Origin of the sequence: Sphingomonas sp. J344, assembly GCF_024700005.1 — a bacterium.
Lineage (GTDB): Bacteria > Pseudomonadota > Alphaproteobacteria > Sphingomonadales > Sphingomonadaceae > Sphingomonas.
In genome coordinates, this window is sequence record NZ_JAJONB010000001.1 from 2,266,350 (window position 1) to 2,380,505 (window position 114,156).

Here is a 114,156-nt window from a genome sequence, read left to right on the forward strand (position 1 = left end):
GCCATACCGCGATCATCGACGGCATGGCGTTCGAGGGGCATGTCCCCATCGCTGATGTGAAGCGCGCGCTCGCGACGCGACCGAAGGGTGTGAAGGGCCTCGCGGTGGCCGGAATGCCGATCGGCTCGCCCGGCATGGAAGTACCGGGAGTGCAAGCGCAGCGCTATAGCGTCATCGCCTTTGGATCAGACGGGCAGAAAGTCTTCGCCCGTCATTAAACGGGATAATCAGATCCACTGCCAACACAGCCAGATTAACCCCGCCACGGCGGCTATCCAGATCAAGGCGATAGCGGCGGCTGCGGCGTAGCTGGTAGGCTTCTCGGCACGGCGATTTGCTTCCTCGCGAAACTCCGCCATCAGTGGTGCTGGAACCAATCTGACCACAAGCCAAATCCCCGCCGGAACGATAAGCAAGTCGTCCAGATAGCCGAGGATCGGAATGAAGTCTGGAACGAGATCAATAGGACTTAGTGCGTACGCTGCGACAGCGCCCGCAAGTGCCTTAGCGTACCAAGGGACGCGGGGATCGCGTGCGGCGAGCCAGAGCGCCACCACGTCACGCTTGAGGCTCCGAGCCCACGTCCTTAGCGTCATGGCAGCTGTAGCTCCGCAGGCTTTGGCCGTGTAACTTTCTTTTGCCGCTCGTCGAGCTGAGCGTTTCTGTATTCCAGCACTGGCTTGCCCGTCCTCAAGACTACATTGTTTGAGATCAGCAATTTCCTGGCGCTTTTCCAGTCACGCCCCCTGGTTAGCTTGGAGTAAAATCGTCAAAAAAGGAGGGAGACGCGGACGCCTCCCTCCCGTTCGTCACTGGCCCTGTGGGTGGGGCTTGTCCTTTTTCATGTCGTCGCAGCAGCCCGGCTTGTCGCCTTCTTTCTTGCAGCAACAGCTCTTCATCTCCTTGCAGCAATCCATGCCCTCGGCGGCATGGGCCACAGGTGAGGCGAGGAGCGCCAAGGTGGCACCGAACAGTTTGAGCGTCTTCATTACTAATCTCCGTGATTTGATCAGATCTTGTAAAGTGCAGGTCGATCACGGATGCGCGGCGGGGGCGGTGCGGGGCCTTCGTTGACGCTGCGGAGCGTCCCGGCGCTCGACGGATCGTAAACGGTGCGTTGCGCCAGCCTGGTCGCCAGCGGAGCGATGGGCGCGGTATTCGCCAGCAAACAGGGTACCGCGCACGAAAGTGAAACCGATTTTTGCACGGGCGGCTTGCGCGGCATTTCCGGGCAGGCAGCCATGTCCGTCACGTGCTGCGATGCAACGATTTCACAGACGGGCGGCGACTTGAGGACGAGCAGACATGCCAGCACAAGCAGGCCCATCATGCTGGCGATCGATCGGCGGTTCACGCGGCCCGTGTCCATTGTTTTCCATTACCCCCGAAGCGGTGCGCCTGCCAGCGATATGAGCAGATCACGCCGATCTTTGATAAGTCACAATCCCTTCTTTCCTCGGCGCGGCCAGTGACGGTGGAGATCGTCGATCTGAAAGGCGTGCCCAGCCCGTCCATCTGGATGTGCCTCGATCAGATGCGGGTGACCGGGCGGCAGGTCGTCATGACGATGCTCGACCACTTCCGGATCGCGGGATGGCCAGATGAGGAATGCAATGATGGTTCCGATCGCGGCCAGAATCGCGGTCGCCATGAATGCCGTGCCAAATCCTGCGAGCGCGCCGATTTGTCCGGCGAGCGGGTAGGCGATCAACCAGCAGATATGGCTGAGCGCGAACTGTGCCGCGAACAATGCTGTGCGATCATCGGAACCCGCTGAACGCCGTAACAGCCGTCCGCCGGGTGTGATGCTGGCGGCATAGACCATACCGAGCAGCAGCCACCCGCCCAGCAGCGCATACCAGAAGCCTGATCGCCCGTGCAGCTGCCATCCCAGCGCCAGCGCGCCGAGCAATAGGGTCATCGCTGCGGCGGAAGCCAGCATCACCGTGCGATCCGCAACCCGATCGAGCAGTCTGGGCAACAGCAATGCGGCGATCATCGATCCGCCGCCGAATGCGGCCAGGGTCATCGCTACCTCGCTCTGCCCGAGGCCCAGCCCGGCGCGGATCAGAACCGGCGTGTTGACGATCACCATGGCGCTGGCGGCGGCGGCGGCAAGGGTCACGGCGAGCAAGCCGCGCAACCGCGGTGTCGCGAGATAGATGCGGGTGCCGAGGGTCGTGTTGGTCCAGATGCCGCCTTGTCGCTGCTTCGCCGATGACGCGGGCAGCGCGGTCGCCAGCACCAGCAATGCCGATGCCGCAAAGCCGACCGCCGTCCCGGCGAACAACCAGTGGAAGTTGAAGACCGTGAGCAGCGCCGCCGCCAGGATCGGGCTGGTCAGGCTCTCCATGTCATAGGCCAGCCGCGAGAGCGACAACGCCCGGGTATAATCCTTCTCGTCCGGCAATATGTCGGGAATAGTCGCCTGAAACGTCGGCGTGAACCCGGCGGAGGCCGATTGCAGGATGAAGATCAGCACATAGACCTGCCAAACCTGGTCCACGAATGGCAGAACCAGCGCGACGCCGATGCGAATGACATCCATCGCGATCAAGAACGCGCGGCGTGGCAGACGGGCGGCATAGGCACCAACGACAGGCGCGACGCCGATATAGGCGATCATCTTGATTGCCATCGCCGTGCCCAGCACCGCTCCGCCGTTGCTACCGGCGATCTCATAGGCGAGCAGGCCCAGCGCGACGGTCGTCAGACCCGTGCCGACCAGCGCGATGACCTGCGCCAGGAACAGGTTGCGGTAGGTGGTATTGCTTAGAACGGCGAGCATTTCATGTCCCCATTGTCGTCCGCTTCACACGTCAGAGACGCTCGCGTCAAACCACCCGTTTGATCGCAGCGTAATTCCCGCTGGTCTTCAGCGTGACCGTCACCGGCGCGCCTGAGCGGTTCCGCCAGAACCAGCCATGTCCCCCGTCGAATGCAGCAACCAGCGTGCCGCGCTCGCCGGTCGACTCCTTGCCTTTGCCATAACCGTGGTAGAAGCCGCGAGGCGCGCCGATCTTGTCGCCATGCGTGTCATAGTTGACGTGTCCGCCCGTCACCGACCAGTCGAATGCGATAGCGGCCCCGGCGTCCGCAGTGACCTTGATCTCAGCCGCTTCGCCGGGTGCAAGCGTCAGCTTCATTTCGTCGGTGCGCGCGGCTGCCGCCTTTGTCGCATCGGCCTTTGCCGCTGGTGACGTCGCCACCGGCATTGCCGACGGAGTCGGTGCCGCCGCCTGCGCTTCTTCCTCGGCAGCTTCCGCCGCGAGCTGCTGTTTGATCTCGCCCATTTCGGTCAGGCCGAGCACCCGCCCGATGCCCGTGGGATCGATGGCATATTCGGATGGCAGCACGATAGTCACGAGCAACGCGCCCGCAACCCCCGCCGCAATCGCGGTCGAGCGAACGAGCTGACGCGACGTGGGCAGTTCGTCGGCGTTTGGCATCTGGGAATTATACATGGGATTTCTCCGGTCAGGCGGCGACGAGGCCGGTCAGTTGGTAGCCCACCAGCACGAAGCCAGCGGTCATCAGGATTACGTTGGCGACATAAGCATGGCGCTGGAAGCTGCGGGTGCGACGCCAGAAACCCATCGCGATCAGGATCGCGCCGAGCGCGAGCAACTGGCCGATTTCGACACCGATGTTGAACGCAATCAGATTGGGCAGCAGGCCGTTCGGCGACATCTCGAACTCAAGGATTTTGGTCGCCAGTCCAAAGCCATGGAAGAAGCCGAAGATCAGAGTTGCCGCTTTGGTATTTGGCTGAACGCCGAACCATCGCCGGAACGCCCCCATATTATCGAGCGCCTTGTAGACGACGGACAGACCAATGATCGCGTCGATGAGATAGGCGTTGGCGCTGATCCCGGTCAGCACGCCGAACAGCATCGTGGTGGAATGGCCGACCGCGAACAGCGTGACGTAGATGCCGATGTCCTTCATCCGATACAGGAAGAAGATGACCCCGAACAGGAACAGCAGATGGTCGTATCCGGTGACCATATGCTTGGCCCCCAGATACAGGAAAGGCATGAACAGCACCCCGCTGCTTTCCTGAATATAGCCCTTGTCGCCTTCCTCGACGCCATGCGCGAACGCATCGACGGCGGCGAGCAGCAGGACCAGCAGGGCGCTCAGCAACAGGAGCGCGGTTCGTTTATCAGACATCCATCGCTGGATTGTGTTCGCAGGCATCATCATCCTTTCACGACGGCTGCGTGCAGCGCGCCCTCATGATATTCCACCGCAAGTTGCACGATGTCCCGGCGATCCAGCTTGTTGAAGAAGACGCTGAACGATCGCGTGCCCTTCCCTCGTCTGGGAAGCGGGCCGGGCCGGGTGCCAATCGTTCGCGTATCGCTGACATTGGCGAGGGTCGCGGTCACGTCCAGATGGCCCCGCCCCGTTCGATACACGCCGTTGCGCGGTCGGATATTGCCAACGACGCGCACGCCATCCCCCGCTTGATAGGCATGCAGCCAGAATATCGAGATGGGGTCGTCGGGGGCCGTCATCGCGATGGGTCGCAGCGGCAATGGCTCCAAACTCGTGCAGCCGGACAAGAGGAGCACGGCAAATGCCGCGCCAAAGACCCGTCGCCGGGTTGCAGACTTCATCATCGTCATCCTTTCGCGAGGCGCTGGGTGTGTGGTGATGCTTCAGGATTTTCGTCGTCCGCCCGGCGACGATGTACGAGGCGATAGAGCGCGGGCAGGACGACCAGCGTCAGCAGCGTCGACGAGATGATCCCGCCGATAACCACTGTTGCCAACGGGCGCTGCACTTCCGAGCCGATCCCGACATTGAGTGCCATCGGGACAAAGCCGAGCGACGCGACCAGCGCCGTCATCAACACCGGTCGCAGGCGGGTCAGCGCCCCTTCGCGGATCGCGTCGTCGAGGCCCATTCCTTCCTCGCGAAGTTGGCGGATGAAACTCAGCATCACCACGCCATTGAGCACCGCGACGCCGGACAGCGCGATGAAGCCCACGCCCGCCGAGATCGAAAACGGGATATCCCGCAACAACAACGCGAGCACGCCTCCGGTCAGCGCCAGCGGCACGCCGGAGAACACGATGCCCGCATCCTTGAGCGAGCCGAACAGCAGGAACAGCAGGCCGAGGATCAGCAGCAACGTCAGCGGTACGACGATCTGGAGCCGTGCCGACGCGGATTGAAGCTGCTCGAATGTGCCACCATAATCGACCCAATAGCCTTCCGGCAGTTCGGCCTGGGCTGCGACCTTTTCCTGGACCTCGGCAATGAACGAGCCGAGGTCGCGACCGCGCACGTTGACGGTGACCACCGCACGCCGCTTGCCATCCTCGCGACTGATCTGGTTTGGACCCGTTGTCTCGCGGATCGTCGCCACTTCGGATAGCGGCACGCTGTCGCGCAGCCCTTCGCCGCCGCCCGGCAGCGGGATCGGCAGCCGGTCGATGATGGAGCGATCCTGCCGCATCGCCTCGGGCAAGCGAACGACGATGTCGAAGCGCCGGTCGCCCTCGAAGATTTGCCCCGCCTCGGTGCCTGCGGTGGCGGCGGACACGACCGACTGGACATCGGCGATGTTGAGTCCCAGCTGGCTCAACCGCTGGCGATCGGGAATGATCTCCAGAAACGGCAGGCCGGTGACCTGCTCGGCCTGAACATCTTGTGCGCCGTCAATCGCTGTGACGATGCCCACGACCCGCTCCGCCGCTGCGGCCAGTTCGTCGAGATCGTCGCCGACGATCTTGATCGCCACGTCCGACCGCACGCCCGCAATCAATTCGTTGAACCGCATCTGGATCGGCTGGATGAACTCATAGCGCGAACCCGGCACGTCGCGTTGAATGCCCGCGTTCATTTCATCGACCAGTTGCGCCTTCGTCTTGCGTGGATCGGGCCATTGGTCGCGGGGCTTCATGATGATGAATGTGTCGGCGACCGAAGGTGGCACCGGATCGGTCGCGACATCGGCGGTGCCGATCTTAGCAAACACGTCCTGCACTTCCGGGAAGCGCTTGATCCTGTTCTCCAGTGCAGATTGCATCTGCACAGCCTGGCTGAGGCTGGTGCCCGGGATGCGTAGCGCGTGCAGTGCGATATCGCCTTCGTCCAGATTGGGGATGAACTCGGATCCCAGCCGTGTCGCCGCGACGCCGCTCAGGGCAACCAGCGCGACCGCGCCTACCAGCACAGCGATGCGCGCCTTCAGCGCCCAGTCGATCAAGGGCGCATACCAGCGTTTGGCCGCCCGGATCGCTGCGCTCTCCTTTTCGCTGACCTTGCCGCTCACGAAAGTTGCCACGGCTGCGGGCACGAAGGTGAGCGACAGGATCGCCGCCGCCGTCAGCGCCAGCACCACCGTGATCGCCATCGGGTGGAACGTCTTCCCCTCCACCCCGGTCAGCGCGAAGATCGGCAGATACACGATCGTGATGATCGCGATGCCGAACAGGCTGGGCCGCACCACTTCGGAGGAAGCCGATGCCGCGATGTCGAACCGCTCTTCCCTGGTCAGCAGCCGTCCAAGCCGATGCTGTGCCTCGCCGAACCGGCGCAAGCAGTTCTCGACGATGATGACGGCACCATCGACGATGAGGCCGAAGTCAAGCGCGCCCAGGCTCATCAGATTGCCCGAAATGTCCCCCGCGACCATGCCGGTGATCGTCATCATGAAGGTGATCGGGATCACCGCCGCCGTAATCAGCGCGGCGCGAATATTGCCGAGCAGCAGGAACAGCACGACGATGACGAGCAGCGCGCCTTCGGCCAGATTCTTTTCGACCGTGCCGATCGTCGCTTCAACCAGCTTTGAGCGGTCATACATGGTGACCGCGACGACCCCGGCGGGAAGCGATTTGTTGACCGTTTCCAGCCGCTCCGCGACCGAGACGCTGACCTCGCGCGCATTCTCGCCGACCAGCATGAAGATAGTGCCGAGCACCACTTCGCGCCCGTCCTTGGTCGCCGCGCCCTGCCGGATTTCCGATCCGATCGAGACATCCGCGACGTCGGCGACCCGCACCGGCGTACCATTGCGCGACGCCACGATGACCCCGGACAGGTCGGCTCGATCGGTCGCCTGCCCCGGCACGCGGATGACATATTGTGCGCCGGATCGTTCGAGATAGCCCGCGCCGACATTGGCGTTGTTCTTCTCCAGCGCCTCGGTCAGTTCGGTGACGCTCAGCCCATAGGCCGACAGTCGCGCTGGAATCGGAGCGATCACGAACTGCTTGCGATAGCCGCCGATCGAGTTGACCTCGGTCACGCCCGGCACGTTGCGCAATTGCGGTCGCACGACCCAGTCGTGCAGCGTACGCAAATCCTGCGCCGTATAGCGCGAACCGTCCGGCTTCACCGCGCCTGGCTTTGCCTCCAGCGTGTACATGAAGATTTCGCCCAGACCCGTCGCGATCGGACCCATTGCCGGTTCGACGGTCGGCGGCAGCGCCTCGCGTGCGCCTTGCAGCCGTTCATTGACCAGCTGCCGCGCGAAATAGATGTCGGTGCCGTCCTTGAAGACGACCGTCACCTGGCTGAGGCCCGCGCGCGAAACCGATCGGGTGAACTCCAGATCGGGCAGGCCGGCCAGCGCCGTTTCCACCGGATAGGTGATGCGCTGTTCCGCTTCCATCGGCGAAAATCCCGGTGCGGGCGTGTTCACCTGCACCTGGACGTTGGTAATGTCGGGAACGGCGTCGATCTTGAGCCGTCCAAACGAGTAGATGCCGATACCGATTAGCAGCAACGCTGCGATCAGAACGGCCCAGCGCTGTCGGATCGACAGCCTTATGATGCGTTCAAGCATGGCCGTGTTCCTCAGTGATCGTGGCTGGCGCCGGATTTTTCGATATCCGCCTTGATGACGTAGCTGCCCTTGGTGACGTAGCTCTGGCCGGGCTTGATGCCGGACTTGACCTCGGTCCACACCGGGCCGCGCGTCCCCAATTCCAGCATCCGCACCTCATAGGTGTCACCGACTTTGGCGAACACGACGGTGAAATCGCGGAATGCCTGCAACCCCTCGGTCTTGACCGCCAGCGGCACCTGACGCTGGTCGACGGTCAGCACGCCCTTGACGCTCATTCCCGGTCGCCAGAACCCGTCCCGGTTGGCGAGCGGCGCGCGGGCAACGAGCGCACCCGTCATGGGATCGGCCACCGGGCGAAAATCGCGGATGGTCGAGCCGATCGTGCGATTGCCCTCAAGCAGGCTGAGTTGAACGGGCGCGCCAGCGCGGACCCGCTCCATGTCGCGCGGAAACACCGGGAAGGCGGCGGTCGTCCGGGATGGGTCGGCGATCACATAGATCGGATCGCTTCCCGCGACATCGCCGGGGTTGGTGCGCCGTTCGGTGATGACGCCGCTGATCGGCGCGGTCACCGAATAGATCTGCATGCTTTCATTGCTCTCGACCCGCGCCAGCACTTGCCCGCGCCGCACGCGATCGCCCACGTTCAACGATGCCGAGACGACGCGGCCAGGGAATTTGGCTCCAACCTCCGCCGTGGCCGAAGGGTCGAGCTCGACCCGTCCGATCAATTCGAGCGCCTCGCCAATCTCTGCGGGTCCGGCATTTTCAAATGCAAGGCCCGCCGCACGGGCGGCGGCGGCGGGCATCGACACGCGGCCTTCGAACGAATCATATTTCCACCGGTGGGTGCGCCCGCCTTCGCGCGCGACGACAGTCACGTCGAAGCTGTGCGGCTCGACCACCCGGCCATCACCGCGCAGATAATCCGCCTCCGGTTTGAAGGCGAAGCGGTTGACCTCGCCGTCCAGCCTTCCCAGCGCGACCGATAGCTGTACTTCGCCCGGTGCGACCGGCTTGTCGTCGCGATAGGCATAGATGCGAAATTCGGGCGGCACGCCATCCTCGAAAATCGTCATCTCGACCGCGAAATTCCCGTCGCGCAGCATGCGGCCATTATGCGGCCCGCGTTCATAATCGGCGGCGGGTGCGCCCTCCGCTTCGGACGCCGTGTTCTCGGTTGCAGATTCGCCGCCACACGCGATCAGCGGCAACGGCAGGATAAGCGCTGCGGCGAGCGCGGCGTGGATGCGGGCCATCAGAAATCCCCCTTGGCGAGTTCGGTGAAGCGGCCGGTCAGTCGGTCGAGTTCGACCCTGGCCTCATGGTGACGGCGCACGGCATCGACCATCCGGGCGCGGGCATTGGCGAGCGTCGTTTGCGCCGCCGACACATCGACATAGCTGAAGAATCCGCGATTATAGCCGACGCGGACCTCCATCAGAGTGAGGTCGGCGTTCGGAATGACCTGATCGCGGATCGCCTCCGCCTCATGCGCGGTTTCCTCGACCTTCTCGACGGCCAGCGCGATCGTCCGTTCGCGGGTGAAGCGCTCAACCGCCAGATCGGCCTCGACCCGCCGTCGGTCGGCCTGGGCTTCGGCTAATCGTGCGTCTGATATGCGACGTCCTCCCAGCGGCAATGAGACGCCAGCGACCAGTGCGACATCACCGGTGCCAATGAAGCGCGGTCCCGCAGAGATTGTGGGATCGCGCTTGGCATTCGCGACCTGAAGGTTGATCGCTGCATCAGCACGCGCGCCGCGCGCCACAAAAACGGCAAGGTCCGCCGGGGCTGCCCCCGCCGCGCCGACGGGCTCGTGCTTGAACGACAGAAAGTCGCTGGTCGGGACCGATAGACCAGCCGATGCACCGCCCCACATTGCCGCCAGTCGCTTCAGCGCGGCGTCGCGGGCGTGAATCGCAAGTTCCACATCGACGCTGGCTTCGGACACACTGGTGGTCGCGCGCATTCCGGCGAACAGCGGGTCTTTGGCTGAAGCGACGCGGCGCTTCACTTCGGCCTCGACCATCCGGGCCATCGTCAGCCGCTGCCTGGCGATACCGATCTGCGCCTCGGTCGCCTGTACCTCGACATAAAGACGCTGGACCTGTGCAATGACGTCTAGCCGAACGACGATCGCCTCAGCGCGCGTCACGTCCATATCGCGATCGACGACGGCAACGCGCGCTTCGCGCTTGCCGCCGCGTTCGATGCGCTGGCTGTAGGTGGCAGTGACCTGAAACTGATCATAGAGGTCGCCGCTCGGAATGCCGAAGTTTTCAGTCGTGACTTCGATCGTCGGTTGCGGACCCAGTCCGGCGGCGGTGCGCGCGGCGGTCTGCGCCTCGATCCGGGCGGCGGTGGAGGCGGTTTGCGGTGCGGCGGCAAGCGTGCGCCGGATTGCGTCGTCGAGCGTCAGCGGCTGTGCCTGAGCCAGCGCTGCCGATGGCAGACAGACAGCCACGACAAGCGCGGCCCTGAACGGGGAATGCATCTGAAATCTCCTGATCCTATCGGTCAGCGGCGCGCGCGAACGCAGGCCGCGGGACGGCTAGGGTCAGGCTGACGGTGGTTCGGGGAGTGGTTCCAGCGTTGTCGAGCGCAGACGGGCGTCATCGAGGGGCTGCCGCCGGACTTTGTCGCTGGCGCTCGCAAGCAGGCTTATTGAGCTGCCCGGGACACCATCAGCGGCGACGTGAGTATGATAGCCCGATCCCTGCGTTGCCTTGTCCAGATCGTTCGACCGGTCGGGGGCTGCATCAGTCTGAGCAGATTGCGCGTCAACGGCCGCAGGATCGTCATTGTGATGATCGTGGTGGTCGGCATCGACCGCACGAACATGCTCATGCGTCGAACCGTCAAGATGAGGCACGGCCGCGCCCATCGGCCCGTGCGAAAGCGCCAGGACGAGAATGAGCAAGGCTGACAGGATGCGCCCCATATACCGGCCCGTAGCATCCTGGGCGAAGCGGGGCAATCGGCGACTAGTGCCAAAAATCTCGACGGAGTCTTCGAATGTGGTTCGCGGGTTCGCGAGCAGCAACCCAAGCCATCCAAGCAAAGGTGATAAGATCTACCAAGGCGGGCATTTGGCGCGCATTCAACCGACCCTGCCGGAGTTGCTTCTTCGAGTCAGGCTGTTAGTCTGCTCGGGTGCCGCGAGGGCGGCGCCGAGGCTTGAGAACCTCGCTTGGGAAGAATGACCCGCCATCGACGCGGCCGGGTGGCCGACGCGCATGTCCAAGCCGCTTGCGGCCAAAGGCGTCGGCGCACGACTCAAGCGTGCTTCTCAACACCCGGCTTCCGCCGGCGTCGCCTCGAAACGGGCGAGTCGGCGATGGATATTGGACTGATCAGATTTTTTCGGGCGAGTGGTCCGCCATACCCTCGGGATCGGGTATCGCGATGCGCCTGATCCCCGATGTTTTGAACGCATTGACCTCGCCTCGCCTGGCCGAGGGCGATCCATTGCCGCCCGATAATCGGGTCGCGGCCGGATCGGTCCTGGCGCTGAACGACTTGTACCAGACTCAGGCGCCGCGGCTGCATCGCTACTTCGCGCGCCGGACGGATCGGCAGGATGTGGGAGATCTGGTGCAGGAGAGCTTCGCCCGGCTCGTCGATGCGTCGGCGACGAAGGACCGGACGATCGAGCAACCCGAAGCCTATCTCAACCGTATCGCGACGAACCTGCTTCGCAGTCGCGCGAGGACCGCCTTGCAGCGATCGCTCGCCCAGCACGTCCCTGCGGATGAGGAATCGCTCGCCGGGCCAGACATGATCGCGGCGCTGGAGGCGCGTGATCTACTCAACCGGCTCCAAGGCGCCCTGATGCGGCTTAATCCGAAGACCCGCGAGATATTCCTGGCCCACCGCGTCGATGGCGTCAGCTATAGCGATATCGCCAAGCGGATGGGATTGAGCGTAAAAGGCGTCGAATGGCACATGACGAAGGCAATCGCGCGTCTCGACCACGTGCTGAGGTCGCGTTGACATCCGAGGCCGGGGAGGCACCCAGCCCGGACGATACCATCCGGGCGACCGCTGTCACCTGGCTGGCGCGTCTGCGCGCGCCTGACAGCGCGGACCATCATGAGGATTTCGAGGCCTGGTACGCCGCCGATCCGCGACATGCCGACATCTATGACGAGGTTCTCGCAAACTGGGAGAACATGGCCCTGGCGGCGCAGACGCCTGCCGCTGAACCGGCGCGGCGCCAAACTGCCCGGGCTGTGGATCGGCGCCGCCCGACATTGGCCTTCGCAGCGGCGGCGGCTGTCCTCCTTGTCATCTTTGCAGGCATCGGCATGTCGCGGCTCGATGGGCCTTGGTCGAGGGCAGTCGAGCCGACCGAGATCGCCAGCCGGCTCGGTGAGATCCGCACCACCACGCTTTCCGATGGCTCGCGCGTGACGCTCGACACCGACAGCCTGCTCCTGGTGGCCTATACGGATGGCGAACGAAGATTGTTGCTTCGTCGGGGCGTGCTCGTTTCGACGTGGCGCATGACACGGCGCGGCCGTTCGTTGTCCAGTCGGATGGCGGCTTAATCATTGCGCACGGAACCTTGTTCGATGTCGAACAGCAGGCACGGCGGATGACCGTGTCGCTCCTGCGCGGATCGGTCGAGGTCCGCACAGCCGTGACTTGGACAGGCGAAACGGTCGGCAAGGGCCGATTGCTGCGTCCTGGCCAGCAGCTTGCACTCGAGCCGCAAACCCCGGCTGGATCGCCGGTGCCGCTTCGGGAGTCGGACATGCGGTGGACCTCGGGCATGCTGTCCTTCGAGGACGCACCGCTCGCGCAGGTGGTGGCAGCCACGAACCGCTACAATGACCAACAGATCCGGCTGGCGGACCCCAAGTTGGGCGCGTTGCGGTTCACCGGCACCTTCGCCGCAACAAAGCCCCGTGAGCTTGCCCAAATGCTGGCGGCAACCTTCAATCTTGACGTCGCGCTCGCCGATCGCGGCACCCTCATCCTGTCTCGGCGTCGATAGCCGAAAAAAATTCCCAGGGTAGGCGACGCCCCTGGTGTCGAAGCCCCCAAGCGATGCCACGTCGGCGTCGCGCAGGGGCACTTGACGATGACAATATTGCGCAACGCGGCGTTCGCGACTTCGATTTCGACATGCACAGCCGCCTTGATCCTGGGTTCGGCCCCGGCATCGGCGCAAGCCTCCGGGCGACAGACCTACCGTCTTCCGGCACAATCACTGGCTGAATCGCTACGCGCAGTCGCCATTGCATCCGGCCGTAGCATCATCGCGCCTTCCATCCTGGTCAACGGCAAGGACGCGCCTGCCCTGGACGGGGATCACACCGCCGAAGAGGCGCTGAATGCCCTGCTTGCCGGCTCGGGTCTGCGCTATCGCGTCATCGCTACGGGTCTGATCATCGAGCGGGATTCCGCTTCGCGGGAGACTGCGCAACAGGCAGGCGAGTCTGAGGTCGTTGTGACCGGCAGCCGTATTCGCGGAGCGCCGGTGGCGTCTCCGGTCGTCCGGCTGGACCAGCAAGCAATACGCGATGCCGGCCAGTCGGACCTTGGCGAGGTCGCACGCAGCGTGCCGCAAAGTTATGGCGGCGGGCAGAATCCGGGCGTGGGCTTCAATGTCCCTTCCAGCACCGGCGGAAATGTCGGCGGGGGATCGTCGTTCAACCTGCGCGGACTTGGCAGCGACGCAACGCTGACGATCCTTAACGGCCGCCGCCTCCCTTATGATTCGGCGCGGCAAGGCGTCGATGTCTCGGCGATTCCCCTGGCGGCGGTCGACCGCATCGAAATCGTCGCCGACGGCGCTTCGGCGCTCTATGGCTCTGACGCCGTTGGCGGGGTGGTCAACGTCGTCCTCAAGCGCGATTTCGACGGGATCGAGACACGCGCGCGCATCGGCGGCTCGACCGAGGGCGGCAATTTCCAGCAGCAATATGGCGCGATCGCGGGCGGTCGCTGGGACAGCGGCAGCGCCTTCATCACCTATGAATATGCCGACAACACCGCGATCAGCGCGGCCGACCGCGATTATGCCGCCTCGCGTCCCGGCATCACGCTGCTCCCCGCGAGCACGCGCCATGCCGTTACCGCCAGCGGTCATCAACGACTGACGGACGCCCTCTCGATCGAGGCCGACGCGCTCTATAATCACCGCACCAGTGCGACGACATATCCGCTCAATTTTGCGGGCGACCTTGCAGTCAGCCGAACGACGCAAAGCTTCGAGGCCGAATCCCACGCGCTGGCCGCCAGCCTGCGCTGGTCACTGGACCTGTGGCGGGTGAATCTCACCGGCAGCTTTGGTGAAAGCAGCACGGCCTTTCGGGGAGACACCTTCGTCAACAATGCCTTCGCCAGCACCGCTGGGGGACGCTACGACAATCGCTCGACCACCGGCGAACTCTCCGCCGACGGACCCCTGATCGCGCTTCCGGGCGGGCCGGCAAAACTCGCGCTGGGGGCGGGTGTGCGGTTCAACGATTTCGCGCTGTTTCGCGGCGCGGGCGCGATCCAGAACATCGATGCCTCGCAGGACATCTTCTACGCCTATGGCGAATTGAGCTTGCCAGTCATTTCGCCCGATCAGCAGATTCCGCTGATCCGGCACCTCAACCTGAGCGGTGCGATCCGCTATGAGCGCTATCGTGGCGTAGCCGACGTCGTCACCCCAAAATTGGGGATCGTCTATTCGCCATCGGACAGCCTCGATCTGAAGGCGACCTGGGGCCGGTCGTTCCGCGCACCCAGCTTCATCCAGCAATATCAGGTCGGGCAGGCACTGCTCTATCCGGTCACGAGTTTCGGCGGCGTTGGCTATCCGTCCGGTTCATCCGCGCTGTTACGGGCGGGGGGCAATCCGGCGCTCAAGCCAGAGAAGGCGAGGAGCTGGTCAGCGACGATCGCACTCCATCCGCCTTCGCTTGCGGGCGCGACGCTTGAGCTGAGCTATTTCTCGACGCGCTATGTGGATCGCATCGTCAATCCGATCCTGCTGCTCTCGCAGGCATTGTCCAACCCGATTTATCGCGACCAGATCACCCTCAACCCGACGCCGGGCCAGCAGGCTGCGCTCATCGCCGGTGCGGACCAGTTCATCAACGCCACGGGCTCAACCTATGATCCGGCGCGGGTCGTCGCGATCATCGACAGCGCGAACATCAATGCGGGGCGACAGTCGATCCACGGTGTCGATGCGCTGCTACGTTATCGGATGGCGGTTGCGCGCGGCTCCATCGAGATGAGCCTCAACGCGAGTTATCTCGACAGCGAGCAACAGCTCGCGCCCGCCCAGCCGGTTCAACCACTGGCCGGCAGGCTGTTCAATCCGCCGCAATGGCGCGCGCGCGGAATGATCCGCTGGGATAACGGACCGCTGGGCATTGCGGCGACGGTCAGCCATATCGGCGAGGTCCGCGACACGCGCCCGGCGACCGCAGTCCGTATCGGCGGAATGACCACTGTCGACATCTCGGGGCGGTACCGGTTCGCCAACGCTGCGGGACCGCTGGCCGGGATCGAATTGTCGCTGTCCGTCCAGAACATCTTCGACGAGACGCCGACGACGATCGCGACGTCGGTTTATTACGATACGCCCTACGACTCGACCAACTATTCGCCGGTCGGACGCTTCATCGCCGTCGGGCTGTCGAAGAAATGGTAGTGGCCGTACCCGGACATCGGCGACGTGTGCTGACCACTGCCGCTGCGCTCCTGCTGCCGTTGATAGCCGAGGCGCGATGCGACCTGTTGCCGCGCCAGCAAGCTGTCGATCAGCCGCAGCGGCTTGTCGCACCCGAGGATCTCGTGCGACTGCGCGACATCGGACTGCCGGACGGATCGATCCTCGGATGGCCAAGCCCACTTGGTCTCTCGCCCGATGGAACACGCGCCGCTTTTGTCATCAGCCGGGCGGACCTTGACACCAACCGCTACTGTCGCGGCCTCGCGGTGATCGACATCAAGCCCGCCGCAGCGCCGAGGCTCCTCGATGAAGGCGGGGACCCGATCCTGTCCGTTGGCGTCTATCGCGGTCTCTTCGCCCGGACCGGCTTCCCACAGGTCGTAACGCCTTTATGGTCGCCCGATGGCCGCTGGATCGCCTATCTGCGGCGAGATCGAGGAACGACGCAGCTTTGGCTTGTGGCTTTGGCGGGCGGACCGGGCCGTCCGCTCACCCGCTCGGCGGTCGATGTCGAGCGGTTCGCCTGGCTTTCAGATGGCACTGGGCTGGTCTTCGCAAGCCGCCCCGGAACGCTTGCCGAGCGTTCGGCGGCGGATCGCGAAGCGCGTCGCGGCTTCCATTACGACGAACGTTTCGTACCGAGCATGGGAAACGGCCCGCAGCCCAGCGCATCGACGCCGCTTGAGTATTTCAAGATCGGGTTGGCGGATCGCGAACTGTCCCCGGCCAGCGCGAGCGAGCGGGAGCGCATCAGTGCCGAGGGTGTGCCGGGCGTCCCGCCCGATCCGCGGGCGGACGCACCGGACGGGCGGCGCGCCTGGACCGAACGGCAATCGTCCTCGCCGCTCGGGCCGCTCGTCCTGCGGGCAACCGCCGCCTCCGGTGCGACCGTCACCTGCCCGCCGAGTGCGTGTTTGGGCAAGATCGTCGGGATGTGGTGGCTTCCAGGCGGCGGGCCGCTGTTGTTCCTTCAGCGCGAAGGCTGGGCACGCGGCGAGATGGCGCTTTATCGCTGGACGCCGGGTGCCGGACCGCCAAAGCGCGTTTTCGCCACGACGGATATCCTCGACGGCTGCTTGCTCTTCGCCGCACAACTGGTCTGCACACGCGAGGCAGCGACGGTGCCCCGGCGCCTCGTCATCCTCGACCCCCGCACCGGGCAATCGCGCCTCCTTTACGATCCGAACCCGGAATTCTCGCGACTTCGCCTTGGCCGCGTGGTCCGACTGTTCTGGAAGAATGACCTTGGCCTCGAAGCGCGCGGCGACCTCGTGCTTCCCCCGGCTACCGTCCGGGCACGCGCCTCCCGCTGATCGTGACGCAATATTTCAGCAACGGGTTCCTGCGCGGCGCGACTGGCGACGAATATCCGATCCATGCCTTTGCCGCGCGCGGCTTTGCCGTGCTCAGCATCGAGCGCCCTCCCTTCTTCGCGGCAGCCAATCCGGCCCTCAAGACCTATGAGGATCTCAACGCTGCCAACGCCCGCGGCTGGAGCGAGCGCCGCAGCCTGTTGTCGGCCGTCACGAAGGGCGTGCAGCGGGTGATCGATCTGGGGATCGCCGATCCCGCGCGGATCGGCATCACCGGTCTTAGCGACGGCGCGAGCACGGTGGCGTTCGCGCTCATCAACACCGACCGGTTTGCGGCGGCGGCGATGAGCTCATGCTGCATCGAACCCTGGACCGTGATGACGGTCGTCGGTCCCGCCTATGCCGATCGCATGCGCGCGCTCGGCTACCCGCCGGCTACGGCATCGGATCGATCCTTCTGGGCACCGGCCTCGATCGCCCAGAATGCGGCGGCGATCGACACGCCTTTGCTCATGCAACTGGCGGACGATGAATATCTGACGAGCTTGGAGGCGTTCACCGCGCTGCGCGAGCATGGCAAGCCGGTCGACATGTACGTCTTTCCGGGCGAGCATCATATCAAATGGCAGCCCGCGCATCGTCTGGCCATCTACGCGCGCAACCTCGACTGGTTCGGCTTCTGGCTCGCCGGGCGCATCGACCCCGACCCAGAAAAGCGCGAAGAATTCGCACGCTGGCAGGCAATGCGCGATCGCCGCGATCGGGCGCGCATCAAGCAATAGATGCTGTCCAGTTCGCCGCCCAGGCCTCGACATCGGCCAGTCGCATGATGCGGCGATAATCCGCACCGACAGCCGGGCGCGGATCGGCCAGCACCTGCTCGACGGCCTGTGCATCGAGAATGCCTTCCGCGCGCAGCCTGCCGTCCAGCAGCATCGCGCGAAGCATAGGCCGGTTCAGTTCGAACAGTTCGGCGACGAAGCTGTCGGGCGATCCCTTTGACGACCGCCTGAGCGTTTCGTTGGGCAGCATCCCTTCGAATGCCTCGCGAGCGACGGCGCGATTCCTGCCTTCGGCGAACCACCACCAACTGGGCACGCGAAGGCAAACCTCGACCACCGGCTGGGCAACGAGCGGGGAAGCGCTGGCCAGCGCCCGGGGTTCACCCACCTCCGCCCAGCTTTGCGCCGCAACGACCATCGCAATATGCGCCGCCGTGCCGGGCGTGCTGCCGCGCGGGGGCTCGAGCCAGGGGTGCGCGGCCGCCACGCTCGCGCCGAATTGCGCTGCCCGGCTCAGAAAGCGCAATTCCGGCGACCAGCGATAGGCCGCCGAGCGGAAATAGGCACGACGGACAGCGCGCAGTAGCACGTTGGACACGCTTGTCTGCGCCAGCCCTGCCATCGTGCCCGCCACAGCCAGCGTCCTGCGGAAGGGCTCGCCGTGCAGCATCGCGTCGGCAACGGGTGCGACCGATTGCAGTGCGCAAAGACATTGTCGCCGCCGCCGCCGTCGATGATCAGGTCGGCACCCGCTCGGGCAGCGGCGGCACTCGTCAAATGATCGGACGCTTGCATGAAACTGCGCGCAGACGGATTGGGCATGTCTGCGGCAGCCGAGCGTGTGACATCGACGTCGCGCACGTCCCACTGCGCCACGAGGAGCTCCACGCCCAGCGCGTCGGCGACGAGCCTCGCATAGTCGCGCTCGTCGCCGATCGCACCCGCGCTTGCCAGGTTCAGACAGCTGAACGGACGCTCGAGCGCCGAGAGCGAGGCCGCAACGATCGACGAATCGAGTCCGCCGGACAGCAGGAGCAGCGGATGTGTAGCGCGCGAAACGGTCGAGCGGACGGCATTCAGAACAGCCTGTTGGACGGCCTCCACGGCGAGGGCGCGACTGGCCACCGATCCGCAGCGCTCGGCCTGCTTCCAGGGCGTCCAGATTCGGTCGAGCGCGATCTTGCCATCTGCCAGGGTCATGCGATCGCCGCCCAGTAATTCCTCCACCCCGATGAGGCAGGTCGCAGCGCGGCGCAGGTCGCGCATGGCGAGATGCGACGCGACCTGATCCCAGGCCACGCCTTGCGGCGTCCAGCCTGCCTCCGCGAGCAACCCCAAGTCGGAGGCGACCAGTAGGGCGGCGCCGAGGCGCGTCATCAGACAAGACAACGCACCGAACGGCGCGCGCACCACCGACCATTGCCGCGCGCGGGCGCCGCGCACGAATGCGACGTAGCTTCCCCAGAACTCTTGGGTCAGTGTGCTGCCATTCGACACGGGGATCGCGTGCTTCCAGCCGCCATCGAGACTTTTCACCCGCGCGCCGGTGCTTCTTGAGTAAAGCTGACCGAGAACCGCCCCCTCGTCGCGTCCGACCGGGAGCGTCGGCAGATCGTTCGTCGCGATCAGCAGCAAGTCGGGCTGATCGACGACAATGCCGAGGTCGGCGCGACGGTTGCAGAGCGCGCGAACACGGTTTGCCGCGACGGCTCCATCGGGCGAGTCGGCACCGAGGACGGCGAGATATTGCCCCGCCATCACACGACCAGGATGGGGGTGAACAAGCGCACAGCATCGAGCTGGTCGTTCACGACCACATCGCCCAACTGCACCCAGCAATGCGCCTGGAAAGGATGCAGCTTCACGCCCAGGATGAGGTCGGGCGTTGCCCCGAGGCTGGCGAGCTGCCAGGCGACCGCGAGCGAGGTCGCGAGGCATTGGTCATGCGCGGATACGAGCATTCCGGCGCGACGATAGGCCGCAGCGAGCCGCGAGATCTGAGCCACAGACAATTCCACGCCCGCTCTCGACGATTTTCGCTCCTGCACCCGATCCAGCACCGCCTTGAGCGGGCGTGCGCGAAGCCAGACCCGACTTGCCGCGCGGCGGGTGAGTGCCCCGAGCACGCTCGTCCGGCTGACGATCTGGTTGCTCTCGTGCAGCGACCCGCGCGGCGGGGCCGGCGGGACACACGCAACCGGGCGCGTGTCGTCGGCAGCCTCGCGGAGCAGGCCATCTCGCAGCGCCGCCGCGACCCACACGGGCGAACCTCCGGCGGTCACATCGAGAAATGCCTGGTCCGCGGCCGGACTCAGGCAGAAATATCGATCGCGGGGCAAGTCGAGGAACACGAAGCGGCCGTCGACACGGCAGAATGTCAGTCCCTTGCGCAGAGCATAGCCTGTCATTTTCGCGAATAGCGAAACGGCGCGCAGCCAAGGCTGCGCGCCGTCGCTTCAGTCGTCGGAAAGACCGGTCTGGAAGATTCCGAGCGCCAGATCGTCGACCGGGCCGCCGGGGCCCTTGGTCTCGGCGCTCGCGGTACCCAGGTCGATGACTTCGTCTTCGCGTTCCATGATACACTCCTTCTCTCAGGCTGCGAGTTGCAGCCCAGGGAGTGTATGAAGCGCGCCCGGCTATCCGAACTTTATACGGATTCTATATCGAGATTGTTTAGCGATCAGCGAAATCGTGACCGTTAGTCGGCCCGGTACACGGCGCGGACAATGGCCGCCGCCGCGCGACGCCGCCGACGGTGGTAAGCCGTGTTGAGACGGCGGAGCAGGTTGCGCTCCCCGGCCTCTGCTGCTGCCGTCACGGCAGCCAGTTCCGCATCCACATTATCGAGCACGTGGGCTTCAACCGTGCGGACGGCATGGAGCCTTGCGTTGAGACGATCGACTGCACGCGCGTGCTCGCCATTCGGCGAGCGCCGGGCAATTCCGAGGAACGCCTCCGCGACGCGCTCGGCGATCGGGTGCCCGTCCTGCGCACGCGGGTGAAAGACGATTGCAGCGTGTGGGCGCGGCCAGGCGTGAATGGCGAGCGCGACGAGTTCGGCGGACCAGTCGTACAAGTCTTTCAACGCCGGCTCGTCGAGCGCCGGCACATGGAATCCGTCGCCGGTGCGCGTCTCGACCAGGTCCTCGCCGGTGAGCAGGTGGAGGGCGTCGCGGACCGGCGTCACGCTCGATGCCAGCGGAACCGCCAGGATCGCCGGGTCGAGCCGGTCGCCTGGCCGGAATTCGCGGCCCATGATGCGGGCCTTCAACGCCTCATGAACCCGTTCCGCGGTCGCGCCCGAATTCACGGCGCAGCTCGCTGATCTTGGAGATAGGCGTCGATCATCGCTTGTTGATCGGGGCGCAGCGCATCGATTGCACCCAACGGACGGTCGCTGTCTTCGCCGAGCAGGACGGAAGGACACTGGCCCTCATAATTGCCGAGATTGGGGCGGTGCTGACGGTAACCGACGAGCGCGGCCAGCTCCGACGGAAAATGCCGCGCCACCTCTGGTGGATAAGCGAGCCACTGATTTTCGTAAGGTTTGAGCCACCCGAGCGAATAGCCGATGACCAGACCGCGCCGAACGCCCATGCTGGTGTTGGCACCCGCCCCGTGCAGCGCCGACCCGAGAAAGATCAGCGCGCCGCCAGGCTCCATTTCGGCCGCCACTGGCGTCTCGACGGGTTCCGGGTTGAGCGCCTGCGGCCCGTGGCTGCACGGCCAGACCAGCGTGGCACCATTTTCTCGCGTAAAGGACGTCAGCGGCCACATCACATTGACGAGATATTCGATCTCGCCGGTCGGTCCACGCCACATGTCCTGATCCCGGTGCGGCAACTGCGCCGGCGCGCCCGGATGCACCGCGATCGCCTGGGTGGTGTTAAGCTGGATCCGGTCGCACCACGGCGACAAGACCGCCTCGACGATGCCGAGGATCAGGGGGTGCTGGACCAGCGCCGCAGCCTTTGGCGAGCGGACGAGAAGTCGACCGAATCGCTTGGTCGTCGTGCCGTAGAATCCGCCCTGACCAAATGGCGTCCGGGCGAAATGCGCCGCGAGATCATTGTCGAGAGCACCGACCGCCGCGGGCGGCAACGCGTCAGGAATGTGACAATAGCCCCGGGCAGAAAGTTCGGCGGTGCGTCGCGCAATCTCGCCGGCGAGGTCGAACATATCCGTCATCGAAATGCTCCCCTATCAGGCTGCGACGCGACGGCCGTCGAACGGCATCGGCTTTGCCGCGATGCCTGCCGCGGCAAGCAATTCTGGCGTTTCGGGCGTGATGTCGATGCGGAGCGCTGCAAGCAACGTGCCGCCGACGATCCGTGGTAGACCGAGCGGCATGCAGCGCCAGCCGAACGCCAGGATTTGCTGGAACCAGCCGATTTCGGCCAGTGCGGTGTAGGTGGTAATGCCGGTTGCGAGCGCATGCTCGACCAGTCCCGTTACCAACGTATCGCGCACGATGCGCCGCTGGGCTGCGTTCAGCCGCCGATCGAGGCAGAAGCGCGTAATCTCGAAGGTGCCCGGTCCCTTGGGCGGGACCGCTTCGCACAACTCGGCATAGAGGCTGTCGAGAATATGTGGGCGGCATGTCGGCAGCAGGCGGGCCGATCCGAGATGGGTGCCGTCCGCTTCGGTGAGGACAAGGTAGGTGGCATGGATATTGTCGAATTGGTCGATCTCATAGGCATCGTCGAGCACGGGCACGTCCCATTTGAGCAGATCGACGAAGACGGATTTGCGCGCGGCGAACATTGCGCGGAGCGCGGCGTCGGATGCCGGGCTACCGGTGGACTGGAGGACTTGCAGCATGTCGGTGGCTCCCTGACCGAGTGATCGGGCAAGGGTCGGCGAGGAGCAGGCTGCGCCGCTATCCCGGAAAAGGGGTATATCAGTGGCGGAATAGGTCGGTGAAGGTCAGCGTTCCGTCGAACAGCGCCCGGATCACCAGCAATGTCCGCTTGCTTACCCCGTAACGCTCGCAGGCGTCCTTGATATGGCGCGCAACCGTCTCTTCGCTGATGCCGAGGATTATGGCGATCTCCCAGTCGCCCTTGCCATGGGCAACCCAAAGCACACAATCGCGCTGACGATCGGTCAGCGGCCGTTGCTGTGCGACCGGCATGTGACCGCGGATGCTCCACAAGCGTCGCGCGGCCTCGAAGGCGAAATTGCCCGCGAGTTGCGCCACCGGCAATATCGTCTCGGGCACCGGCCGGCCCGCTTCGCTGGCGAACGAACAGGAGCCGCGCGCTTCGCCTGGGACATGCGCCGGTATTGTGAAACCGTCGCCGATTCCCTGATCGCGACCAAGCGCCAGCACCTTGCGGTCACACGCTGTGAGTGGGATCATATCGGGCATGCGCGACCAGCAAAATCCCATGCTTGTCACATGGCTTGCCCTATGGACCGGGTCGGTGACGCCAAGCGCGTTGCCGTCATAATAGTCGGCCCATTGTGCCGGATAGTTGTGCAGCCGGATCGCGCTGCTGCTTGCCGCGACGATGTCGACATGGTGCGTCAATGCGAAGTACTGGAAGCCGAGCTCGTCGGTGATCGCTGCCATCGCCGCCGCGAGGTCGTCGGCACTTGCGACATCTTCGACGACGTGCATGAACCGCACTGCCATTGCGTGCAGGTGCATCGGGCATCAACGCAATCGCGGGCGGCGTCTCAAGCCACCGCAATCCCGGCGATCGTCCTTTCACGCGGGTACGGGCCGAACGGTGGGATCTCAAACCAGCGCACGGCGAATCTAGCAATAAAAGTGCAATATCACAGTGGGTTTGTCCGTCAAAGCGCCAGCGCCTCGGGAACAGGGTATGCGCACCGTAAAGGATTGAGCTTCCAGTCCATTGTGGAGGTTTCGTCCCGCAGTGTAAGGCTGCCCCCGGGATCAAACTGGTGAGCGGTTACGCTAGGGAGAACGCTTCTACCGACTGGCGCAACGGATCGAGCTATGATCGATTGCGTAGCATCGATCGCGCGGGGCTGATGTGGGAATGGCTGCGCCGCGATCCCGGCTATATCAGCTGGTATGCGCGGGCCAGCACGGCAACCCGCGGCACCGGCGACGCCATGCCCTGGGGGCTGCACTTTCGCCGAGCATCCCGACCTCCAGGCCCCGGAGGCGCGGATCATCTGGCATGCCGATTTCGATCCCGGGGCAATTGCCGTTACCGCCGAGTCGGCGGACCCGTCCGATCCGGACAGTCTCCGCATCGACCGGATCGCGCCCTGGCTCGCCATTGCGACCGACGCGGCCGGGCGCGAGCATGTCGTGCTATCCGATGGCTGGCATCATATTCGGCTCGATGTCGAGGAGGGCCGTCTGGCGGGCCAGGAAGCGGTCCTGTTGCATTACAGGTTGCGTGGGCTTGTCTCAGCGGAGGCCCGCTTGCTGCCGCTCAGCCGATTGCTCGATCTGTGTCGCCATCGCCGCTTCGCCCGCTCGCTCTTTCCCAGCGATGTCCGGATCGATCGGGGCGTCGATATGTTGCGTGTCCATGATGCAATCGGCCAAGGTGCGAGCCAGCGCGAGATCGGTTCGATCCTGTTCGGCAGCGAGCGGGTGGCGCGCGACTGGAATGACGTATCCGATTCGCTGCGCTCGCGGGTCCGGCGGCTGGTACGCGAGGCTGGTGCAATGGCGCGCGGCGGATATCGTCAATTGATGCGGCGCAAACCCTAGCCCACCCTTGGGTCGGATGGACGCGGTGCGCCTCATCCCTGGACCCGATCGGGTGTGCGAAGCGATGGCGCCTCACGCCGGTGAAGCGGCGCGACCGCGCTCTACGGCTCGAAGCCGGGCTTCGCGCCGCCGAGCCCCGTGGCCGGGTCTCGGCCTGACGGTGACGATCGGCTGGCGCGGGTCAGCGATGCTGACCCTGACGGAGCGGGGCTGAGGACGCACACTGCCGGACTGCGGCGCGGGTGATCCCACAAAGTCCCGCTTTGTGGGCCGCACAGCAGCCTCGCAGGGTGCGGCGCCTGATGGTGGCCCCGCAGGCACTCCGACCTCTCGGGCGGGCGGTGCGCCCGGTTTTGCAACGCCGGCGACAGGTGCCGCCTTGCCTTGCAAAGCCCGACCCTGCACCGCGCGTTCGCCCGCACCGGCCGGGGGCCATCCCTTCGTTGGCGGCGGCTCTGCCGCCGGAAACGGCTGCGGTCGCCGCTCGCGCGGCGGCGCTGTTGGTGGCCTCTCCCGGTGGCGCGGGAGTGGGCGGCGCTCCCTGCTAGGCCCGCTCGCGTCCCCGGCAAGCCGGGCTGCGCCCGGCTCCTTCACCTACGTTGCGGCCCTTCGGGTGCCGGAGCCGCTCAAGCGGGCCTCTCCGGTTCGCATCTTGCCGCCCACCCCCGCTTCCGGGGAGGCCCTGGTGGTTTTGGGGCGGTGCAGGAGGTGAACGATGCGTGCTTCAACTTGCCATCGCGCGCGCGGCGCGGGCCGGAAACCCACCGCGTCCCGCGCCGGAAGAGCAACCCCGGCCAAGCCCGGAACTGACTCCGAAACGACCCGCGTCAACCTCTATGACGAGGTCACCGCCCGGATCATCGCCGAGCTTGAGGCAGGTCGCTTCCCATGGGTTCAGCCTTGGGCGACAGCCGGTGCCCCCGGACGTCCCGATGGCAACGGCAGCGCGGCCAGCCCCGGTCTCCCGCGCAACGCGCTTACGGCCCGGCGTTACTCTGGCGTCAATGTGCTGATCCTGTGGGGCGCGGTGATCGAACATGGCTATCCTTCGCAGGGCTGGCTCACGTTCAAACAGGCGCTTGAGGCGGGCGGCTGCGTGCGCAAGGGCGAGCGCGGCACCACGGTCGTCTATGCAGACCGCTTTATCCCCGAGGCCGAAAAGGCGCGCGCCGTCGAAACTGGCGGCGACGCCAAGGCCATTCCCTTCCTCAAACGCTTCACTGTGTTCAACGTCGCCCAGTGCGAAGCGCTGCGCCCCGGCCTCGACCCGGAACCGGCCCCCTTGCCCGAACGCCAGATCGTGCCGGTTGCCGAGCAGGTCATCGCGGCGAGCGGCATCGACTTCCGCGTCGGTGGCAATCGCGCCTTTTACGTCCCGGCGCAGGATTATGTGCAGGTGCCGCCGCAACCGGCCTTTTTCGAGCAGATCAATTATTACCGGACCTGTCTGCACGAGCTGACCCATGCCACCGGCCATCCGTCGCGGCTCGCGCGCAACCTGACTACCGGCTTCGGGTCGAAGGATTATGCCCGCGAGGAACTGGTCGCCTTATCTGGACAGTCTGCGCCGTCCGCAACATTGCAGTAAGGTCGGCGATGGACGCCCACGGTAGGCAGTTATCAGGCTGGCCGTAGCGCTGACCCAAGAGCTGGCGGAGGCCAGCCTGATAGCTGCCGGGCCATAGGGCGCAACGGTGCGAGGTCAGTTTCCGGGTGGGGGGTCCGGGGGAGGGTTTCGCGCCGGTGTCGATCATTGCTGTTTGCGAGCGGCGCGAGGCCAGGGGCCTCGATGCGCATGTGCCGCTGATCCTGCGTGGCGATGCGCTCTATCATCCCGATCTGGATCGCTTCTTTCTCGACCTGCCGCTGTCGGGGGTCCGTTCGCGGCACTCGCTTCGCGCCTACGCCTATGATGTCGCGGTCTGGCTTCGCTTTCTCGATGCCTGCGGCAAGACCGTGTGGGCTGCGACCCGCGACGATGTCGGCGCCTATCATCGTGAGCGACGCCGCGACGAGGCCGATCACCCGATCACGGCGGCAAGCTGGAACCGGGCCGTCGCCAGCCTCGATCGCCTCTACCGCTGGGGCGAGCAGCAAGGGCTGATCGCCGACGCGCCGTTCAGCCGCCGCGCCGTTTGGCGACCGGCGCAGGGTGGCCGTCGCGGCATGATCGCGGCGCGCAACGACGCCTATGAGCGCGTCGCCAGGCGGTCGGACGTCCGGTTCGTCACGATGGACGATTACCGCATTTTCCGCGAGCTCGGCCTGCGCGGGCTCACCCCTGACGGCACGGAGCGCCCCGGCGCTCGCGATCGCAACGGGCTGCGCAACGCGCTATTCGCCGATCTTCTCGTCACCACCGGCCTGCGCCTCGAAGAGGCGTCGGGCCTGCTCACTGCCGAGCTCGCGGCGATCGACCGCGAGGACGGTGCCGTCCAACAACTTTGGTTGCCCCTTCCGCCGCCGCTCACCAAGGGCGACCGCGGACGCAGCGTTCTGGTCCCACGCCGGCTGCTTCGTCAGATCGCCGCCTATGTCGCGGTCGAGGCGCGCCGCGGGCGTGGCCAAGTTCGCCGCGCGCGACGGTGCGGCCAGCTTCGACCGACCGATCCCTGTCACCCGCGCCGGTCTCGACCGCATGCGCGATATCTGCACCCCGGAGGAACGATGCCGCCTGATCCTGTGCGACGAGGATGGAACGCCCCGCGAGCCGGCGGCGCTATGGCTGACCGAGGTCGGCCAGCCTGTCCGCCCCAACTCGTGGGAGGTGATCTTCACCCGCGCCTGCAAGCGGTGCGCACAGAACGGCTTCCCGCTGTCGATCAGCCCGCACCAGCTTCGCCACGCCTTCGCAGTCCATATGCTCGCCTTGCTGATCCAGCAGCGGCTGCGCGAAGCGGCATTGCCGGTGGGGCCGGTGGAGAGCTATCGGCTGATCCTGGGCGACCCGCTGCAACAGGTGCAACGCCTGCTTGGCCACGCCAGCCTCACCACCACCTATATCTACCTCGACCATATCGCGACCCGCGCCGATACGGTGGACGCGGCCGTCGAGGGGCTGCTGGCGTTACTGCCGGGGCCGCAAGGCGTATGAGCGGGCGTCCCCGCAAGGGCCGGCCTGTCGCCTTTGCGCCGATCACGCCGGAGCGATCGCAGCCCGATCCTGTGCTCGGCCTCAAGTTCACCATCGAGGCGCGGCATGGCGGAACGGTCCTAGTCGATATGACCGGGCTCGATCCTCGCCCACTCGCCATCGCTTTCGCCGGTGCGCTGCGTCGATCGGCGGCGCTCGGCGGCCCCATCGGTGCGGCCAGCGTCATCAAGCAGTATGTTCAGGTCTATCGCCACTTCTTCGCCTGGCTTGGCGATGATGCGCCGGAGGTGACCGGCGTCAACGACCTGCGCGCAGTCCATATCGATGGCTTTGCGTCCGCGCTCGAACGGCGTGGGATGGGCGCGATCCACCGGCACATAACGGTCGGCAAGGTCATCAACACGCTGCGCGCGATCGAGGCAGACCGGCCCGATCGGATCGCGCCCGACCTGCATGAGCGGCTGCGCTACACGCTGGCCACTTCGGCGGGCCGCTCGACCCCGCGCGATGCCTATAGCCCCTTCGTCGCCCGCGCGCTGCGCGACGCCGCGAGGGCCGATATCGAAGCGATGCTTCGCCGCCTCGGCGCCGACGACCGCACTGATGAGGGCGACCCTGTCGTCGCCAGGGCGCGCGCCGATGTCGAAGCGATCATCGCGCGGCAGGGCTTTATCGTCGCAGACCAGCCCGCGCTGAAGCGCCTCTATTTCATGCGCATGCGGCGCGGATTGCCGATCAGCACGCTCATCGACGACCTGCATGGCCGCCATCATCTGCTCGCGCGCGATCTGCCGGCGCTGCTCGTGCTGCTCACGCTCGATACCGGCCTCGAGCCGGAGTGCCTGAAGACGCTGACCGTGGATTGTCTCACCAACCCGCATGCCGGCACGGTGGAGCTACGCTATCTGAAGCGCCGCGCCCGCGGTGCCGAGCACAAGAGCATGCGGGTCCGCGATGGTGGTAGCGGCACACCCGGCGGCCTCATGCGTCGCCTGATCGACGTCACCGCCGTCGCACGCGAGCATCTGACCGACGATTGCCTCTGGCTCTATCACAACGTTGGCGGCCTTCGCGCCGGCATCGTCGATCCCAAGTTCCAACTCGCCGCCTGGGCTCGTCGCCATGGTATCGCCGGCGATGATGGGAAGCCGCTCCATCTGCTGCTTTCCCGGCTGCGCAAGACCCACAAGGCGCTATGGTACACCAAGACCGAGGGGCATATGGCCCGCTTCGCGGTCGGTCACACCCGCGAGGTCGCGGCGCGCCACTATGCCGATCTGCCGTCGCTCCGGCCGTTGCACGAGGCGGCCGTCGCCGATGCCTTCCGCGCAGCGGTCGCTGCGGCGATGCCGACCGTGCTTCCACCCACCGCCGAGCAGGCGCTGCGCGAAGCGCCCGAACAGGTCGCGTCGCTGATGTCGGCTGATACGGTGGGTCCGGTGCTCGACGGCGAACAGGATGTCTGGCTCGCCGCCTGCGCGGGCTTCCATAGCAGTCCTTTCGCCGAGCCCGGTTCGCCCTGCGCGCAGCCCTTCTGGGGCTGCCTCGATTGTCCCAACGCCGTCATCACCGCGCGCAAGCTCCCCGCGATCCTCGCCTTTCTCGCGTTCGTCGAAGAGCAGCGATGCAGCCTGCCGGCGAGCGACTGGGCCGCCAAGTTCGGCCGCGTCCACACCCGGATCACGGTCCAGGTCCTGCCGGTCTTCTCCGATGCCGTTATCGCCGAAGCGCGCCGGCAGATGGGGAGCGAACGGCTCTATCTGCCGCCGGAGGCACGCGCATGACCACGCCCGTCCATGCCCTCGTGCCCGCGTTCGACGATCGCCCTGTGCTGGCGAGCGCGCCGCTCAAGGCGGGCCATGCCCGCGAGGAGCTGTCGCACGTCGGCGACCCGACCTGGGATCTCGGTCCCGCCGTCTTCCGCGAGAACGCTCGGCGCTGCCACGTCACCGTGCATTTCGACGTGCTCGAACATGCCGATGTGCAGGCGGCAATGCGCGCCTATCTCTACGCCCGCCTCAACGTCGGTCTTCCCGGCTACCACCCGAAGCTGCCGCCCGCCAGCATCCGACAGGCATTCAACCGGGCTCGCCGGTTCTTCGCCTTCGCGCGCGAGCGGCTTGGGCGGCTCGACCTGGGCCGCATCGATCAGGCGCTGATCGACGCTTATGCGCGCCACCTGCGGGATGATTCAGCGCGGCGCCCCGTCATCGTCGGCCAGCTCTTGCAGGTGGTCACCGATCTCTACCATCTCCGGGATCACCTGCCTGGAGGCGGTCTCGGGTTCGAGCCGTGGGCCGGGCAAGCGGCTGCGCGCGTCGCCGGATATCGGCATGTGCGCGAGAACCGCACCCCACGCATGCCGGAGGAGATTGTCACGCCGCTGCTCGCCTGGTCGCTGCGCTATGTCACGACCTTCGCGACCGATATTCTGGCGGCTCGGGTCGCGCTCGATCGGCTCGAGGCAGTCCGCGCTCGGCTGCTCGCCGCCGAACGCGGACTGCCTGATGCAGAGCGCCGCCTGCGGCAGCGCGCGCGCCTCGAGCGCTATCTCGCGCGCCGAGCCCGGCAAGGACGCGGCGTGCCCATCTGGACGACGGCACACAACGGCGCCACGCGCATCGATCCCCTCACCGGGGATGCAACCCCGCCGATCAACGCCCATCTCCTCCATTTGCATGCCGGCATCGATGCCGTCGCCGAGCCGGCCATGCATCTCATGCTCACTACCGGCGCACCGGATGTCATTCGCGAAGCGGTTGCATCGCTTGGTACCGAGGTCGGCGGCATGGACACGCCGATCTCGATCGCTCCCGAGAGCGGTCGGCCATGGCGTGCCCGCTTCGACGTGAAGACCCTAGCGATCGAGGAGCGGATGCTGCAGGCCGCCGCCTATATCGTATGCGCCTATCTGACCGGCATGCGCGACTGCGAGGTCCAGGCGATGCGGCGCGGCTGCCTCTCGATCGCGCGCAGCGAAGACGGCCTGATCGAGCGGCAACGCGTCCGATCGACCCTCTACAAGCGCCGATCGAGCGCCGGTGAGTCGGCGAGCTGGGTGACGATCGAACCGGTGGCCGAGGCGATCACGGTGCTCGAACGGCTGTCGGAACACGCGGCACGGAAGACTGGAAGCGACACGCTCTGGCCGGTGCTTCGTCCCCGCGCTGTCACCAAGACGCATCTGTCGAGCGAGGTGGTCCGCCAGCTCAACGCCTTCCGCGACCACCTCAACACCGTCTTCGGCAGCCCCGATGCGCCGGTCATCCCACCCGGCCCCGATGGCAAGCCGTGGCGCATCACGACGCGGCAGTTCCGGCGCACCATCGCGTGGCACATCGCCAACCGTCCGTTCGGCACCATCACCGGCATGATCCAGTACAAGCATGCCTCGGTCGCCGCTTTCGAGGGCTATGCCGGGACCAGTGGATCGGGGTTTCGCGCAGAGGTCGAGGCGCAGCGCCGGCTCGGTCAGATTGACGATCTGCTGGACTATTTCGACCGGCGGCAGGGCGGCGCATCACTCGGCGGACCGGCGGGACCACGCATCGCGCGGACCCTCGACGATGCCGCCGTTAAGCTCGGGCCACTGCCCGCCATGATCGCCGATCGGGCCCGCCTGCGCGTCATGCTCGCCAGCGTCGCGCGCACCTTCCACGTCGGTCTGCTCGCGGATTGCTTCTTCGATCCCGCGACCGCGCTCTGCCTCAAGCGCGTGACGACCCCCGATCCCAGGCAGCCGCTCACCGCTCTGTGCGAGCCGACCCGCTGCCCCAACGCCTGTATCACCGCCCGCCACAGGCCGGCGTGGGAGCGCGCGGCCGATGATGCCAGGGCGCATTTACGCGAACGGCGCATGTCCGATCTCCAGCGCCGCGCGCTTGAGGGCGAGCTTGACCGCCTGACCGCGGTGATTGCCGGGATCGACCCTCCCGCGCCGTAGACCACCCCGGCTGTTGGCGGAGTCCTGCGCCGGTCGGCGCACCCGCGCAACGGCTTCGCCGTCCTCCGCTTCGCTGCGGCCCTGACGGGTGCGCGAGCCCCCTGTGCCCGGCGCGAACGGGCCTCCGCCGCCGGGGATGGTCCCCGGCGCGAGAACGGAGAACAGATCATGTCAGCCTCACCACGCTCAGACGTCTATGCGCGCGTCACCGACGCGATCGTCGCCGCGATCGAAGCCGGCACCGGCACCTGGCGCATGCCGTGGCATCATTCTGGCGCCGACGTCACCCGCCCGACCAACGTCGCCAGCGGCAAGCCCTATCGCGGCATAAATACGGTCTCGCTCTGGGCGGCCGCCTATGGCAGCGGCTATGCGAGCGGGGTCTGGGGCACCTATCGCCAGTGGCAGGCGCTCGGCGCGCAGGTCCGCAAGGGCGAGCACGCCAGCCTCGGCGTCCTCTGGAAGGAGTTTCGCGCGAAGGGCGATGACGCCGGCGACGATGACGACCACCGACGGCTTTTCGCCAAGGCATTCAGCCTGTTCAACGCCGATCAGGTCGATGGCTATGCGCCCGAACCGGGGCCGGTCCTGCCCGAGAGCGAACGCCTCGCCGCCGCCGAAGCCTTCATCGCCGCGCTCGGCATCGATACCGTCTACGGCTCGGCCAGTGCCTATTATCACATCGCCGAAGACCGCATCCACTTGCCGGATTTCAGCGCCTTCCACGACGCCCACGGCTTCTATGCCACCCACATTCACGAAGCGGCTCATGCCAGTGGCGCAGTCCATCGGCTCGACCGGGATTTCAGCGCCAAGTGGACCAGGCACGCGCTCGCGATGGAGGAAGCAACCGCCGAGCTGACCGCATCGTTCCTGCTTGCCGATCTCGGGATCGCGCACGAACCGCGACCCGATCATGCGGCCTACATCGCCTCCTGGCTGCAACTGCTCAAGGACGAGCCTCGGGCGATCTTCACCGCGGCGAGCAAGGCGCAGGCGGCAGCCGACTGGATGCACGCCCGACAGCCGTAATGCTCACGCGACCCGCACTTCGGCGCCAAGTGTGTCGAGCAGCGGACAGCCCGGATCCCGACCGGCATCGCAGGCGCGCACCGAGTCGGCCAGAACCCGTTCCATCCGCTTGAGGTCCGCGATCCGCGCGCGTACGTCCGCCAGGTGCGACGCCGCGAGCTCGCGCACCTCGGCGCAGGAGGCCTGACCGCCAACCGCGAGTCCGAGCAAGGCGCGTACCTCGTCCAGGGTAAAGCCCAGCTCCCTCGCGCGGCGCACGAAGCCCAGGCGAGCCACGTCCTCCCGGCCATAGCTGCGGTAGCGGCCCCGCCGCGGCGGAGCGGGCAGCAGCCCGATCCGCTCGTAATAGCGGATCGTCTCGATGTTGCATCCGGTGCGGCGTGAGAGTTCGCCGATCTGGATCGCGCCCGTTGCGGCCATCCCCAAAATACCTCTTGAGTCTGTAGTCGCTACAGATGTTAGGACAGCTCAATGCCCGCCACAAGGAGTCGCCCGTGACCCAGACGCCAAGCCCGCCTAAGGGGATCGGCACCGCCACGCTCACGCTGGCGGGGATCGCTGCGGCGTTCGGCGTCGCCGCCTGCTGTGCGCTGCCGATCCTCTTCGCATCCGCCGGGATCGGCGCAGCTTGGCTCGGCGGCGTGGCCATTGTCGCCGCGCCGTATCGCACGCCGCTTCTCCTCATTGGCGCATTGTGCCTGCTTGCCGGCGCGGCGCTGCTGTTGCGCCAGCAAGTTACGGCGGCGCGCTGTGGGCCGGGCGGCATATGCACGCCGCGCTGGATGCGTGTTCTCACGCTCATCGGATTGCTGTTCGGTGCGGCCCTGCTCTGGGCAGGCTATCGCTATGTCTGATGCCACCCCCGAGCTGCGCTCGACGCTGACCTGTCCCCACTGCGGTCATCGGGCGACGGAGACCATGCCGACCAATGCCTGCCAGTATTTCTACGACTGCCGGGGTTGCGGCGCGGTCCTCAAGCCCAAGCCGGGCGATTGCTGCGTCTATTGCTCCTACGGCGACGTGCCCTGTCCGCCGATCCAGGAGAGCGGCGGCAAGGCGTGCTGCGGCTGAGGAGGGCGGGCGATGGCGCGCGTATCATCCGCTGAAGCCGCCTTTGGATCGACGGTTACATTTCCCGGCGGTGCCGTTGTCCCGGACTGGAGCGCAGTCACAACACCCAGCGCCCGCGCAGCCCTGACGGCACTGTTCGCGGCGTTCATCGGTTCGAAGTGGCGCGGGATGGACGGCGTCGAGGAGCGGGTCCGGCGCGCCGTGCTTCAAGCCTATGCTGCCGATGGTCGCTCGCCGGTGCCGGCACAGATCGCCGCCGCATCGGGACTCCCCTCCGGCGAGGTCGGCTCGGCCCTGCAGCGGCTCGCCGGGCGCGATCTCGTGGTCCTCGACGGCGCGGGCCGGGTGACCGGCGCCTATCCGTTCACCGACGGCCCCAGCGAACATCAAGTCGAAGTCAGCGGAGTGACCATGAGCGCCATGTGCGCCATCGACGCGTTGGGGATCGGCGCCATGCTGGAGCGGGACTGCATGATCCGCTCGGCCTGCCGCCAGTGCCGGCGCACGCTCGCCATCCATACCCCCAGCCGCGGCCGCGAGCTGGAAGAGGTTGAGCCGGGCGCGATCGTCGTCTGGTCCGGCCGTCGCTATGCCAGTGGCTGCGCGGCATCGTCGCTCTGCACCTTGCAGGCCTTCTTCTGCGATGACGATCATCTGGCGGCCTGGTGCGCGAGCGGTCCGGTCGGAGCCGATGACGGCATTCGTCTGTGCCTGGCCGAAGCGCTCGAGGTTGGGCGCGCGATTTTTGCGCCGATGCGGATGGAGATGCGACCATGGCTTCCTACGACCTGATCGTCATCGGCAGTGGCACGGCAGCGCAGGTCGCGGTCGGCCGGGTCCGTGCCGCTGGATGGTCCGTCGCCGTCATCGATCACCGTCCGTTCGGCGGCACCTGTGCGCTGCGTGGCTGCGATCCCAAGAGGATGCTGGTCAGCGGCGAGGAAGCGATCGACGCGGCAAGGCGCATGGCCAGACATGGCGTCGACGGCACGCTGGCGATCGACTGGCCCGACCTGATGGCGTTCAAGCGGACCTTCACCGATCCGATCCCCGCCAAGCAGGCGCACCGCTACGCCGAGCTCGGTGTCGACGCATTACACGGTGTTGCTCGCTTTGCCGGCCCAGACACGATCGTGGTGGAAGGCCGGACATTGCGGGCCCGCCATATCCTGATCGCCAGCGGCGCGCGTCCAGTCCCGCTCGGCATTCCGGGCGAAGATCTGGTGAGCACAAGCGATGCGTTCCTGGAGCTTCAGGCCCTGCCGCGCCGGATCGTGCTGATCGGCGGCGGCTATGTCGCTGCGGAGTTCTCGCATCTGGCGGCCCGAGCGGGCGCAGAGGTCACCATCCTACAGCGGGCCGAGCGGCTCCTGCCGCACTTCGATCCCGACCTGGTGGGCTGGCTGACGCCCCGGTTCGAGGCGCTCGGCATCCGCGTCGAGACCGGTGCCACCGTTACCCGGGTCGAGCGCAGCGGGAGCGGTCTGCTGGTCCACGCCGAGCGCCAGGGCGAGCCTGATCTCAGCGTCGCCGCCGATCTCGTCGTTCATGCCGCCGGGCGCGGTCCTGACCTCAAGGCGCTCGACCTGTCCGCCGGCGAGGTGGCCGTGCAGGACGGGCGCCTGCAGCTCGACGCGCATCTGCGGAGCATTTCCAACCCGCGGGTCTATGCCGCCGGCGACGCTGCCGGAGTCGGGCCGCGGCTGACGCCGGTGTCCAGCCACGATGCCAAGGTAGTTGCCGCCAACCTCCTGGATGGCCCGACGCACCAGCCGGACTATCGCGGCGTGCCGAGCGTGGCCTTCACTCTGCCGCCGATCGCCGCCGTCGGACTGTCAGAGGAGGCGGCGCGCCGCGGCGGCGTCGCGCTCCGGGTCAACGCAGCCTCGACGCCAGACTGGTTCACCGCCCGCCGCCTCGCCGAGCCGGTCTACGGCCATAAGCTGCTGATCGACGAGGACACGGACCTCATCCTCGGCGCGCATCTCGTGGGGCCGAACGCCGACGAGGTAATCAACGTTTTCGGTCTGGCAATCCGCCACGGCCTCACCGCGGCCGATCTTCGCTCCACCATGTTCGCCTATCCGACCGGCGCCTCCGACGTCGGCTACATGCTGACTTAACGCACGAGCGCCACTGCCATGGCGGCCGATCCCTCGCGCGATCGGCCGCTTCGCGATGCATGTCGATGCGGGCTGTCGCCCGCCATTAAGCGGACGCCGCTTGCGCGGCGGCTCCGATTTTTGGCCTCTCCCTCGATGCGGGAGTGGTCGGCGCTCCCTGCTAGGCCCGCCGCGGCGCGCTGCAAGCCTCGGCTTCGCCGGGCTGCTCCATTTCATTTCGCCCCTGCGGGTGCAGCCCGCCGCTTCAGCAGGCCTCTCCGGTCGCTCTCGCCGCCCACCCCCGCCTCGGGGGAGGCCATGGGGCTTTTGGGCAGTGCTGGAGGCAACCGATGGTTTTCACCTTCCAACCGCCATTTTGGGCTGGACTGTCAGGATATGTCGCGGAAATGGGTTCGGCTTTCCTCTGCGCGGCGCTCGGCATCGTGCCGACCGTCCGCCACGCCGACTATCTGGCATCGTGGCTTGAGGTGCTGCGCGAGGATAACCGCGCGATCTTCCGCGCCGCCAGCGCCGCAAGCAAGGCTGCCGACTGGCTGCTGGCACGGCACGCCGCCGCCCAGGCCGAGGCTGTCCAAGGCGACACTTCCCATGATGACTCTGGCGAACGGAGGGCGACGAGGCCCAAGGTTCCGGCGATGCGCAGCATCGTTGGAATGGCGGAGGAGGGGGCGAAGCCTCGCAAGGCTCCGGCGGCGCGAAGCGTCGCGGGACAGGGGGCGGAGGGATGATCCTGCTCACCCCCGAACTTCGCGCCACGCTGCGCGTGAACGCCGAACGCTCCGCCGCGTGCGATCATGATCCCGCGCCGGTCGTCAAATTCTTCAATCCGCTCGGTGCGGCGACATGGCTGGCAACCGAACTTTACGACGATGGCGACACGCTGTTCGGACTGGCCGACCTTGGGTTCGGCTGTCCCGAACTCGGGCATTTCAGCCTGTCCGAACTGGCGGGCATTGGTTTGCCCTTCGGCCTCGGCATCGAGCGCGATATCGACTTTTCGACCACCGTCAGCCTGTCGGTGTGGGCCGACGTTGCGCGCCGAGCCGGTTCGATCAGCCAAGCCCAATCCATCATCTGGCGCATCGAGTCCGCGCCGGTCCCCGAGCTTCCGACCGACCCCGAACACGGGAGAGGTGGATGACGCGCGGCGCGTAACGCCGCTTTGCAAGCCGATCCGCCAACCCCGGAAAGAGCGACGGACCGGCACTCACAAGGAGTGACGACAATGAAACTCGATTTTATCCCGCTCGACAAGCTGGTCGTGAGCAAGGCCAATATGCGCTACGGCAAAAAGGCCCCGGACGTGTCCGATATCTTGCCGACCGTGCGCAGCCGTGGCGTCATCCAGCCGGTCATCGTCCGCCCGAACTGCGCGCCCGATGGCTTTGAAATCGTCGCCGGTAGCCGCCGCTTCCATGCCGCCAAGATCGTCGCCGAGGAACGGCGCGCGACAGGCGACGCCGATCCCGATGCGGCATTGCTTCCCTGTGCGATCCTCGACGAGGGCGACGATGCCGCCGCCATCGAGGCGTCGATGATCGAGAATATGGCGCGGCTCGACCCCGATGAGGTGACGCAGTGGGAGAATTTCACCCGCCTCGTCCGCGAGGGCCGCACGGTCGAGGACATCGCCGCAACCTTCGGATTGCCCGACCTCACCGTCAAGCGCGTGCTGGCGCTCGGCAACCTGCTCCCGGCGATCCGCGATCTCTATCGCAAACAACGGATCGACGCGGGGACCGTGCGCCACCTGACGATGGCGTCCAAGAGCCAGCAAAAATCATGGCTGGCGCTTGCCGACGATGAGAATGCCTATCTGCCGACCGGCCACCAGTTAAAGGCTTGGCTGTTCGGCGGGCAGTCGATCCCGGTCAAACATGCGCTGTTCGACATCGAGGCGAGCGGCCTTGCAACGATCGCCGACCTGTTCGGCGAGGACCGTTATGCCGCCGATCCGGAAGCTTTCTGGACTGCGCAGAATGCCGCAATCGAGGCACGCCGCGCCGCCTATATCGAGGCGGGCTGGGCCGACGCGATCATCGTCCCGCCGTCCGATCATTTCTCGACATGGGAATATGAGAAGGCGGGCAAGCGCAAGGGCGGGCGCGTCTATTTCGACGTGCGCGCGAGTGGCGAAGTGATCGTCCACGAAGGCTATGTCTCCGGCAAGGAAGCCCGCCGCATCGCCAAGGCCGAGGGATCGCAGAACGGGACCGGTCAGAAACCGGCGCGGCCCGAGGTCACATCGACGATGCAGACCTATATCGACCTGCATCGTCACGCCGCCGTCCGCGCTGCGTTGACCGGCCAACCGGCAATCGCGCTGCGCTTGATGGTCGCCCATGCCATCGGCGGCTCTCACCTTTGGACGGTGAAGGTCGAGCCGCAGTCCACCCGCAACGACGAGGTGCGCGACAGCCTCGACAACAGCAAGGCCGAGGCGGATTTCGACGAACGCCGCCGCGCAGTACTGGCGGTTCTCGGTTTCTCGCCCGAGGAACCGACCGTGACCGGGGGCAGCATCGAAGCGGACGGCGACGACTATGGCGTCGTCGGCATCTTCCACCGGCTGCTCGACCTTCCCGATGCGGTCGTCATGGAGGTGCTCGCCATCGTCATCGGCGAAACGCTGGCTGCGGGCAGCGCCGCTGTCGAGGCGGTGGGCATCGAGATCGGCGTCGATATGGCCCGCTATTGGCAGCCCGACGATGCCTTTTTCGCGGTTGTTCGCGACCGGGAAGTGCTCACCCGGATCGTCGCCGAGGTGGCGGGCGAAACCGTCGCCAGCGCCAACCGGCAGGAGAAGACCAGGACCCTGAAACGGATTGTGCGCGACCATCTTGACGGCACCAATGGGCGCGACCGGCGCGAAAACTGGGTGCCGCGCTGGATGGCGTTCCCGCCCACCGCCTATACGGCGCGCGGCGGCGTCGGCACGGTCGCGGCCCATGCCAAGGCGCAAGCCGCCCGCGCGGTCGAGCGGCCCCGCCCGGGCGACGAGGAGCCTGATCCGGGCGCACCGGGCGCGGTGATGGCCGTGCCGGACTCCGACGACGAGGCCGACCGCCTCGCCGCATGATTGCTCGCGGGCGGCGGCAAACCCGCCGCCCGCATCCTTCCATTTCTGAAAAAATTCGGCCGCGCGCCCGCGCCAGCAATCGGGTCGGTCATACCCCCGGTATGACCTGAACAGCGCGGGGCGCTGTTCACCCGTTGCTCGGGCGCGGGCGCGCGGCAAAGGAGATCATCATGGCCGACCGTGTATCCGCGAGCATCACCATCGGCGGCACCTTGCCGCGATCCTTGTTGCCCGATTTTCTCGCGCTCATTCGGGAGCAGGAACTGTCCACCGAATGGGACGGCGAACCCTTCGCCCCCACGATGTTCCGCGAGGGCATGTCCCTTGAACTCATGGCGCATGAAGTGCCCTGGGGCCGGTTCGAGCGCCTCGAAAGCTGGTGCGTCGAACATGGCCTGCCCTTCGCGCGTTGGTCGGGCGGCTATTGCGGCCAATGGGGTGCCGAGCGCGCCGTGTTCACCGGCACGGGCGAGGTGCAATGCTATGCCGCCGACGAGGACGACTATCTCCTGATCGGTCGCTGCACCGTCGAACGGCTCGGCAGCTACGCAGCGATCCTCGACCACTTCGCGGCGGGCGATTTCGCCGTGCCGCCGTTGCGGCTGATGCCGTGAATATCGGCCGCGCCCCGGCCTGCTGGCGCGGGCCGGGGCGCGGCTGGTTCCTTGTTTTCATCGCCGCGCGCGCGCGCACCAGTCGGGCATCCGCTGCCAGCGCGGCCACCAGCGTGCGATGCCGCTCGCCACCAGTTCGGACCCGACATCGCGACCGGCCAGCGTCACTTGGGCGACCGTGCGGTTGTAGCTGCGCCCGCCCCGCATGACGGTGACAGTCCGGCCATCGAGCAGCGTTCGGACACGCGCGGTCGCGGCCCGGCCAAGTACGATCTCCGCTCTACATCTGGCCTGTCCCGCTTGCGTCTCCGGGGCGTCGATTCCGGCAATGCGGATGCGTTCGCCGTTCTCCAGCCGGAAGGTATCGCCGTCGATCACAAGGCCGACACGCCCCTGATCAGGCGGCGCGGCGGCGATCAGCAACAACGCCGCGCAGGCGGCCAGAGGGCGGAGGACGATCATCGACATGGTGCTGGCCTTTATCGCCTTTGACGCCGCACACGAAGCCCCGGCCTGTCGACATCGGCCACGCCGACGGCAATGCCGGCAGCCTCGCCGTGCGTGCCCCGGACGGTCGATCCGGTGATGCGGCGGTACGTCCGCGCTGTCCTCGACTGATCCATCGCGTAGGTGAACCGGCGGCATTATCGTCGTCGCCACCGCCATCTCCCGCACCGTTTTCGGCTCCTCGGGCGCATGACCTGGTACGGCCGCAGTCCCGCGAAACCATCGCCGTGCGGCTTATTTCCCCGCCCGCGCCCACCCCACGCGGCACGCCGCGTGGGGGCCCCGAGCTTGCGGGCTCCTCGCGCTCGCTGCGCTTCAAATAAGCCTTCGGCTCCGGTCCTCCGCTTCGCTCCGGCCTGCCGGTTCGCGGACCTGCTTTGACCGTCCCTTCGGTCCGCCCATCGCCCGGAAACGGTTCGGGGCGACTTTCTAAGGAGACGAGCAATGCCAGCCATCGGTTATGTCACCCGCGACGGAAACGGCTTCAAGGGCCAGCTCAAGACGCTCTCGATCCGCACCGATATCGAGATCATTCCCAACACCCGCAAGTCCGGCGACACCCAGCCCGACTACCGGGTGTCGGCAGCCGGCGTCGAGGTCGGGGCCGGGTGGGTCCGGCGCGGCGAGATGAGCGGCAAGGACTATGTGTCGCTGTCGCTCGCCGCCCCCGAATTCGGTCCGCGCCGGCTCTACGCCAATCTCGGCCGCGCCGCCGGCCAGGACGACGATGACGCTTTCGCAATCATCTGGAATCCCGCCGACTGAGCGAACCGCCCCGCGTCCCGAAAGGACGCGGGGCATCGCCACCGGCTCTAAACGCCGGTGCCAATTTGGGGGTCGGAATCGCAGAGGTCGATTTGCGACCCTGCCGAAGACGACCGGATCGATCCAATCCGCGCTCATCAGCCGACGCCGGGTGCGTGGGCGCAGATGGAGCTTCATCATGGATACCGCCGAACGGGCGCAGGCCGCGCGCGAAACCTGTCCCTTCCTCACCGCCAAGCAGGCGGCTTTTCATCTCGGCCTCGCATACTCGACGCTCAAGCGCCTGCGCCAGACCGGCAAAGGGCCGAAATGCCGCCTGCATGGCCGAACCTGGCGCTATCACATCGACGATATCGAGACCTGGTCGGCAGCCCGCGCGCGCGGGGGCGACCGTGGTTGAGCGCCGGATCGCGACCGCCCGCTCCCGCTTCTCGCCTGGCTTGAGGTCCGCCGCGCGGAACGTCAGCGCATCCGCGCGCGCCGCCTGCGGCTTGGGCGGCACGCGGCGCTGCTCGGTATCGGTATCGCCTGCCTCGGCGTCACGATCGCCGTCCCGCCGCTGCCCCGGCTGGTGTGGAACGCGAGCGCGAGCGCACCTATCGGCCTCTATGCCGTGTCGCCCGGTGCATCGCTCGAACGCGGCGACATGGCGATTGCCTGGCCGCCAATCCAAGCACGGCAACTCGCAGCGCGCCGCCACTATCTGCCGAGCAATGTACCACTGGTGAAGCGCGTTTCCGGCATTGCCGGAGACACAATCTGCGCGGTGGATAGCGTCGTGACGGTGAATGGCAGGCCGGTTGCGCAGCGCCGTGCCGCCGATGCAGCGGGCCGTCAGCTACCTGCGTGGCGGGGGTGCATCCGGCTTGGACCTGGCACGCACTTCCTGCTCCTGACCGAGACCCCGGACTCGTTCGACGGGCGCTATTTCGGACCGACGCTGACGCAGGATGTCATTGGCAAGGCGACCCCGTTGTGGCTGCGCTGAGGACGTTCGCGCTCGGCCTTGCGTTGCTCGCCGCGCCCCCCGCCGCCGCCGCAAATCCGTCGGGGACCGATCCGGTATCCCGCTGGCACGCCGAGATCGCCGAGGCGTCCGCCCGGTTCGGTGTGCCGGTCGCCTGGATCGAGCGGGTGATGCGCGCCGAAAGCGGGGGCCGGACCATGCTTGGCGGGCGACCGATCACCTCCCACGCTGGCGCGATGGGGCTCATGCAGTTGATGCCGAGGACATGGCTGGCGATGCGAGCCGCGCACGGCCTGGGGCGCGATCCCCATGATCCACGCGACAATATTCTCGCAGGGACGGCTTATCTGCGCGCGATGTATGACCGGTTCGGCTATCCCGGGTTGTTCGGTGCCTATAACGCCGGTCCCGGTCGCTACGCCGTCCATCTCGCCACGGGCCGTGCGCTGCCGACCGAGACGCGCGCCTATCTTAAACAGGTGTCGGGCGGGCCTTTGGTGCCATCCCCATCGCCCGCGCCGCAGCCGCCATCGACCTTGTTTGTCGTGCTTCGGCCCAGCAATCAGTCGGCTGATCCATCGCGATCGCGCACGCCGGACGCGCCGCCAGATACGCTGTTTGCGATCCGCGCACCCCGTTGAGTCTGCATGTGTTGCTGCGTCGAAGGGTGCCGACTGTAAGGGCATCGCGCGACCTTGGATGTTGGAGGGCTCGTCTCGGCAAGGCCCAGCATGACGGGCGGCGAAGCGGCTGTGCAAGGCCGGCGGCCCCTCCAATTTTGCCGCGAACCAGAGGCTGCTGCGCAGCCGCGTTGTTTGTTTTCAGCGCAACAAAATCGGTTCCTCCGCCGCCGCTGCGCGGCGCTTCCGGCTTCGCCTCCAGCGGCCCTGACAGCCGCCTCGCCACCCGTCTTCGGATGTCTGTCCTCGATGATGGGGACTTCAAGCGAAGGAGGCGATCATGACCATGTTTCAACCGATTGGTGCGGCGTCGGACCGCGTAGTGGCGACGCTGGTGGCAGGGCTCGAAATCGAGTTTGGGCGGGGCGCAGGCGAGGCGCTTGCGACACGGTTTCTAGAGGCTGAGGAGAGCGATTTCCTGTGGGATGCGCGCATGTCGGAGCGGTGGCTCGGTGCGTATGAGAACATCGACGACGAGAATTTCGAGCTCGATCGGGTGGCGATCACGGGACGGTTGGATGGCCGCTGGTTCGTCGCGGTGAGCATCGTCGATGGCGATGGGAGCGCGCAAGGATTGATGGGTCGCCGCGATTTCAGGAGCGAACGCCAGGCACGCGAAGCGTTCGCAGCGACGCATTGATCGCAGCATCGGAAACGCCGGGACACAGTGCCGACAGGCATCGTGTCCCGGCTCTTTTTGCCTCGGCTCAGGCCAGATGGGCAGGCAGCAGGTCAGCGGAAATTGGCGACAGGAGCGGTTCCGATGGGAGGGTGGCGTAAGGCAAGATAAAGCTATGGCACTGGTGTTCCATAAGCCTTTGTCTGCACAGCGTTTTTTGGAGCCGCCACCGGCACTGCCCTCTCGGCACCAGTGCCGTTCGGCCCGGACATGGCGGTATTGCGCCACATTCGGCGGCACCGGTTTTCAGGGGGAACCGCACGGGGTCATGCTTGCCGCTCCGCACCCCTTGGAATCATCACAATGGCCGACGACGACAGCTTTGAACCGCGCCTCGGGCGCCAGCGTCAGCAGGGTGCCAAACGCGCCCGACGCTATCTCGGCCGCGTCCTTGCCGCCGCCAACCTTGCGCGCGGCGGCGCGGTGGCTTCCGGTCTCGCGCGTGGGGCGTTCTCAGGCGTCCGGATCGGACGCGGTGCGGGTGTCGGACGCCTGCTCGCCAGCCGCGGCAATCATGCCGCCGCGAACGGCCGCCGGGTGATCGTCAAGGCAAGCATCGTCAAGCTCGCCGGCAAGGGCGCATCGACCGCTGCCGCGCATCTGCGTTACCTCCAGCGCGACGGCACAACGCGCGAGGGCGAACGGGGCGCGCTTTACGGGCGCGATGCCGGCGCTGTCGACGGCAAGGCGTTCGGCGGACGGGGGGCTAGCGATCGCCACCAGTTCCGCTTCATCGTCTCACCTGAGGACGGCGATCAATATGACGATCTGAAACCGCTCACCCGGCGGCTGATGGCGCGCATGGAAGAGGATCTTGGAACGAAGCTCGACTGGGTCGCGGTGGACCATTTCAACACCGGTCACCCGCACACCCATATCGTCGTGCGTGGGAAGGACGATCGTGGTGCCGACCTCGTCATCGCCCGCGACTACATGACGACCGGCATCCGCGAGCGTGCCGCCGAGCTGGTCGACCTCGACCTTGGCCCGCGCACCTACCGCGAAATCGCGCAGACGCTGCGCGTAGAAGTCGAGCAGGAGCGCCTGACCTCGATCGACCGGGCCTTGCTCAAGGGGATGGACGCCGCGCGGATAGTAGCGACCAACGGTCGCGATGCCGCCGACCAGACGCTGCGCGCCGCCCGACTTGCAAAACTGTCGCGCCTGGGCCTGGCCGAGCCGCTCGGCGCGGGACGCTTCCGGCTTGTGCACGACCTTGCCGATACGCTGTGGGCGTTGGGTGAGCGCGGCGACATCATCCGCACGATGCAGCGCGACTTTTCCCGTGCCGCAACCGTGCGGGCGTCGGCAGATCAGGCGATCTACGATCCCGCCGCGTCCGGTGCCCGCCCGCTGGTCGGCCGCGTGCTGGCACGCGGACTCGCCGACGAACATGCCGATCGCCATTATCTGATCGTCGATGGGGTCGATGGGCGCAGCCACTATGTAGCGATCGGCAAGCCCGCCCTGAGCTTCGTCGATAGTGGTACAGAAACCGATGCCAGCTTGCCGTGCGGTGCGATCGTGCGGGTCGATCCGGTTAGCCCGATCGTCCGCGAGGTGGACCGGACCGTCGCTGCGGTCGCCGCAGCGAATGGCGGACGCTATGATGTGGATGCCCATCTTCGCTACGATCCGGCCGCGACCCAGGCCTTTGCCGAAACCCATGTCCGGCGTCTGGAGGCGATGCGACGGACGTCGGGCATCGTCGAGCGCGAACCGTCGGGCCGCTGGATCATCGCGCCGGACCATCTGGCGCGTGTCGCGGCCCATGAAACGGCGAGGCTACGGGACCGTCCGGTCGCGATCACCTTGCTGTCGGCGCAGCCGCTTGACCGGCTGGTCGATGCCGAGGCCGCGACCTGGATCGATCGCGAGCTGATCTCGGCAGCGCCCGAGGCGGTTCGAGATGCCGGGTTCGGACGTGAGGTACGCGAGGCTCAGACGCGGCGTCGGCAGTGGCTGGTTGCGCAGGGTTTTGCGGAGGAAACGGGCGGCGATACGCCGTTCCCGAGGACCATCGTTGCGACGCTTCAGCGGCGCGAGTTGCTGCGGATCGCGGGCCAGCTCTCCGACGAACTCAAGGTGCCGTTCCGCGAAGCTGCCGAAGGCGACCGTGTCGAGGGCCGTTATCGCCGCCCAGTCGACCTTGTCAGCGGGCGCTTCGCGCTCATCGAACGGTCGCGGGATTTTACGTTGGTGCCGTGGCGCCCGGTGCTGGAGCGGCAGGTCGGCAAATCGGTTTCAGGGTTGATACGCGGCGACGGCATCAGCTGGTCCATCGGGCGCAGTCGAAGTGGGCCGGGGATTTCATGACCTGGCTGCTCTTGTGACCGTCGAGTTCGACGGACGAAGTCTGCAACCGACCGCAGTCGGTCAAAATCAACCGTACCCGGCGATCATGGTGACGTCCGCCCTTGAGAAACAGGCCGATAGGGCGACCCAAACAGACATTCGGCAACGCGCTCGCCTTGTCGTAGCTCAAACAGCTTGCGGCGACCTCCGAAAGCACTCCTTCGGTCAGCGCGACGGTCGGTCCGGAACGTGCGGCCAGTCCTCATGATATCTAACCGAAATCCGTTCCACATCTTGATAGTGGGTCTCGGCCATGTAGGCACTGAATGATCGACTACCCCGGCCTCGGCGCGAAGATGGTCCAGGCCGGGTTGCAATCGTCTGCGGGTCGCGCCGATCGGAAAACATGGCAGTTACGTCGATATGGCCACGGCCAGCCCTGTACACTCCGCGGCTCGGTCGAACGGTGCCGACCACCCTTATGCCGCTTCCGACCTGATAGGCATGTAGCCAGTAAATCCTAATCGGGTCGCCGGGCATGTTGACCGCCAAAGGCTGCAACGGGATCGGCTGCAAGGTGGCGCACCCTGAAAGCACAATTGAGATCGCCAGCGCTGCAAGCGACAGAAGCGGTCGCGGACCACCACCCATCCTACTTCTCCTGATTATTGTTGCGGCGGACGCCCATTCGCCAAGGGCGCAGCGGGGAGGGCAGTACAAGGCGTAGCTGCGCCGCCCGTCCGCGGATGGCATCAACCGTCCGGTGTAACCTTCGTGCGATCTCGCCCGGAGGGTGTCGCGCCTCGATCATCTGTATTAGCGCGGCATCGTCGGCCTCGGTCCATGGGCGCGGCTTGCGGCGCGCGGAGGTGTCGGTCGGATCGCTGCTCATTGGCGATACGCCAACAGACGAAGGGCATTGAATACGACCAGCAGTGTCGATCCCTCGTGGATCATCACCGCCGGTCCGATGCCCAGGCCCAGGATCGTAGCGGGCACGAGAAACCCGACGATGCCGAGGCTGACCACCAAATTCTGCCGGATGATGCCGCGCGTTTTGCGGCTTAGACCAACCGCGAAGGGCAGATGGGCGAGGTCATCCGCCATCAGCGCGACATCGGCGGTTTCCAGCGCCACGTCCGAACCGGCGGCGCCCATCGCGATGCCGACCGTCGCATTGGCCATCGCCGGCGCGTCGTTTACGCCATCGCCCACCATCGCGACCTTCGCTTCGCCACGCAGCTTGCGGATCGCCTCGACCTTGTCTTCGGGCAGCAAATCGCCCCATGCCTCGTCGAGGCCGACGTCGCGCGCAATTGCCTCGGCAACCTTCTGGTTGTCGCCCGAGATCATGATCATCCGCGTGATGCCGAGCGCATGAAGACGCGCGATCGTGTCTTTCGCAGCCGCGCGCGGCGTGTCCATCAGCCCGATGGCGCCGAGATCGCGTTCGCCGCGACGCACTACCATCGTCGTTCGCCCGCCGTCTCGCAGCCGGGCGATGGCATCGCGCATGGCATCCGAAAGCGGCGCAATGCCGTCAGCGCCGAACATCTCCGCCTTACCGATCAGCACCGGCTCGCCATCGATCTTCGCGGTGATCCCGCGTCCGGTCAGGCTGGCGAGATCGGTCGCGGCGGGAAGCTTGATCTCGCCGAGCCGTTTCTCGCCGTCCTTGGCGATCGCACGCGCGAGCGGATGGTCGCTGAGCCGCTCGACCGCCACCGCGACCGCGAGCAGATCGCGCTCATCCACACCGTCCGCCGGGATGATGTCGGTGATCCGCGGACGCCCCTCGGTCAGCGTGCCGGTCTTGTCAAAGGCGATGGCCTTGAGCGATCCCAGATCCTCGAGCGGACCACCGCCCTTTACCAGCACGCCGCCTCGGGCAGCGCGAGCGACACCGGATAGCACCGCGCTTGGCGTGGCGATTGCCAGCGCGCAGGGGCTTGCCGCCACCAGCACTGCCATTGCGCGATAGAAGCTGTCGCGGAACGGCTCGTCGATCACGACCCAGGCGAACAGCAGCACGACCGTGAGAAGTAGCACCGACGGCACGAACACGCGCTCGAACCGATCGGTGAAACGCTGCGTCGGCGACTGGCGCGTTTCGGCCTCGCTGACCAGTTCGACGACGCGCGCCAGCGTCGTCTCACTCGACTTGCGCGTGACCTCGACCTCGATCAGACCGCTGCCGTTGATCGTGCCGGCGAACACTCGATAGGGCGCTTCGATCGTGTCCGGTCTGGTGCGCGCCGCGGCTTCGTCGGGCACCGGCCGCTTGTCGACCGGCATGCTCTCACCCGTCACCGGCGCCTGATCGATGCTGGTCGTCCCTTTGACGATGAAACCATCCGCTGGCAGCCGCTCGTCGGGTTTGACAACCACCGTGTCGCCAACCACGAGTTGCTCGACCGGCAACTCGACCAGCTCGCCATCACGGCGCACCAAAGCTGTCTGCGGCGCCAACTCAGCCAACGCCTCGATCGCCCGTTTGGCGCGCCCCATGGCGTAGTTTTCGAGCGAATGCCCAAGGCTGAACAGGAACAGCAGCAGCGCGCCTTCGGCCCACGCGCCAAGCGCCGCCGCACCCACTGCGGCGACCAGCATCAGCGTGTCGATCTCGAACCGCTTGTGCCGCAGGTTGTCGATCGCTTCGCGCAACGTGAAGAAGCCACCGAACAGATACGCGGCGACGTAGCAGGCTAGCGGTATCCAGCCGGGCGGATTGGTCAGCTTCTCGAGCGCAAAGCCGATCGCGAGCAGCGCGCCGCACAGCAGCGCGCAGATCAGTTCGGTATTTGCGCCAAAAATCCTACCGTGCGCATGATCGTGCCGGCCATTTGGCTCGGGTGGGGCTTGATCGGTCATGCGATGGCCTCCGTTGGACGGACGTCATCCCGTTCGACCTCGGCCACGTCGGTCTCACGCCGGCCGTAACGGGCGTAGAGCGTGGGCAGGACGAACAGGGTCAGAAGCGTCGCCGAGATCAGGCCGCCGATGACGACTGTCGCGAGCGGCTTCTGCACTTCGGCACCCGACCCGGTCGCGATCGCCATCGGCACGAAGCCGAGCGAGGCCACCAGTGCGGTCATCACCACCGGCCGCAGCCGGGCGAGCGCGCCCTGCCAGGCCGCATCTGCCCTCGCGACGCCGCGCGCCATCAGATCCTGAATCGAGTTGACCATGACAAGGCCGTTGAGCACCGCGATGCCGGACAAGGCGATGAACCCGACCGCTGCCGAGATCGAGAATGGCATCCCGCGCAGGAACAGCGCGAGCACCCCGCCGACCAGCGCGAGCGGCACGCCGGTGAAGACGATCGCTGCGTCGCGCACGCTGCCCAATGCCCCGTAGAGCAGCAGGATGATCAGCGCGAAGCAGGCCGGCACGACCAGCATCAGCCGCTGGCTGGCCGATTGCAGATTCTCGAATTGGCCACCCCATTCGAGATACTCGCCGGCCGGCAGACGTACCTCCCGGGCCATCGCCACGCGGGCGTCTTCGACCACGCCCGCGACATCGCGGCCCCGGACATTGGCCTGAACGACGACACGGCGCTTGCCATTTTCGCGGCTGATCTGATTGGGACCGGCCGTCACCGCGATGTCGGCGATGCTTTCGAGCGGGACGAATGCGCCATCCGGCGTGGGCACGGGAACCTGCCCCAGCGTCTGTAGATCGGCGCGCGCGGCGTCGGTCAGCCGGATCGTCACCGCGAAACGCCGATCGCCCTCGAAGATCATCCCGGCGTCGCGCCCGCCGATCGCGGCGGCAAGCGTGTCCTGCATGACCTGCGCAGTGATCCCCAGCCGCGCCATCGCATCGCGGTTGGGCCGGACGTCGAGCATGGGCAGACCTTCGGTCTGTTCGACCCGCACATCGGTCGCGCCCTCAACATTACGCAAAATGCCCGCGATCTGGTTGGCCGTTGCGTTCATCGTGTCGGTGTCGTCGCCGAACACCTTGACCGCGATGTCGCCGCGCACGCCCGCGATCAACTCGTTGAAGCGCATCTGGATCGGCTGGCTGATCTCGAATGCGTTGCCCGGGAGGCTTTCCAGTGCCTTCTCGATCTTCGCAACCAGTTCCGCCTTTGGCAGCTTCGGATCGGCCCACTCGTTGCGGTCCTTCATGATGATGAAGGTGTCGGAGATGTTCGGCGGCATCGGATCCGACGCGAGTTCGGCGGTGCCTGTCTTGGAAAAGACGAACTTGACCTCGGGAATCGCCGAGATGGCCTTTTCAACGCGGAACTGCATCGTCTGGCTCTGCTCGACCGACGTGCCCGGCACGCGGAGCATCTGCGCGGTCGCATCCCCTTCGTCCAGCTGCGGCAGAAACTCCTGGCCCAGCGTCATGAACGCACCGATCGCCAGCACGAAAGCACCGACGGCGGCGGCAATCGTCGTGCGTGGCCGTTTCATTGCCTTGCCAAGGCCCGGCTCGTAGCGCCGTTTGAGCCAGGTCATGATCCGGCCCTCCTTCTCCTCGACCGGCTTTGACAGCCAGATCGCCAGCATCGCTGGCACGAAGGTAAGCGAGAGGATGAACGCGCAGGCCAGCGCCAGGATTACGGTCAGCGCCATCGGCGTGAACGTCTTGCCCTCGACCCCGGTGAGCGTGAGCAGCGGAACATAGACGAGGATGATGATCGCCTGGCCATAGACCGAGGGGCGGATCATTTCGCGCGTGGCGCTCGCCACCGCGTGCAGTCGTTCGCCCTTGTCGAGGGTGCGGCCAAGGTGATGCTGGCGTTCGGCGATCCGTCGCAGCGCATTCTCGACGATGATGACGGCACCATCGACGATCAGGCCAAAGTCGAGTGCGCCGAGACTCATCAAATTTGCCGATACACCGCCGCGCAGCATGCCAAAGCTGGTCATCAACATGGTGATCGGTATGACCAGCGCCGCGATGAGCGCGGCCCGGAAATTGCCGAGCAGCAGAAACAGCACGACCACGACGAGCAGTGCGCCTTCCGACAGATTCTTGGCGACGGTCTTGATCGTCGAATTGACCAGCCCCGTGCGGTCGAGCACCGGCTGGATGATGATATCGGTCGGCAGCGAAGCGTTGACCTCGTCGAGCCGGTCGGCGACCGCCGAGGCGACATTGCGGCTGTTCTCGCCGATGCGCATGACGGCTGTGCCGACGACGACTTCCCGACCGTTTTCGGACGCCGATCCCATCCGCGTTGCCTGACCGAGCTTTACCGTCGCGACCTGATTGAGCAGGATCGGCACGCCTTCGCGCGTCGCGATCACGGTGCGGGCAAGCTGGTCGGCATTGGCGATGCGCGCGTCGGAACGAACCGCGAGACCTTCACCGTTGCGATCGACGACACCTGCGCCGACCGCGCTGTTGTTCGCCTCAAGCGCTTCGGCAAGGTCGCTAAGGCTGAGTTTGAGCGCGGTCAGCCGCTGTACGTCCGGCACGACCTGATACTGCTTCACATAGCCGCCGATCGAGTCCACGCCCGCCAGGCCGGGGACCGACTTGAGCAACGGCGCGACGATCCAGTCCTGCGCAGTGCGCAGATAGGTCGCCTTGTCAGCGTCGCTGACCAGCCGGTCACCTTCCGGCGTGATGTAGCTGCCGTCCGGCTGGATGCCCGGCTCGCCGGCCTTGTGCTTGTCCTCGGGCCGATGAGCCATGTGGACGGTCCACATATAGACTTCGCCAAGGCCGGTCGCGATCGGCCCCATTTCCGGTGCGACGCCCTCCGGCAGGTTTTCCTCGGCGGAGCGCAGCCGTTCAGCAACTTGCTGGCGCGCGAAATAGATATCAGTGGCGTCGGTGAACACCGCAGTCACCTGCGCAAAGCCGTTGCGGCTTAGCGATCGGGTGTATTCTAGACCGGGAATGCCCGCGAGCGCGGTCTCGATCGGGAATGCGACTTGCTTCTCGACCAGTTCGGGCGAAAGCGCCGAGGCGCGGACGTTAATCTGCACCTGGTTGTTGGTGATGTCGGGAACGGCATCGATCGGCAGCCTCGACAAGGAGACCGCGCCGATAACCGCGGCGATGAGGGTCAAGAGCAGCACGAACCAGCGCCGCTCGACCGCGAAATTGACAATGCGTTCGATCACGGATCAATGCCCTCCGTGCTCGGCTTCGCCCTTGGCGAGCTCTGCCTTGAGCGTGAAGCTGCCATTACCGGCGACTTCCTCGCGGCCGGTGAGGCCGGACGTGACTGTGACCGTGCCGGCGCCGCGAGCGCCCAGCGTGACCGCCTGCGCGCGAAATCCGGTAGCGGTGCGGACGAACACGGTGTTGCGGTTTTCGACCGTCTGGACTGCGGCAGTCGGCACGCTGACCGCGCCGCCCCCTTCGCCCGGCAAATTCAATATGGCGGACACCGGTTCGCCGACACGCCACTGGCCGGCACGATTGTCGATCAGCGCGATGGCGGCGACCAGGCGCGTCGTTTCGTCGAGCACTGGCGAGACGAAGCTGAGCACTGCAGCCGAGCGGCGGCCACCCGCGCTGACCTCGACCGGCGTGCCAACCCGCACGCGCGCGGCATCGGCCGGTGAAAGCGAAATCGTTACTGCGACGAGCGACAGATTGGAGACGCGAAACAGCTCGGCATCTGCCGCAACGGTCTGGCCGAGCACAACCGGTCGTGCGGTGATGCGCCCGCCAAGCGGCGCGACGACACCGATGCGGTTGAGTGGGCCACCGCCGACGCCAGCCGCAGAGACCTGCTGTTGGGCAAGGCGTAGTGCGATACTGGCCTCAGTCGCCGCGGTGCGAGCTGCGATGAGATCGCGTTCGGGCGAGACACGAAGCTTGAACAGCCGGTCTTCGCGCCGCAGGTTGGATTGGGCGAGCGCCGAACGTGCTCGCGCCGCTTCGACCTCGGCCCTGAGCGACGCGGCTTCACGGCTTTCGATCACGGCGACCACCTGGCCGCGCGCGACGGCGTCGCCCAGATTGCGGTTGAGTGCGACGACGCGACCGCCGATCGCTGCGGAGACCACTTGTGTCCCCTGCGGATCGCCCTCGATCGTCGCGGGGAGCGTCAGCGCGCCGCCGCCGGAGGACAAGACCCGGACAACCTCGATGCCCGCAGCCTTAATCTGTTGCGCGGTCAGCGTGATGACGCCTTCTTCGCCTTCGCCTTCTCCGTGGGCGGCTTCATTGTCGCCATGATCATCCTTAGCCTCTGCACCGGCTCCCACGGCCGCGCTGTTGTTGGCGGCATCTTCGTTACCTGAGCAACCTGCCAGCAGCATCGCCAGGACGAGCGGTGCCGCAGCCCCGCTTACGAGCTTCTTCATCGTCAATTCCCCGTTTGCACCGGCGTGAGAGCCGGTGTTGTCAGCCGGGCGAGACGCGCCTCGGCATCATGATATTGTGCGCGCGCATCGACCGCGGCGGTGCGGGCATCGAGCAGTGCCTGTTCGGCTTCTAGCAAGACCAGCTGGTCGAACTTGCCCTCGCCATAGCCAATGCGTGCGATGCGGGCGGCTTCCTGTGCGGCACCGAGTGCCGGTCCAGACGCCCGCACGCTTGCCGCCGCCCGATCGCGGTCGGCGCGCGCCGCGGTGATCGCACGTTCAGCCTCGAAGCGGGCCACTCGCCGCTTGGCGTCACTCTGGTTGCGCAGCGCCGTAGCCTGACCCACGGCAGCCCGGCCGTTGTTGAACACCGGCAGCGGCACCGAGACGCCCAAGACCATCGCCATGTCGCCGCTGGCCTGAAGACGGCGCGTACCCGCGCTTACCGTCAGGTCGGGAATGCGCTGACTGCGCGCGAGGCGAAGTTGTGCATCGGCGGTGGCGACGTCGGCACCTGCGGCTGCGAGCGCCAACGTACCATCCGCATTCGCCGGTGTCGCAGGACCCGCCCGAACGTTGTCGATACGATCGAACCACGGCTGGTCCAGGGCACCGGGCCGGCTGGCGCCGACGAACTGGGCGAGCGCTAATCGGTTCGCCTCGACGCTGCGCTGTGCACGCTCCAGCTCTGCTTCCGCGTTTGCCGCCAGCAGGGCAGCGCGCTGCTGATCGATGGGTGAGTTCGCCCCGGCTTCGACCCGGTCGCGCGCGATACGCAAATTTTCGCGCGTGACCCCAAGCTGGTCCTGCGCGATCGTCAGCCTTCGTTCAGCGGCGACCGCCTCGATATACGCTTGTGTGACTTGTAGCCTGAGGTCGGCTCGCGTGATCACTGCGTCGATCTTGGCGCGCGCCGTCTGCGCGTCGGCTACTGCGATGCGTGCTGGGCGTTTACCGCCGAGTTCAAGCGGAAGCGCGAACGCAATCGTTGTCTCGGCTTCGTTGATGCCCTTGTACGGGCCGGTGCCGATTACATTCTCGACATCGGCGCTGAGCGTCGGGTTCGGTCGCAACGCAGCGACTACACGACCCGCTTCGGCGGCTTCGATGCCGAGCGCCGCCACTTCGTTGGCCGGCGCGATCGCGCCCGCCTGAGCCAACGCTTCGTCAAGCGTTAGCGTCTCGCCAGCTGAGACCGGCGCGGACGATGTCGAACTTTGCGCCTGCGCAATCCCTGCGCACGACGCCGCGGCGAGAAGCGCCGCGTAGATGGACTTCATGATGGAACACTCCTGACAGCCACAAACAGCCGCCGGGCATCGGCCCGCGGCGGAGGGGCGTCAGGCTTGCGGAGGTCTCAACGCGGCGTCGGGCGCGGCCGCGACCAGCACACTCGCCGGGCCGCGATCACGAATATTCTCATGTGAGGTTAGCGTCGCTGTCACGGCGGCATCGTCAAGCGACGCGAAATGGTGGCCGTGGCAGCCGCCGTGCTGATGCGCGATGTTCTGGTCGCTCTTGCCGGTCTCCGGCGCGTTCTGATCGGCGTGATCCACATCCACGCCCGGCAGCGAGGGAGCCATCTCGACGCAGATCGACCGCTCCACGGCATGCGCGACCGGCGCAGTGCCGATCGACAGCAGCGCAAACGCACAAAGCATCAAGGTGAACAGACGGATCATCGCGATGCCGCGTTATCCTTTCGTGGCCGGGTTGTCATCTGCAAAGTGCGCGCCAACGAAGTTGATATAGCGTATCATATCGCCGACGAAAGTGAATCGAACTGTCGGCATTTCGAGTTAACGCTTGAGACCATAAATATCCTGGCCAAAGGTCTGAACTCATTCCGTATAGACGCCCGATGTATTTCATCTTCATCTTTCATTTGACTTGCAGACGGAAGATGCCCTGCTGCCCGGACGCGGAAATCTCACGCTTAGCCTGACGGATAATCTGAACACCGCCGGTGATCCCTAGGCCGGCCATGATCGCCGCCACGATCAGATCAGGCCAGGCCGTCCCGGTGCCGAACACCCCGACAGCAGCCATGACCACGGCGACGTTGCCGATCGCATCGTTGCGCGAGCAGATCCACACGGACCGCATGTTCGCGTCGCCCGCGCGGTAGCGGTAGAGCAGCAACGCAACGCCGGCATTGGCGATCAGCGCCACGACGCCAACAACACCCATCACTTCGGCCTCCGGCGTCTGTCCGTCCCACACAGCCCACAATGTCGCGCCGAGCACATAGGTACCAAGCAGAAGGAGCGTCACACCCTTGAACAGGGCGGCACGCGCACGCCAGCCGAGCGCCATACCGGCAACGCCGAGGCTGATCGCATAGTTGGCCGCGTCGCCCAGGAAATCGAGCGCATCGGCCTGAAGCGCTTTCGATCCGCCCGAGACACCGGCGATCATCTCGGCCACGAACATCGTCGCGTTGACCACCAGCGCGATCCACAGAGCGCGGCGCCATTTGGGGTCATTGTTCGCGTCGGACTTGTCCGAAGCACAGCTATTGCAGGCCATTGCCACCTCGCACGACTCGATGTGACAGGCTATATGGACCCTGTAGTAACTCGAGGGTCAATGGGCATGAAAATCGGCGAGCTCGCACGAGCGACCAGCACCAAGATCGAAACGATCCGCTTTTACGAGAAGATCGGTTTGCTTCCCGCGCCCGCTCGGACTGCAGCGAATTATCGCGCCTACAATCAAACCCAACTGGCCCGTCTGTCCTTCGTGCGCCGCGCCCGCGACCTTGGCTTTACGCTCGATCAGATACGCGGTTTGCTCGCCTTGTCAGATGATCGGGACCAGTCTTGCAGTGCAGTCGATACCGTGGCTCGTCAGCACGTGTCCGAAATCGACCGCAAGATCACCGATTTGCGGGCGCTCCGCCGCGAACTGCAAGAGATGCTCGATCAATGCAGCCAGGAGACGGTCTCAACATGCCGGATCATTGAGTCTTTGGCGCCACGCTGACTTGGCGTCTCGTTGAGCGAAGTGGCAAACGACCGATTCGGTCGCTCCAAGCGCTCGCGGAGATACCCGACCCTGGGCGTTAGCTTGTAGAAGCTGACTCCGAAAAGCGACCGTTCCCAGAACGTCCGCGCAAGGTTATTGCCGTAAATAATTGATCGCACAGCGCAGTATGAGTCAGTGCTAGGGTCGGGACCCATAAACGGGATTCCCTTGGCGGCTGGGATGTGATTCATGCGCTGCGCCAGCAGGAGCGTGGATTTGAGCGAGTTTTGGTTGAGTGAAGCCCAGTTCGAGCGGCTTCGTCCGCTGCTGCCGGACAAGGTGCGCGGTGTGGCGCGGGTCGATGATCGGCGGGTGATCAGCGGCATCATTCATGTGGTGAAGTCGGGCGGGCGCTGGGTCGACGCGCCGGCCTGCTACGGGCCGAGGAAGACGCTCTACAACCGGTTCGTGCGCTGGGCGGCAAAGGGTGTGTGGCAGGAGCTGTTCGTCACGCTCGCGGCAGCAGGCGGGCCGCCCGCCGAGGTCCTGATCGACAGCACGCATATGAAGGCGCACCGCTCCGCGGGCGGTGGAAAAGGGGGGCGCTCGTCCAGGCGATCGGGATCAGCCGGGGCGGCCGCAACAGCAAGCTCCACGCGCTCACCGACGGCGAAGGTCGGCCGCTCCGCTTCCTGCTGACCGGTGGCCAGGTCGCCGACTGCCGCGCAGCCGATGTGTTGCTCGATGATCTCGCGCCGCGCACCATCGTGCTCGCGGACAAGGCTTACGACAGCAATGCGATCCGCGACCTGATCGAGCGGCAGGGTGCCGTTCCGAACATCCCCTCCAAGACGAACCGCCGCTGGAAAAGCTGCTTCTCCAAGACGCTCTACAAGGGCCGCAACGCCGTCGAGCGCATGTTCTGCCGCCTCAAGGATTATCGCCGCATCGCCACCCGCTACGACAAGCTCGCCACCAACTTCCTCAGCGCCATCTACCTCGCCGCAGCCGTCACATGGTGGTTATGAGTCCCGACCCTAAGACTGCTAACCTCCGGGGGATGGACCGATGAAGCTCGCGCATTTGCGCATCTGTAACTTCAGGTGCTTTGGAAATGTCGCTACTGAGATCGGGTTGGACGACACCACGTTCATCCTCGGACCTAACGGCACCGGCAAAACTGCGATCCTGCAGGCGCTGGCAAGAATGTTCAGTCTCGATCCTGCGCTGCGCAAGATCAGGCATTCGGATTTTCACATTGCAACCGATGAAGCACCCGATGCCGCGCCGGAAGAGCGCAGGCTCTGGATCGAAGCCGATTTCGACTTTCCCGAACTCGAACTGGACGACGAAGGCGCCATGCCCGCCGTGCCGGGCAATTTCGCGCACATGCTGATGGTGGACGATGATGAGGCTGTGCGCGTCCGTTTCCGTCTGGCTGCGACGCTCGATCAGGATGGCGATATTGAGGAAACCTTCACCTATGTGACCAAAACCGACGATGCAGGGGTGCCGACCGAGGAAAGCCGCGCATCCAAGCAAGATCGCAATGCCATTCAGGTGCACTATCTGCCCGCTCGGCGCGATCCTTCCGATCATATCTCCTACTCGTCCAATGCGCTGTTGGGCCGGGCATTGCGGGCGGCGGACTGGAGCGGTGAACGTGCGGCAATCGGCGATCTCACCGCGCAGATCACCGCAGCGCTGACGGGCAACGCCGCCATCGAAAGCATTGGCGAATCCCTGACCACGATCTGGAGCCAACTGCACAAGGGCCAGTTCTTCGCCGACCCCGGGGTTTCCTTCGAGCAGAGCGAGATCGATACGCTGCTTCGCCATTTGAGCCTGACGTTCACGCCCGGACACGGTGAACCTCTCGTTGATTTTTCGCGGTTGAGCGACGGTCAGCAGTCGCTGCTCTACATCTCGCTGGTACTCGCCATGCGCGAGATCAGCGACAAGGTGCTAGCAGGCGAGCTGTGCGCGTTCGATATCGATAAGCTGCGGCCCGCAATCTTCACTCTGATTGCGGTCGAAGAGCCGGAGAACAGCCTGTCGCCACATTATCTGGGACGCATCGTGCGTGCCGTTTCCGAATTCGCCAAAGGTCAGAATACCCAAGCGCTCGTGGCAACGCACGCGCCGTCGCTTCTGCGGCGGGTTGCGCCCGAGACCATTCGTTATCTGCGGCTCGACGGCAACCGCCGCACGGTCGTTACGCGTGTCGTGCTTCCTCAAAATGCGGACGCCGCCAAATATGTGCGCGAAGGCGTACAAGCCTTTCCGGAGCTGTATTTCTCGCGGTTCGTGATCCTGGGTGAAGGCGACAGCGAGGAGGTCGTTCTGCCGCGGCTGCTCGGCGCGCGCGGGATTCTTACCGATGACGCGTCGATTTCGATCGTTCCCTTGGGCGGTCGGCACGTCAATCATTTCTGGCGGTTGCTGCACGCGCTCGGCATTCCGCACGCGACACTGCTCGACCTTGACCTTGCTCGCTATCAAGGGGGCTGGGGCCGGATCAAATATGCCGCGAAGCAACGCCTCAAATACGGCGATATCGAAAACGCCGGCATCGACGACGACGATATCGCGGGCATTCCGGCCTGGGACAGCGATCTGGGATTGCTGGACGATGACGATGACTGGATCGAGTATTTCGCAGATCGGGGAATCTTCTTCTCTTCTCCGCTTGATCTCGACTTCATGATGATCGAAGCGTTTGGGGAAGTGTACAAGATTGACGACGACGAGCGCGAGGAACCGGACGAAAGCACGCTCAAGGCGGTTCTTGGCAAGAAGCACGACACAGTTGATGGCCAGTACTCCGACGAGCAGCTGGAGCTGTTCGATGCCTATCACCGCAGGTTCAAGATCGGCAGCAAGCCGGCTTGGCACATCCGGGCGATGGCGGCGCTCGATGATGCGGAACTAGCGGCCGACATGCCAGCAGTTATGACAGCGCTGATCGACTATGTTGAAACCGCACTGGAAGGCCTGCCAGAATGATCTCGGCCGAGCGATGGTCTCCTGCCGACGGCTTGACGCTCGAGCCGAATGCGATGGCTGCCGCTACGGAGATCGCACGCAATCTGGCGCTGACCGCAGGTCCGGGTGCCGGCAAGACCGAAATGCTCGCGCAACGTGCGGACTTCCTGCTTCGGACCGGCACTTGCCGCTATCCGCGGCGGATCCTCGCCATCTCCTTCAAGACCGATGCCAGCCAGAACTTAAAGGCGCGCGTCCGCAAACGCTGTGGACCCGAACTGGCGGCGCGCTTCGACAGCCACACCTTTCATGCATTTGCGAAGCGGATCATCGATCGCTTTCGCCCCGTGCTCACCGGACGGGATGCCCTGGGCCCGGACTATTCGATCGGTACACGTCGGGTGCAGCGCCAGTCCATCACCTTCGCCGACATGGTGCCGCTCGCCCATACGATCATCGAAGCCAGCCTCATTGCACGCAACGCAGTGCGTCAGACCTACACCCATATCTTTCTCGATGAATTTCAAGACTGCACGGCCGAGCAATATCGCCTGATTCTCGCTTGCTTCGGGGGCACCTCGGCGATTCTGACAGCGGTGGGCGATACCAAGCAAAGCATCATGGGCTGGGCCGGCGCGCTTGAGGGTATCTTCCAGACCTTTGCCGATGAGTTCGATGCGCTACCGCGCAACCTCTACCAGAATTTCCGATCCGCACCGCGGCTACGCCGCATGCAGAATGCGATGGTCAAAGTGATGGATCCGCCCGCCGCGCTCGACGATGCGGATATCCTCGGCGAAGAGGGCGAGATCGCTGTTCTTCGTTTCGACGATGATGGCGAAGAAGCTGCCAGCCTGACGGGGCAAATCCGCGACCTGATCGACAATGGCGTCCGACCCTCTGAAATCGCGATTCTCGTCAGCAAGCAGCAGAACCTCTATTGCCAGCGCCTTACGGTCGCATTCGAGGCCGCCGAAATCCCGTTTCGTGAGGAAGACAAGGAACAGGATCTGGCGTCGGAGCCGGTCGCCTGCCTGCTCATCGACTTTCTCCTAGTCGCCAGCGGTTCGCGGCAGCCCGCCGCCTATCGCCGATTACTGGATATCGTGGTGTTCAACCATGGCTATGACGAGGAGCGCGAATATCAACTGCGCTCACGCTGGGATCGCTTCGTTACAGAAACTAGGCGGCAGATCGCGTCGGGTGAGATCAATCTAGGCCATATCAACGACCTGCAAGCCGTTGCCACGGCGCTGGTAGGCGTAGTCGGGCGCGACAATCTCATCGCGCTTTCGCCTGACTACGCGCATGGTGGCCGCCTCGACCAACTTATAGAACAGGCACTCGAACGCGCGCATCTGTTGCTGCAAGGCGACGCGGAGCCGGCGACGGCCTTGGCGTCCTTCTCTGGCGACAGCGCGGTTCGCATCATGTCGGTGCATAAGAGTAAGGGTCTGGAGTTTGATACAGTCGTCATTCTCGGGGTCGAGAAAGAGACTTTCTGGGGTGAATCATCGGCGGAGCGCGCTGCCTATTTTGTCGGGATTTCCCGCGCTAAACAAAGGCTTTGGCTAACCACGTGTCACTGTCGCCAGCGCCCGGATGGCGCTAAACGCTGGGATGTCGAGCGTCGGGAGCACGACGAATTTCTTGGCTACGCACTTGATGGCGATTGAGCCGAACTTATGCAGCGATCAGCAAAACTCGACATCGGCGTGGTTGTGTCAAGCTCGGTGAGCTCTTGGAGTTCTCGCAGGTACCTGACGAGAATCCGCGGTGCCAGTTTTCAAACCAGTCGGGCAGCCGTGCTGGCGCGTATGTACGATCAACCAAAAGGATCAAGCGCGTGCGAAAGCAAAGCGTGACGCACTTCGATGTTCTTCGTTCCGGCGCGGCTATGGGTCGTACTGAACCGGTTGATTCGATGCACCGGGACCATAGGAACCGGACCACCTAGAATATTTAGCGCAGCGTGAGACGCGATCGCATTTGCCAATCGCTCCATTGAGAAACCGAGATCGCCGTCCAACACATAACCGAGCATGCAACCGACCTCCAACCCTTCGGCATATTGCTCGGTGATGAAGCGCATCATTCCGTCGGTGACGTAAGGGCCGGCCAGTGATTGTCTGCCACCGCTGTAGATCACATTTAGGCGTTTGCATTCGTAGGCGAGGTAGCGCGTGCGATCCCAGTCGAGAATGACAGCGAGGTCGATCTGACCTTTGCTGTATTGGGCGCCTGTTGGATGGGTGCCGGTCGGTTCGAACTGAAATTCTATCCAGTGACAAAGCCGACGAACCACAGGATCCTTGCCCAGCAAAGAGACGAGATTGATTGTGATCGTGTCTTCGTCGGGTTGTCCGGGCAGAAGATCGAGGAGCGTGGGCCATACCGCCGCAATACGGTCGAGAATGCGATCATCGAGCGAGGCAAAACGCGCTGCCCATTTCTCAGTGTCGCCCAGCAGCATCAGGCGCCGGCAGTCCGTCTTTGGATGGTGATCGCGTCCTGAAGATCCATCGCGATCGAATCCGCGTCGGCAAGTGCGGCAGCCCGAAGCCAGAACCGCATTTGCATCGGCTTGATCAGATAGAGACTGTCGCCGACGAAGACCCGGAGATCGGGGATCAACTGGAAATTACCGTCCAGCGGCTGATTGATGTGCTCCGACAGATAATCCAGCACATCGTTCAGAGAAGCGCTGTCATCCTCGGAATAGCTGCTCTCATGCTCGAGCGTGATCCGCAATATTGCGAGATCGACGCTCCTGGCGACCAACTTCGTGCCTACCGATCCGCCATCAAGGAGCCATCCCCGCAGACTCTCGGCCAAGGTTTCGGCATATGCCCGCCGCTGATCTTCGAGCGGCGGCTTCCAAAGACCCGGACTTGCACCTTCGTGCGGCTGGATCGCGGGAATGATTGTTTCGACCGCATCGTCGATCAGAACGATCTCGTCGTCCGAAAGGCAGAAATAATCATATGTTAAGCGGTCGATCGCGCCGAGATACGCATCGTCTCCGCCACCGAGCGTGAAAGGTTGGCGCGAGGCATCCATCGCCGCGTCGATCACCGCGACCAGCGCGTCCGAGGCGCGGGCCGCTCGATCGGGATCCGGCAGCTCCGCGAGTTGCGGGAAGGGCAGGCGTCGCAGTTCGGCCTGCTTCACTTCCGGCCGGTCCGATCCGAACGATGCCGTGCCATGGAATGCGTACCAGACGGAAAGTCGGCTGTTCAGGATAGCCGTGAGCAATTTTGCCCGCCGCTCCTCGCCGGACGGAACGATGATCGCCTGCAGAATGTCTTGGAACGTCAACGGACTTTGACAATAGGCGGCGCGCAACCTGGTTTGGGAGGTTTCGACCCCGCGCGGGACAAGGATGCGAACCCCAGCAAAGCCCGGCTCGAAACCCCTTCTGCGCACAAGGTTGCTGATAGCAGGGTGCAGGCCATCATCGGCTTGTGCCAGTCTGCGAAAAGCACCGATCGGGAGGTCGGGGTATGTGCCGACATACTGGCTAACCTGAGGCTTGACCGGTTTGCTCCCCGTTTCGTCCTCCTCGGCGCCGGCGTAGCCCGCAGTTTCATCATCTTCATCGTCATCGGTCGTGAATGGCTGGTAGCCTTGCCCAATGACCCAGTGCCCAGTCGGGTCCTGCCGCCGCCGGCTGAACGACCCAAAGTCAGCGACAAGGTCGCCGATTTTTGACAGCCGGGCGAGATAGCCGAACAGTTTGGCGTCCGGTTCCCGCATCCAGAGGCGTTGCTTGAATGCTAACGGGTTATCTAGAACGGCCTCCACGGACATCGCCATCTTGTCGGCGCTGCTGAGCGTGATCACCCGTTTGATCCGCAGGTTCAGATCGGCTTTCGGCGCCCAATAATCAAACGTGTAGGGAAAATGGTCCACTGAGCCGGCACCATAAATGACAAGTGCTGCGGGACGATGGGCATGTTCGAAGAGCTGGAAGCGCAGGTCGGCGAAGTTGATGATCCGCCGGATGCGGCACGCGCGCATAAATTGGTTTCGCGCGGCCACCGTCTTTGCCGAATGGTTATGCAGGAAGCCCATCGACGGAAGAAGAAAAGCGACGACGCCGCCTGCGGCGAGATGCCGACCGGCCTTCCAGGTGAAGGCCCAGGCGTCCTCCTTGCCGGGCATCGGGAGCGCTGCCGCCTTACTCCACCGAACCGACGACCGGTCGGGTCCTCGCCGGCTCGTCCAAGGCGGATTGCCGATGATGAGATCGAAGCCCTCCTCGGCTTCGGGCACCGCGAAAAAGTCCCGACAGATGAGGCTGTGGCCCCACAGCTCCGGCAAGACCTTCCCTCGGCTGATCAGCCGTCGGATGTCGCGGGGCGATACTTCCTCGAGCAATGCGACGTAGAGAGAGAACACCGCCACGCGCACCGCGCTGCCATTGATATCCCAGCCATGGACACGGCGCAGTATCCCGAGGAGCTGGTCCCAGGCGATCTCGCCATCGTTCGAACGGCTTCGCCAGTGTTCGCACAGCCGCTGGAAGGACCGGACCAGAAAAACACCCGACCCGCATGCCGGATCGAGAAAGCGGCCTTTGTCGCGCACTGCTGGGCTTAGCATGTCCCAGACCTGCGATACGACGGTATCGGCCAGGAACATGGGGGGTATAAAAGGCGCCGGTCGCCCGACGCTCCGCTTCTTTTTCCCCTAGAAAGCGATCATAAACCGCACTGACGAGTTCGACGGGGATGTATCGGAAATCATAGCCCCAGAACCTATGCTGCCCGTGCGCCATCTCTTCGCGACCCAGGCGGAACGAGGCGAGGATATCAAGATGGCTGCCCCTGATCTCCGGCGCTTGTACCTGCGGCTCGAACGAGCAGGGCGCGACAAAAATATCGCCGTTGAAGTCGGCCTTGAGCGTCGCGAACAGAGCCTGAAGAAGCGACACGTCCCGCTGTCCTAGCATTTCAAGGAAGCTATTCGCGGCTCCTGAGGATACCGTGCGGAAATATTCGGTCGAAATGATGTCGCGGTCTTCGAGATAAGCGATGAACATCGCCTGGATCAGAAGCGCCTGAGCGGGGTCGGGATCGAGACCCTCCTTGCGAAGCAGCGTGTGCGAGACCTTGAGATTGTCGAGCAGAACCTGGTCGATGCGTTCCTTCGGCTTGAAGTATTCCGCGTGCTCGGACCACAACCGACCCGATTCGGCGCCATCGACAATATTTCGAAACCGCAGGGCATCGGCCGTCAGCGTCAACGTGTCGACCAAGCAACGATTCTCGAACGCCTCGTCGGCATCTTTCAGCGGCGTTCGGGCGAGCGAGAACGCCCGCATGACCTCACCACTGATGACTAGGAGCAGACTGATCAGCCCTTGGTTCCACAATGCACCATGGAGATCGACGATCGCCTTGCGGTCGTAATTGTCGGTGACCAGAATAGCGATCGTTGGCACCGTCTGGACGCAAAACACCGCCGACACCTGAAGGTCATCCAGCGCCACCCGGATCGCCGAGGCGTGCGGCGCATCAACAACAGACGCTGACACGTCGTAGAGTTCCGGCGCCTGCCGGTTGGCGAGGCCAAGCCGCTCCTTCCATTCCGGGCTAAGCGCGAGGGTCATCGGGTCGCTCATCCGGTGGCTGCAGCGCGCGTCAGTACAAGTGGCGGGAACATCAATTGACTTTGATCGCTCTCGCCCTGCTCGCGAAGCAGGGCACCACGCAGCTCCGCGAGCAGCGGATCGAGCGGACAGAAGATCGTCAGCTCGCCAGCTTTCCACGGCGATGGATCCCGGACAATGCGGCATTTGCGTTGCAGCAGGTCGATTGCGAAGACACCGCCTTCCATGACGCTCCAAGGGGACGCATCGCAGATAGTGATGATGTCCGGGACAATATCCTTCAGCGCGCTTACTCGAATGCCAGCCGTTTCGGTCAGTCGCCGGATGATGCTCGCCGCGACCAGATCACCAATTGTGAAGCATGGCGCTCGTCCAGTGCGCCCAGCATAGGACGGCAACGCGCGTTTCCAGTGCCGATAGGTTTCTAGCGAGAGGCCGACGGTGTCACGCAATTGGCCAATCGTATAATGCATGGGGCTCACAACGGCCTGAGGTGGGGCCAGCCCCATGTAATTGGTGCGCTAGGCGCCGTCAACCATGTTCTCTCTGTGTTCCCGGCAAGCTAGTTGCAGCGCGAATTGGCGGAAGTGCAAAGGCAAATGTGCATAACTCGTGGCTTTCCTCCATGCTCCGATCGGCCCGCTCCGTAAGCCGTTGGGCTTTGGAAGAGGCAATGGACGAATTATGTTGCTGCCAAGGCGGTTCGCCGCGAGAATCGTGACCGTGAGGCACGGCGTGGATCATCTGCCCTTGGTCCAGCAAGGCGAGCTGGACCGAGTGAAGCAATTGCTGATGGGCGAGTTCGCCCAAGCGACGGCGCGCGCAACTCAGCCCTGGAAGAGAAACGGGAGCATCCTCAAGGTCGTGTTGTTCGGCAGTTATGCCCGAGAGGATTGGGTCGATGAACCCCAGAATGGCTACCAGTCCGACTATGACCTGCTGATCATCGTCAGTCATCCTGATCTCACTGACATTGCCGACTACTGGTATGTCGCCGAGGATAAGATACTGCGCGACGCCGAAATCGCCCGGCCAGTGAACATCATCGTCCACACGCTGGATGAGGTGAACCAAGCGCTGAGCCGGGGCGAGTATTTTTGGGTCGATATCGTCCGCGACGGCATCGTCCTATACGAACGGCCTGGCAGTGCGTTTGCCACACCGCAACCGCTAACGATGGCTGATGCGTATGAGATGGCGAGCAAGTACCTTTCCGAATGGCTGCCCAGCACAGATAGAGCGTTGACGACGGCACACGAGCAGGCGCTTAAGGGCGCTGACGATCTCGGATGGCGCAAGGAGGCCGTGTTCTCGCTGCATCAGGCGACGGAGCGCGCCTATATCTGCTTCCTGCTTGTCCGAACCCCTGTACTTCCCCCGCTCGCACAACATCAAATTCCTGCGGTCGCTGGCCGAGGACAGCGAGACACGGCTGATCGACGCATGGCCGCGCGCCACCCGGATTGACCGCCGGCGCTTCGAATTGCTCAAGCGCGCCTATGTCGAGGCTCGCTACTCGGCGAGCTTCGAGATCACCAATGACGACCTCAATGTCTTGTCCCAATCGGTCCGCACCCTTCGCGATATCGTCGAAATGGTCTCGCGCGAACGTATCGAAACGCTCCGGATAGACGCCGGTCTCTAACTGCCGAGCGATAGCTGCCGGATAGCTTCCGGCTCCGGCATCTGACCGAAACGCACCAAGACAAGCCCATCTGCGCCCATCAGCTCCGTTCCGTTTTGGGCGTCCGTGACCGAGTCTGAATCCGCCCGAGCCGATCCTGTCCGGCGGGCGGGAGCCTCGACGTGACACCGACCAAATTGCTCATCGGCCAGATCCTTGTCGTCTTCGCGATCGTCATCGCGGGCGTGTGGGCCGCGACGCAGTGGGCGGCGGCGATGCTCGCTTATCAGTCCGAACTGGGGCGGCCGTGGTTCCAACTCGGGTCCGTGCCAATTTACCGTCCCTGGGCGTTATTCGGCTGGTGGTATCATTATGATGCCTATGCCCCGATCGTCTTCGACAAGGCGGGCATGCTTGCCGGCACCAGCGGCTTTATCGGCTGCGCGGCGGCGATTTTGGATCGATATGGCGCGCGCGCCAATCGAGCAATGTCACCACCTATGGCTCGGCGCGCTGGGCCAGCCGCCGCGAGATCGAACGCGCTGGGCTGCATTGCGACGCGGGAGTCATGCTCGGCACGCTCGGTGGCCGCTATCTGCGCCATGACGGCCCGGAGCATATCATGGCGTTTGCGCCCACGCGATCGGGTAAGGGTGTTGGCCTCGTCGTCCCCACCTTGCTGTCCTGGACCGGTTCGACCGTCGTCCACGACATCAAGGGTGAGAATTGGACGCTGACCGCTGGCTGGCGCGCACGCTTCTCGCACTGCCTGCTGTTCAACCCCACCGATGTCGCGTCGGCGCATTACAATCCGCTGCTCGAAGTTCGGCGCGGTATCGACGAAGTGCGCGACGTCCAGAACATCGCAGATATCCTGGTTGATCCCGAGGGTGCGCTGGAACGCCGCAACCATTGGGAAAAAGACGAGCCATTCGCTGCTGGTCGGTGCGATCCTCCATATCCTCTATGCCGAGCAGGAGAAGACGCTCGCGCGTGTCGCGACCTTCCTGTCCGACCCGCAGCGCAGCTTCGTGGCCACGCTGCGTCGGATGATGACCACCAATCATCTTGGCGACGATCAAAGCCCCAGGGTCCATCCTGTAATTGCGTCCGCCGCACGCGAACTGCTCAACAAAAGCGAGAACGAGCGTTCTGGCGTGCTCTCGACCGCCATGTCCTTCCTTGGCCTTTATCGTGATCCGACCGTCGCGGAGGTCACGTCCCGCTGCGACTGGCGGATCGCCGACCTAATCGAGGCCGAACGCCCCTTGTCGCTCTATCTCGTCATTCCGCCGTCGGACATCAGCCGCACCAAGCCGCTGATCCGTCTTGTGCTCAACCAGATCGGCCGTCGGCTCACCGAGCGGCTCGACCAGCCCGGCACATCCGCGCGTCGGCACCAGCTCCTGATGATGCTCGACGAGTTCCCGGCATTGGGCCGTCTCGATTTCTTCGAGACCAGTCTCGCATTCATGGCCGGCTATGGCATTCGCGCTTTCCTGATCGCGCAGAGCCTCAACCAGATCGAGAAGGCATATGGCGATCACAACGCCATCCTCGACAATTGCCATGTCCGGGTTGCATTCGCGACTAACGACGAACGCACCGCCAAACGCATTTCCGACGCGCTCGGCACCGCGACCGAGCAGCGCGCCATGCGCAACTATGCAGGCCATCGCCTCGCGCCGTGGCTCGCGCACGTCATGGTCAGCCGCCAGGAAACCGCCCGGCAGCTGCTGACCCCCGGCGAGGTCATGCAGCTATCGCCCGACGAGGAACTCGTGCTCGTGTCCGGGCTCGCGCCGATCCGGGCGCGTAAACTGCGCTACTTCCGCGACCGCAACTTTGTCGCGCGCGTGACACCCGCGCCGGTGCTGGCATCGGGTGAATATTCCGATCGCCCTAAGCCGCGCGGCAATGACTGGTCCGATCAGGTGCGCGGCATCGATGCCCGGCTGCACCAGGCAGAGGATGCTGCGGGCGGCGAGGACGAAAGCGGCATGCAGCAGCAGCGTCATCCCGGCCTTCCCGAACAGGTCTCTAAGGCAACCGACGCCGCCGAAACACGCGATCCCCAGATCGTGCCCGACGACGACGATGTCGCCGCCGACAAGCGCGCCATGGACCAGGCGCAAGGGCAGAACGCCGTCGTCCGGAGCCATGCGATCAACGAGGGCGCGAAGCGCGACCTCATACCGGATTTCTGAGGCTGCGATGAAGATCCGTCAGAACCTTTATATCGACCGCGAACTCAGCGACGCGCTGGAAGTGCTCGCCGCCGGACCGCGCGGCAACAAGAGCCATCTCGTCAACGATGCACTGAAGGACTGGCTCGCGCGCCGGGGGACCAAGGAGGTCGATGACCTCCTCAAGGTTCGCCTCGACCGGCTGTCGCGCGAACTGGCCGGCGCGCGGCGCGACATCGACGTGCTGCTGGAAAGCCTGTCGCTGTTCGTCCGCTACCAGTTGATGGTGACGGCACCTTTGCCTGAAGCCGACGCCGCGGCCCGCGCCACCGGCCGCGACCGCTTCGATGCGTTCGTCTCACAGGTTGGCCGCCAGATTGCGGGCGGCACCCGCACGCTCGTGCCTGCCGGATCCGACGGAGCATCATCGTGATGTCCGCCCAGCCTGAAAGCGTCTCCGCAGAACGCCGCCGCGCGATGCTGCGCACCGCAATGGGATCGGCGATTGCCGCCGCGCTCGCCGACCCGCGCGTCATCGAGATCATGGTCAATCCCGACGGTGCGCTGGGCATCGACATTCTGGGCGAAGGCCGCGTCGATACCGGCGTGAAGCTCGATCCCGCCCAGGTCGAGCGGATCATCCGGCTGGTGGCATCGCATGTCCGGTCCGAAGTCCATGGCGAGAGGCCCATCGTGTCGGCTGAGCTGCCGCCGCTTGGCTCCGGGGCCGGGGAGCGGTTCGAAGGAATTCTGCCGCCAGTTTCGACTGCCCCCTGCTTTTCGATCCGGAAACCTGCGGCCCGCATCTACACGCTGATGGACTATGTGACCGACGGCATCATGTCGGCGGAGGCCGCGCGCCTCTTGTCGCTTTCCGTCGTCGATCGCCGCAACATCCTCGTCGCCGGTGGAACCAGTTCGGGCAAGACCACGCTCGCCAACGCGCTGCTCGCCGAGATGGCGCATTTGGACGAACGGGTGATCCTGATTGAGGACACCCGCGAGCTGCAATCGCCCGCGCGGGACACGGTCGCGCTCAGAACCCGGGCTGGCACCGTGACTATGGGCGATCTCGTGCGCTCGACGCTGCGCCTTCGACCTGACCGCATCATCGTCGGCGAGGTACGTGGGTCCGAAGCGCTGGACATGCTCAAGGCTTGGAACACCGGTCACCCCGGCGGGATCGCGACCGTCCACGCCAACAGCGCCGCATCCGCGCTCTACCGGATCGAACAGCTCATTCAGGAAGCTGTCGTCACCGTCCCGCGCCGCCTCGTCGCCGACGCGATCGACATGATCGTCTTCATTGCCGGACGCGGCACCGCGCGGCGCATCGAAACGATCGCGCGCGTCGCAGGGCTCGACCCCCAGGGCGATTACGCCGTCGTCGATCTCACACCCGTCCTGACCCCTGACCTTCAAGGAGACTGACATGCGTATGCTTCATATCCCCAACCGCGAGCGCTTTTTCCTGACCGGCCTGGCGCTCGGCCTTTCGTTCACCTTGGCGAGCGCAGCACAGGCCGGCGGGTCCGGCATGCCTTGGGAGCAGCCGCTCCAACAGGTTCTCGAGTCTGTCCAGGGACCGGTCGCCAAGATCGTCGCGGTGATCATCATCATCACCACCGGCCTGACGCTCGCCTTCGGCGAGTCCTCGGGCGGCTTTCGCCGGCTGATCCAGATCGTGTTCGGCCTTTCGATCGCGTTCGCCGCTTCGTCCTTCTTTCTGTCCTTCTTCAGCTTTGGCGGCGGGGCGCTCGTCGCATGAGCCCCGTGGACACCGGTCATGTTGCGGGCTTCGAGGCGCCGATCCACGCGAGCCTCGGGCAAGCAATCCTGCTTGGCGGCGCGCCGCGCGGAATCGCCATCGTCAACGGTACGGTCGCAGCGGCCATCGGGCTAGGCCTCCAGCAATGGCTGGTCGGGATCGCGCTATGGGCAGTCGGACACAGCATCGCGGTTTTCGCCGCGCGCCGCGATCCTGATTTCGCAGCCGTTTTGCTCCGCCACCTGCGTCAGAAGGGATATCTGGCGTGCTGAACCTCGCCGAGTATCGCAGCCGTGCCGACCGGCTCGCCGATCATCTGCCCTGGGCGGCGCTGGTCGCACCCGGAATCGTCCTCAACAAGGATGGCAGCTTCCAGCGCAGTTTCGCGTTTCGCGGTCCCGACCTCGAAAGCGCGACCGAGGCGGAGCTCGTCTCCGCCTGCGCGCGCGCCAACAACGTCCTCAAGCGGCATGGGTCGGGTTGGGCGCTATTCTTCGAGGCCGAACGGCGCGAAGCACTGGGCTATCCTGAAAATGTCTTTCCCGATCCTGCGTCGTGGCTGATCGATCAGGAGCGGCGTGCCAGTTTCGAGGCCCAAGGCCAGCATTTCGAGAGCCGCTTTCACGGCACGCTGGTCTGGCTGCCGGATGCCGACAGTAGCGATGCGGCAGGACGGACACTCGTCGAGCGACCCGACGACGCCAAAGGGCGCGACTGGCACGCCAGCCTCTCCGGCTTCATCGCCGAAAGCGATCGCGTGCTCGACCTTCTGTCCAGCTTCATGCCGGAGGTGCGCCCATTAAACGACGGGGAGACGCTGACGTATCTCCACGGCACCGTTTCCAGCCGTCGTCACCCCGTCGTCGTGCCGGAAACGCCGATCTATCTCGATGCGCTGCTCGCTGACACACCGCTGACCGGCGGGCTTGAGCCCAGGCTCGGCGATCTGCATCTGCGCACCCTCACCATCCCCGGTTTTCCGAACCTCAGTCGACCCGGCATTCTCGATGCGCTCAACCATCAGGATTTCGGATACCGCTGGGTCACGCGCTTCATTGCCCTCGACAAGACCGATGCGACCAAGGCGCTGACGAAGATCCGGCGGCAATGGTTCAACAAGCGCAAGTCGATCGCCGCGCTGCTGCGCGAGGTGATGTACAACCAGCCAGCCCAGCTTCTCGACAGCGACGCTGATAACAAGGTGGTCGATGCCGACCTTGCGCTCCAGACGCTCGGCGGCGATCACGTTGCCTTTGGGTATCTGACTACGACGATCACGGTGTCGGACTCCGATCGCGCTCGCGCAGAGGACAAGGTTCGCGCGGTCGAGCGGATCGTCAACGGCCTCGGCTTCACATGCTTGCGCGAAGGCATCAACGCGGTCGAAGCGTGGCTGTCGTCGCTGCCCGGTCAGGCTTACGCGAACGTGCGCCAGCCGCTGATCCATACCCTCAATCTCGCCCATCTCATGCCACTGTCGTCGGTGTGGGCAGGACCTGCTGGCAACCGCCATCTCGACGGCCCGCCACTGCTCTATGCGCAGACCAGTGGATCAACCCCTTTTCGCTTGTCGACCCATATCGGCGATGTCGGGCACATGCTCGTCGTCGGTCCCACCGGTGCTGGCAAGTCGGTGCTGCTGGCCCTGATCGCATTGCAGTTCCGGCGCTATGCCGGCTCGCAACTCTATATCTTCGACAAGGGCTATTCGGCACGCGCGGCGGTGCTGGCGATGGGCGGCGCGCATCATGCGTTGGGTCTCGGCGCGGATAGCGGCGACACTTTGGCGTTCCAGCCGCTTCGCCGCGTTGATGATCCCAGCGAACGGAGCTGGGCGGCAGAATGGATCGCGGCGCTGCTGGCCCACGAAAAGGTCATCGTCACCCCCGAGGTCAAGGACGCTGTGTGGTCCGCACTTTGCAGCCTCGCATCGGCACCACCTCAGGAGCGGACGCTGACCGGACTGGCCATGCTACTCCAGTCCAATGCGTTACGCATCGCGCTGACCGCCTATACGCTCGACGGCCCCTATGGGCGTCTCCTGGACGCGGCTGAACAGCATCTCGCCTTCGCGGACATCCAGTGCTTCGAAACCGAGGCGCTGATGGGACAGGCCGGGGTGGTCGCCCCGGTTCTGACCTATCTCTTCCACCGCCTCGAAGAGCGCTTCGACGGTCGGCCAACGCTACTCGTTCTCGACGAGGCCTGGATTTTTCTCGATCATCCAATCTTTGCCGCGCGCATTCGCGAATGGCTGAAGACCCTGCGCAAGAAGAATGTCGCGGTGCTGTTCGCAACGCAGAGCCTCGCCGATATCGCCGACAGCAGCATCGCGCCGGCGATCATAGAGAGCTGCCCGCAGCGCATTTTGCTGCCCAACGACCGCGCGATCGAGCCGCAATCGCGGGCCGCCTATGAGCGTTTCGGACTCAATGACCGGCAAATCGAGCTGGTAAGCCGCGCAACGCCGAAGCGGCAATATTACCTTCAATCGGCGCGCGGCAATCGGCTGTTCGAGCTCGGCCTCGGGCCAATCGCGCTCGCGCTGTGCGGTGCGTCCGATCCGGCAACCCAGGCGCGCATCGACGCGCTGCTGGCGGAGCATGGCCCCGAGAATTTCGCGGCCCGCTTCCTTGAGCAAGCTGGTCTCGACTGGGCCGCCGACCTCCTCGCCGATTTCCCGAATTTCGCGCCCACCGAAGAAGGAGAAGTGTAATGCGTATTGTCACCCGCAAAGTCCTGATCGCGTCCGCGCTCAGCATCGGAACCGCCGGTTCGCTGGCTATGGGGCTCGCCAGTGCGAGCACCCCGGCACGCGCGCAAATCAGCGTATTCGACCCGACCAACTACAGCCAGAACCTGCTCACTGCGGCGCGCACGCTCACCCAGATCAACAATCAGATCCAGTCGCTCCAGAACGAAGCGACGATGCTAATCAATCAGGCGAAGAACCTCAGCCGGATCGACTTTCCGCAACTCCAGCAGCTCAACCAGAACTTGGCTGCGATCGACCGGTTGATGGGGCAGGCGCAAGGGATCGATTTCAGGGTCGATGGCCTGGACCAGCAGTTCAGCCAGTTGTTTCCCAAGGACTTCAATCAGGCACTGACCACCAACAAACAGGTGGTCGCCGCCAAAGCGCGGCTCGATGCCGCAATGTCGGGCTTCCGGCAGGCGATGGGCGTGCAATCCCAGATCGTCACCAACGTGCAGGCTGATGCCGGGACGCTGAGCGAGATCGTTGCGAAGAGCCAGGGCGCTGAGGGCGGCTTGCAAGCCCAACAAGCCACGAACCAGCTACTGGCACTCACCGCCAAGCAGCAGTTCCAGATCCAGAAGATGATGGCGGCGCAATACCGCGCCGAAGCAACCGAAGCCGCGCGTCGTGCACAGGCCGAGGCAGAAGGGCGGGAACGCACCCGGAAATTTCTGGGCACCGGCCAAGCCTACACGCGCGAATAGGCGCGGTGACGAGCTGAGGCGGCGCAGTCCAGCTCCCCGATCGCGCCGCCTCGTCGCGGAGTCCGTTTGCCTTGCCCCCCGGGTGGCGGGCTCCGCGACACCTTTACTCAAGTCGAAAGCTGCCGAACCGTGCAAGATCTCAATGTCATCGACCGCTTCATGCAGGCCTTCATCCGCTACATCGACAGCGGATTCGGGCTGCTCGGCAATGACGTCGGATTTCTCACCGCGACGCTGATAGGGATCGACATCACGCTCGCTGGCCTGTTCTGGGCAATGGGTGGCGACGACAACGTCCTTGGCCGGTTCCTCAAGAAAATCCTCTACATTGGTGCGTTCGCGTTCATCCTGAACAGCTTCTCGACGCTTGCTGACATCATCTTCAAATCGTTCGCCCAGGCCGGACTGACGGCTGGCGGCGGCACGCTGTCGGCCGACGACCTGCTTCGCCCCGGACAAGTCGCATCAACCGGCTTCAGCGCCGCCTGGCCGCTGCTCGAGCAGGCCTCGAGCATGATGGGCTTTGTCAGCTTCTTCGAGAACTTCCTGACGATCATGGTCCTGCTGTTTGCCTGGGCGATCGTCATCCTCGCCTTCTTCATCCTCGCCGTGCAGATGTTCGTGACCATCATTGAGTTCAAGCTGACGAGCCTCGCCGGCTTCATCCTCGTGCCGTTCGCGCTGTGGAACCGCACCAGCTTCCTCGCCGAGCGCGTGCTTGGCAATGTGGTCAGCTCGGGCATCAAGGTGATGGTGCTCGCGGTCATCGTCGGCATCGGTTCGAACTTTTTCGCCGAGTTTACCACCTCGATGCAGGGACAAGAGCCCGATCTCGGTGCCGCGATGAGCCTCGCGCTCGGCGCGCTTTCGCTGTTCGGCCTCGGTATCTTCGGTCCCGGCATCGCCTCCGGTTTGGTAGCGGGCGCGCCGCAGCTGGGTGCAGGCGCTGCGCTCGGTACGGCCGCCGGCGCGGCGGGCGTCACCATGCTTGCCGGCGGTGCGACGATGGGCGCGGCCAGCGCGATCGGGGGGCGGTGCGCTCAGCGCGGTCCGCGCCGGGACATCAATGGGATCGGCTGCATCGACCGCTTACACGCTCGGCAAGGACACCGCCCCGTCGCCGACCATGGCTGCCGGCCTTGGCGGCGTCGCCCGCGCCGCAGGTAACGCCGCCCGCGATCGCGCGTCGAGCGCGCTCGGGCTTGGCGAAGCCGCATCGAGCGGCCGCACGGCTGCCTGGAACGCGCTCAATCGGTCCGGCGCAGGTGAGCCTGCCTCCTCAACGACTGTCGGCGAAGGAGCGCCCGAATGGGCTCAATCGATGCGCGCGCAGCAAAACGCTCGTCATCACCGTCAGATCGCACTGCACTCGATTCAACAGGGCGATCGTGGCGGTGCCTCCGCTCACCCCGACATCAAGGAAAGGGACGACTGATGATCTTCAAGCGCGCCGTCCAGCGCTACGGACGGACACCCCAGCCCGAAACGCCCTACCAACGTGCCAGTCAGCTGTGGGACGAGCGGATCGGCTCGGCCCGGGTTCAGGCCCGAAACTGGCGGCTAATGGCGTTCGGAACGTTGACGCTCACCTGCGCCATGTCTGCCGCACTCATCTGGCAGTCACTCCAGAGCAGGGTCACGCCCTATGTGGTCGAGGTCGATCGTCTTGGCGAGGCACGGGCGGTCACCGAGGCCGAGGCTGGATACAAGCCCACAGACCCACAGATCGCCTGGCATCTGGCGAAGTTCATCGAAAATGTTCGCGCTGTTTCGCTCGACCCGGTGCTGATGCGCCGCGACTGGCTATCAGCCTACGCCTTCGTGACCGAGCGCGGCGCCCGATCCCTCGACGACTATGCAAGGGCTGCGGACCCGTTCGCCCGGATCGGCGAGCGAACCGTGGCGGTGCAGGTGACCAGCGTCGTCCGCGCCTCGGAGCGATCGTTTCAGGTGAAATGGACCGAAACGCCCTACGAGCGCGGGAGTGCGGGGGGGATCATCGACCTGGACGGGGATTTTGACGATCGTGACGAAGCCGCCCGTATCGGCGGACACGATTCGCAAGAATCCGCTCGGCATCTACGTCGATGCGATCGACTGGAGCCGCGAGATCGAGCCGGCAACGGTCACCGCCCCGGCGCGCACGCCGCCGCCTCCGTCCTCAGACAACCTGCCGCTGGGCTCGCCGCTCGATCCGAACCTTGCCGCACAACCGACCCCCAATCCGGAGACACAGCCATGATCCGCTACCTTGCAGTGCCATCCCTGCTGGTGCTTGCCCTTCCGCCAGCAGCGCATGCGGCCGGGGCTTCACCATCTCAAAGCAGCCCGACGCAACGGACGGTCGCATCCGCCAACCGCCTTGCAACCATCGAACCCGCTGCAAATGGTTTCCTGCATGCCGTTCAGGTTTATCCCTTTACGGAAGGGGCAATCTATCGCGTGATGACCGCACCCGGGCGGGTTACCGACATTGCGCTCCAGCCAGGGGAAACGCTCGTGGCGGTAGCCAGCGGCGACACGGCTCGCTGGGTTATCGGCGATACGACCAGCGGATCGGGCACCGCGAAGCGTACGCATGTGTTGGTCAAACCGTTCAGTGCTGGGTTGTCGACCAACCTTGTGATCACCACTGACCGCCGCAGCTATCATATTGCGCTCACCAGCGTCGGGAAGACGGCGATGGCTGCGCTCTCATGGACCTATCCGCAGGATGCGCTGATCGCCCTCAAACGCGCGGCCACGGCCGCCGAGGCAATGGCCCCGGTGGCCGCCGGCATCGAGGTGGAAACTCTTCATTTCAACTATGTCGTATCGGGCGATCGTCCTTCCTGGCGGCCGCTACGCGCGTTCGACGATGGCAGGCAGACGTTCATCGAGTTTCCTGCGTCGCTCGCTGTCGGGGTGGCTCCCCCGATCTTTCTGGTGGACGCAAAGGGCGAGGCCCAGCTGGTCAACTATCGGGTGAAGGGCCGTTTCTACGTGGTCGATCGGATCTTCGATGCTGCGGAGCTTCGTCTCGGCACGAAGAATCAGCAGGTCGTCCGCATCAGCCGGCTGGCGGCTGGCGCTAAGACACGGAGGGGATCATGACCGACGGGAATGATCGGCCGGCGACTGATGTCCAAGCAGCGCCCGGCAAGGCTGATCCGGAAACACTGGCACTTCGCGCCCAGCCGGCGCGGGCGATCCGTTTCAAGCGCGGTGCCATCGTGGCGATCGCGGCGCTCGGCTCCGTCAGCCTTGTCGCAACCGCCTGGGTTGCGCTCAGGCCATCCAATCTGCAGCTCGTAGGCCAGGCTGACGATCGGACAATCATTGCGAAGCCCCCTACCGACGCGCTCAGCGCACTTCCGGGCGGCTATGGCGACGTACCCAAGCTCGGACCGCCGTTGCCTGGTGATCTCGGCCGACCCATTCTCGATCATCAGCGCGCAATGGGAACCGAGCCGGTGGAAGGAGAGGCAGCCCGGGCCGATCAGGCGGCAGCAACCGAACGTGAGCGGCGCGCTGCTGAATTGAGAGCTGCGCGAGAATCCGGGTTGCTCGTTCAGTCGGGCAGTCGTCCAATCCCGACCGCTGAGGCTCAGGCAGCATTGCCTCTGGCACCGGTGGCAAGCGCCGATGCGCCGCGGCCTGCAGTCAACCCGGACCGCGATCCCAACGCCCAGCAGCGCAAGGCCGATTTTGTGGCCAAGCGCGATTCCGGCGGCGACGTCAACGGTGATCGGCTGACCCCACCTGCATCACCAAATATGCTTTCAGCCGGCAGCGTGATCGCCGCAGGTCTGATCACCGGTCTTAGGTCAGATCTCCCCGGCCTCGTCACCGCCCAGGTCACCGAACGGGTCTATGACAGCGCAACCGGCTCCATCCTGCTCATTCCGCAGGGCGCTCGGCTGATCGGCAGCTATGACAGCGTCGTAGCGTATGGGCAGAAGCGCGCGCTGATCGTGTGGCAGCGGATCATATTGCCCGACGGCAGTTCGATCCGGCTAGATAACGTCCCCGCGACCGACCCGTCGGGCTATGCGGGACTCGCCGACAAGGTCGACTTCCACACCTGGACGCTGCTCAAGGGCGTCGCGATTTCAACGCTGTTGGGCGTCGGTGCCAACCTCTCCTTCTCCGGTGAAAGCGATCTCGTTCAAGCAATTCGGGAATCGACCCAGCAGAATGTCTCCCGCGCTGGAGACCAGATCACGTCGCGCAACCTGCAAGTTCAGCCGACCATCACGATCCGGCCCGGCGCCCCTGTTCGGCTGGTCGTCCATCGCGACCTGATTCTCGCGCCCTGGCGCGGCTAGGAGACAACGATGCCAACCATTAAGCTGACCAAGCTGCCTGATCGCACGCCGATCAAGCTCACCATCACCATCACGCCGGACCTGAACCAGTTGCTGGCGGACTACGCGGAAGCCTATCGGGATGCCTATGGTCAGTCGGAGCAGGTGACTGACCTGATCCCCTATATGCTTCGCTCCTTTCTTGAGAGCGATCGCGGTTTCAGCCGCGGGAAGGCGAAATCATGACTTCACCCTCCCTGCCGACGCGGAACCATGAGCATGGCGGTGTCGCGATCGAGCCATTGTCCGTGCGCATCGCGACAGCGGTCCAGATCACGGGGATCAGCCGCTCTCGACTTTATGAACTTATCCAGTCTGGCGATCTTGAGACGGTCAAGGTCGGTCGGTCGACACTCATACCATATCGCAGCCTCAAGGAGCTGGTCGGCGGCTAACCCTATCGTCGACCGCCTCCGCTCCCGAAGATCGGACGAAAAATTGCTGCGCCGTCACGCAGCTGGTCAAGATGGTCCGACCAGTGCTGCATCATTCGGACTCGCTCGTCCCAATATTCTCCCCGCGTGTAAGCGCGGCGCACCGCGCTGCCGTCGAGGTGAGCGAGCTGCTTTTCAATCGCATCGGGGTTCCAGATGCCCATCTCGTTGAGCAGCGTTGCTGCCATGGCGCGAAAGCCATGCGCGGTCATCTCCTGCTGACTGTAGCCAAGCCGGCGAAGCGCTGCGTTGATCGTGTTCTCCGACATCGGCTTGTCCGCCGACCTGAAGGATGGAAACAGGTATTTCCCATGTCCGGTGAGCGTATGAAGGTGATCGAGATGCGCCATGACCTGTCGGGACAGCGACACCCGATGCGGGCGGCGCATTTTCATTTTCTCCGCCGGGATCGACCAGATTGCATTCTGCGCTTCAATTTCGGCCCATTCGGCCTTGCGCAACTCTCCTGGCCGGACAAACAAGTACGGCGATAGCTGAAGTGCGACCGCAGTAATCTCGTGGCCAGTGTAGCCTTCGATCGCGCGCATCAGCGCACCAGCTTCCTTCGGCGTCGTGATGGCTGCAAGGTGCGTGACCTTGGGTGTGATGAGGGCACCGCGAAGGTCGGCCGCTACGTCGCGGTCTGCTCGGGCGGTTGCGATGCCATAGCGAAGGACGCGGCTTAGTACGCTGCGCATCCGGCGGGCGCTCTCGTAGCGCCCAGTTGCCTCCACCTTGCGCAACACGGAAAGCACGTCCTGCGCAGTGACCTTTGAGATCGGCAGGTTGCCGATCGTGGGATAGGCCATGCCCAATAGCCAGCAGAATCTTCTCCAGCGTGACATGCGCCCGACCCTCCCGTTCAATCTTGTCGAGCCACTCCTCGGCAACCGTCTTGAACGTATTGTCGGATGCGATCTTCTCCGCGATTCGAGAGAGTCTCTTCTCTGCGCACGGATCGAGTCCGGCGGCGATCTGCTCTTTCGCTTCGGTCCGTCGCTGGCGTGCCGCTGCGATTCCCACCTCGGGCCAGGCCCCGAAATACAGTGTCTTCTGCCGACCAAGGTGACGGTAATTCATACGCCAGAGCTTCGCGCCGTTCGGCTGTACGAGAAGGTAAAGCCCCTCGGAGTCGGCTACCTTGTAGGCTTTGTCCCTGGGCTTGGCGTTGGTGATCTGGATGTGATTCAGTGCCATGATGGTGCTAGCTCCAAAGGGCTCGCCGGCACCATCAAAAACACCATCATTTTGATGGTGCTGCCGATGGATTCGGGTGGATGAGCCCGGATTCCATTCGGCGATTTTCACTGAAAATATGCTGTAAAACCAGCTGCTTACTGGACCTTCCCGGACGTCGCCGGAAAGGCCTCTGGTGCCCAGAAGAGGACTCGAACCTCCACGACCTTGCGATCGCCAGCACCTGAAGCTGGTGCGTCTACCAATTCCGCCATCTGGGCACGGGGTAGGCGAGCGCCTCTACGGGGGCGTCCGGGGGCTGTCAACCGGCTTGCCCGGCAAATCAGCACCCCGTCTCGATTTTTTTCGGCGACGCCGCTCAGCGTTGCTGGCGAATGGCCAGGACCAGCCCGCCGCCGAGCAGGGTCAGCGCCGCGAGCAGCAGCATCACAGGCCCGAAATCGCGCGGGGTGGACAGCGCCCAGGCCAGCGCCGGGCCGATCAGCGCGGGCAGCGTGTTGGTGAGGTTGATGAGGCCGAGGTCGCGCCCGCGATGGTCGGGGCTGGGCAGCAACTGCATCGCAAAGCCGGAATGGATCGACAGGAACACCGACGACCCCATCGCATATAGCGCGAAGGCGGAGGCTGCGACTCCCCAGTCACGCGCGACGGCGAGGCCGAGTAGCCCGGCGGCGGCGACTGCGGCGGCGGCCAGCAGGAACGGCTTGCGCCGCCCGATCCGGTCGGACCAGCGGCCAAGCAGTACCGCTACGGGTAGCGGAAGCAGGTAGGCGATCGTCATCAATTGCCCGATCGGACCGACCTGCTTGGCGGCGGACAGATCGGGGTCGATGCTGACGAAATAATAGACCAGATAGAGCGACAGGACGTTCCCCGCGACCTGAACGAGCAGCCGCGAGGTCCAGGCAATGGCGAGATCGCGCCCGAGCAGGCGGGGCGGGGCGCTGGCGCTGTCCGGGACCGCGAGCCGCGAGGGGGTCCGCAGCAGTGGCACCACGCAGATGAGAACGGCGCCGAACACGAAGCCGAGCTGCGCGCCTGCTCCGGCAAGGTTGAGGCCGATCATCAGCGCGCCGACCGCGGAGGCGAGTGGGGAGCCGAGCGCGATCAGTCCGCCGGCTAGGCCCATCTGGGCCCCGGGCACTTCGTCGGCCATGATCGCGAACATGGGGGACAGCAGTGCATTGACGGCGACCTGAAACAGGATGATCGCGAGGATGATCGCGGTGGGAGTCTGCGCCAGCGCCACCGCCGCGAACGATAGCCCGAGCAGGGCGAGGCCCAGTACGACCCAGGATCGCCGCGTGCCGCCCCGGGCGAGCGCGCGATCGCTGGCCCAGCCAAATGCAATGTTCGACAGGCTGGCTGCGATGGCGCCGGCAATCACCGTGGCGGTGAACAGACCGATCCGCGCCTCGCCCGCGATCTCCGCGATCTTGACCGGCAGCAACAAGCTGAGCAGCGGCAGGAACGCGATCACGCCCCCCGCATTGGCGAGCGCGACCAGCAGGATGAATCCCGTCCCGCGCCGCCTCGCGCCGCCTGAACCGTTGTCGGTCGTCACCCTCTCCGCCCGTTCGGCCGCGTGGATGCGCGGCGCTTATCCGATGGCTAGGGCTTCATCGTCGCCGCGTCGAGCGTCGTGGTGAGCGTCATCGACCGGTCGGTCGCATCGCGGGCGATGGCGACGCGATAGCTGCCCCCCGCGATCCGCCAGCCGGGCAGGGCGGCGTCGTAATCGGCAAGGATGCGCGGTTCGGCGGTCAGCGTCACGCGCCGCGATTCGCCGGGGTCGAGCGTCACCCGCTGGAATGCGGCGAGGCGCATCGGCTTGCCCGATCCATCGCGGGTCACATAGAGTTGCGGCACATCCGCCCCGGCGCGCTGGCCGCTATTGGTGACGGTGAAGCTGACGGTCAACTTTTTGCCTCCCGTCACCTGCGGCTGGGCATAGGCGAACTGGGTGTAGCTGAGGCCGTGGCCGAAGGCGAAGAGCGGCTTGTTCCCCTGCTTCTCGTACCAGCGGTAGCCGACGTCGCTGCCCTCCGGATATTTGACGGGGAAGGTCTGGAGGCTGAAATCGCCGCCCGCAGCGGGGTTGGACGCCGCATCGCGCTCGAGTCCCGTGAGCAGGTCGAGGCCGACCGGCGTGGGGCGCGGTGCCTGTGCCTCGCGCGCGGGGAAGGTGATCGGCAGGCGGCCCGACGGATTGACCTTGCCGGTCAGGATATTGGCGATCGCCTCGCCGCCGCGCTGGCCGGGATACCAGGCCTGAACCACAGCCGGGACCGATGACAGCCACGGCATCGTCACCGGGCCGCCGGTGGTGAGGACGACGACCGTCTTCGGCTGGGCCTTTGCGACGTTCGCGATCAACGCGTCCTGATGGTCGGGCAGGCGCAGGTTGGGAACATCGTCCGCCTCGGTCGTCCATTGCGTTGCGAACACGATGACGATGTCGGCCTTGGCGGCAGCGTCCAGCGTCGTGTTCATGTTGCGGCCGTCGGTGAAGTCGACCGTTGCTCCCGGCGCTGCCTTGCGCAGCGCGGCGAGCGGGGATGAGGCATGCCAGGTAATCCGCGCGAAGGAGGCGGAGCCGCCATAGGCCAGCGGAATCTCGATCGGCGCACCGCCGACCGAGCGCACCTGGCTGGAGCCGCCGCCCGACAGCACGCCGACATCGGCGCCGCCGCCGATAATCAGGATCTTCTTCGCGCTCGCGGCCAGCGGCAGGATGCCGCCGTCATTCTTGAGCAGCACGATGCCGGCCTCCGCAGCGCGCTGCGCGACATCGGCATTGGCGGCGTAATCGATCGGCTGGGCGGCGGCGGGCATCGGCGTGTCGAATGCGCCGGTGAGGATCAGGCCGGTCAGATAGCGGGCGACCATGTCGTTGAGCCGCGCCATCGGCACCTCGCCCTTCTCGACCGCGGCCTTGAGTGGCGCGTCGAAAAACATCGCCTTGTCCAGTTCCTGACCCGATTGCTGGTCGAGGCCTGCCATCGCGGCCTTGACCGTGGTGTGGACCCCGCCCCAGTCGCTCATCACCCAGCCGGGATAGGCCCAGTCGCGCTTCAGTACCTTGTTGAGCAGGAAGTCGTTTTCCGACGCCCAATGGCCGTTGACCTTGTTGTACGCGGCCATCACCGATCCGGGCTTGCCCTTCTCGATCGCGATCTGAAAGGCGAGCAGGTCGCTCTCGCGCAGCGCCGCCTCGTCGATCTGCGCGTCGAGGACCATGCGTCCGGTTTCCTGCGCGTTGAGCGCGAAATGCTTGATCGTGGAGACGATGCGGTTCGACTGGACCCCCGCAATATGCGCGCCGGCCAGCTCGCCCGCGAGCAGGGGGTCTTCGCCCAGATATTCGAAATTGCGCCCGCCCCACGGGTCACGGGTCAGGTTGACGCCGCCTGCGAGCAGGACGTTGAAACGCTTGGCGCGCGCTTCGGCACCGATCATCGCGCCGCCTGCGCGCGCGATCTCGGGGTCGAAGGTCGCGGCGGTGGCGAGGCTGGAGGGCAGGGCGGTAGCGACATCGCCCTTGCGCTGTTCGACCTGATTCGCGACGCCAAGCGAGGCATCGCTTTCGCGCACGATCGGAATGCCGACGCGCGGTACGCCGTCGATATGGCCGGCGGAGGGGATCAGTTCGTTCTGCGTCTTGCCGTTGGCCATCGGCGGGAACAGTCCGTGGACGAGCATGATCTTCTCGTCGAGCGTGAGCTTTGCGACGATCGCGTCGGCGCGGGCGCGCGCCTGTTTGGCGGTGACGGTCGACTTGGCCGCAGCTTTGGGAGCCTGCTGCGCGACTCCGGCACTGGTGGCGAGTGCGCCGGCGGCGGCCGCAGACAAGAGTGCGGCAATCATCCTCGACATCGAAATTCCCCTCCAGATACGCATGCCGTGCGGATTCCCCGCCGACGCCATTCTTCGCCCAGACAGCATAGATTGAGAACGTTCACAATAGCGGAAATGCGCGGGTTAGGCTTTTTGGCACCCTGCGCACAGCCGCTTGACAACGTTGTACAACGGGTTCAAGTGAACGTTCTCAACACGAGCGCGAATGGCGCGCCGTAACGGGGAGGATGGGAAATGCGTGACCTGAAGGCACGCGCACTTTCGCGATTGGTGATCGGCGTTTCGACGCTGGCAATCGCGACTGCGCCGGCATTTGCACAGGATTCGGACGCTGCGGCGCCGACCGATGAGGGCGAGGAAGTCGTCATCACCGGTATTCGGGCGAGCCTTGAAACGTCGATGAATATCAAGCGCGATGCCCAGGGCGTTGTCGATGCGATCTCGGCCGAGGATATCGGCAAGTTCCCCGACACGAACCTTGCCGAATCGCTTCAGCGCATCACCGGCGTTTCGATCGACCGGTCGAACGGCGAAGGATCGACCGTCACCGTCCGCGGCTTTGGTCCCGAATTCAACCTCGTCACGCTGAACGGTCGCCAGATGCCGACCTCGACGCTGGGCGATGGCGCGAGCCCGCCTTCGTCGCGTTCGTTCGATTTCGCCAACCTCGCGGCTGAGGGGATCGCCGGGGTCGAAGTGTACAAGACCGGACGTGCCTCGATCGCATCCGGCGGTATCGGCTCGTCGATCAATATCAAGACGCCGCGTCCGCTCGACAACCCCGGCCTGCGCGGCAGCATCGCGGTGAAGGGCGTGCTCGACACGTCATACAACCAGGGCGACGAGATCACTCCCGAAGTATCGGGTATCTTCAGCACGACCTTCATGGATGACAAGGTCGGCATCCTGCTGGCCGGATCGTACCAGCGGCGCAAGGCGAGCAACAACAGCTACAACACCGACTGGCGCGACGGCTATCTCGGTACCGAGAATAACTGGGGTTCGCTGCCCAACAACGCGCAGCAGCAGAACCGCCCGAGCGGCAACGACGTATATGAGGTGCCGCAGAACGGCTCGTACAACCTCAACGACATCGACCGCGAGCGGATCAACGGCCAGGCTGTCCTGCAATTCCGCCCGACCAGAATCGCTGACCGCGACGTTCGACTACACCTATTCGCGCAACAAGGTTGAAGTTCGCAACAACAGCGTCGGCATCTGGTTCAATTTCAACAACGTGTCGAGTAACTGGACCGACGGCCCGATCGCCGGCCCGATCTTCTATTCCGAAGCGTTCGGCGCACTGGAGCGCAAGGACCTGTCGTACAGCGGTTCGCTGGTCGCCAACCAGAGCGAGAACCACTCGCTCGGCGGCAATCTGACCTGGGAAGCGCCCGGCGGGGTCACCGTCGTGCTCGACGCGCATCATTCGACCGCGGAATCGAAACCCACCAACAAATATGGTTCGAGCGTGTCGGTCGGAAACGCAGTGTTCGGCGTCGCGTCGCAGACGATCAACTTCGACACCGCGCTGCCCGTGATCTCCTACACCATGCATCCCGGGATCAACGCGCTCAATCCCGCGCTGATCACGCCGGGCGGCAACGCCTTCCGCAACGCCTATTTCCGGGACGAGATCAACCAGGTGCAGCTGCGCGGCAGCTACGACCATGATGGCGGTTTCCTGGACGGCATCGATTTCGGCATGGCCTATACCGAGAACAAGGTCCGGTCTGCCTATGGCTTTATCCAGAACGAGACATGGAGCGGTGCCGGCCCGGCATCGGACATTCCCGACGACATCTTCAGCCTGGTTTCGCTTCCGGACAAGTTCGCCGGAATGGATGGCGCGGCCAACATCATCCCGAGCCTGTACACGTTCGATTTCGAGCGGATGGTGGGGCTGATCGACGGTCTGTACGGCACCTGTCGCAATCCGCAGATCGGCAAGGCGGCGGCGGGCACCTGCCTTGCCGACTATACGGTCGACCGGCGGATCACGGAAAAGACCGTCTCGCCCTATTTCCAGTTCAGGGGCAAGTTCGGTGCATTCGGCAACGACGCGCACGTCGTCGCCGGACTGCGCTACGAGCATACCGACATCAATTCGTCCGCGCTGGTGCCGGTCCCGACCGGAACGTCGTGGAACGCGGCGAACGAATTTTACATCATCTATTCGGGTGACTCGGACTTCTCGAGGTTCAAGGGGTCGTATGAAAATTGGCTGCCCTCGGTCGATTTCGACATCTCGCCGACCGACGACATCAAGCTGCGTGCGTCGTACAGCCACACCATCACGCGCGCCGATTATGGCAGCTTGCAGGGTGGCCTGACGCTCGACGCGCAGTTCCGCATCGCCTTTGGTACCGGCAGCCGCGGCAACCCGGGTCTGCTCCCCTACAAGTCGAAGAATATCGACCTGTCGGCCGAGTGGTATTACGGTCGCAACAGCTATATTTCGGCTGGCTTCTTCCACAAGGATGTCGCGAACTTCATCTCGCAGGATCGCGTGACGGAGGGTGCATTCGGACTGCGCACCGTGGCAAACGGACCGCGCTACAATGCGGCTGTGGCCGCCGGCGCGGAAGCCACGACCTGTGGCATCCGCGGCTATATCTTCAACAATTATCCCGGCTCGGTTCAGGTTACCGGAACCGACCCCAGCGGTTGCCCGATCGGTCAGATCTATGCACTGCCCGAAGATCCGCTGCTGAACTTCCAGGTCAACACGCCGGTCAACAGCGACCAGACGGCAACGCTCTATGGCTTCGAATTCGCCATTCAGCACAGCTTCTGGGACACCGGCTTCGGCGCGATCCTGAACTATACGATCGTCCGCGGCGATGCGACGTTCGACGCAACCCAGCCGTCGACCGTGACCCAGTTCGCACTCCCCGGTCTCAGCGACAGTGCCAACGCGGTACTGTTCTATGACAAGGGCGGGTTGCAGGCGCGCGTCGCGTACAACTGGCGCCAGAAATTCCTCGCCGGAACCGGGGCCAACCCGTTCTATGTCCAGGATTACGGCCAGATCGATGCCAGCGCGAGCTATGAAGTCACCAAGGGCCTGACGGTCTTTGGCGAGGTCATCAACTTGACCGGCGAGAGCCGGCGTGGGCATCGCCGTTCGGACCGCAACGTGTTCTTCGCCTCGCCGGGCTTTGCCCGCTACGCGGCGGGCGTGCGGTTCAGCTTCTGACGGACCTCTCCCCCCGGCCACCCTCTTCGGAGGGTGGCCTTTTTTAGCCGGGGGGCCAAGCTGCGCGGGGGCGCGGCAAATCGGATGATGCAGGTGGATCAGGGCGTGCAGAACGTGGTCATTGTCGGCGGTGGAACCGCCGGATGGCTGGCCGCGTGCCTGATCGCCGCGCAGGCCGACCGGAATGCCGAACGGCCGCTGTCGGTGACGTTGATCAGATCCCCGGACATTGCGACCATCGGAGTGGGCGAGGGGACCTGGCCGACGATGCGGCGAACGCTGCAGCGGATCGGCATCGACGAAGCGGAGTTCCTCACCGCCTGCGACGCATCGTTCAAACAGGGGTCGCGCTTCATCGGCTGGGCCAATGGCGCGCCAGGCGATGCCTATTATCACCCGTTCAGCCCGCCCGTGGACGGCGATGCCCGCGCGCTGATCGCCGGATGGCGAGAGGCGGCGGGCAACCAGCCCTTTGCCGCTACAGTCTCGCCCCAGCCGGGGGTATGCGATCTGCACCTCGCGCCGCGCCAGCGTTCGATGCCCGGCTATGGCGGCGCGCTCAACTATGCCTATCATCTCGACGCCGCCAAGCTCGCCGCGCTGCTCGCGCGCCACGGCGTCGATCGGCTCGGCGTGCGGCATGTGCGCGGGCATGTCACCGGCGTCGAGACGCGGGAGGACGGGCATATCGCCGCCGTTCGCATCCGCGATGGTGATCCGATCTCCGGCGACCTGTTTATCGACTGCACCGGCCATGCCGCGATGCTGATCGGCGGGCATTTCGGCGTGCCGTTCATCGACCGCAGCGACGTGCTGTTCAACGACCGTGCGCTCGCGGTGCAGCTGCCCGTCGATCCCGCCAGCCCGATCGCGTCACAGACCGACGCCACCGCGCACGCCGCAGGATGGATCTGGGACATCGGCCTGCCGACGCGGCGCGGGGTCGGGTGCGTCTATGCCTCGGCCTATATGGACGACGATGCGGCCGCCGCGACGCTGGCCGGCTATCTCGGGCGCGACCCGGCGGAACTGGGCGCACGCAAGCTCAGCTTCCGGTCGGGGCATCGTGAACGCTTCTGGGAGCGCAACTGCGTCGCGGTCGGTCTGTCGGCGGGCTTCCTCGAACCGCTCGAGGCATCGGCAATCGTGCTGATCGAACTCTCGCTGGACGCGCTGCTCGACGGATTTCCCGCGACGCGCGGTGCGATGGACATCCATGCGCGCCGGTTCAACAGCCTGTTCCGCTATCGCTGGGACCGGATCGTCGAATTCCTCAAGCTCCATTATGTCCCGAGCGCGCGCACCGATCCCTATTGGCGCGCGCATTGCGACCCGGCATCGATCCCCGACCGGCTGAAGGAGTTGCTGGAGCTGTGGCGGCACCAGCCGCCGTCGATCGCGGATTTTCCGATGGTCGACGAAATCTTCCCCGCCGCCAGCCACCAGTTCGTCCTTTATGGCATGGGCTTCCCCGCGCCGCCGCCATCAGCCATCGCGACCGATATCGTCGGCGTCGCGCGCGGCATGGCGCAGGCGGCTCAGCGCGGCCGCGCGCTTGCCGCCAGCCTTCCCACCAACCGCGCCTATCTTGACGCGCTGCGCGCCGCCGCGCCACGCATGGCGCTGGAGATACCATGACCGACCACGCCGTCCTGACCCCCGAAGACCATCGCGACCTGCGCATCCGGCGCGAGCGTGACGCCGCCTATGGCGATGCGGTGATGTCCTGCATCACCACCCCCGACGAGTTCCGCCGGGTACAGGCACATTACCCGATCCTGTTCCGCCGCGATGTCGAGCGCGACGCCTTCATGGCGCTGGCGATGTTCGGGTTTCAGGATGGCGAGAACCTGTTCCTCAACGATGGCCATTGGGACGCGGACTATGTTCCGCTGACGATCGACATCCAGCCGTTCCTGATCGGCGGGCCGGCATCGGGCGACGGGCCGAAACAGGTCCATGTCGATCTCGCCAGCCCGCGCATCGCGGGCGACGAGGGCGTGCGCGTATTCGACGACACCGGTCGCCCGACCCCTTATCTGGAAACCATCGCCGAACAGCTCGGCGCGCTCGATGCGGGGTGGCAGGGATCGGCGGACTTCTTCGCCGCGCTGCGACGCCACGATCTGCTCGAACCGCTGACGCTGGAGATCACGCTTGACGACGGATCGACCAACAGCCTGGTCGGCTTCCATGCGGTGAATGAGGACCGGCTGCGCGCGCTCGACGGCGACGCGCTGGGCGACCTGCATCGCGACGGGCATCTGATGCCGCTGTTCATGGCGGTCGCGTCGATCGGCAATTTCACCGCGCTGATCGCGCGCAAGAACCGACGGAATGCGGATGGCTGAGGCTGATCCCGGGATCCTCACGGGCCTCGCGCAGGTGCCGGAAGTGCGGGTCGCGGACAGCGCCGCGCTCGATGCGCAGCTGCGCGTGGCAACCGCGCCGTTCGTGGTACGCGGGCTGGTGAAGGAGTGGCCGCTGGTCCGGGCGGGGCTGGAGTCGGGCCGCACCGCGCGCGACTATCTGCTGCGCCACCGCCGCGACGCGCAGTTCACCGTCGCGGTTGGCGCACCGGGGGATGACGGGCGCTTGTTCTACGATGCGGCAATGGCAATGAACTTCCGCACGCTCCGCGCCAAGCTCCCCGAGATTTTCGCCCAAATCGACGCGACCGAGGGAAGCGTCGACGCTCCCCCGATCTACCTCGCCTCGATCGATGTGCACGACTTCTTTCAGGGTCTGCACGAGGCCAATCACGTCGATCTGGGCGACCGCAACTGCCTCGCCAGCATCTGGATCGGCACGCGCACGCGGATCGCGGCGCACAACGACTTCCCCGCCAACCTCGCTTGTGTCGCGGCGGGTCGTCGCCGGTTCACGCTGTTCCCGCCCGATCAGTTCCGCAACCTCTATCTCGGCCCGGTCGACAACACCCCCGCCGGCCGCGCGGTTAGCATGGTCGATTTCCATCATCCCGACTTCGCCGCCCATCCCAGGTTCCGCGAGGCGCTGGCGCACGCGCAGGTGGTCGAGCTGGAGCCGGGAGACGCGCTGCACATCCCGTCGATGTGGTACCACCATGTCGAGGGGCTGGAGCCGTTCAATATCCTGCTCAATTACTGGTGGCGTGAGGCGCCGATCTGGCTCGGCCAGCCGCAGGACGCGCTCAACCACGCGATGCTGTCGGTGCGCGACCTGCCGCCGGAGCAGAAGGCGCATTGGCGCGAGCTGTTCGACCATTATGTGTTCGACGCCGACGCCAGCGTCACCGCGCATATCCCGGAGGGCGGGCGCGGCATCCTCGACCCGATGACGCCCGAGGCGGCGTCGCGCATCCGATCCTATTTGCTGCGGCAGCTCGGCCGGTGAAGGAAGACTCGATGCAGAAGATCGTCGTCGCCGGGGGGCGGCACCGCGGGCTGGATGGCCGCCGCCGCGATTGCGCGGACGATGGGGCGCACCGTCAGCGTGACGCTGGTGGAGTCCGACGCGATCGGCACGATCGGGGTGGGCGAATCCACGATCCCGCCGCTGGTCACCTACAACCGCCTGCTCGGCATCAACGAGGCGGAGTTCATGCGCGCCACCCAGGCGACGTTCAAGCTCGGCATATTGTTCGACAACTGGAAGGAGCCGGGCCACCGCTATTTCCACAGCTTCGGCTTCACCGGGAAGGATCACTGGTCGGCGGGCTTCCAGCATTTCTGGCTGGAGGCGCGCAGCAAGGGCCACACTCACAGTTACGACGATTATTGCCTCGAACTGGTCGCCGCGATGGAGAGCAAGTTCGCTCAGCTGCCCGATGACCGCGTCAACTATGCCTATCAGCTCGATTCCGGTCTCTACGCCCGCTTCCTGCGCCAGATGGCCGAGGGCGACGGCGTCACAAGGATCGAGGGCAAGATCGCACGCGTCGAGCTGGACGGCGAGAGCGGCGACATCGCCGCGCTGACGCTCGACAATGGCACCCGCGTCGCGGGCGACCTGTTCCTCGACTGCACCGGCTTTCGCGCGCTGCTGCTCGAGGGGGCGTTGCACGCCGGTTACGACGACTGGACCCACTGGCTGCCCTGCGACAGTGCCATCGCGTTGCAGACCCCCAATGTCCGCCCGCCGGTCCCCTATACGCGCGCGATGGCGCATGATGCCGGCTGGCAATGGCGCATCCCGTTGCAGCACCGCACCGGCAACGGCATCGTCTATTGCAGCCGGTATCTCGACCATGACGCAGCGCTCGAACGGCTGCTCGACAATCTCGAGGGCGAGCCGCTGACCCCGCCCAACAAGCTGCGCTTCGTCACCGGCGCGCGGCGCAAGCAATGGCACCGCAACTGCGTCGCCATCGGCCTTGCCAGCGGGTTCATGGAGCCGCTCGAATCCACCTCGATCCACCTGATCCAGCGCGCCGTGCTGCGCCTGATCCGGATGATGCCGGCGCAGGGCCGGGTCAGCGAACGCGACATCGCCGAATTCAACGACCAGCAATTCCAGGACATGGAGCAGATCCGCGATTTCCTGATCCTTCACTACAAGGCAACCGACCGCCGCGATTCCGCCTTCTGGCGGCATTGCGCGTCGATGGAAGTGCCCGACAGCCTGACCCAGAAGATCGAGCTGTTCCGCGAAACCGGCCGCGTCTTCCGCCGCAATGACGAGTTGTTCGCCGAGAACAGCTGGGTCCAGGTGATGATGGGGCAGGGCATCGCGCCCAAGGCATGGCACCCGATCGCGGGCAAGATGACCGACGACGAACTCGACCGTACGCTCGCGCGCATCCGCGAGGATGTCCGCCGCACCGTTGACGGGCTTCCCGCCCATGCCGATTATGTCGCCCGCTATTGCGGCGCGGCCGAACCTGCGGCGGCCTGACCCGCACATGGCGCGTCGCAAGCAAGCGGTCACGATCAAGCATGTCGCAGCGGACGCCGGGGTGTCGCTGCAGACGGTGAGCCGCGTCATCAACAAGGAACCGAACGTCCGCCCCGAGATGATGGAGCGCGTGCAGGAATCGATCGCGCGGCTCGGCTATGTCCCGTCGATCGCGGCGCAGCGGATGAGCGGGTCGCGCTCCTACCTCATCATGGCGCTCAACGACCGCGAACGCACCATCGCCGGGTGGCGCGCGCGCGAGGGCACCGACTGGGTCGACCAGATGCTGCTCGGCGGCATGCTGACCTGTGCCGAACATGGTTATCGCCTGATCGTCGAGCTGGTCGACACGCATAGCGACCATATCGAGCGCGAGCTGTCCGCCGCGATCGCCGCGCTTCAGCCCGATGGCGTGCTGCTCACCCCGCCGCACTCGGCGAACCCTGAGATCATCGCGCTGCTCGACGCGGCGGGGATCGATCTGGCGCGGATCGGGTCGCTGACCGAAGGGCCGGGGTTCCGGCTGACGATGGGCGACGACATCGCGGCGGCAATGGCGACGCAGCACTTGGTCGAACTGGGCCATCAGCGGATCGGCTTCATCGCCGGCTCGCTCGAATATGAGCTGAGCGGGTGGCGCGTCGATGGCTGGCGCGGCGCGATGGCGGAGGCGGGACTGTCGACCGACGGGCTGCTGGCGCAGGGAGATTTCAGCATCGAATCCGGCCGCATCTGCGCGCCCGAGCTGATCGACGCCGGCGCGACCGCGATCATCGCCAGCAACGACCAGATGGCGCTGGCGACGCTGGAGGTGGCGCGCGCACGCGGCCTGTCGGTGCCGGGCGACCTGTCGATCATCAGCTTCGACGACACGCCGGTGGTGCGCTTTTCGCACCCTGCGATGACTGCGGTCGAACAGCCGATCGCGGCGGTCACCGCGCGCGCTGTAGAGCTGATCATCGGCGCGCGCGCGGGTCGCGAGACACCGGGCGCACCGGTGGTGGTCACGCCGGGGCTTGCCGTGCGCGAGTCCACCGCACCGCCGCGACCCTAGCCGTTCGGGCTGAGATCGATCCACAACGGATCGGATCAGCGTCCCGACGCAGCCAGCATTCGCTAACGTCGGCCGACCGCGCGGCGCGGCGGGGGCTTCGATGGGCGTTGCCAACTCCCTGTTCTACGGGGACAATCTCGATGTGATGCGGGCGCATTTCCCGGACGGGTGCGTCGATCTGGTCTATCTCGACCCGCCGTTCAACTCGAACGCCAACTACAATATCCTGTTCCGCTCACCGACCGGCAGCGACGCCGACGCACAGGTTCGGGCGTTCGAGGATAGGTGGCACTGGAACGACGCGGCGGAGGATGCCTTCGATCAGGTGATGCAGAGCGGCCACGCGCGCGCCTTCGACCTGCTCGCCGCGTTCCGCAGCGCGCTCGGCACCAACGACATGATGGCCTATCTCGCGATGATGGCGATCCGCCTGATCGAACTGCACCGCGTGCTCAAGGCAGAGGGCAGCCTCTATCTCCACTGCGACCCGACCGCGAGCCACTACCTCAAATTGCTGCTCGACGCTGTGTTCGGCGCCGAGCGCTTCCGCAACGAGATCACGTGGAAACGCACCGCCGCGCACAGCGATGGCGGGCGCTACGGGCGCAATACCGACACGATCCTGTTCTATGCGAAGGGGGCAAGGCCGCGCTGGAACCCGCTCTTCACCCCCTATGACGCCGACTATGCCGCGCGCTTCCGCAACCGCGACCCCGACGGGCGGCTGTGGATGGACGACAATCTGACCGCAAAGGGGCTGTCGGGCGGCGGGTACAGCTATGCGTACAAGGGCGTGACCTCCTATTGGCGCATGCCGGTCGAGACGATGGAGCGGCTGGACCGGGAGGGGCGGCTGCACTTCACCCGCACCGGCGGCATCCGGCTCAAACGCTATCTCGACGAAGCGCGCGGATCGCCGGTGCAGGCGCTGTGGACCGATATCCCCGCGCTCAACTCACAGGCGCAGGAGCGGCTGGGTTATCCCACGCAAAAGCCGATCGCGCTGCTGGAGCGGATCATCGCCGCATCGTCCGACCCCGGCGATCTGGTGCTCGACCCGTTTTGCGGCTGCGGCACCGCGGTGCATGCCGCGGAAAAGCTCGGGCGGCGCTGGGCGGGAATCGACGTGACCCACCTCGCCATCGGCCTCATTGAAAAGCGGATGCGCGCCGCCTTCCCCGGCGTGGCATTGCGGGTCGAGGGAACACCGCGCGACTGCGCCGCCGCCGCCGATCTCGCCCGGCGCGACCCGTACCAGTTCCAATGGTGGGCAGTGTCGATGATCGACGCGGTGCCGTTCGGCGGACGGCGTAAGGGCGCGGACGGCGGGATCGACGGCATCATCTACTTCCGCCCCGAACGCCGCCAGACCGCGCGCGCTCTGGTCTCGGTCAAGGGCGGCGAGCGCGTCGGCGTCGGCGTGGTCCGCGACCTCCACTCGGCAATGGAGCGCGAACGTGCCCCGATCGGCGTGGTCCTCACCCGCTCGTCTCCGTCCGCCCCGATGCTGCGCGAGGCGGCGGCGGTGGGGCGGTTCCATAGCGAGGCGACCGGGCGCAGTTATGCGCGGATGCAGATTTTGACGGTCGAGGAGCTGTTCCGCGGGCGCCGGCCGGACATTCCGCTGGTGGATCATGCGGCGGCGTTTCGGACGGCGCCGAGGGAGCGAGTGGGCGGGGAGCAGGCGGTGTTGTTTTAGTGGGGGGCTCACGGCTATCGGGCGGTAGGCGAATGGCTGGCGTTGCCCCTGCAATTTCGTAAGAGATGCTGACAGCAACCCCAAGAGTTTAGAGTGCGTCAGGGCGTGCGGAAACTAACCGTCGTTCTTGTCGTCAACGGTGATCCATGTCCACAGTCGCGCGCCTTCGATCGGGTAGACGACTTTCAGTGCGGTCGTCAGCATCCTCGTTTTCGATTCAGGCAGTAGATTTTGGCGCCTTCTGAAGAATAGGCGCTGCTGTGGATCGTCAGGCGTGTCGGGGCTGTCATTCAAGTTCCAGCCGTCCGCTTCCATTTGCATGACCGCCACATCGACATGGCTAGGTGGAACGTCGATGCGAAGTTGGACCAGATGATCGGCACTCGGATCCCACTCATCATCGCCGGTGCCATAAATCCAATAAACACCCTCAGGGTCAAGGACACGTTCTAGCGTTTTGTCAAAACTCTGGTCTGGGTTGATTTCGCTCACCTGTTGACGTTGCCGGATGCAACGAATGCGCGCAATGGGGTCGTTACCGACCATTCGTCCTGCACGCCCACCACACATTGCCCATCCGCCCCACTCCCCATACACCCGTCCCCAATGCCCGAAGACCTCACCCCCATCCCCGCCGCGACCCTCGTCGTCTTCCGCGAGCGCGGCGACGGCCCGCCCGAGCTGCTGATGCTCGAACGCTCGGCGGCGATGCGGTTCGCCGGTGGGGCGGTGGTGTTTCCCGGCGGGCGGGTGGATGCGGGCGACCATGCCTTTGCCGCGACGCTCCCCGACGACCCCGACGACCTCGCCGCGCGGGTGGCGGCGGTGCGCGAAACCATCGAGGAGGCGGGGGGTGGCGATCGGCGTCGACCTGCCCGACCTGCCGGCCGCGCGGCGTGCGCTCTATGACGGCATTCCGTTCGCGGAGGTGATCGCGGGAGCCAAGTTCGACCCCGCCGCGCTCGTTCCCTTCGCCCGCTGGCTGCCGCATCAGGGCGTCGCGCACCGCATCTTCGACACGCGCTTCTACCTCGCCCGCTGGCCCGATGGCGCGCCCGATCCGGCGGTGGACGGCAACGAGAACAGCCAGCTCTTCTGGTCGAGCGCGCGCGACACGCTCGCCGCTGCCGATGCGGGCAAGGTGCGCATGATCTTTCCGACGCGCCGCAACCTTGAGCGGCTGGCGCTGTTCAACAGTTTCGACGATGCGGTCGCCGACGCGCGGGCGCACCCAATCGAAACCATCACCCCCTGGATCGAGGCGCGCGACGGCGTGGACCATCTCTGCATTCCCGAAGGACTGGGCTACCCGGTCATCGCGCAAGCGCTGGGCGCCGCGCTGCGGGCATGAAGGCGCTGCGCACCACGATCGGCGCGATCGTCATCGCCGCATTGCTGCTGACGCTGGCGCTGCTGGTCTATGCGATGCTGCGCAACCGGCCCCAGGATCTGCCCTGGACCAAGCTCGACCTGTCCCAGCCGGTTGGCCTGTTCACCGGGCGCAAGATCACCGGGCTGACCGACGATTTCCCCGCCTGCCGCGCCGCGCTCGACAAAGCCGGCATTCGCTACACCGCCTTGCCCGCGCGCGACGAGGGGGAGGGGTGCGGCTATACCGATGCTGTCCGCTTCACCAAGGGCGGCGCGCGGCGGATCGGCTTCGCGCCCTCCGATCTGGGCGTGTCCTGCCCGGTCGCGGCGGGGCTAGCGGTATGGGAATGGGAAGTGGTCCAACCCGCCGCCCAGCGCATCTTCGGCCAGCGCGTCGCGGAGATCGAGCATTTCGGCAGCTACAACTGCCGCCGCATGTACAACCGCGAGGGCGCAAGCTGGAGCGAGCACGCCACCGCCGACGCCGTCGATATCGCGGCCTTCCGCCTGGCGGACGGCACGCGCATCACGCTGATCGGCGACTGGGCGGGGGAGGGGGAAAAGGCGCAATTCCTGCGCGCGGTGCGCGACGGCGGCTGCGACCTGTTCGCGACGGTGCTGTCACCGGACTACAACGAAGCGCACCGCGACCATTTCCACTTCGACCAGGCCGAACGCGGCGCGATGGGGTGGCGGGCCTGCCGCTAGGCAAGCCCGCTTGATATCTCAATTCGGCAGCGCCCCTGCCTCGACCTTCTCCACCCATTGCGGGTAGAAAGCCGGCTGGCGGTTCGACCAGCCCGACGCGGTCGCGGCGGCTTCGCTGATCGACTGGAGCAGCTTGCGGCGCAGGTCCGGGTGCAGGTGCGGCAGCGCCGCAGCCGAGCAGAAGGCGGCGGGGAGCCACGGGCGAACCTCGGCCCCGACCAGCCGCTCATACAGGAAGCGATAGGCCGAGAAGCTGGTCAGCCGACCCTGTGACAGGTCAAAGGCAGAAACGGTGATCAGCGGGGCGAGAAACGGCTCCATCGCGTCGAGCCCGCTATCGTCCGGAACGAGCGCGCGGATTTCGGGAAGCCGGTCATAGATATGCGCCTGGGCACGGATGCTGGCCGCTTCGACCACGTCGCGCGACCAGCGCTCCAGTGCGTCGTTGCGGTCGAGGCCGATGTCGAGCGCGCGGCGGATATAGCGCTGCGTCGCTGCGGCGAACCCCGCAAATTCCTTCATCTCGGCCAGGGTCATCGCCCCTTCGGCCGGCTTGCTCCGTGCACTCATCTCCTACACTCCCAACCCCACTCTATTGCCCACTCGCGATCATGCTCCCCGCATGGTTAACGACGCGATAATGTTGCGTCGTCCCGCGTTAAGCATGTGATCACAGCATACATTGCAACGCAACATGGCTGCGGCGAACCGAGTCAGCCACTTGTGGATCGTTCGCGGCGTGCGGCTTTTGCGCAACAAAACGCTGCGGGCCCGTAACATCGCGACCGATCCTGTTGTGGATGACCGGTATGTTCACCATAGGTCGCACAGGGTGCCGTTGGTCGCCCGGTCGACTGAATCCGCCACCCCTAGTATTCACCCTTAGGCCGATGTTGCGCTGCAAAAGCCGCGTTCCGCAGGTCGTCGCCCCGACGAAACGATTCATCGGATATCGCGGGGAGGGGGTGGTCAGCCCGCGACCGGCCTGCCAATCCCCATCCTAAGAGATCGGGGAAAGGGGGTTTCCGACATGTTTCAGACGCTGAAAGCGCGTTTCGCGCTGCTGGCCGTGCTTTGCCTGGCGACCATCGCCACGCCCGCCCAGGCCCAGTTCTGGCAGTGCGCCCCCTATGCTCGCGCGATCTCCGGCATCGAAATCTATGGCAACGCCCATACCTGGTGGGCGCAGGCGGAGGGCCGCTATGCCCGTGGCGAAACCCCGGTCGAGGGTGCGGTCATGTCCTTCGCGCCGACCCAGCGCATGCGCCTGGGCCATGTCGCGATGGTGTCGAAGGTGCTGAGCGACCGCGAAGTGCTGCTCACCCACGCCAACTGGTCACGCCGCGGCGGGGTCGAGAAGAACGTCATCGCGATCGACGTGTCGGAAGCCGGTGACTGGAGCCGCGTCAAGGTGTGGTTCGCCTCGAACAACGGGCTCGGCACCTCGACCTATCCGGTCAACGGCTTCATCTATGCCGACGGTGCGCCGCGCAAGGACGCGACGCCCTTCGGCAACGTCACGATCGCGCAGATCGACCTGTCGCAGTTCGGGATCGAAACCTCGCTCCAGAAGTAAGCGTCACGCCGGCCTGAATTTCAGCGCCAGCCCGTTGATGCAATGCCGTTTGCCGGTCGGGCGCGGCCCGTCGTCGAACACATGGCCCAGATGCCCGCCGCACCGGCGACAGATCACCTCGGTCCGCACCATGCCGAGCGACAGATCGCGCTTCGTCCGAACCGCATTGTCGAGCGGTGCCCAGAAACTCGGCCACCCGGTCCCACTCTCGAACTTCGTCCGCGACGCATAGAGCGGCAGCCCGCACCCGGCACAGGCATAGATGCCCGCGCGCTTTTCCCTGTTGAGCGGGCTCGATCCGGGGCGTTCGGTCCCCTCCTGCCGCAGGATGCGATATTGCGCGGGGGTCAGCCGCTTGCGCCACTCGGCATCGGTCAGGCTGAAGGCAAATCCCTTGTCGGCAGCCTCGCCCTCCTCGGAACGACATCCAAGGACGACCGCAAGCCCGCCGCCTGCAGCGGCGCCAAGCAGATGGCGGCGACCGAAACGCATCTGTGCAATCTGGGTATGGTTCCCGCAGCGACAAGTGCCGCGGCCACGGTTCGTCGTAAATTGGGTAGGGATTTTAGTAGCGGCTCAACTCCACCGGCATCGCCTTATAGCCATGGACGAAGCACGCCGACACCCGCTCGGGCTCCGCGACCACGTTCGGGCGCAGCCGGCGCTTGGCCATTTCCTCCATCAGCACGCCGATCTGCAATTCGGCCAGCCGCGCGCCGACACAGCGGTGGATGCCGTGCCCGAACGCCAGGTGGCGGCGGGCATTGGCGCGGTCGACGATGATGTCGTTGGGCCGCTCGAACACGCTCTCGTCGCGGTTGGCCGACAGATACCACAGCACCAGCTTGTCGCCCTCGCGGATCTGTTGCCCCATCAGCTCGGTATCCGCCGTCGCGGTGCGGCGCATATGCGCGAGCGGGGTCTGCCAGCGGATGATCTCCTGCGTGGCATTGGCGATCAGCGACGGATCGGCCTCCAGCTTGGCGCGCTCGTCCGGAAACTGCTCCAGCGCCCAGGCATAGGCGCTCATCGAATTGCGCGTCGTGTCATTGCCGCCGACGATCAACAAGATGAGGTTCCCCAGGAACTCCATCTGGTCCATCTCCGCCATCGCGTCCGAATGGATCATCATCGAGATGAGGTCCGGGGTCGGCTCCTTGCCCACCTTGGAATTCCACAGCGCACCGAACTCCGCCGCGCACTGGAACAGGATCTGGCGGCGCTCCTCCTTGCGCACCGGGTCCTTGGCGATCTCGATATCCCCGGCCCAGTCGGACCAATAGGTCAGCTTGCGCCGCTCCTCCCACGGAAAGTCGAACAGCAGCGCCAGCATCTGTGTGGTCAGCTCGATCGACACACGGTCGACCCAGTCGAACGTCTCGCCGACCGGCAGCCCGTCGAGAATCTCGGCTGTGCGCTGGCGAATGTCGCCGGTCATCCGCACCATCTCGCTGGGCGTAAAGGCGGGGGCAACGGTGCGCCGCTGGCCGGTATGCTTGGGCCGGTCCATCGCGATGAACATCGGCATCTTGATGTCTTCGGGCATCAAATCGGCGACGGTGATCCCGCCCGCCTGGCTGGAATAAAGGTCGGGCAGCGATTCGACCTCGACGATCGGCTTGTAAGTCGAGATCGACCAATAGGGGCCGAACGCGCTGTTCTCGCATTTGTACACCGGCGCTTCCGCCCGGAGCCTGGCAAAGGGTTCGTGCCAGATATCGTCGCGGTACAGCTCGGGCCGGGTAACGTCGAGCGGATCGACCGACGACGCGGTTTCGGGCGCAAGGGTGGCCATGACGATACTCTCCCGGATTCTGTCTTTCCGGGAGAGTGAATTAACTTACAGGAATGTCAATAGTGGGGTTGCGCGACAATCAGTGACCCTCACCTTTCCGGCGCTTCGCGCCTCCCTCCCTCTCCCAATGGGAGAGGGAAGGGGCCCGCGAGCGTAGCGAGTGGGAAGGGTGAGGGCGACCGCCTTGAGGTCAGGCAGCTACCACCGCCTTCTTCCGCCGCAGCTTCGGGCTACCCGACTGCAGCACTCCGCGCCGGAACAGTCGCGCGGCGATCGTCACGGTAATCACCACCCACAATGCCTGCCACGCCAGCGCCGCGAAATGCCGCCACAGCTCGGGCGAATTGGCCGCGCGCGCCGCCATCGCAAAGGGCGAGCTGAACGGGAACAGCTCTGCCGCGGTCGCCACCCAGCTATTGGGGCTCGCCGCCGCCGCCGAAGCAAAGCCGAACATCGCGACCTGAAAGATGGTGATCGGCAGCGACATCATCTGCAACTCGCGCTGCGTCGCCGCCTGTGCGCCGAGGCCCAGGAACACCGCGCCCAGCAGCATGTACGCCATCACGAAATAGGAGAGAAACAGCAGCACATAGGCCGTGGTCCCGACTGCAGGGCCGACATCGGAAAACGCAACAGCCAGCCTTCCCGGCAGGAACTGGCCGACATTCACCACCACTGTTCCCCAAAACAGCAGGAACAGGATCGCCACCCCGAACATGCCGAGCAGCTTGCCGAAAAACACGCTTTCCAGCGGCACCGCGGCGGCGAGGATCTCGATCACCTTGTTCGACCGTTCCTCCGCCATCGTGCCGACGACCTGTCCGGCGAGCATCAGCGAGACGATGAAGAGCGCGAACACCGTGAAGAACGCCGCCTGACCCTGACCGCTGGCCGATGTAGTGGTGCGTGAAACAACGGTCTTGGTCGCCTCGCTCAGCGGCGCGTCAGTGCCGGCGCGTTGCGCGCGCAGCATCTGGGTCGCCAGCTCCGCGAGATACTCCGCCGAACGCGGACCGTTCTGGACGTGCAGGATCTGCGGTCGCTCCAGCGGGCCATACAGCACGGCATAGGTATCGACGCCTTTGCGGTCGAACATCGCCTGCGCCTGCGCGCGCGGATTGGCGCTGGGGGCTTCGACGATCAACTTGGCGGGCTGCTCGCTCGCGCGGAACAGGCGGCGCATCTGTTTGTCGATCGCGATTGCCGTACGCGCCTGATCGCCGCTTGCGATCATTACGATGCGCGACTGCGAATCGCCGCTCTTCGCCATCGTCGCCGCCCCCAGCCCACCGACCGTGCCGAACGCCAGCATCATCAGCGGCGCGAGCAGGAAGAGGAGGAAAGTCGGGGTGAACACGGTCGCCACGAAATCGCGGCGGGCGATGGTCATCGTCTGGCGCACCAGTCGGGGAAATCCGTTCATGCCGCTGCCGCCTCCTCAAGCGCCTTGGCGCCGACGATCCGCACGAACACGTCGTGCAGGCTCGGGCGCTCGATCGACAGGCCCGAAATCCCGTATCCCGCGTCGATCAGCTTGACCAGCAACGCCTCGATCCCCTCGTCCGGCATGGTGAAGCGCCAGCCGCCGTCGCCATCCTCCACCGCATCGGCGGGGAGCAAAGCGGCGATGCCAGCGTCATTGTGATGCGGCACATAATGCGCCTTGTGCGGCATCGTGCCGCGCGCGTCGGCCATGCTGCCCTCGAACCGCACCTTGCCGCCGGCGATGATCGTCAGCCGGTCGCACAGCCGCTCGGCATGCGCCATGACGTGCGTCGAAAACAGGATCGTCGCGCCGCGATCGCGCTCGGCCAGGATCAATTTCTCCAGCCGCTCCTGATTGACGGGATCGAGGCCCGAAAAGGGTTCGTCCAGCACCAGCAAATCGGGCTGGTGCACCACCGATCCCAGCAGCTGGACCAGCTGCGCCATGCCCTTGGACAATTTGCGGATCTTCTGGTCGGTGGCATGGCCCAGCCCCGCCGCCTCCATCAGCTCCACCGCGCGCTTGCGCCCGGTCTTCCAGTCCAGCCCGCGCAGCGCCCCCATGAAGGCAATCGCATGCGTCGCCTTCATGCTGGGATAGAGGCCGCGCTCCTCGGGCAGATAGCCGACCCGGTCGCTCATCTCGCGCGGGCGCTCGCTGCCCAGCATCGTGCGCTCCCCGTCATCGGGCTCGATGATGCCCAGCAGCATCCGCAGCGTCGTTGTCTTGCCCGCGCCATTGGGCCCGAGCACGCCATAGATCATGCCCTTGGGCACGGCGATATCGACGCCATCGACGACGCGGCGGTCGCCGAAGCGTTTGACGAGGCCATGGGCGGTAACCGCCAATTCGTGATGCAACTGGAATCCCCTCGCTTGGCTTACCGTGGTAGCGGGGGTGATGCATGAGCGCAAGGCACTCGAATCCCTAATCCGCGAAAAGGCCGCTGAACTCGGTTTCGCCGCCTGTGGCTTTGCGTCGGCGGACGCTGCGCCGCTGGCGGGGCAGCGCTTGCGCGAATGGCTCGAACAGGGCCGTCATGGCGACATGATCTGGATGGAGGAGCGCGCGCATCACCGCGAAAGCCCCGCCGGTCTGTGGCCCGCGGTGCGCAGCGTGATCGCGCTCGGCATGAGCTACGCCCCCGCACTCGACCCACTCGCGCTGGAAGGGCAGGGGGATCGCGGTCGCATCTCGGTCTATGCGCAGGGCGCGGATTATCATGACGTGGTGAAGAAGGCGCTGAAGGCACTCGGCCGCTGGCTGGCGCAGGAGGCTGGCTGCGATCTCAAGGTGTTCGTCGACACCGCCCCGGTGATGGAAAAGCCGCTCGCCGAAGCCGCTGGCCTTGGCTGGCAGGGCAAGCACACCAATCTGGTCAGCCGCAGTCATGGCAGCTGGCTGTTTCTCGGCGCGATCTACACAACGCTCGATCTGGCGCCCGACAATCCGGGCCGCGACCGCTGCGGATCGTGCGACGCGTGCCAGCGCGCCTGCCCGACCGACGCCTTTCCCGCGCCCTACACGCTCGATGCGCGGCGCTGCATCTCGTACCTGACGATCGAGCATAAGGGGCCGATCCCGGAGGAGTTCCGCGAAGGCATCGGCAACCGCATCTATGGCTGCGACGATTGCCTCGCGGTCTGCCCGTGGAACAAGTTCGCGCAGGCCGCCGCGCGCAACATCGCCTTCGCCCCCCGCGCCGAACTCACCGCCCCCGAACTCGCCGACCTGCTCGCGCTCGACGACGCCGGGTTTCGTGAGATCTTCTCCGGCTCCCCGATCAAGCGCATTGGCCGCGACCGCATGGTCCGCAACTGCCTGATCGCGGCGGGGAATAGCGGCGACGCGGGGTTGCTCGGCGCGGTCGAATCGCTGCTGGACGATCCCGACGAAGGGGTTCGCGACGCTGCGGAGTGGGCAAGGGCGCGGCTTCTCTAAAGCCCTCCCCTTCAGGGGAGGGGCCCAATGGACCCTACCGCCCCGTCCGTGCCGCCCGGATCGCCGCCGCACAGCTCGCCTGGTCGATCGGCGCACCGTCGCGCTGGCGCGTCTCGGCAAAGGTCACGACCGCCTCGCCGCGCCCCGACTTGGGTGGATACAGATACGCGTCGAGCACGCAGATCGGCCCACCGAACTGCAACTTGCGTGCGCTGCCCTCGGTCACGTCGAGGATCGGGCGGCCGAACTGGGCCATCAGGGCGTTGGCGCTCACGCCCATCACGGTCGTCAGCGCGGCCATCCCCGGCTGGGGCACCGGCACCGGCGCGGCGCGGCTGGGCGGCGGCACTGCGCCGCCCCCGCCACATGCGGACAACAGGACAAGGGCGGCACCTGCCGCAATAGCTCTCACTTGGGTTTTCTCCGGTGGAACATATGGGTCGCCATCGCCGCACCGACGATCGGCGCAATGAGGTTGGCGAACGGGATGAAGAACAGTCCGGTCCCCGCCGCGCCGGTCGCGAACCGTGCCAGCCGGGTGGTGCCGCGCCAGCGCTGGACCTCGCCCGCCGGCATATGCCGCACCGCAACCATATCGCCCAGATCGCGACCGAGCAGCCAGCTGTTGACCAGGAAAAAGGCGATCGCCGTGCCGACCCCGGTGACCAGCAACAGCAGATAGAGCGGCGACAGCAGGAGATTGACCAGCAATGCACGCCCCGCCGATTGAAGGCCCATCGCCGCCGACCGCGCGAAGCTCAGATTGCGTGCGCCCGCGAAGCGTGCGGGATAGTGCTTCGCCTCGACCGCATGAACCACTTCGTCCGCGAACACCCCGATCACCGCGATGGCGACGATGCGGAACAACAGCCATGCGCCGAGCAGCGCGATCAGGATCGCGGTCGCCGCGGCCAGACTCGCCATGCTCTGGCTGGCCGCGAAATAGCGCGCGACGAGCTGTTCTGTCCCGAACCACAACCCCGCGCCCAGCGCGGCAAAGATCGCCAGCGTCACCAGCATCGACTTGGCGAACACCGCGACGATGCGCTTGTCGAACAGCTGGCCGATCGAAAGAAGCAGCGCCTGGACCATATTGGACATCGATGCGGGGGCATGTCCGCCAAGTCAACGCAGTTGCGCCGCCCCGCGCTGCACTATAGGCGCGCACCATCTATTTCCCGGAGACAGAAGTGACCGCACCCACCCACGACGTCGTCGCGATCGGCAACGCCATTGTCGACATTCTGGCCCAGGCCGAAGACGCCTTCATTGAGGAGATCGGCGTCGCCAAGGGCTCGATGCAGCTGATGTTCTCGCCCGAAGAGGCCGACGCGCTCTATGCCAAGATGGGCCCGGGGCGCGAGGTTTCGGGCGGTTCGGCGGCGAACACCGTCGCCGGCATGGCCGCGCTCGGCAGCCGCACCGCGTTCATCGGCCAGGTCGCCGACGACCAGCTCGGCCAGGTGTTCGGCCACGATCTGCGCGCCGCCGGCGTCGCGTTCGACACCGCCGTCCGCGCGGGCCAGCCGACCACCGCGCGCTGCCTGATCTTCGTGACGCCGGACGGCCAGCGCACGATGAACACCTTCCTCGGCGCGTCGCAGTTCCTGCCCGAGGCCGCGCTCGACCGCGACCTGATCGCGGGCGGCGCGATCCTGTATCTCGAGGGCTATCTGTGGGATCCGGAAGAACCGCGTCAGGCGATGCGCGCCGCGATCGACATTGCGCGTGGCGCGGGCCGCAAGGTCGCCTTCACTCTGTCCGACGTGTTCTGCATCAGCCGCCACGGCGACGATTTCCGCGCGCTGATCGCGGAAGGCCTCGTCGATATTCTGTTCGCCAACGAGAATGAGCTGCTCGCGCTGGCGCAGCTCGAGGACTTCGACGCGGCGGTGGACAAGGTCGCGGCGCAGGTCCCGACCCTCGTCGTCACGCGCAGCGAGAAGGGCGCGATTGCGGTGCAGAACGGTGCACGCGTCGCGGTCGCCGCCGAGCCGATCGAGCGCGTCGTCGACACAACCGGCGCGGGCGACCTGTTCGCTGCGGGCTTCCTCCACGGCCAGGCACAGGGCTGGGACGTCGACAAGTCGCTCAAGCTCGGCGCGGCGTGCGCGGCCGAGATCATCTCGCACTACGGCGCACGGCCGGAGGCGAATTTGCGCGAGGTGGCCGCGAAACTCGGCTGATCCCGATCGAGGCGGGGTCGCTTACCTTCTGTCAGCTAATTGTCGGTACTTCTCTTCCAAAGCGGGAGGGAGGACCATGCAACAGCCGCGCAGAGCAGACACGCCCGCGCGCTTGGGATCCGGCGTTCGCGTCGCTGCCTATGACGGCGTGCCCGGGATGATCGACGCGGTCGCCGATCGCGCCGACCCGACGCATCGCTTCCTGCGTGCCGCCTGGTATCGTGCGGCGACGCAGGGTGGCACGACGACGCTCGTCGCAAGCCGCGACGACGGTACCGTCATCGCCGCAATCCCGACGACGCCCGTCGGCCCGACGTTGATCGGCGCGCGCAGCGTTCCAGGCAGCTATTGGCCGTTCCGGTCGATTTCCCTGGACCCGGACGCCAGCGACGCCGAACTGGCGGCGATCTTCGCCGATCCCATTGCCATCAACGCGCTCGGCCCGGCATGGCGGGTCGGTCCGGTCTATGCCCGCGATCCCGTGACGGTGCGGATCAAGCGCACTGCGGCGATGGCGGGGTGGACGGTGCTGACTCGCGAACTGGGGCGTGCGTTCCTGTTCGACAACGCGAATCCGGACGGCTGGCCGCGCCGCTCGACCCGACGGCGCCTGACGAATTACGAGCGTCAGCTGGCACAGCAGGGGGGAGATTTGCGTCCAGCATGTGACCGGTGCGGACTGGTCCGCGACGGTGCTGGAGGAACTGGCCGCGATCGAGGCCGCGAGTTGGGTCGGCCGGGCCACCGACCACACGGGGGCCAAATTCATTTCCGACGAAAAGCGGGCGGGCTGGCTGGCCGCGGTCAACGATCCGGTCCTGGCGCATGCGCTGTCTGCGACGATCCTGCGGGTGGGCGGAGCACCGGTGGCGTTCTCGTTCGACCTGCAATGCGACACCGTCCAATATGGTATCGCCAGCAGCTATGACGAACGGTTCGCGGCGTTTCGGCCCGGGAAGATCGTCACCGCTTATCAAATCGATCAGGCGCGGGCCGCCGGTGTCACGACGATCGACCTGGGCGCAGGCGATTCGGGATACAAGCGGGAGATGGGCGCCGAGATCGGCCCGGAGATACTGGACCTTCTGATCGTGCGCAGCCGATCCGCCGCATCGCTGCTGCGACTGCGCTGGGGCAATGAATCTCAGATCGCCCGCGACGCCTATCTCGCCGCGTCGAAGGTACGCGATGCCGGGCGCGAGCGCGGGGACCGGAGTCGGCTCGAAGCGTGGCTGGCGATGGGTGCATTGGCGGCGGCGGCGCTGACCTTCGCCGAATGAGCACGGCAGCGACCGCTGACGGAAAGACGCTGGCGCAGCAGGTGCGCGCCGCCGTGGCATGGCGATCGGGCAGCCAGCTGGCCGCGCAACTCGTCGCATGGGGCACGACCTTTTTGGTCATTCGTCTGCTCGACCCCAGCGATTACGGACTGTTCGCACTGACGCAGACGGTGCTGGTGCTGCTCAACCTGATGAACGGCTACGGCATCGCCAATGCGCTCATCCGCCAGGAACAGGTGACGCGGCGCGACCTGCGTCAGGCGCTCGGCATACTCGTCCTGCTCAATGGCGGTCTTGCGCTGGTTCAGTTCCTGGCGGCACCGCTGGTGGCGAACTTTTATGGCCAGCCGCAGGTCATCGATTTGCTGCGTGTCCAGTCGCTTCTGTACCTGGCGACGCCGTTCCTGGCGCTGCCCTATGCGATACTCAGCCGCGCGATGGATTTCCGGCGGCAGGCACAGGTGCGCGTCCTCGCCTCGCTCGCCGGGGCGGGCACGGCGCTGGCCTGCGCCTTGTCCGGCTGGGGGATATGGACCCTTGTGGCGGCCCCCTGGCGCTCTTTTATGTCGAGGCGATCGGGATGACGATCGCGGCGCGGGCGTGGCTGCTGCCCAGCTTCGACCTGCGCGGAGCGGGGCCCCTGCTTCGGTACGGCGGCGCAATGACGGTGGTGCAGTTCTTCTGGTTTCTGCAGAGCCAGTCGGACATCTTCATCGGCGGTCGCTGGCTCGACCCGCACATGCTCGGCGTCTATTCCACCGCTCTGTTCCTGACCCAGCTGGTCGCGACCAAGTTCGTGCCACCGCTCAACGAGGTGGCGTTCGCGGCCTATTCGCGCCTCCAGGCCGGCGAAGGGGCGGCCGGAGCTGCGTTTCTGCGCGCGGTGCGGCTTGTGATGCTCGTCGCGCTGCCCGCCTATGCCGGGATGGCGGCGACCGCCGGGCCGCTGGTCGAGACAATGCTGGGGCCGAAATGGATCGATGTTGCCGCGCTGGTGCCGGTGCTGGCGCTCGCCATGCCGATGCTGACCCTGCAGATCCTGTTTGCGCCAGCCACCAATGCGCGTGGCTTTCCGGGGATCGCGGTGCAGATATCGGTGGCGGGCGGGCTCATCCTGCCGTTCGCCTTCGCGATCGGGATCGGCATGGGCGCGATCGGTCTGGCTTGGGCGTGGGTCGCCGGGATGGCTGTATTGCTGGCAGTTACTGTCTGGCACTCCGCCCCCGCGATCGGTGTCGGGACGGATCAGGTCGTGGCGGCGGTGATGCCCGCGTTGGTGGCGGCGATCGCGATGGGACTGTGCGTGGCCGGGGTCGCGGCCTTGCTTCCGCCCATGCCGGCCCCTGCCGCACTGGTCGTGTTGATCGCCGTTGGAGTGGCCGCCTATGGGGGGCTGATGCTCGGCTTCGCGCGAGGCGCGGTGGGTGAAGCCGTTACGCTATTGCGGGGCGCATGAAAAAGGGGAGGCCGTGGCCTCCCCTTTCGATGTTGGCGAACCGTCCGGCGCTTAGTGGGTGCCGGGGGTGTGCGGTTCGATTTCCGTGACCGCCTCGACCTCGTGGCTCTCCACGATGCCCTTGCCCAGGTGGCTGCGGCTGCGGCTGTAGAGGAAGTAGAACACCAGACCGATGACGGCCCAGATCGGCAGCACCAGCATCGCCTCGAGCGGCAGGTTGAGGAACAGGAACACCGTCCCGGCGATCGTCGCCGGACCGATCAGCCACAGCATCGGGGTCCTGAACTTGCGCGGCGTGTTCGGCGCGGTCTTGCGCAGGATCATCACTGCGATCGCGACCATCATGAACGCATAGAGCGTACCGGCATTGGCGATGTCAGCGAGCTTGCCGACCGGCAGGAACGCCGCAGCGACTGCAACCGCGCCGCCGGTGATGGCGGTGATGACGTGCGGGGTCTTCCACTTCGGGTGCACCTTGCTCCACGATCTCGGGGAGCAGGCCGTCGCGGCTCATCACGAATGCCACGCGGGTCTGGCCGAACAGCAGGATCAGGATGACCGACGGCAGCGCGACGAAGGCGGCAATGCCCAGCATGTTGCCCACGCCCGACCAGCCGATCTGGCGGAGAACATGTGCCAGCGCCTCGTTCGAGCAGACCAGCGGCAGCGCGTCGGCGGCATAGGTGGCGCACTGGCGCGCCAGTTCTTCCGACCCGGCGGGGAAGGGGACGCCGTTCGGACCCATGATCGGCTGACCGCCGACGGTGCCGACCGCGCCTGCGGCGACGAGGATGTAGAAGACGGTACAGAACAACAGCGATCCGATCAGGCCAATCGGCACGTTGCGCTGCGGGTTCTTGGTTTCTTCAGCGGCGGTGGAGACCGCGTCGAACCCGACATAGGCGAAGAAGATCGTCGCTGCGGCACCGACCGCGCCCAGGCCCGATCCAAAGCCGCCGAACACGCCGGCGGGCAGGAACGGGTTGAACTTGTCCATCGAGAAATACTCGCTGGGCAGGGTCAGGACGATGAATGCGGTCAGTGCGGTTACCTTGATCGCCACCAGGATCGCGTTGACGCGCGCGCTCTCGGTGGTGCCGATCATCAGCAGCCAGGTGACGAGCAGCGCGATCACGACGGCGGGCAGGTTGATGAACCCGCCCTCGACGCCGCCCAGCGCCAGCGGCGCGCCGGCGAGGAAGGCCGGAAGCTGTATCCCCAGGAACTCGTTCAATATCGTTCCTGTGAAATAGCCGGACCACCCGACCGACACGGCGCTTGCCGCCACCGCATATTCCAGGACCAGTGCCCAGCCGACGGTCCAGGCGAGCACCTCGCCCATCGTCGCATAGGTATAGGTATAGGCGGACCCCGCGACCGGGATCATCGCCGCGATTTCGGCATAGCAGAGTGCCGCGACGATGCAGATCAGCCCCGCGATCGCAAAAGCGAGCATCAGGCCGGGACCGGCCTTTTGCGCGCCCGCAGCGGTGAGGACGAAGATGCCCGTCCCGATCACGCAACCGATGCCGAACAGGGTGAGCTGGAACCAGCCCAGCGAGCGATGGAGCGATTTCTTCTCCGCCGTCGCCAGGATCGCGCCGAGTGGCTTAACGCGCCCGAATGTCATGTGAAGGTTTCCCCCTTGGCGGTGCCGGTTTGTCCGGTCACCGCTGATACCAATGGCGCGGGAGCCTAAACGCAAATCACTGGCGCGCAATCCCCCAATCGCGCGGTTCGTCGCGGGGCCAATGGGCGAATCACCCGATCGCGTCGCCGCGCGCGATCATCGCGTCCACCGTGCCGGGGTCGACCAGCATCGGGCCAAGCTTGCGCCCGGCAAAGAGATGAACGTGCAAATGCCCGATTGTCTGGTGCGGATCCGCCCCGGTATTGGCGAGCAGCCGATATCCCGGCGCGACCAGCCCGGCGTCGCGCGCCACTTTGCCAACCGCGCGGACAAATCCCGCAATCTCCGTATCGCTGGCCTGTGCGGTAAAGTCGTCCCAACTGACATAGGCGCCCTTGGGGATCACCAATATGTGCGTCGGCGCGACCGGCGCGATGTCGGGAAAGGCGAGGGCGAACTCGTCCTCATAGATGCGCTTCGCGGGAATTTCCCCGCGCAGGATCTTTGCAAAGATATTCTGGTCGTCATAGGGCCGGGTTGCGTCGACGGGCATCTCAACTCTCCTTGCGGCTCGCCTTTTCCTCGATCCCCGACACCCCCTCGCGCCGCGCCAGTTCGGCGCGGACGTCGTCGAGGCTGAGGTCCATGTCGGCGAGCAGGACGAGGAGGTGGAAGATCAGGTCCGCCGCCTCACCGGTCAGCCCCTCGCGGTCGTCCTGCACGGCGGCGATCGCGGCCTCGACCGCTTCCTCGCCCAGCTTTTGCGCGATCTTGGCGCGGCCCTTGGCGGTCAGCTTGGCGACATAGGAGGATGCTGGATCGCCCGTGCGGCGGGCGCGGATCACGGCTTCGAGCGTGGAGAGGATATCGTCGGCCATGGCTGCGCAGTCGGTCAGCCGCGCGCCGGTGTCAATCCTGCGAACCGCCCTCACGCCGCGCCCGCGCTCGGCGCCGCATCGCGCGCTGCGCCAGCCACAGCCCGCCCGCGGCCATCGCGGCGAGCGCCAGATCCGACAATTCGGGCATCGTCCGGCGGCTGATCTCGCCGCTATGCGCGGCAAGGGCAGGGGCGGTGGTCAGCAGCAGGATCGCGAGCGTGCGCATCAGGAGAGCCTAGCGCGCATCGCTGTGCGAAGCGTTAATGCGCCCGCACCGGGATGCCCGCGCCCGCCAGCGCGGCATGCGCATCGGCAATGCTCGCCTGGCCAAAGTGGAAGATCGATGCGGCCAGCACGGCGCTGGCGTGCCCCTCGACGATGCCGTCAACCAGATCGGCAAGCCCGCCGACCCCGCCCGATGCCACCACCGGCACGCGCACCCGATCGGCGATGGTGCGGATCAGCGGAAGGTCATAGCCGTCGCGCGTGCCGTCGCGGTCCATCGAGGTCACGAGCAACTCGCCCGCGCCGAGCCGGGCAAGGTTGAGCGCATGCTCCACCGCGTCGATCCCGGTCGGTTTGCGCCCGCCATGGGTGAACACCTCCCAGCGACCCGGCTCCACCTGCCGCGCATCCACCGAGGCGACGACGCACTGGCTGCCCATCTTTTCGGCGATGTCGGCGACCAGCTCGGGTCGCGCGACCGCCGCGCTGTTGACCGCGACCTTGTCCGCGCCTGCCAGCAGCAGCGCACGCGCATCCTCCACGCTGCGCACCCCGCCGCCCACGGTCAGCGGCATGAAGCACACTTCGGCGGTGCGGCGCACGACATCCAGGATCGTGCCGCGCGCCTCATGGCTGGCGGTGATGTCGAGGAAGCAGAGCTCGTCCGCCCCGGCGGCGTCATAGGCGCGCGCCTGCTCGACCGGATCGCCGGCATCGACCAGATCGACGAAGTTCACCCCCTTGACGACCCGCCCCCCGGCGACGTCGAGACAGGGAATGACGCGCGCGCGGACGGTCATGCGGCGGCCCTGATCGCCTCGGCCAGGTCGAGCCGCCCGTCATACAGCGCGCGACCGGTAATCACGCCCTCGATTCCCCGCTGCCCGGCAAGGGCATGGATATCCTCGATCCCGGCCACGCCGCCGCTGGCGATCACGGGAATCGAAACCTCCGCCGCGAGCGCCACGGTCGCCTCGACATTGCAGCCCTTGAGCAGCCCATCGCGCCCGACATCGGTGAACAGCAACGCCGCGACCCCGGCATCCTCGAAGCGATGCCCCAGCTCGGCGACCGATACGGTCGAAACATCCGCCCAGCCCTTGGTCGCGACAAAGCCGTCGCGTGCATCGACCGCCACCACCACCCGGCCCGGATAGGCCGCCGCGCTCTCGCGCACGAAATCGGGGTCTTCCAGCGCCGCAGTGCCGATCACCACGCGGGTCACCCCCATCTCGATCCAGCGCTCGACCAATGCACGGTTGCGGATGCCGCCGCCCAGCTGGACCTTGCCCGAAAAGCGATCGACGATCGCCGCGACCGCGACGCCATTGATCGATTCGCCCGCAAACGCGCCGTCGAGATCGACGACATGCAGCCACTCGGCCCCCGCCTGCGCGAACAACGCGGCCTGTGCGGCGGGATCGTCGCCATAGACGGTGGCGCGGGTCATATCCCCCTCGGCGAGGCGGACGACCTGTCCGGCCTTGAGGTCGATGGCGGGAAAAACGATCACGGAGTCCACCTCAAAAAACGTTCGAGCAACGCCAGCCCGTAGCGCTGGCTCTTTTCGGGGTGGAACTGCACCCCCAGGATATTGTCGCACCCGATCGCCGCGGTGACCGGCCCGCCATGCTCGGTGATCGCCAGCACGCCGCTACCCGAATAGGCGAAGCTGTGCAGGAAATAGGCCTCGCCCGGCTCGATCAGCGGATGGGGCGATAGCGGGGTGACGTCGTTCCACCCCATATGCGGCACATGCACCTGCGTCGCGGGCAGTTCACGCACCACCCCGTCCATCCAACCGAGTCCGTCATGGCTGCCATGTTCTTCGCCGCGCGTCGCGAGCAGCTGCATCCCCACGCACACGCCCAGAAACGGCGCGCCCTGTTCGAGCACGCGGCGCTCCATCGCGTCCACCATCCCGGGAATCGCGCGCAGCCCCGCCGCGCACGCGCCGAATGCGCCGACGCCGGGCAGGACGATGCGATCGGCCCGCGCCACGACATCGGGATCGGCGGTCACCGCGATGCCGCTCGCGCCCGCCGCCTTCAGCGCATTATGGACCGAATGGAGGTTGCCCGCGCCGTAATCGATCAGCGCGATGCTCATGCCAGCAGCGGTGCCCACTCGTCGGCAGCGAAGCTCGCGGCCATTTCGATCACCGTGGCGCTGGCCACGCCGGAGGTGACGAACGGGTCGGTCGCGGCCAGCGCTTCGACTTCGGCGCGATGCCCGCGGCACAGGATGACCCCGCCGGTGCGAGGCACCTGACGCCCGGCGAGCAGGAGCAGCCCGGCGTCGAACCCCCGGGTCAGCCATTCGACATGCGGTGCCAGCTGCGCGTCCACCGCCGCTTCATCCGCCAGATACTCCAGCAGGATCACGCAGACCGGTGCCGCGTCCAGCCGCGCCATCACAACGTCCCCTTGGTGGAGGGAATCGCATCCGCCTTGCGCGGATCGATCTCGATCGCCTCGCGCAGCGCGCGGGCCAGGCCCTTGAACGCGGCCTCGGCAATATGGTGATTGTTGCTGCCGTACAGCGTCTCGACATGCAGCGTCAGCCCGGCGGTCTGGGCGAAGCTGTGGAACCAGTGTTCGAACATCTCGGTGTCCATCTCGCCCAGCCGTTTCTGGCTGAACTCGGTCTTCCACACGAGGAATGGCCGCCCCGAAATGTCGAGCGCGACGCGGGTCAGCGTCTCGTCCATCGGGCTCAGCGCATCGGCGTAACGACGGATGCCGCGCTTGTCGCCCAGCGCCTTCGCCACCGCCTCGCCGATCGCAAGGCCCGTGTCCTCGACCGTGTGATGCTGGTCGATATGCAGGTCGCCGACGGTTTTCACGTCAAGGTCGATCAGCGAATGGCGCGACAGCTGCTCCAGCATATGGTCGAAAAAGCCGATCCCGGTGGAGATCGTGTAGCTGCCGGTGCCATCGAGGTTCACGGTCACGTCGACCGATGTTTCGCTCGTCTTTCGGCTGATCGTCGCGGTGCGCATGGGCAGGCTCAATAGCGGCTGTGCGGGCCGGTGCAATGATCGCAACGCTTGGGCCGCCCCGCAACAAATCTTGACCACCCCGCTGGCGGCGCTAGGTCAGGGCATATGACCGGCAATGTACCTGACAGTTTGATTCCCTATGACGAGATCGTGCAGGAGGCCCTGCGCGCGGTCGTCGGCCGGGTGCTGGATCAGGTCGCTGCGACCGGCGCGTTGCCCGGCGCGCATCATTTCTACATCACGTTCAAGACGCGCGCGCCCGGCGTGGACATTCCCGACCGGCTGATCGAACGCTTCCCGGACGAAATGACGATCGTCCTTCAGCATCGTTTCTGGGACCTGAAGGTCGACGACAACCGCTTCTCGGTCGGCCTCAGCTTCAATCAGATCCCGTCGATCCTGACGATCCCGTTCGCCGCGATCACCGGATTCCACGACCCTGCGGTCAATTTCGAGCTGCGCTTCCAGGCCGCCGAGGACCCCGACGGTCCCGAGCCGCATGACGAGGCCGAAAATGACGAACCCCCCGTCGCGACCCCGGTCGAGGACGGGTCGAACGTCGTTGCGGTGGACTTCAAGCGGAAGAAGTAATCCGGCTCAGAATGGTTTCGTCACCGCGCACACAATCTGCGGCTGGGTGACGCTCAGCATCCCCTGACGCGGCCCTGCATCGGTCTCGATCCGCAAATCCGCGTCCATCGGCGCATATTCGAGCTGGTCGGCGATCACCTCGAACTTGCTTATGGTCTCGAACAGACTCAGCCCGGCGATATTGCCGAGTGCGATCAGGTCCGACAGGCTGTGGCCATAGAGCCGGGTCGGTTGCGGATGCACTCGGACATCGCCCTGCCACCGTGCGGCCACCGCCGGTGGCGCGCCCGCCGATCCGCGCAGCAGGGTCAGCCGCTGCTGACACAAATCCGCATGGGCCTGCGCC

At 65.5% G+C, this 114,156-nt stretch carries 107 protein-coding genes, 1 tRNA gene and 9 pseudogenes (2 of these 117 running past the window's edge); 64 read left to right on the forward strand and 53 right to left on the reverse strand.

Going from position 1 to position 114,156, the window contains the following annotated elements; all coding sequences use genetic code 11:
* Window positions 1-218, forward strand: partial view of a DUF411 domain-containing protein gene (locus tag LRS12_RS11385; RefSeq protein WP_257844681.1) — the 3' portion only. The gene continues 217 nt to the left of window position 1, outside the view; the window shows 218 of its 435 coding nt (coding positions 218-435); the start codon falls outside the window, past its left edge; it ends in the stop codon at window positions 216-218.
* 9 nt (window positions 219-227) lie between these two features.
* Here the strand turns inward: LRS12_RS11385 and LRS12_RS11390 are convergent, their stop codons facing one another.
* The 11 genes from LRS12_RS11390 to LRS12_RS11440 form a co-directional block, all read right to left on the reverse strand.
* Window positions 228-554: a YkvA family protein gene (locus tag LRS12_RS11390; protein WP_374580842.1), complete on the reverse strand. Its 327-nt coding sequence runs from the start codon at window positions 552-554 to the stop codon at window positions 228-230.
* 255 nt (window positions 555-809) lie between these two features.
* Window positions 810-989, reverse strand: coding sequence for a hypothetical protein (locus LRS12_RS11395; protein WP_257844683.1), 180 nt, complete (start codon window positions 987-989; stop codon window positions 810-812).
* 20 nt (window positions 990-1,009) lie between these two features.
* Window positions 1,010-1,369, reverse strand: a complete 360-nt coding sequence (locus LRS12_RS11400) for a hypothetical protein (protein ID WP_257844684.1) — start codon at window positions 1,367-1,369, stop codon at window positions 1,010-1,012.
* A 69-nt stretch (window positions 1,370-1,438) separates the two neighbouring features.
* Window positions 1,439-2,788 (reverse strand): MFS transporter, encoded by a 1,350-nt coding sequence (locus tag LRS12_RS11405; RefSeq protein WP_257844685.1) that lies wholly within the window; start codon window positions 2,786-2,788, stop codon window positions 1,439-1,441.
* 46 nt (window positions 2,789-2,834) lie between these two features.
* A complete protein-coding gene (locus LRS12_RS11410; protein ID WP_224921289.1) occupies window positions 2,835-3,464 on the reverse strand; it encodes a transmembrane anchor protein in 630 nt (209 codons plus the stop codon).
* 13 nt (window positions 3,465-3,477) lie between these two features.
* The gene (locus LRS12_RS11415) at window positions 3,478-4,173 is read right to left on the reverse strand and encodes a HupE/UreJ family protein (RefSeq protein ID WP_224921290.1); all 696 of its coding nucleotides are present in this window, start codon (window positions 4,171-4,173) and stop codon (window positions 3,478-3,480) included.
* A gap of 29 nt (window positions 4,174-4,202) precedes the next feature.
* Window positions 4,203-4,622: a hypothetical protein gene (locus LRS12_RS11420; RefSeq protein ID WP_257844686.1), complete on the reverse strand. Its 420-nt coding sequence runs from the start codon at window positions 4,620-4,622 to the stop codon at window positions 4,203-4,205.
* A gap of 5 nt (window positions 4,623-4,627) precedes the next feature.
* Window positions 4,628-7,804, reverse strand: a complete 3,177-nt coding sequence (locus tag LRS12_RS11425; RefSeq protein WP_257844687.1) for an efflux RND transporter permease subunit — start codon at window positions 7,802-7,804, stop codon at window positions 4,628-4,630.
* Window positions 7,805-7,815: 11 nt separating this feature from the next.
* A complete protein-coding gene (locus LRS12_RS11430) occupies window positions 7,816-9,066 on the reverse strand; it encodes an efflux RND transporter periplasmic adaptor subunit (protein ID WP_224921293.1) in 1,251 nt (416 codons plus the stop codon).
* Entirely contained in the window at window positions 9,066-10,274 is a 1,209-nt protein-coding gene (locus LRS12_RS11435) for a TolC family protein (protein ID WP_224921294.1), read from the reverse strand. Before LRS12_RS11435 ends, LRS12_RS11430 begins: the two co-directional genes overlap by 1 nt.
* Before the next feature lie 93 nt (window positions 10,275-10,367).
* Window positions 10,368-10,751, reverse strand: a complete 384-nt coding sequence (locus LRS12_RS11440) for a hypothetical protein (RefSeq protein WP_224921295.1) — start codon at window positions 10,749-10,751, stop codon at window positions 10,368-10,370.
* 464 nt (window positions 10,752-11,215) lie between these two features.
* Here LRS12_RS11440 and LRS12_RS11445 point away from each other — a divergent pair, with 464 nt between their 5' ends.
* The 6 genes from LRS12_RS11445 to LRS12_RS11470 all read left to right on the forward strand — a co-directional run bounded on the left by LRS12_RS11445 (window position 11,216) and on the right by LRS12_RS11470 (window position 17,583).
* Entirely contained in the window at window positions 11,216-11,803 is a 588-nt protein-coding gene (locus LRS12_RS11445; RefSeq protein WP_224921296.1) for an RNA polymerase sigma factor, read from the forward strand.
* The gene (locus LRS12_RS11450) at window positions 11,749-12,360 is read left to right on the forward strand and encodes a DUF4880 domain-containing protein (RefSeq protein ID WP_257844688.1); all 612 of its coding nucleotides are present in this window, start codon (window positions 11,749-11,751) and stop codon (window positions 12,358-12,360) included. Before LRS12_RS11445 ends, LRS12_RS11450 begins: the two co-directional genes overlap by 55 nt.
* Complete coding sequence (locus LRS12_RS11455; RefSeq protein ID WP_374580849.1) at window positions 12,309-12,809, forward strand: FecR family protein; 501 nt, start codon at window positions 12,309-12,311, stop codon at window positions 12,807-12,809. Before LRS12_RS11450 ends, LRS12_RS11455 begins: the two co-directional genes overlap by 52 nt.
* Window positions 12,810-12,953: 144 nt before the next feature.
* On the forward strand, window positions 12,954-15,467 hold the full coding sequence (locus LRS12_RS11460; protein WP_257844690.1) for a TonB-dependent receptor: 2,514 nt from the start codon (window positions 12,954-12,956) through the stop codon (window positions 15,465-15,467).
* Window positions 15,467-16,801, forward strand: a complete 1,335-nt coding sequence (locus LRS12_RS11465) for an Atxe2 family lasso peptide isopeptidase (protein ID WP_257844691.1) — start codon at window positions 15,467-15,469, stop codon at window positions 16,799-16,801. The genes LRS12_RS11460 and LRS12_RS11465 overlap by 1 nt, the downstream gene beginning before the upstream one ends.
* Window positions 16,802-16,803: 2 nt before the next feature.
* On the forward strand, window positions 16,804-17,583 hold the full coding sequence (locus LRS12_RS11470; RefSeq protein WP_257844692.1) for a prolyl oligopeptidase family serine peptidase: 780 nt from the start codon (window positions 16,804-16,806) through the stop codon (window positions 17,581-17,583).
* Here the strand turns inward: LRS12_RS11470 and LRS12_RS11475 are convergent.
* The 8 genes from LRS12_RS11475 to LRS12_RS11510 form a co-directional block, all read right to left on the reverse strand.
* Window positions 17,573-18,181: an asparagine synthase-related protein gene (locus LRS12_RS11475; RefSeq protein WP_257844693.1), complete on the reverse strand. Its 609-nt coding sequence runs from the start codon at window positions 18,179-18,181 to the stop codon at window positions 17,573-17,575. The genes LRS12_RS11470 and LRS12_RS11475 overlap by 11 nt on opposite strands.
* Window positions 18,097-19,341 (reverse strand): asparagine synthase-related protein, encoded by a 1,245-nt coding sequence (locus tag LRS12_RS11480; protein WP_257844694.1) that lies wholly within the window; start codon window positions 19,339-19,341, stop codon window positions 18,097-18,099. The genes LRS12_RS11475 and LRS12_RS11480 overlap by 85 nt, the downstream gene beginning before the upstream one ends.
* Entirely contained in the window at window positions 19,341-19,991 is a 651-nt protein-coding gene (locus LRS12_RS11485; RefSeq protein WP_257844695.1) for a lasso peptide biosynthesis B2 protein, read from the reverse strand. The genes LRS12_RS11480 and LRS12_RS11485 overlap by 1 nt, the downstream gene beginning before the upstream one ends.
* Window positions 19,992-20,039: 48 nt before the next feature.
* Entirely contained in the window at window positions 20,040-20,159 is a 120-nt protein-coding gene (locus tag LRS12_RS11490; RefSeq protein WP_257844696.1) for a benenodin family lasso peptide, read from the reverse strand.
* 122 nt (window positions 20,160-20,281) lie between these two features.
* Window positions 20,282-20,893: a GntR family transcriptional regulator gene (locus LRS12_RS11495; protein ID WP_257844697.1), complete on the reverse strand. Its 612-nt coding sequence runs from the start codon at window positions 20,891-20,893 to the stop codon at window positions 20,282-20,284.
* Window positions 20,890-21,771, reverse strand: a complete 882-nt coding sequence (locus LRS12_RS11500) for a phytanoyl-CoA dioxygenase family protein (RefSeq protein ID WP_257844698.1) — start codon at window positions 21,769-21,771, stop codon at window positions 20,890-20,892. Before LRS12_RS11500 ends, LRS12_RS11495 begins: the two co-directional genes overlap by 4 nt.
* Before the next feature lie 15 nt (window positions 21,772-21,786).
* Entirely contained in the window at window positions 21,787-22,404 is a 618-nt protein-coding gene (locus LRS12_RS11505) for an acyl-homoserine-lactone synthase (RefSeq protein ID WP_257844699.1), read from the reverse strand.
* Between the two features lie 79 nt (window positions 22,405-22,483).
* Window positions 22,484-23,236, reverse strand: coding sequence for a LuxR family transcriptional regulator (locus tag LRS12_RS11510; RefSeq protein ID WP_257844700.1), 753 nt, complete (start codon window positions 23,234-23,236; stop codon window positions 22,484-22,486).
* A gap of 350 nt (window positions 23,237-23,586) precedes the next feature.
* Here LRS12_RS11510 and LRS12_RS20370 point away from each other — a divergent pair, with 350 nt between their 5' ends.
* From LRS12_RS20370 to LRS12_RS11550, 7 genes and pseudogenes are all read left to right on the forward strand, one after another.
* Window positions 23,587-24,102 carry a transcriptional regulator domain-containing protein gene (locus tag LRS12_RS20370; protein ID WP_374580855.1) on the forward strand — a complete coding sequence of 172 codons (516 nt, stop codon included), beginning with the start codon at window positions 23,587-23,589 and terminating at the stop codon, window positions 24,100-24,102.
* Entirely contained in the window at window positions 23,990-24,283 is a 294-nt protein-coding gene (locus LRS12_RS20375; RefSeq protein WP_374580857.1) for a DNA -binding domain-containing protein, read from the forward strand. The genes LRS12_RS20370 and LRS12_RS20375 overlap by 113 nt, the downstream gene beginning before the upstream one ends.
* Before the next feature lie 715 nt (window positions 24,284-24,998).
* A complete protein-coding gene (locus LRS12_RS11520) occupies window positions 24,999-25,871 on the forward strand; it encodes an ArdC family protein (protein WP_257844702.1) in 873 nt (290 codons plus the stop codon).
* Between the two features lie 155 nt (window positions 25,872-26,026).
* Window positions 26,027-27,377: pseudogene (locus LRS12_RS20010) on the forward strand (tyrosine-type recombinase/integrase).
* On the forward strand, window positions 27,374-29,161 hold the full coding sequence (locus LRS12_RS11540; protein ID WP_021224414.1) for a hypothetical protein: 1,788 nt from the start codon (window positions 27,374-27,376) through the stop codon (window positions 29,159-29,161). The pseudogene LRS12_RS20010 and the gene LRS12_RS11540 overlap by 4 nt, the downstream one beginning before the upstream one ends.
* Window positions 29,158-31,320: an integrase gene (locus LRS12_RS11545; protein WP_224921298.1), complete on the forward strand. Its 2,163-nt coding sequence runs from the start codon at window positions 29,158-29,160 to the stop codon at window positions 31,318-31,320. The genes LRS12_RS11540 and LRS12_RS11545 overlap by 4 nt, the downstream gene beginning before the upstream one ends.
* A gap of 168 nt (window positions 31,321-31,488) precedes the next feature.
* The gene (locus LRS12_RS11550; RefSeq protein ID WP_016744721.1) at window positions 31,489-32,352 is read left to right on the forward strand and encodes an ArdC family protein; all 864 of its coding nucleotides are present in this window, start codon (window positions 31,489-31,491) and stop codon (window positions 32,350-32,352) included.
* A gap of 3 nt (window positions 32,353-32,355) precedes the next feature.
* Here the strand turns inward: LRS12_RS11550 and LRS12_RS11555 are convergent, their stop codons facing one another.
* Window positions 32,356-32,772 (reverse strand): helix-turn-helix domain-containing protein, encoded by a 417-nt coding sequence (locus tag LRS12_RS11555; protein ID WP_224921299.1) that lies wholly within the window; start codon window positions 32,770-32,772, stop codon window positions 32,356-32,358.
* A 74-nt stretch (window positions 32,773-32,846) separates the two neighbouring features.
* Between LRS12_RS11555 and LRS12_RS11560 the strand changes: the two genes are divergently transcribed.
* From LRS12_RS11560 to LRS12_RS11595, 8 genes and pseudogenes are all read left to right on the forward strand, one after another.
* Window positions 32,847-33,206 carry a mercuric reductase gene (locus LRS12_RS11560; protein WP_224921300.1) on the forward strand — a complete coding sequence of 120 codons (360 nt, stop codon included), beginning with the start codon at window positions 32,847-32,849 and terminating at the stop codon, window positions 33,204-33,206.
* A complete protein-coding gene (locus LRS12_RS11565; protein ID WP_021224337.1) occupies window positions 33,199-33,423 on the forward strand; it encodes a GDCCVxC domain-containing (seleno)protein in 225 nt (74 codons plus the stop codon). The genes LRS12_RS11560 and LRS12_RS11565 overlap by 8 nt, the downstream gene beginning before the upstream one ends.
* A 12-nt stretch (window positions 33,424-33,435) precedes the next feature.
* Window positions 33,436-34,215, forward strand: a complete 780-nt coding sequence (gene merB / locus LRS12_RS11570) for an alkylmercury lyase family protein (RefSeq protein ID WP_224921301.1) — start codon at window positions 33,436-33,438, stop codon at window positions 34,213-34,215.
* On the forward strand, window positions 34,197-35,546 hold the full coding sequence (locus LRS12_RS11575) for an NAD(P)/FAD-dependent oxidoreductase (RefSeq protein WP_016744716.1): 1,350 nt from the start codon (window positions 34,197-34,199) through the stop codon (window positions 35,544-35,546). The genes merB and LRS12_RS11575 overlap by 19 nt, the downstream gene beginning before the upstream one ends.
* A gap of 377 nt (window positions 35,547-35,923) precedes the next feature.
* Window positions 35,924-36,109: pseudogene (locus tag LRS12_RS11580) on the forward strand (zincin-like metallopeptidase domain-containing protein); the annotation flags it as partial.
* Between the two features lie 161 nt (window positions 36,110-36,270).
* Window positions 36,271-36,687, forward strand: coding sequence for a DUF2958 domain-containing protein (locus LRS12_RS11585; protein WP_224921302.1), 417 nt, complete (start codon window positions 36,271-36,273; stop codon window positions 36,685-36,687).
* A gap of 84 nt (window positions 36,688-36,771) precedes the next feature.
* The gene (locus tag LRS12_RS11590) at window positions 36,772-38,625 is read left to right on the forward strand and encodes a ParB N-terminal domain-containing protein (protein WP_224921303.1); all 1,854 of its coding nucleotides are present in this window, start codon (window positions 36,772-36,774) and stop codon (window positions 38,623-38,625) included.
* 170 nt (window positions 38,626-38,795) lie between these two features.
* Entirely contained in the window at window positions 38,796-39,239 is a 444-nt protein-coding gene (locus LRS12_RS11595) for a hypothetical protein (protein WP_224921304.1), read from the forward strand.
* Window positions 39,240-39,296: 57 nt separating this feature from the next.
* Here the strand turns inward: LRS12_RS11595 and LRS12_RS11600 are convergent, their stop codons facing one another.
* Window positions 39,297-39,707, reverse strand: a complete 411-nt coding sequence (locus LRS12_RS11600; RefSeq protein ID WP_224921305.1) for a thermonuclease family protein — start codon at window positions 39,705-39,707, stop codon at window positions 39,297-39,299.
* Window positions 39,708-40,190: 483 nt separating this feature from the next.
* Between LRS12_RS11600 and LRS12_RS11605 the strand changes: the two genes are divergently transcribed.
* The 6 genes from LRS12_RS11605 (at window position 40,191) to rlxS (ending at window position 45,153) form a co-directional block, all read left to right on the forward strand.
* Window positions 40,191-40,511 carry a DUF736 domain-containing protein gene (locus LRS12_RS11605; protein ID WP_179510978.1) on the forward strand — a complete coding sequence of 107 codons (321 nt, stop codon included), beginning with the start codon at window positions 40,191-40,193 and terminating at the stop codon, window positions 40,509-40,511.
* A gap of 178 nt (window positions 40,512-40,689) precedes the next feature.
* Window positions 40,690-40,911: an AlpA family transcriptional regulator gene (locus LRS12_RS11610; protein ID WP_224921306.1), complete on the forward strand. Its 222-nt coding sequence runs from the start codon at window positions 40,690-40,692 to the stop codon at window positions 40,909-40,911.
* A 159-nt stretch (window positions 40,912-41,070) separates the two neighbouring features.
* Window positions 41,071-41,499, forward strand: a complete 429-nt coding sequence (locus LRS12_RS11615; protein WP_308223040.1) for a S26 family signal peptidase — start codon at window positions 41,071-41,073, stop codon at window positions 41,497-41,499.
* On the forward strand, window positions 41,487-42,119 hold the full coding sequence (locus tag LRS12_RS11620; RefSeq protein ID WP_224921308.1) for a lytic transglycosylase domain-containing protein: 633 nt from the start codon (window positions 41,487-41,489) through the stop codon (window positions 42,117-42,119). Before LRS12_RS11615 ends, LRS12_RS11620 begins: the two co-directional genes overlap by 13 nt.
* Before the next feature lie 319 nt (window positions 42,120-42,438).
* Window positions 42,439-42,798, forward strand: a complete 360-nt coding sequence (locus LRS12_RS11625) for a hypothetical protein (RefSeq protein WP_224921309.1) — start codon at window positions 42,439-42,441, stop codon at window positions 42,796-42,798.
* A gap of 342 nt (window positions 42,799-43,140) precedes the next feature.
* The gene (gene rlxS, locus LRS12_RS11630; RefSeq protein WP_224921310.1) at window positions 43,141-45,153 is read left to right on the forward strand and encodes a relaxase/mobilization nuclease RlxS; all 2,013 of its coding nucleotides are present in this window, start codon (window positions 43,141-43,143) and stop codon (window positions 45,151-45,153) included.
* Window positions 45,154-45,784: 631 nt separating this feature from the next.
* Here the strand turns inward: rlxS and LRS12_RS11635 are convergent.
* The 7 genes from LRS12_RS11635 to LRS12_RS11665 all read right to left on the reverse strand — a co-directional run bounded on the left by LRS12_RS11635 (window position 45,785) and on the right by LRS12_RS11665 (window position 54,947).
* The gene (locus tag LRS12_RS11635) at window positions 45,785-46,024 is read right to left on the reverse strand and encodes a hypothetical protein (RefSeq protein WP_224921311.1); all 240 of its coding nucleotides are present in this window, start codon (window positions 46,022-46,024) and stop codon (window positions 45,785-45,787) included.
* Window positions 46,021-48,003 carry a heavy metal translocating P-type ATPase gene (locus LRS12_RS11640; protein ID WP_224921312.1) on the reverse strand — a complete coding sequence of 661 codons (1,983 nt, stop codon included), beginning with the start codon at window positions 48,001-48,003 and terminating at the stop codon, window positions 46,021-46,023. Before LRS12_RS11640 ends, LRS12_RS11635 begins: the two co-directional genes overlap by 4 nt.
* The gene (locus LRS12_RS11645; protein ID WP_224921313.1) at window positions 48,000-51,224 is read right to left on the reverse strand and encodes an efflux RND transporter permease subunit; all 3,225 of its coding nucleotides are present in this window, start codon (window positions 51,222-51,224) and stop codon (window positions 48,000-48,002) included. Before LRS12_RS11645 ends, LRS12_RS11640 begins: the two co-directional genes overlap by 4 nt.
* 3 nt (window positions 51,225-51,227) lie before the next feature.
* Window positions 51,228-52,418, reverse strand: coding sequence for an efflux RND transporter periplasmic adaptor subunit (locus LRS12_RS11650; protein ID WP_224921314.1), 1,191 nt, complete (start codon window positions 52,416-52,418; stop codon window positions 51,228-51,230).
* A gap of 2 nt (window positions 52,419-52,420) precedes the next feature.
* Window positions 52,421-53,698, reverse strand: coding sequence for a TolC family protein (locus LRS12_RS11655; protein ID WP_224921315.1), 1,278 nt, complete (start codon window positions 53,696-53,698; stop codon window positions 52,421-52,423).
* 60 nt (window positions 53,699-53,758) lie between these two features.
* Window positions 53,759-54,100, reverse strand: coding sequence for a hypothetical protein (locus LRS12_RS11660; RefSeq protein ID WP_224921316.1), 342 nt, complete (start codon window positions 54,098-54,100; stop codon window positions 53,759-53,761).
* 199 nt (window positions 54,101-54,299) lie between these two features.
* Window positions 54,300-54,947: a cation transporter gene (locus LRS12_RS11665; protein WP_224921317.1), complete on the reverse strand. Its 648-nt coding sequence runs from the start codon at window positions 54,945-54,947 to the stop codon at window positions 54,300-54,302.
* A 66-nt stretch (window positions 54,948-55,013) separates the two neighbouring features.
* Between LRS12_RS11665 and LRS12_RS11670 the strand changes: the two genes are divergently transcribed.
* The 4 genes from LRS12_RS11670 (at window position 55,014) to LRS12_RS11685 (ending at window position 60,046) form a co-directional block, all read left to right on the forward strand.
* Complete coding sequence (locus LRS12_RS11670; protein ID WP_224921318.1) at window positions 55,014-55,403, forward strand: helix-turn-helix domain-containing protein; 390 nt, start codon at window positions 55,014-55,016, stop codon at window positions 55,401-55,403.
* Window positions 55,404-55,634: 231 nt separating this feature from the next.
* Window positions 55,635-56,413 (forward strand): IS5 family transposase gene (locus tag LRS12_RS11675; protein ID WP_374580061.1). Its coding sequence is split into 2 segments (ribosomal slippage): window positions 55,635-55,992 and window positions 55,992-56,413, totalling 780 coding nucleotides; the frame shifts between segments, so codons are not numbered across the junction.
* Between the two features lie 40 nt (window positions 56,414-56,453).
* Window positions 56,454-58,391, forward strand: a complete 1,938-nt coding sequence (locus LRS12_RS11680) for an ATP-dependent endonuclease (RefSeq protein WP_224921319.1) — start codon at window positions 56,454-56,456, stop codon at window positions 58,389-58,391.
* A complete protein-coding gene (locus LRS12_RS11685) occupies window positions 58,388-60,046 on the forward strand; it encodes a UvrD-helicase domain-containing protein (protein ID WP_224921320.1) in 1,659 nt (552 codons plus the stop codon). Before LRS12_RS11680 ends, LRS12_RS11685 begins: the two co-directional genes overlap by 4 nt.
* Before the next feature lie 149 nt (window positions 60,047-60,195).
* Here the strand turns inward: LRS12_RS11685 and LRS12_RS11690 are convergent, their stop codons facing one another.
* The 3 genes from LRS12_RS11690 to LRS12_RS11700 all read right to left on the reverse strand — a co-directional run bounded on the left by LRS12_RS11690 (window position 60,196) and on the right by LRS12_RS11700 (window position 64,457).
* Window positions 60,196-60,843 (reverse strand): hypothetical protein, encoded by a 648-nt coding sequence (locus tag LRS12_RS11690; protein ID WP_224921321.1) that lies wholly within the window; start codon window positions 60,841-60,843, stop codon window positions 60,196-60,198.
* Window positions 60,843-63,014, reverse strand: coding sequence for an Eco57I restriction-modification methylase domain-containing protein (locus LRS12_RS11695; RefSeq protein WP_308223008.1), 2,172 nt, complete (start codon window positions 63,012-63,014; stop codon window positions 60,843-60,845). Before LRS12_RS11695 ends, LRS12_RS11690 begins: the two co-directional genes overlap by 1 nt.
* A 978-nt stretch (window positions 63,015-63,992) precedes the next feature.
* Complete coding sequence (locus tag LRS12_RS11700) at window positions 63,993-64,457, reverse strand: hypothetical protein (protein WP_224921323.1); 465 nt, start codon at window positions 64,455-64,457, stop codon at window positions 63,993-63,995.
* 262 nt (window positions 64,458-64,719) lie between these two features.
* On the opposite strand from LRS12_RS11700, the gene LRS12_RS11705 reads away from it, so the two are divergent.
* The 15 genes and pseudogenes from LRS12_RS11705 to LRS12_RS11775 all read left to right on the forward strand — a co-directional run bounded on the left by LRS12_RS11705 (window position 64,720) and on the right by LRS12_RS11775 (window position 77,765).
* A complete protein-coding gene (locus tag LRS12_RS11705) occupies window positions 64,720-65,451 on the forward strand; it encodes a nucleotidyltransferase domain-containing protein (RefSeq protein ID WP_257844703.1) in 732 nt (243 codons plus the stop codon).
* Between the two features lie 16 nt (window positions 65,452-65,467).
* Window positions 65,468-65,629, forward strand: a complete 162-nt coding sequence (locus LRS12_RS11710) for a hypothetical protein (protein ID WP_257844704.1) — start codon at window positions 65,468-65,470, stop codon at window positions 65,627-65,629.
* 161 nt (window positions 65,630-65,790) lie between these two features.
* Window positions 65,791-67,815, forward strand: a pseudogene (locus LRS12_RS11715) (conjugal transfer protein TraG).
* 7 nt (window positions 67,816-67,822) lie between these two features.
* Window positions 67,823-68,227, forward strand: coding sequence for a CopG family transcriptional regulator (locus LRS12_RS11720; RefSeq protein WP_257844705.1), 405 nt, complete (start codon window positions 67,823-67,825; stop codon window positions 68,225-68,227).
* Window positions 68,227-69,225, forward strand: a complete 999-nt coding sequence (gene trbB / locus LRS12_RS11725; protein WP_224921327.1) for a P-type conjugative transfer ATPase TrbB — start codon at window positions 68,227-68,229, stop codon at window positions 69,223-69,225. Before LRS12_RS11720 ends, trbB begins: the two co-directional genes overlap by 1 nt.
* A 7-nt stretch (window positions 69,226-69,232) precedes the next feature.
* Complete coding sequence (locus LRS12_RS11730) at window positions 69,233-69,562, forward strand: TrbC/VirB2 family protein (RefSeq protein ID WP_374581286.1); 330 nt, start codon at window positions 69,233-69,235, stop codon at window positions 69,560-69,562.
* Window positions 69,559-69,834 carry a VirB3 family type IV secretion system protein gene (locus LRS12_RS11735; protein WP_224921329.1) on the forward strand — a complete coding sequence of 92 codons (276 nt, stop codon included), beginning with the start codon at window positions 69,559-69,561 and terminating at the stop codon, window positions 69,832-69,834. The genes LRS12_RS11730 and LRS12_RS11735 overlap by 4 nt, the downstream gene beginning before the upstream one ends.
* Window positions 69,828-72,278 carry a conjugal transfer protein TrbE gene (gene trbE, locus LRS12_RS11740; RefSeq protein ID WP_224921330.1) on the forward strand — a complete coding sequence of 817 codons (2,451 nt, stop codon included), beginning with the start codon at window positions 69,828-69,830 and terminating at the stop codon, window positions 72,276-72,278. Before LRS12_RS11735 ends, trbE begins: the two co-directional genes overlap by 7 nt.
* Window positions 72,278-73,024 (forward strand): P-type conjugative transfer protein TrbJ, encoded by a 747-nt coding sequence (trbJ, locus tag LRS12_RS11745; protein ID WP_224921331.1) that lies wholly within the window; start codon window positions 72,278-72,280, stop codon window positions 73,022-73,024. The genes trbE and trbJ overlap by 1 nt, the downstream gene beginning before the upstream one ends.
* Window positions 73,025-73,153: 129 nt before the next feature.
* Window positions 73,154-74,459 (forward strand): annotated as a pseudogene (gene trbL / locus LRS12_RS11750) (P-type conjugative transfer protein TrbL).
* Window positions 74,459-75,266: pseudogene (trbF, locus tag LRS12_RS11755) on the forward strand (conjugal transfer protein TrbF). The pseudogenes trbL and trbF overlap by 1 nt, the downstream one beginning before the upstream one ends.
* Entirely contained in the window at window positions 75,263-76,117 is an 855-nt protein-coding gene (gene trbG, locus LRS12_RS11760) for a P-type conjugative transfer protein TrbG (RefSeq protein WP_224921334.1), read from the forward strand. Before trbF ends, trbG begins: the two are co-directional and overlap by 4 nt.
* Window positions 76,114-77,331 (forward strand): TrbI/VirB10 family protein, encoded by a 1,218-nt coding sequence (locus tag LRS12_RS11765; protein ID WP_224921335.1) that lies wholly within the window; start codon window positions 76,114-76,116, stop codon window positions 77,329-77,331. Before trbG ends, LRS12_RS11765 begins: the two co-directional genes overlap by 4 nt.
* Before the next feature lie 9 nt (window positions 77,332-77,340).
* Window positions 77,341-77,556, forward strand: a complete 216-nt coding sequence (locus LRS12_RS11770) for a DUF2274 domain-containing protein (protein ID WP_224921336.1) — start codon at window positions 77,341-77,343, stop codon at window positions 77,554-77,556.
* Window positions 77,553-77,765 carry a helix-turn-helix domain-containing protein gene (locus LRS12_RS11775; RefSeq protein WP_224921337.1) on the forward strand — a complete coding sequence of 71 codons (213 nt, stop codon included), beginning with the start codon at window positions 77,553-77,555 and terminating at the stop codon, window positions 77,763-77,765. Before LRS12_RS11770 ends, LRS12_RS11775 begins: the two co-directional genes overlap by 4 nt.
* Window positions 77,766-77,767: 2 nt before the next feature.
* Here the strand turns inward: LRS12_RS11775 and LRS12_RS11780 are convergent.
* The 4 genes and pseudogenes from LRS12_RS11780 to LRS12_RS11795 form a co-directional block, all read right to left on the reverse strand.
* Window positions 77,768-79,001 (reverse strand): annotated as a pseudogene (locus LRS12_RS11780) (tyrosine-type recombinase/integrase).
* Window positions 79,002-79,174: 173 nt separating this feature from the next.
* Window positions 79,175-79,261 (reverse strand) — tRNA-Leu (locus LRS12_RS11785).
* Between the two features lie 98 nt (window positions 79,262-79,359).
* Entirely contained in the window at window positions 79,360-80,565 is a 1,206-nt protein-coding gene (locus LRS12_RS11790) for an MFS transporter (RefSeq protein ID WP_257844707.1), read from the reverse strand.
* Between the two features lie 47 nt (window positions 80,566-80,612).
* Complete coding sequence (locus LRS12_RS11795) at window positions 80,613-82,877, reverse strand: beta-glucosidase (protein WP_257844708.1); 2,265 nt, start codon at window positions 82,875-82,877, stop codon at window positions 80,613-80,615.
* Between the two features lie 381 nt (window positions 82,878-83,258).
* On the opposite strand from LRS12_RS11795, the pseudogene LRS12_RS11800 reads away from it, so the two are divergent.
* The 8 genes and pseudogenes from LRS12_RS11800 to LRS12_RS11835 all read left to right on the forward strand — a co-directional run.
* Window positions 83,259-83,531: pseudogene (locus LRS12_RS11800) on the forward strand (TonB-dependent receptor plug domain-containing protein); the annotation flags it as partial.
* Window positions 83,532-83,913: 382 nt separating this feature from the next.
* Entirely contained in the window at window positions 83,914-86,058 is a 2,145-nt protein-coding gene (locus LRS12_RS11805) for a TonB-dependent receptor (protein WP_257844709.1), read from the forward strand.
* Between the two features lie 84 nt (window positions 86,059-86,142).
* Complete coding sequence (locus LRS12_RS11810; protein WP_257844710.1) at window positions 86,143-87,696, forward strand: tryptophan halogenase family protein; 1,554 nt, start codon at window positions 86,143-86,145, stop codon at window positions 87,694-87,696.
* A complete protein-coding gene (locus tag LRS12_RS11815; protein WP_257844711.1) occupies window positions 87,693-88,409 on the forward strand; it encodes a SapC family protein in 717 nt (238 codons plus the stop codon). The genes LRS12_RS11810 and LRS12_RS11815 overlap by 4 nt, the downstream gene beginning before the upstream one ends.
* On the forward strand, window positions 88,402-89,433 hold the full coding sequence (locus LRS12_RS11820; protein WP_257845494.1) for a cupin-like domain-containing protein: 1,032 nt from the start codon (window positions 88,402-88,404) through the stop codon (window positions 89,431-89,433). The genes LRS12_RS11815 and LRS12_RS11820 overlap by 8 nt, the downstream gene beginning before the upstream one ends.
* Window positions 89,434-89,487: 54 nt before the next feature.
* Window positions 89,488-90,933 carry a tryptophan halogenase family protein gene (locus tag LRS12_RS11825; protein ID WP_257844712.1) on the forward strand — a complete coding sequence of 482 codons (1,446 nt, stop codon included), beginning with the start codon at window positions 89,488-89,490 and terminating at the stop codon, window positions 90,931-90,933.
* A 7-nt stretch (window positions 90,934-90,940) separates the two neighbouring features.
* Window positions 90,941-91,987, forward strand: coding sequence for a LacI family DNA-binding transcriptional regulator (locus tag LRS12_RS11830; RefSeq protein ID WP_257844713.1), 1,047 nt, complete (start codon window positions 90,941-90,943; stop codon window positions 91,985-91,987).
* A 100-nt stretch (window positions 91,988-92,087) separates the two neighbouring features.
* Complete coding sequence (locus tag LRS12_RS11835; RefSeq protein WP_257844714.1) at window positions 92,088-93,686, forward strand: site-specific DNA-methyltransferase; 1,599 nt, start codon at window positions 92,088-92,090, stop codon at window positions 93,684-93,686.
* Window positions 93,687-93,800: 114 nt separating this feature from the next.
* Here LRS12_RS11835 and LRS12_RS11840 read toward each other — a convergent pair whose 3' ends face one another.
* Window positions 93,801-94,178: a hypothetical protein gene (locus tag LRS12_RS11840; RefSeq protein ID WP_257844715.1), complete on the reverse strand. Its 378-nt coding sequence runs from the start codon at window positions 94,176-94,178 to the stop codon at window positions 93,801-93,803.
* A gap of 114 nt (window positions 94,179-94,292) precedes the next feature.
* Between LRS12_RS11840 and LRS12_RS11845 the strand changes: the two are divergent.
* Window positions 94,293-95,037: pseudogene (locus LRS12_RS11845) on the forward strand (NUDIX domain-containing protein).
* On the forward strand, window positions 95,034-95,765 hold the full coding sequence (locus LRS12_RS11850; RefSeq protein WP_257844716.1) for an extensin family protein: 732 nt from the start codon (window positions 95,034-95,036) through the stop codon (window positions 95,763-95,765). The pseudogene LRS12_RS11845 and the gene LRS12_RS11850 overlap by 4 nt, the downstream one beginning before the upstream one ends.
* A gap of 18 nt (window positions 95,766-95,783) precedes the next feature.
* Here the strand turns inward: LRS12_RS11850 and LRS12_RS11855 are convergent, their stop codons facing one another.
* Entirely contained in the window at window positions 95,784-96,335 is a 552-nt protein-coding gene (locus LRS12_RS11855) for a hypothetical protein (RefSeq protein ID WP_257844717.1), read from the reverse strand.
* Window positions 96,336-96,795: 460 nt separating this feature from the next.
* Between LRS12_RS11855 and LRS12_RS11860 the strand changes: the two genes are divergently transcribed.
* Complete coding sequence (locus tag LRS12_RS11860; protein WP_257844718.1) at window positions 96,796-97,341, forward strand: CHAP domain-containing protein; 546 nt, start codon at window positions 96,796-96,798, stop codon at window positions 97,339-97,341.
* 3 nt (window positions 97,342-97,344) lie between these two features.
* Here the strand turns inward: LRS12_RS11860 and msrB are convergent, their stop codons facing one another.
* The 4 genes from msrB to LRS12_RS11880 form a co-directional block, all read right to left on the reverse strand.
* Window positions 97,345-97,833, reverse strand: a complete 489-nt coding sequence (gene msrB, locus LRS12_RS11865; RefSeq protein ID WP_257844719.1) for a peptide-methionine (R)-S-oxide reductase MsrB — start codon at window positions 97,831-97,833, stop codon at window positions 97,345-97,347.
* 73 nt (window positions 97,834-97,906) lie between these two features.
* Window positions 97,907-99,136, reverse strand: coding sequence for a cytochrome P450 (locus LRS12_RS11870; RefSeq protein ID WP_257844720.1), 1,230 nt, complete (start codon window positions 99,134-99,136; stop codon window positions 97,907-97,909).
* Window positions 99,137-99,326: 190 nt separating this feature from the next.
* Window positions 99,327-100,559: an ABC transporter permease gene (locus tag LRS12_RS11875; RefSeq protein WP_257844721.1), complete on the reverse strand. Its 1,233-nt coding sequence runs from the start codon at window positions 100,557-100,559 to the stop codon at window positions 99,327-99,329.
* A complete protein-coding gene (locus LRS12_RS11880) occupies window positions 100,556-101,482 on the reverse strand; it encodes an ABC transporter ATP-binding protein (RefSeq protein WP_257844722.1) in 927 nt (308 codons plus the stop codon). The genes LRS12_RS11875 and LRS12_RS11880 overlap by 4 nt, the downstream gene beginning before the upstream one ends.
* Before the next feature lie 40 nt (window positions 101,483-101,522).
* Between LRS12_RS11880 and queG the strand changes: the two genes are divergently transcribed.
* A complete protein-coding gene (gene queG / locus LRS12_RS11885; protein WP_257844723.1) occupies window positions 101,523-102,563 on the forward strand; it encodes a tRNA epoxyqueuosine(34) reductase QueG in 1,041 nt (346 codons plus the stop codon).
* 34 nt (window positions 102,564-102,597) lie between these two features.
* On the opposite strand, the gene LRS12_RS11890 is transcribed toward queG, so the two are convergent.
* On the reverse strand, window positions 102,598-102,912 hold the full coding sequence (locus tag LRS12_RS11890) for a hypothetical protein (RefSeq protein ID WP_257844724.1): 315 nt from the start codon (window positions 102,910-102,912) through the stop codon (window positions 102,598-102,600).
* Between the two features lie 59 nt (window positions 102,913-102,971).
* On the reverse strand, window positions 102,972-103,664 hold the full coding sequence (locus tag LRS12_RS11895; protein WP_308223009.1) for an EI24 domain-containing protein: 693 nt from the start codon (window positions 103,662-103,664) through the stop codon (window positions 102,972-102,974).
* A gap of 89 nt (window positions 103,665-103,753) precedes the next feature.
* Here LRS12_RS11895 and LRS12_RS11900 point away from each other — a divergent pair, with 89 nt between their 5' ends.
* From LRS12_RS11900 to LRS12_RS20020, 4 genes are all read left to right on the forward strand, one after another.
* Window positions 103,754-104,749, forward strand: coding sequence for an adenosine kinase (locus LRS12_RS11900; RefSeq protein WP_257844725.1), 996 nt, complete (start codon window positions 103,754-103,756; stop codon window positions 104,747-104,749).
* Window positions 104,750-105,441: 692 nt separating this feature from the next.
* Complete coding sequence (locus LRS12_RS11905) at window positions 105,442-106,029, forward strand: GNAT family N-acetyltransferase (RefSeq protein WP_257845496.1); 588 nt, start codon at window positions 105,442-105,444, stop codon at window positions 106,027-106,029.
* Window positions 106,026-106,613, forward strand: coding sequence for an oligosaccharide flippase family protein (locus LRS12_RS20015; RefSeq protein ID WP_308223010.1), 588 nt, complete (start codon window positions 106,026-106,028; stop codon window positions 106,611-106,613). Before LRS12_RS11905 ends, LRS12_RS20015 begins: the two co-directional genes overlap by 4 nt.
* The gene (locus tag LRS12_RS20020) at window positions 106,610-107,485 is read left to right on the forward strand and encodes an oligosaccharide flippase family protein (protein WP_308223011.1); all 876 of its coding nucleotides are present in this window, start codon (window positions 106,610-106,612) and stop codon (window positions 107,483-107,485) included. Before LRS12_RS20015 ends, LRS12_RS20020 begins: the two co-directional genes overlap by 4 nt.
* A 51-nt stretch (window positions 107,486-107,536) precedes the next feature.
* On the opposite strand, the pseudogene LRS12_RS11915 reads toward LRS12_RS20020, so the two are convergent.
* From LRS12_RS11915 to hisB, 9 genes and pseudogenes are all read right to left on the reverse strand, one after another.
* Window positions 107,537-109,115: pseudogene (locus tag LRS12_RS11915) on the reverse strand (amino acid permease).
* A 130-nt stretch (window positions 109,116-109,245) separates the two neighbouring features.
* Entirely contained in the window at window positions 109,246-109,668 is a 423-nt protein-coding gene (locus tag LRS12_RS11920; protein ID WP_257844726.1) for an HIT domain-containing protein, read from the reverse strand.
* A 1-nt stretch (window position 109,669) separates the two neighbouring features.
* A complete protein-coding gene (locus LRS12_RS11925; protein WP_257844727.1) occupies window positions 109,670-109,993 on the reverse strand; it encodes a phosphoribosyl-ATP diphosphatase in 324 nt (107 codons plus the stop codon).
* A gap of 31 nt (window positions 109,994-110,024) precedes the next feature.
* Window positions 110,025-110,219 (reverse strand): hypothetical protein, encoded by a 195-nt coding sequence (locus LRS12_RS11930; RefSeq protein ID WP_257844728.1) that lies wholly within the window; start codon window positions 110,217-110,219, stop codon window positions 110,025-110,027.
* Between the two features lie 34 nt (window positions 110,220-110,253).
* The gene (gene hisF, locus LRS12_RS11935) at window positions 110,254-111,018 is read right to left on the reverse strand and encodes an imidazole glycerol phosphate synthase subunit HisF (RefSeq protein ID WP_257844729.1); all 765 of its coding nucleotides are present in this window, start codon (window positions 111,016-111,018) and stop codon (window positions 110,254-110,256) included.
* On the reverse strand, window positions 111,015-111,740 hold the full coding sequence (hisA, locus tag LRS12_RS11940; protein ID WP_257844730.1) for a 1-(5-phosphoribosyl)-5-[(5-phosphoribosylamino)methylideneamino]imidazole-4-carboxamide isomerase: 726 nt from the start codon (window positions 111,738-111,740) through the stop codon (window positions 111,015-111,017). Before hisA ends, hisF begins: the two co-directional genes overlap by 4 nt.
* The gene (hisH, locus tag LRS12_RS11945; RefSeq protein ID WP_257845497.1) at window positions 111,728-112,327 is read right to left on the reverse strand and encodes an imidazole glycerol phosphate synthase subunit HisH; all 600 of its coding nucleotides are present in this window, start codon (window positions 112,325-112,327) and stop codon (window positions 111,728-111,730) included. Before hisH ends, hisA begins: the two co-directional genes overlap by 13 nt.
* Complete coding sequence (locus LRS12_RS11950; protein WP_257844731.1) at window positions 112,324-112,632, reverse strand: YciI family protein; 309 nt, start codon at window positions 112,630-112,632, stop codon at window positions 112,324-112,326. The genes hisH and LRS12_RS11950 overlap by 4 nt, the downstream gene beginning before the upstream one ends.
* A complete protein-coding gene (gene hisB / locus LRS12_RS11955; RefSeq protein WP_257844732.1) occupies window positions 112,632-113,219 on the reverse strand; it encodes an imidazoleglycerol-phosphate dehydratase HisB in 588 nt (195 codons plus the stop codon). The genes LRS12_RS11950 and hisB overlap by 1 nt, the downstream gene beginning before the upstream one ends.
* Window positions 113,220-113,324: 105 nt before the next feature.
* Between hisB and LRS12_RS11960 the strand changes: the two genes are divergently transcribed.
* Entirely contained in the window at window positions 113,325-113,810 is a 486-nt protein-coding gene (locus LRS12_RS11960) for an SspB family protein (RefSeq protein WP_257844733.1), read from the forward strand.
* Window positions 113,811-113,816: 6 nt separating this feature from the next.
* On the opposite strand, the gene LRS12_RS11965 is transcribed toward LRS12_RS11960, so the two are convergent.
* A protein-coding gene (locus LRS12_RS11965; protein WP_257844734.1) for a bifunctional 2-polyprenyl-6-hydroxyphenol methylase/3-demethylubiquinol 3-O-methyltransferase UbiG crosses the window boundary here: on the reverse strand, window positions 113,817-114,156 show its end. It continues 647 nt past the right edge of the window; the window shows 340 of its 987 coding nt (coding positions 648-987); its start codon lies off the right edge, out of view — the gene reads right to left on this strand; it ends in the stop codon at window positions 113,817-113,819.

Excerpts from the sequence above, each read along its gene's own strand:
- LRS12_RS11395 (WP_257844683.1), bottom strand. The coding sequence starts at position 989 with ATGAAGACGCTCAAACTGTTCGGTGCCACCTTGGCGCTCCTCGCCTCA.
- LRS12_RS11400 (WP_257844684.1), bottom strand. The coding sequence starts at position 1,369 with ATGGACACGGGCCGCGTGAACCGCCGATCGATCGCCAGCATGATGGGC.
- LRS12_RS11405 (WP_257844685.1), bottom strand. The coding sequence starts at position 2,788 with ATGCTCGCCGTTCTAAGCAATACCACCTACCGCAACCTGTTCCTGGCG.
- LRS12_RS11410 (WP_224921289.1), bottom strand. The coding sequence starts at position 3,464 with ATGTATAATTCCCAGATGCCAAACGCCGACGAACTGCCCACGTCGCGT.
- LRS12_RS11415 (WP_224921290.1), bottom strand. The coding sequence starts at position 4,173 with ATGTCTGATAAACGAACCGCGCTCCTGTTGCTGAGCGCCCTGCTGGTC.
- LRS12_RS11420 (WP_257844686.1), bottom strand. The coding sequence starts at position 4,622 with ATGAAGTCTGCAACCCGGCGACGGGTCTTTGGCGCGGCATTTGCCGTG.
- LRS12_RS11425 (WP_257844687.1), bottom strand. The coding sequence starts at position 7,804 with ATGCTTGAACGCATCATAAGGCTGTCGATCCGACAGCGCTGGGCCGTT.
- LRS12_RS11430 (WP_224921293.1), bottom strand. The coding sequence starts at position 9,066 with ATGGCCCGCATCCACGCCGCGCTCGCCGCAGCGCTTATCCTGCCGTTG.
- LRS12_RS11440 (WP_224921295.1), bottom strand. The coding sequence starts at position 10,751 with ATGGGGCGCATCCTGTCAGCCTTGCTCATTCTCGTCCTGGCGCTTTCG.
- LRS12_RS11445 (WP_224921296.1), top strand. The coding sequence starts at position 11,216 with ATGCGCCTGATCCCCGATGTTTTGAACGCATTGACCTCGCCTCGCCTG.
- LRS12_RS11450 (WP_257844688.1), top strand. The coding sequence starts at position 11,749 with ATGGCACATGACGAAGGCAATCGCGCGTCTCGACCACGTGCTGAGGTC.
- LRS12_RS11480 (WP_257844694.1), bottom strand. The coding sequence starts at position 19,341 with ATGGCGGGGCAATATCTCGCCGTCCTCGGTGCCGACTCGCCCGATGGA.
- LRS12_RS11485 (WP_257844695.1), bottom strand. The coding sequence starts at position 19,991 with ATGACAGGCTATGCTCTGCGCAAGGGACTGACATTCTGCCGTGTCGAC.
- LRS12_RS11490 (WP_257844696.1), bottom strand. The coding sequence starts at position 20,159 with ATGGAACGCGAAGACGAAGTCATCGACCTGGGTACCGCGAGCGCCGAG.
- LRS12_RS11500 (WP_257844698.1), bottom strand. The coding sequence starts at position 21,771 with ATGACGGATATGTTCGACCTCGCCGGCGAGATTGCGCGACGCACCGCC.
- LRS12_RS11505 (WP_257844699.1), bottom strand. The coding sequence starts at position 22,404 with ATGCTGCAAGTCCTCCAGTCCACCGGTAGCCCGGCATCCGACGCCGCG.
- LRS12_RS11510 (WP_257844700.1), bottom strand. The coding sequence starts at position 23,236 with ATGCACCTGCACGCAATGGCAGTGCGGTTCATGCACGTCGTCGAAGAT.
- LRS12_RS20370 (WP_374580855.1), top strand. The coding sequence starts at position 23,587 with ATGTGGGAATGGCTGCGCCGCGATCCCGGCTATATCAGCTGGTATGCG.
- LRS12_RS11520 (WP_257844702.1), top strand. The coding sequence starts at position 24,999 with ATGCGTGCTTCAACTTGCCATCGCGCGCGCGGCGCGGGCCGGAAACCC.
- LRS12_RS11540 (WP_021224414.1), top strand. The coding sequence starts at position 27,374 with ATGAGCGGGCGTCCCCGCAAGGGCCGGCCTGTCGCCTTTGCGCCGATC.
- LRS12_RS11545 (WP_224921298.1), top strand. The coding sequence starts at position 29,158 with ATGACCACGCCCGTCCATGCCCTCGTGCCCGCGTTCGACGATCGCCCT.
- LRS12_RS11550 (WP_016744721.1), top strand. The coding sequence starts at position 31,489 with ATGTCAGCCTCACCACGCTCAGACGTCTATGCGCGCGTCACCGACGCG.
- LRS12_RS11555 (WP_224921299.1), bottom strand. The coding sequence starts at position 32,772 with ATGGCCGCAACGGGCGCGATCCAGATCGGCGAACTCTCACGCCGCACC.
- LRS12_RS11565 (WP_021224337.1), top strand. The coding sequence starts at position 33,199 with ATGTCTGATGCCACCCCCGAGCTGCGCTCGACGCTGACCTGTCCCCAC.
- merB (WP_224921301.1), top strand. The coding sequence starts at position 33,436 with ATGGCGCGCGTATCATCCGCTGAAGCCGCCTTTGGATCGACGGTTACA.
- LRS12_RS11575 (WP_016744716.1), top strand. The coding sequence starts at position 34,197 with ATGGCTTCCTACGACCTGATCGTCATCGGCAGTGGCACGGCAGCGCAG.
- LRS12_RS11585 (WP_224921302.1), top strand. The coding sequence starts at position 36,271 with ATGATCCTGCTCACCCCCGAACTTCGCGCCACGCTGCGCGTGAACGCC.
- LRS12_RS11590 (WP_224921303.1), top strand. The coding sequence starts at position 36,772 with ATGAAACTCGATTTTATCCCGCTCGACAAGCTGGTCGTGAGCAAGGCC.
- LRS12_RS11595 (WP_224921304.1), top strand. The coding sequence starts at position 38,796 with ATGGCCGACCGTGTATCCGCGAGCATCACCATCGGCGGCACCTTGCCG.
- LRS12_RS11600 (WP_224921305.1), bottom strand. The coding sequence starts at position 39,707 with ATGTCGATGATCGTCCTCCGCCCTCTGGCCGCCTGCGCGGCGTTGTTG.
- LRS12_RS11605 (WP_179510978.1), top strand. The coding sequence starts at position 40,191 with ATGCCAGCCATCGGTTATGTCACCCGCGACGGAAACGGCTTCAAGGGC.
- LRS12_RS11610 (WP_224921306.1), top strand. The coding sequence starts at position 40,690 with ATGGATACCGCCGAACGGGCGCAGGCCGCGCGCGAAACCTGTCCCTTC.
- LRS12_RS11625 (WP_224921309.1), top strand. The coding sequence starts at position 42,439 with ATGACCATGTTTCAACCGATTGGTGCGGCGTCGGACCGCGTAGTGGCG.
- rlxS (WP_224921310.1), top strand. The coding sequence starts at position 43,141 with ATGGCCGACGACGACAGCTTTGAACCGCGCCTCGGGCGCCAGCGTCAG.
- LRS12_RS11635 (WP_224921311.1), bottom strand. The coding sequence starts at position 46,024 with ATGAGCAGCGATCCGACCGACACCTCCGCGCGCCGCAAGCCGCGCCCA.
- LRS12_RS11640 (WP_224921312.1), bottom strand. The coding sequence starts at position 48,003 with ATGACCGATCAAGCCCCACCCGAGCCAAATGGCCGGCACGATCATGCG.
- LRS12_RS11650 (WP_224921314.1), bottom strand. The coding sequence starts at position 52,418 with ATGAAGAAGCTCGTAAGCGGGGCTGCGGCACCGCTCGTCCTGGCGATG.
- LRS12_RS11655 (WP_224921315.1), bottom strand. The coding sequence starts at position 53,698 with ATGAAGTCCATCTACGCGGCGCTTCTCGCCGCGGCGTCGTGCGCAGGG.
- LRS12_RS11660 (WP_224921316.1), bottom strand. The coding sequence starts at position 54,100 with ATGATCCGTCTGTTCACCTTGATGCTTTGTGCGTTTGCGCTGCTGTCG.
- LRS12_RS11665 (WP_224921317.1), bottom strand. The coding sequence starts at position 54,947 with ATGGCCTGCAATAGCTGTGCTTCGGACAAGTCCGACGCGAACAATGAC.
- LRS12_RS11670 (WP_224921318.1), top strand. The coding sequence starts at position 55,014 with ATGAAAATCGGCGAGCTCGCACGAGCGACCAGCACCAAGATCGAAACG.
- LRS12_RS11680 (WP_224921319.1), top strand. The coding sequence starts at position 56,454 with ATGAAGCTCGCGCATTTGCGCATCTGTAACTTCAGGTGCTTTGGAAAT.
- LRS12_RS11685 (WP_224921320.1), top strand. The coding sequence starts at position 58,388 with ATGATCTCGGCCGAGCGATGGTCTCCTGCCGACGGCTTGACGCTCGAG.
- LRS12_RS11690 (WP_224921321.1), bottom strand. The coding sequence starts at position 60,843 with ATGCTGCTGGGCGACACTGAGAAATGGGCAGCGCGTTTTGCCTCGCTC.
- LRS12_RS11695 (WP_308223008.1), bottom strand. The coding sequence starts at position 63,014 with ATGTTCCTGGCCGATACCGTCGTATCGCAGGTCTGGGACATGCTAAGC.
- LRS12_RS11700 (WP_224921323.1), bottom strand. The coding sequence starts at position 64,457 with ATGCATTATACGATTGGCCAATTGCGTGACACCGTCGGCCTCTCGCTA.
- LRS12_RS11720 (WP_257844705.1), top strand. The coding sequence starts at position 67,823 with ATGAAGATCCGTCAGAACCTTTATATCGACCGCGAACTCAGCGACGCG.
- trbB (WP_224921327.1), top strand. The coding sequence starts at position 68,227 with ATGTCCGCCCAGCCTGAAAGCGTCTCCGCAGAACGCCGCCGCGCGATG.
- LRS12_RS11730 (WP_374581286.1), top strand. The coding sequence starts at position 69,233 with ATGCTTCATATCCCCAACCGCGAGCGCTTTTTCCTGACCGGCCTGGCG.
- LRS12_RS11735 (WP_224921329.1), top strand. The coding sequence starts at position 69,559 with ATGAGCCCCGTGGACACCGGTCATGTTGCGGGCTTCGAGGCGCCGATC.
- trbJ (WP_224921331.1), top strand. The coding sequence starts at position 72,278 with ATGCGTATTGTCACCCGCAAAGTCCTGATCGCGTCCGCGCTCAGCATC.
- trbG (WP_224921334.1), top strand. The coding sequence starts at position 75,263 with ATGATCCGCTACCTTGCAGTGCCATCCCTGCTGGTGCTTGCCCTTCCG.
- LRS12_RS11765 (WP_224921335.1), top strand. The coding sequence starts at position 76,114 with ATGACCGACGGGAATGATCGGCCGGCGACTGATGTCCAAGCAGCGCCC.
- LRS12_RS11770 (WP_224921336.1), top strand. The coding sequence starts at position 77,341 with ATGCCAACCATTAAGCTGACCAAGCTGCCTGATCGCACGCCGATCAAG.
- LRS12_RS11775 (WP_224921337.1), top strand. The coding sequence starts at position 77,553 with ATGACTTCACCCTCCCTGCCGACGCGGAACCATGAGCATGGCGGTGTC.
- LRS12_RS11795 (WP_257844708.1), bottom strand. The coding sequence starts at position 82,877 with ATGTCGAGGATGATTGCCGCACTCTTGTCTGCGGCCGCCGCCGGCGCA.
- LRS12_RS11805 (WP_257844709.1), top strand. The coding sequence starts at position 83,914 with ATGAGGTGCCGCAGAACGGCTCGTACAACCTCAACGACATCGACCGCG.
- LRS12_RS11810 (WP_257844710.1), top strand. The coding sequence starts at position 86,143 with ATGATGCAGGTGGATCAGGGCGTGCAGAACGTGGTCATTGTCGGCGGT.
- LRS12_RS11815 (WP_257844711.1), top strand. The coding sequence starts at position 87,693 with ATGACCGACCACGCCGTCCTGACCCCCGAAGACCATCGCGACCTGCGC.
- LRS12_RS11820 (WP_257845494.1), top strand. The coding sequence starts at position 88,402 with ATGGCTGAGGCTGATCCCGGGATCCTCACGGGCCTCGCGCAGGTGCCG.
- LRS12_RS11825 (WP_257844712.1), top strand. The coding sequence starts at position 89,488 with ATGGCCGCCGCCGCGATTGCGCGGACGATGGGGCGCACCGTCAGCGTG.
- LRS12_RS11830 (WP_257844713.1), top strand. The coding sequence starts at position 90,941 with ATGGCGCGTCGCAAGCAAGCGGTCACGATCAAGCATGTCGCAGCGGAC.
- LRS12_RS11835 (WP_257844714.1), top strand. The coding sequence starts at position 92,088 with ATGGGCGTTGCCAACTCCCTGTTCTACGGGGACAATCTCGATGTGATG.
- LRS12_RS11850 (WP_257844716.1), top strand. The coding sequence starts at position 95,034 with ATGAAGGCGCTGCGCACCACGATCGGCGCGATCGTCATCGCCGCATTG.
- LRS12_RS11855 (WP_257844717.1), bottom strand. The coding sequence starts at position 96,335 with ATGAGTGCACGGAGCAAGCCGGCCGAAGGGGCGATGACCCTGGCCGAG.
- LRS12_RS11860 (WP_257844718.1), top strand. The coding sequence starts at position 96,796 with ATGTTTCAGACGCTGAAAGCGCGTTTCGCGCTGCTGGCCGTGCTTTGC.
- msrB (WP_257844719.1), bottom strand. The coding sequence starts at position 97,833 with ATGCGTTTCGGTCGCCGCCATCTGCTTGGCGCCGCTGCAGGCGGCGGG.
- LRS12_RS11870 (WP_257844720.1), bottom strand. The coding sequence starts at position 99,136 with ATGGCCACCCTTGCGCCCGAAACCGCGTCGTCGGTCGATCCGCTCGAC.
- LRS12_RS11875 (WP_257844721.1), bottom strand. The coding sequence starts at position 100,559 with ATGAACGGATTTCCCCGACTGGTGCGCCAGACGATGACCATCGCCCGC.
- queG (WP_257844723.1), top strand. The coding sequence starts at position 101,523 with ATGCATGAGCGCAAGGCACTCGAATCCCTAATCCGCGAAAAGGCCGCT.
- LRS12_RS11895 (WP_308223009.1), bottom strand. The coding sequence starts at position 103,664 with ATGTCCAATATGGTCCAGGCGCTGCTTCTTTCGATCGGCCAGCTGTTC.
- LRS12_RS20015 (WP_308223010.1), top strand. The coding sequence starts at position 106,026 with ATGAGCACGGCAGCGACCGCTGACGGAAAGACGCTGGCGCAGCAGGTG.
- LRS12_RS20020 (WP_308223011.1), top strand. The coding sequence starts at position 106,610 with ATGACGATCGCGGCGCGGGCGTGGCTGCTGCCCAGCTTCGACCTGCGC.
- LRS12_RS11920 (WP_257844726.1), bottom strand. The coding sequence starts at position 109,668 with ATGCCCGTCGACGCAACCCGGCCCTATGACGACCAGAATATCTTTGCA.
- LRS12_RS11925 (WP_257844727.1), bottom strand. The coding sequence starts at position 109,993 with ATGGCCGACGATATCCTCTCCACGCTCGAAGCCGTGATCCGCGCCCGC.
- LRS12_RS11930 (WP_257844728.1), bottom strand. The coding sequence starts at position 110,219 with ATGCGCACGCTCGCGATCCTGCTGCTGACCACCGCCCCTGCCCTTGCC.
- hisF (WP_257844729.1), bottom strand. The coding sequence starts at position 111,018 with ATGACCGTCCGCGCGCGCGTCATTCCCTGTCTCGACGTCGCCGGGGGG.
- hisH (WP_257845497.1), bottom strand. The coding sequence starts at position 112,327 with ATGAGCATCGCGCTGATCGATTACGGCGCGGGCAACCTCCATTCGGTC.
- LRS12_RS11950 (WP_257844731.1), bottom strand. The coding sequence starts at position 112,632 with ATGGCGCGGCTGGACGCGGCACCGGTCTGCGTGATCCTGCTGGAGTAT.
- hisB (WP_257844732.1), bottom strand. The coding sequence starts at position 113,219 with ATGCGCACCGCGACGATCAGCCGAAAGACGAGCGAAACATCGGTCGAC.
- LRS12_RS11960 (WP_257844733.1), top strand. The coding sequence starts at position 113,325 with ATGACCGGCAATGTACCTGACAGTTTGATTCCCTATGACGAGATCGTG.